This window comes from Mesorhizobium sp. P2_B5 (genome assembly GCF_056404775.1).
Window position 1 is genome coordinate 1 of the sequence record NZ_JBFUDJ010000006.1, and the last position, 109,600, is coordinate 109,600.

The 109,600-nt window shown below is 63.2% G+C and carries 113 protein-coding genes, 1 tRNA gene and 3 pseudogenes (1 of these 117 cut by a window edge); 64 read left to right on the forward strand and 53 right to left on the reverse strand.

Annotation, left to right across the window (positions count from 1 at the left end; all coding sequences use genetic code 11):
- The 3 genes and pseudogenes from AC1D1N_RS19945 to AC1D1N_RS19955 form a co-directional block, all read right to left on the reverse strand.
- Positions 1 to 199, reverse strand: a pseudogene (locus tag AC1D1N_RS19945) (IS5/IS1182 family transposase); the annotation flags it as partial.
- Positions 200 to 410: 211 nt separating this feature from the next.
- On the reverse strand, positions 411 to 2,570 hold the full coding sequence (locus tag AC1D1N_RS19950) for a transglycosylase domain-containing protein (protein ID WP_477350534.1): 2,160 nt from the start codon (positions 2,568 to 2,570) through the stop codon (positions 411 to 413).
- 152 nt (positions 2,571 to 2,722) lie between these two features.
- Positions 2,723 to 3,361 (reverse strand): TetR/AcrR family transcriptional regulator, encoded by a 639-nt coding sequence (locus AC1D1N_RS19955; protein WP_477350536.1) that lies wholly within the window; start codon positions 3,359 to 3,361, stop codon positions 2,723 to 2,725.
- Positions 3,362 to 3,472: 111 nt separating this feature from the next.
- On the opposite strand from AC1D1N_RS19955, the pseudogene AC1D1N_RS19960 reads away from it, so the two are divergent.
- Together AC1D1N_RS19960 and AC1D1N_RS19965 are read left to right on the forward strand one after the other, a co-directional pair.
- Positions 3,473 to 3,724: pseudogene (locus tag AC1D1N_RS19960) on the forward strand (FAD-dependent oxidoreductase); the annotation flags it as partial.
- Positions 3,725 to 3,757: 33 nt separating this feature from the next.
- Positions 3,758 to 5,311: a trimethylamine methyltransferase family protein gene (locus tag AC1D1N_RS19965; RefSeq protein ID WP_477350538.1), complete on the forward strand. Its 1,554-nt coding sequence runs from the start codon at positions 3,758 to 3,760 to the stop codon at positions 5,309 to 5,311.
- A gap of 177 nt (positions 5,312 to 5,488) precedes the next feature.
- On the opposite strand, the gene AC1D1N_RS19970 is transcribed toward AC1D1N_RS19965, so the two are convergent.
- The 4 genes from AC1D1N_RS19970 to AC1D1N_RS19985 form a co-directional block, all read right to left on the reverse strand.
- The gene (locus AC1D1N_RS19970; RefSeq protein WP_112564283.1) at positions 5,489 to 5,848 is read right to left on the reverse strand and encodes an SPW repeat protein; all 360 of its coding nucleotides are present in this window, start codon (positions 5,846 to 5,848) and stop codon (positions 5,489 to 5,491) included.
- Between the two features lie 310 nt (positions 5,849 to 6,158).
- Complete coding sequence (locus AC1D1N_RS19975) at positions 6,159 to 6,323, reverse strand: hypothetical protein (protein WP_477234187.1); 165 nt, start codon at positions 6,321 to 6,323, stop codon at positions 6,159 to 6,161.
- Positions 6,324 to 6,453: 130 nt separating this feature from the next.
- A complete protein-coding gene (groL, locus tag AC1D1N_RS19980; RefSeq protein ID WP_477350540.1) occupies positions 6,454 to 8,082 on the reverse strand; it encodes a chaperonin GroEL in 1,629 nt (542 codons plus the stop codon).
- Positions 8,083 to 8,142: 60 nt separating this feature from the next.
- Positions 8,143 to 8,457 (reverse strand): co-chaperone GroES, encoded by a 315-nt coding sequence (locus AC1D1N_RS19985; protein WP_112564160.1) that lies wholly within the window; start codon positions 8,455 to 8,457, stop codon positions 8,143 to 8,145.
- Between the two features lie 248 nt (positions 8,458 to 8,705).
- On the opposite strand from AC1D1N_RS19985, the gene AC1D1N_RS19990 reads away from it, so the two are divergent.
- Both AC1D1N_RS19990 and AC1D1N_RS19995 read left to right on the forward strand, forming a co-directional pair.
- A complete protein-coding gene (locus AC1D1N_RS19990) occupies positions 8,706 to 8,969 on the forward strand; it encodes a hypothetical protein (RefSeq protein WP_112564162.1) in 264 nt (87 codons plus the stop codon).
- On the forward strand, positions 8,966 to 9,232 hold the full coding sequence (locus AC1D1N_RS19995) for a DUF1488 family protein (protein ID WP_112564165.1): 267 nt from the start codon (positions 8,966 to 8,968) through the stop codon (positions 9,230 to 9,232). The genes AC1D1N_RS19990 and AC1D1N_RS19995 overlap by 4 nt, the downstream gene beginning before the upstream one ends.
- A gap of 23 nt (positions 9,233 to 9,255) precedes the next feature.
- On the opposite strand, the gene AC1D1N_RS20000 is transcribed toward AC1D1N_RS19995, so the two are convergent.
- Together AC1D1N_RS20000 and AC1D1N_RS20005 are read right to left on the reverse strand one after the other, a co-directional pair.
- Positions 9,256 to 9,447 (reverse strand): hypothetical protein, encoded by a 192-nt coding sequence (locus AC1D1N_RS20000; protein WP_436259007.1) that lies wholly within the window; start codon positions 9,445 to 9,447, stop codon positions 9,256 to 9,258.
- 7 nt (positions 9,448 to 9,454) lie between these two features.
- A complete protein-coding gene (locus AC1D1N_RS20005; protein ID WP_436259008.1) occupies positions 9,455 to 9,670 on the reverse strand; it encodes a hypothetical protein in 216 nt (71 codons plus the stop codon).
- 278 nt (positions 9,671 to 9,948) lie between these two features.
- On the opposite strand from AC1D1N_RS20005, the gene AC1D1N_RS20010 reads away from it, so the two are divergent.
- Entirely contained in the window at positions 9,949 to 10,353 is a 405-nt protein-coding gene (locus AC1D1N_RS20010) for a DUF3168 domain-containing protein (RefSeq protein WP_436259009.1), read from the forward strand.
- Positions 10,354 to 10,363: 10 nt separating this feature from the next.
- Here the strand turns inward: AC1D1N_RS20010 and AC1D1N_RS20015 are convergent, their stop codons facing one another.
- The gene (locus AC1D1N_RS20015) at positions 10,364 to 10,750 is read right to left on the reverse strand and encodes an ester cyclase (protein ID WP_477350543.1); all 387 of its coding nucleotides are present in this window, start codon (positions 10,748 to 10,750) and stop codon (positions 10,364 to 10,366) included.
- Positions 10,751 to 11,031: 281 nt separating this feature from the next.
- Between AC1D1N_RS20015 and AC1D1N_RS20020 the strand changes: the two genes are divergently transcribed.
- The 8 genes from AC1D1N_RS20020 (at position 11,032) to AC1D1N_RS20055 (ending at position 18,208) form a co-directional block, all read left to right on the forward strand.
- Entirely contained in the window at positions 11,032 to 11,292 is a 261-nt protein-coding gene (locus AC1D1N_RS20020; protein WP_477350545.1) for a hypothetical protein, read from the forward strand.
- 85 nt (positions 11,293 to 11,377) lie between these two features.
- A complete protein-coding gene (locus AC1D1N_RS20025) occupies positions 11,378 to 12,043 on the forward strand; it encodes a response regulator transcription factor (protein WP_477350547.1) in 666 nt (221 codons plus the stop codon).
- Positions 12,027 to 13,445 carry an ATP-binding protein gene (locus AC1D1N_RS20030; protein ID WP_477350549.1) on the forward strand — a complete coding sequence of 473 codons (1,419 nt, stop codon included), beginning with the start codon at positions 12,027 to 12,029 and terminating at the stop codon, positions 13,443 to 13,445. The genes AC1D1N_RS20025 and AC1D1N_RS20030 overlap by 17 nt, the downstream gene beginning before the upstream one ends.
- A 175-nt stretch (positions 13,446 to 13,620) precedes the next feature.
- Positions 13,621 to 14,064 (forward strand): hypothetical protein, encoded by a 444-nt coding sequence (locus AC1D1N_RS20035; RefSeq protein ID WP_477350551.1) that lies wholly within the window; start codon positions 13,621 to 13,623, stop codon positions 14,062 to 14,064.
- A 108-nt stretch (positions 14,065 to 14,172) separates the two neighbouring features.
- Positions 14,173 to 15,312 carry a c-type cytochrome biogenesis protein CcmI gene (gene ccmI, locus AC1D1N_RS20040; protein ID WP_436259013.1) on the forward strand — a complete coding sequence of 380 codons (1,140 nt, stop codon included), beginning with the start codon at positions 14,173 to 14,175 and terminating at the stop codon, positions 15,310 to 15,312.
- 3 nt (positions 15,313 to 15,315) lie between these two features.
- A complete protein-coding gene (gene ccmE, locus AC1D1N_RS20045; RefSeq protein WP_436259014.1) occupies positions 15,316 to 15,759 on the forward strand; it encodes a cytochrome c maturation protein CcmE in 444 nt (147 codons plus the stop codon).
- Positions 15,759 to 17,747 carry a heme lyase CcmF/NrfE family subunit gene (locus AC1D1N_RS20050; RefSeq protein ID WP_477350554.1) on the forward strand — a complete coding sequence of 663 codons (1,989 nt, stop codon included), beginning with the start codon at positions 15,759 to 15,761 and terminating at the stop codon, positions 17,745 to 17,747. The genes ccmE and AC1D1N_RS20050 overlap by 1 nt, the downstream gene beginning before the upstream one ends.
- On the forward strand, positions 17,744 to 18,208 hold the full coding sequence (locus tag AC1D1N_RS20055; protein WP_477350556.1) for a cytochrome c-type biogenesis protein: 465 nt from the start codon (positions 17,744 to 17,746) through the stop codon (positions 18,206 to 18,208). Before AC1D1N_RS20050 ends, AC1D1N_RS20055 begins: the two co-directional genes overlap by 4 nt.
- On the opposite strand, the gene AC1D1N_RS20060 is transcribed toward AC1D1N_RS20055, so the two are convergent.
- Positions 18,205 to 18,390: a hypothetical protein gene (locus tag AC1D1N_RS20060; protein ID WP_436261936.1), complete on the reverse strand. Its 186-nt coding sequence runs from the start codon at positions 18,388 to 18,390 to the stop codon at positions 18,205 to 18,207. The genes AC1D1N_RS20055 and AC1D1N_RS20060 overlap by 4 nt on opposite strands.
- 157 nt (positions 18,391 to 18,547) lie before the next feature.
- Between AC1D1N_RS20060 and AC1D1N_RS20065 the strand changes: the two genes are divergently transcribed.
- The 5 genes from AC1D1N_RS20065 to AC1D1N_RS20085 all read left to right on the forward strand — a co-directional run bounded on the left by AC1D1N_RS20065 (position 18,548) and on the right by AC1D1N_RS20085 (position 26,114).
- The gene (locus AC1D1N_RS20065) at positions 18,548 to 20,098 is read left to right on the forward strand and encodes a Do family serine endopeptidase (RefSeq protein ID WP_192256622.1); all 1,551 of its coding nucleotides are present in this window, start codon (positions 18,548 to 18,550) and stop codon (positions 20,096 to 20,098) included.
- Positions 20,099 to 20,355: 257 nt separating this feature from the next.
- Positions 20,356 to 21,027, forward strand: a complete 672-nt coding sequence (locus tag AC1D1N_RS20070) for a response regulator transcription factor (RefSeq protein WP_112564197.1) — start codon at positions 20,356 to 20,358, stop codon at positions 21,025 to 21,027.
- Between the two features lie 107 nt (positions 21,028 to 21,134).
- Positions 21,135 to 22,610, forward strand: a complete 1,476-nt coding sequence (locus AC1D1N_RS20075; RefSeq protein ID WP_477350559.1) for a sensor histidine kinase — start codon at positions 21,135 to 21,137, stop codon at positions 22,608 to 22,610.
- The gene (locus AC1D1N_RS20080; protein WP_477350560.1) at positions 22,610 to 25,576 is read left to right on the forward strand and encodes a bifunctional [glutamine synthetase] adenylyltransferase/[glutamine synthetase]-adenylyl-L-tyrosine phosphorylase; all 2,967 of its coding nucleotides are present in this window, start codon (positions 22,610 to 22,612) and stop codon (positions 25,574 to 25,576) included. Before AC1D1N_RS20075 ends, AC1D1N_RS20080 begins: the two co-directional genes overlap by 1 nt.
- 64 nt (positions 25,577 to 25,640) lie before the next feature.
- Positions 25,641 to 26,114, forward strand: coding sequence for an EF-hand domain-containing protein (locus tag AC1D1N_RS20085; RefSeq protein WP_436259018.1), 474 nt, complete (start codon positions 25,641 to 25,643; stop codon positions 26,112 to 26,114).
- A gap of 129 nt (positions 26,115 to 26,243) precedes the next feature.
- Here AC1D1N_RS20085 and AC1D1N_RS20090 read toward each other — a convergent pair whose 3' ends face one another.
- Together AC1D1N_RS20090 and pepN are read right to left on the reverse strand one after the other, a co-directional pair.
- The gene (locus AC1D1N_RS20090; protein WP_436259019.1) at positions 26,244 to 28,565 is read right to left on the reverse strand and encodes a PAS domain-containing sensor histidine kinase; all 2,322 of its coding nucleotides are present in this window, start codon (positions 28,563 to 28,565) and stop codon (positions 26,244 to 26,246) included.
- 178 nt (positions 28,566 to 28,743) lie between these two features.
- Entirely contained in the window at positions 28,744 to 31,383 is a 2,640-nt protein-coding gene (gene pepN / locus AC1D1N_RS20095) for an aminopeptidase N (RefSeq protein ID WP_477350563.1), read from the reverse strand.
- A 314-nt stretch (positions 31,384 to 31,697) separates the two neighbouring features.
- Here pepN and AC1D1N_RS20100 point away from each other — a divergent pair, with 314 nt between their 5' ends.
- The gene (locus tag AC1D1N_RS20100; protein WP_436259021.1) at positions 31,698 to 32,600 is read left to right on the forward strand and encodes a DMT family transporter; all 903 of its coding nucleotides are present in this window, start codon (positions 31,698 to 31,700) and stop codon (positions 32,598 to 32,600) included.
- 29 nt (positions 32,601 to 32,629) lie between these two features.
- Here AC1D1N_RS20100 and AC1D1N_RS20105 read toward each other — a convergent pair whose 3' ends face one another.
- The 3 genes from AC1D1N_RS20105 to AC1D1N_RS20115 form a co-directional block, all read right to left on the reverse strand.
- Complete coding sequence (locus AC1D1N_RS20105) at positions 32,630 to 33,442, reverse strand: helix-turn-helix domain-containing protein (protein ID WP_477350565.1); 813 nt, start codon at positions 33,440 to 33,442, stop codon at positions 32,630 to 32,632.
- Positions 33,443 to 33,689: 247 nt separating this feature from the next.
- Positions 33,690 to 34,574, reverse strand: a complete 885-nt coding sequence (locus tag AC1D1N_RS20110) for a uracil-DNA glycosylase (protein ID WP_436259023.1) — start codon at positions 34,572 to 34,574, stop codon at positions 33,690 to 33,692.
- Between the two features lie 208 nt (positions 34,575 to 34,782).
- Positions 34,783 to 35,421: a hypothetical protein gene (locus AC1D1N_RS20115; protein ID WP_436259024.1), complete on the reverse strand. Its 639-nt coding sequence runs from the start codon at positions 35,419 to 35,421 to the stop codon at positions 34,783 to 34,785.
- Between the two features lie 218 nt (positions 35,422 to 35,639).
- On the opposite strand from AC1D1N_RS20115, the gene AC1D1N_RS20120 reads away from it, so the two are divergent.
- Positions 35,640 to 37,319 (forward strand): electron transfer flavoprotein-ubiquinone oxidoreductase, encoded by a 1,680-nt coding sequence (locus tag AC1D1N_RS20120; RefSeq protein WP_477350568.1) that lies wholly within the window; start codon positions 35,640 to 35,642, stop codon positions 37,317 to 37,319.
- Positions 37,320 to 37,467: 148 nt separating this feature from the next.
- Positions 37,468 to 38,067, forward strand: a complete 600-nt coding sequence (locus AC1D1N_RS20125; protein WP_477350570.1) for a DUF922 domain-containing protein — start codon at positions 37,468 to 37,470, stop codon at positions 38,065 to 38,067.
- 25 nt (positions 38,068 to 38,092) lie between these two features.
- Here the strand turns inward: AC1D1N_RS20125 and AC1D1N_RS20130 are convergent, their stop codons facing one another.
- From AC1D1N_RS20130 to AC1D1N_RS20150, 5 genes are all read right to left on the reverse strand, one after another.
- A complete protein-coding gene (locus AC1D1N_RS20130; protein ID WP_477350910.1) occupies positions 38,093 to 39,106 on the reverse strand; it encodes an endonuclease/exonuclease/phosphatase family protein in 1,014 nt (337 codons plus the stop codon).
- 137 nt (positions 39,107 to 39,243) lie between these two features.
- Positions 39,244 to 40,704 carry an AMP nucleosidase gene (locus tag AC1D1N_RS20135; protein ID WP_246691215.1) on the reverse strand — a complete coding sequence of 487 codons (1,461 nt, stop codon included), beginning with the start codon at positions 40,702 to 40,704 and terminating at the stop codon, positions 39,244 to 39,246.
- 335 nt (positions 40,705 to 41,039) lie between these two features.
- A complete protein-coding gene (locus AC1D1N_RS20140) occupies positions 41,040 to 41,234 on the reverse strand; it encodes a hypothetical protein (RefSeq protein WP_436259028.1) in 195 nt (64 codons plus the stop codon).
- Positions 41,235 to 41,273: 39 nt separating this feature from the next.
- Entirely contained in the window at positions 41,274 to 41,432 is a 159-nt protein-coding gene (locus AC1D1N_RS20145; RefSeq protein ID WP_352559352.1) for a hypothetical protein, read from the reverse strand.
- A 224-nt stretch (positions 41,433 to 41,656) separates the two neighbouring features.
- Complete coding sequence (locus AC1D1N_RS20150) at positions 41,657 to 41,998, reverse strand: DUF2147 domain-containing protein (protein ID WP_112564221.1); 342 nt, start codon at positions 41,996 to 41,998, stop codon at positions 41,657 to 41,659.
- Between the two features lie 443 nt (positions 41,999 to 42,441).
- On the opposite strand from AC1D1N_RS20150, the gene AC1D1N_RS20155 reads away from it, so the two are divergent.
- Both AC1D1N_RS20155 and AC1D1N_RS20160 read left to right on the forward strand, forming a co-directional pair.
- On the forward strand, positions 42,442 to 42,708 hold the full coding sequence (locus AC1D1N_RS20155; RefSeq protein WP_025583692.1) for an SEL1-like repeat protein: 267 nt from the start codon (positions 42,442 to 42,444) through the stop codon (positions 42,706 to 42,708).
- A 380-nt stretch (positions 42,709 to 43,088) separates the two neighbouring features.
- Positions 43,089 to 44,210 carry a branched-chain amino acid ABC transporter substrate-binding protein gene (locus AC1D1N_RS20160; RefSeq protein ID WP_477350573.1) on the forward strand — a complete coding sequence of 374 codons (1,122 nt, stop codon included), beginning with the start codon at positions 43,089 to 43,091 and terminating at the stop codon, positions 44,208 to 44,210.
- Between the two features lie 63 nt (positions 44,211 to 44,273).
- On the opposite strand, the gene AC1D1N_RS20165 is transcribed toward AC1D1N_RS20160, so the two are convergent.
- The 4 genes from AC1D1N_RS20165 to AC1D1N_RS20180 all read right to left on the reverse strand — a co-directional run bounded on the left by AC1D1N_RS20165 (position 44,274) and on the right by AC1D1N_RS20180 (position 48,922).
- Positions 44,274 to 46,235, reverse strand: coding sequence for an acetyl/propionyl/methylcrotonyl-CoA carboxylase subunit alpha (locus AC1D1N_RS20165; protein ID WP_477350575.1), 1,962 nt, complete (start codon positions 46,233 to 46,235; stop codon positions 44,274 to 44,276).
- Positions 46,236 to 46,284: 49 nt separating this feature from the next.
- Entirely contained in the window at positions 46,285 to 46,662 is a 378-nt protein-coding gene (locus AC1D1N_RS20170) for a hypothetical protein (protein ID WP_112564227.1), read from the reverse strand.
- A gap of 120 nt (positions 46,663 to 46,782) precedes the next feature.
- Positions 46,783 to 47,313 (reverse strand): O-acetyl-ADP-ribose deacetylase, encoded by a 531-nt coding sequence (locus AC1D1N_RS20175; protein ID WP_477350577.1) that lies wholly within the window; start codon positions 47,311 to 47,313, stop codon positions 46,783 to 46,785.
- Position 47,314: 1 nt separating this feature from the next.
- Positions 47,315 to 48,922 (reverse strand): carboxyl transferase domain-containing protein, encoded by a 1,608-nt coding sequence (locus AC1D1N_RS20180; protein ID WP_477350579.1) that lies wholly within the window; start codon positions 48,920 to 48,922, stop codon positions 47,315 to 47,317.
- 105 nt (positions 48,923 to 49,027) lie between these two features.
- On the opposite strand from AC1D1N_RS20180, the gene AC1D1N_RS20185 reads away from it, so the two are divergent.
- Positions 49,028 to 49,282: a type II toxin-antitoxin system HicA family toxin gene (locus AC1D1N_RS20185; protein WP_192256661.1), complete on the forward strand. Its 255-nt coding sequence runs from the start codon at positions 49,028 to 49,030 to the stop codon at positions 49,280 to 49,282.
- The gene (locus AC1D1N_RS20190; protein WP_192256663.1) at positions 49,279 to 49,647 is read left to right on the forward strand and encodes a type II toxin-antitoxin system HicB family antitoxin; all 369 of its coding nucleotides are present in this window, start codon (positions 49,279 to 49,281) and stop codon (positions 49,645 to 49,647) included. Before AC1D1N_RS20185 ends, AC1D1N_RS20190 begins: the two co-directional genes overlap by 4 nt.
- Here the strand turns inward: AC1D1N_RS20190 and AC1D1N_RS20195 are convergent.
- The 3 genes from AC1D1N_RS20195 to AC1D1N_RS20205 all read right to left on the reverse strand — a co-directional run bounded on the left by AC1D1N_RS20195 (position 49,644) and on the right by AC1D1N_RS20205 (position 51,780).
- The gene (locus AC1D1N_RS20195; protein ID WP_352584925.1) at positions 49,644 to 50,807 is read right to left on the reverse strand and encodes an isovaleryl-CoA dehydrogenase; all 1,164 of its coding nucleotides are present in this window, start codon (positions 50,805 to 50,807) and stop codon (positions 49,644 to 49,646) included. The genes AC1D1N_RS20190 and AC1D1N_RS20195 overlap by 4 nt on opposite strands.
- Entirely contained in the window at positions 50,776 to 51,420 is a 645-nt protein-coding gene (locus AC1D1N_RS20200; protein ID WP_477350581.1) for a TetR/AcrR family transcriptional regulator, read from the reverse strand. Before AC1D1N_RS20200 ends, AC1D1N_RS20195 begins: the two co-directional genes overlap by 32 nt.
- Positions 51,421 to 51,495: 75 nt before the next feature.
- Entirely contained in the window at positions 51,496 to 51,780 is a 285-nt protein-coding gene (locus AC1D1N_RS20205; protein WP_192256866.1) for an acylphosphatase, read from the reverse strand.
- A gap of 196 nt (positions 51,781 to 51,976) precedes the next feature.
- Between AC1D1N_RS20205 and AC1D1N_RS20210 the strand changes: the two genes are divergently transcribed.
- Positions 51,977 to 52,513 (forward strand): MarR family winged helix-turn-helix transcriptional regulator, encoded by a 537-nt coding sequence (locus AC1D1N_RS20210; RefSeq protein ID WP_477350583.1) that lies wholly within the window; start codon positions 51,977 to 51,979, stop codon positions 52,511 to 52,513.
- Between the two features lie 68 nt (positions 52,514 to 52,581).
- Here AC1D1N_RS20210 and AC1D1N_RS20215 read toward each other — a convergent pair whose 3' ends face one another.
- The 4 genes from AC1D1N_RS20215 to AC1D1N_RS20230 all read right to left on the reverse strand — a co-directional run bounded on the left by AC1D1N_RS20215 (position 52,582) and on the right by AC1D1N_RS20230 (position 55,836).
- Entirely contained in the window at positions 52,582 to 53,694 is a 1,113-nt protein-coding gene (locus AC1D1N_RS20215; RefSeq protein ID WP_477350585.1) for a pyridoxal phosphate-dependent aminotransferase, read from the reverse strand.
- Between the two features lie 267 nt (positions 53,695 to 53,961).
- Complete coding sequence (locus tag AC1D1N_RS20220; RefSeq protein WP_477350587.1) at positions 53,962 to 55,137, reverse strand: porin; 1,176 nt, start codon at positions 55,135 to 55,137, stop codon at positions 53,962 to 53,964.
- Positions 55,138 to 55,260: 123 nt separating this feature from the next.
- A complete protein-coding gene (locus AC1D1N_RS20225; protein ID WP_477350589.1) occupies positions 55,261 to 55,773 on the reverse strand; it encodes a GIY-YIG nuclease family protein in 513 nt (170 codons plus the stop codon).
- Positions 55,746 to 55,836: transfer RNA gene (locus AC1D1N_RS20230), tRNA-Ser, on the reverse strand. Before AC1D1N_RS20230 ends, AC1D1N_RS20225 begins: the two co-directional genes overlap by 28 nt.
- Before the next feature lie 463 nt (positions 55,837 to 56,299).
- Between AC1D1N_RS20230 and AC1D1N_RS20235 the strand changes: the two genes are divergently transcribed.
- Together AC1D1N_RS20235 and AC1D1N_RS20240 are read left to right on the forward strand one after the other, a co-directional pair.
- Positions 56,300 to 57,481: a porin gene (locus AC1D1N_RS20235; RefSeq protein WP_477350591.1), complete on the forward strand. Its 1,182-nt coding sequence runs from the start codon at positions 56,300 to 56,302 to the stop codon at positions 57,479 to 57,481.
- Between the two features lie 289 nt (positions 57,482 to 57,770).
- The gene (locus AC1D1N_RS20240) at positions 57,771 to 58,793 is read left to right on the forward strand and encodes a tyrosine-type recombinase/integrase (protein ID WP_477350593.1); all 1,023 of its coding nucleotides are present in this window, start codon (positions 57,771 to 57,773) and stop codon (positions 58,791 to 58,793) included.
- A 59-nt stretch (positions 58,794 to 58,852) separates the two neighbouring features.
- Here the strand turns inward: AC1D1N_RS20240 and AC1D1N_RS20245 are convergent, their stop codons facing one another.
- Together AC1D1N_RS20245 and AC1D1N_RS20250 are read right to left on the reverse strand one after the other, a co-directional pair.
- Positions 58,853 to 59,752 carry an alpha/beta fold hydrolase gene (locus tag AC1D1N_RS20245; RefSeq protein ID WP_477350595.1) on the reverse strand — a complete coding sequence of 300 codons (900 nt, stop codon included), beginning with the start codon at positions 59,750 to 59,752 and terminating at the stop codon, positions 58,853 to 58,855.
- 258 nt (positions 59,753 to 60,010) lie between these two features.
- On the reverse strand, positions 60,011 to 62,044 hold the full coding sequence (locus AC1D1N_RS20250) for a lytic transglycosylase domain-containing protein (protein WP_477350597.1): 2,034 nt from the start codon (positions 62,042 to 62,044) through the stop codon (positions 60,011 to 60,013).
- 245 nt (positions 62,045 to 62,289) lie between these two features.
- On the opposite strand from AC1D1N_RS20250, the gene dapA reads away from it, so the two are divergent.
- The 3 genes from dapA to AC1D1N_RS20265 all read left to right on the forward strand — a co-directional run bounded on the left by dapA (position 62,290) and on the right by AC1D1N_RS20265 (position 64,494).
- Positions 62,290 to 63,171: a 4-hydroxy-tetrahydrodipicolinate synthase gene (dapA, locus tag AC1D1N_RS20255; RefSeq protein ID WP_477350599.1), complete on the forward strand. Its 882-nt coding sequence runs from the start codon at positions 62,290 to 62,292 to the stop codon at positions 63,169 to 63,171.
- A gap of 25 nt (positions 63,172 to 63,196) precedes the next feature.
- Positions 63,197 to 63,676, forward strand: coding sequence for an SsrA-binding protein SmpB (gene smpB, locus AC1D1N_RS20260; protein WP_025583626.1), 480 nt, complete (start codon positions 63,197 to 63,199; stop codon positions 63,674 to 63,676).
- An 89-nt stretch (positions 63,677 to 63,765) separates the two neighbouring features.
- Positions 63,766 to 64,494 carry a glycoside hydrolase family 25 protein gene (locus AC1D1N_RS20265; protein WP_477350601.1) on the forward strand — a complete coding sequence of 243 codons (729 nt, stop codon included), beginning with the start codon at positions 63,766 to 63,768 and terminating at the stop codon, positions 64,492 to 64,494.
- Position 64,495: 1 nt separating this feature from the next.
- Here the strand turns inward: AC1D1N_RS20265 and AC1D1N_RS20270 are convergent, their stop codons facing one another.
- Positions 64,496 to 65,407: a DMT family transporter gene (locus AC1D1N_RS20270; RefSeq protein WP_477350603.1), complete on the reverse strand. Its 912-nt coding sequence runs from the start codon at positions 65,405 to 65,407 to the stop codon at positions 64,496 to 64,498.
- Between the two features lie 139 nt (positions 65,408 to 65,546).
- Here AC1D1N_RS20270 and AC1D1N_RS20275 point away from each other — a divergent pair, with 139 nt between their 5' ends.
- On the forward strand, positions 65,547 to 66,020 hold the full coding sequence (locus AC1D1N_RS20275; RefSeq protein WP_112560722.1) for an Lrp/AsnC family transcriptional regulator: 474 nt from the start codon (positions 65,547 to 65,549) through the stop codon (positions 66,018 to 66,020).
- 16 nt (positions 66,021 to 66,036) lie between these two features.
- Here the strand turns inward: AC1D1N_RS20275 and AC1D1N_RS20280 are convergent, their stop codons facing one another.
- Positions 66,037 to 66,396: a winged helix-turn-helix transcriptional regulator gene (locus AC1D1N_RS20280; protein ID WP_436259047.1), complete on the reverse strand. Its 360-nt coding sequence runs from the start codon at positions 66,394 to 66,396 to the stop codon at positions 66,037 to 66,039.
- Between the two features lie 111 nt (positions 66,397 to 66,507).
- On the opposite strand from AC1D1N_RS20280, the gene AC1D1N_RS20285 reads away from it, so the two are divergent.
- Positions 66,508 to 67,521 (forward strand): zinc-binding alcohol dehydrogenase family protein, encoded by a 1,014-nt coding sequence (locus AC1D1N_RS20285; protein ID WP_436259048.1) that lies wholly within the window; start codon positions 66,508 to 66,510, stop codon positions 67,519 to 67,521.
- Between the two features lie 9 nt (positions 67,522 to 67,530).
- Here AC1D1N_RS20285 and AC1D1N_RS20290 read toward each other — a convergent pair whose 3' ends face one another.
- Positions 67,531 to 68,181, reverse strand: coding sequence for a uracil-DNA glycosylase (locus AC1D1N_RS20290; protein WP_436259049.1), 651 nt, complete (start codon positions 68,179 to 68,181; stop codon positions 67,531 to 67,533).
- A gap of 12 nt (positions 68,182 to 68,193) precedes the next feature.
- The gene (locus tag AC1D1N_RS20295; RefSeq protein ID WP_112560724.1) at positions 68,194 to 68,775 is read right to left on the reverse strand and encodes a LabA-like NYN domain-containing protein; all 582 of its coding nucleotides are present in this window, start codon (positions 68,773 to 68,775) and stop codon (positions 68,194 to 68,196) included.
- Between the two features lie 331 nt (positions 68,776 to 69,106).
- On the opposite strand from AC1D1N_RS20295, the gene rpoZ reads away from it, so the two are divergent.
- The 3 genes from rpoZ to pyrE all read left to right on the forward strand — a co-directional run bounded on the left by rpoZ (position 69,107) and on the right by pyrE (position 72,471).
- Positions 69,107 to 69,508, forward strand: coding sequence for a DNA-directed RNA polymerase subunit omega (rpoZ, locus tag AC1D1N_RS20300; protein WP_027045279.1), 402 nt, complete (start codon positions 69,107 to 69,109; stop codon positions 69,506 to 69,508).
- Positions 69,509 to 69,635: 127 nt separating this feature from the next.
- Complete coding sequence (locus AC1D1N_RS20305; protein WP_192256693.1) at positions 69,636 to 71,867, forward strand: RelA/SpoT family protein; 2,232 nt, start codon at positions 69,636 to 69,638, stop codon at positions 71,865 to 71,867.
- Between the two features lie 25 nt (positions 71,868 to 71,892).
- Entirely contained in the window at positions 71,893 to 72,471 is a 579-nt protein-coding gene (pyrE, locus tag AC1D1N_RS20310) for an orotate phosphoribosyltransferase (RefSeq protein ID WP_477350607.1), read from the forward strand.
- Between the two features lie 47 nt (positions 72,472 to 72,518).
- On the opposite strand, the pseudogene AC1D1N_RS20315 reads toward pyrE, so the two are convergent.
- Together AC1D1N_RS20315 and AC1D1N_RS20320 are read right to left on the reverse strand one after the other, a co-directional pair.
- A pseudogene (locus AC1D1N_RS20315) lies at positions 72,519 to 72,921 on the reverse strand (type II toxin-antitoxin system HicB family antitoxin).
- Positions 72,922 to 72,926: 5 nt separating this feature from the next.
- A complete protein-coding gene (locus tag AC1D1N_RS20320; RefSeq protein WP_436261939.1) occupies positions 72,927 to 73,100 on the reverse strand; it encodes a type II toxin-antitoxin system HicA family toxin in 174 nt (57 codons plus the stop codon).
- Between the two features lie 43 nt (positions 73,101 to 73,143).
- Here AC1D1N_RS20320 and AC1D1N_RS20325 point away from each other — a divergent pair, with 43 nt between their 5' ends.
- The 8 genes from AC1D1N_RS20325 (at position 73,144) to AC1D1N_RS20360 (ending at position 78,955) form a co-directional block, all read left to right on the forward strand.
- Entirely contained in the window at positions 73,144 to 73,524 is a 381-nt protein-coding gene (locus AC1D1N_RS20325) for a VOC family protein (RefSeq protein WP_436259051.1), read from the forward strand.
- Positions 73,525 to 73,785: 261 nt separating this feature from the next.
- Positions 73,786 to 74,370, forward strand: coding sequence for a DUF2062 domain-containing protein (locus tag AC1D1N_RS20330; protein WP_477350609.1), 585 nt, complete (start codon positions 73,786 to 73,788; stop codon positions 74,368 to 74,370).
- Positions 74,367 to 74,780 (forward strand): holo-ACP synthase, encoded by a 414-nt coding sequence (gene acpS, locus AC1D1N_RS20335; protein ID WP_436259053.1) that lies wholly within the window; start codon positions 74,367 to 74,369, stop codon positions 74,778 to 74,780. Before AC1D1N_RS20330 ends, acpS begins: the two co-directional genes overlap by 4 nt.
- A 95-nt stretch (positions 74,781 to 74,875) precedes the next feature.
- Positions 74,876 to 75,625, forward strand: a complete 750-nt coding sequence (gene lepB, locus AC1D1N_RS20340) for a signal peptidase I (protein ID WP_112560730.1) — start codon at positions 74,876 to 74,878, stop codon at positions 75,623 to 75,625.
- Positions 75,625 to 76,341 carry a ribonuclease III gene (gene rnc / locus AC1D1N_RS20345; protein ID WP_352584961.1) on the forward strand — a complete coding sequence of 239 codons (717 nt, stop codon included), beginning with the start codon at positions 75,625 to 75,627 and terminating at the stop codon, positions 76,339 to 76,341. Before lepB ends, rnc begins: the two co-directional genes overlap by 1 nt.
- On the forward strand, positions 76,338 to 77,270 hold the full coding sequence (era, locus tag AC1D1N_RS20350; RefSeq protein ID WP_436259054.1) for a GTPase Era: 933 nt from the start codon (positions 76,338 to 76,340) through the stop codon (positions 77,268 to 77,270). Before rnc ends, era begins: the two co-directional genes overlap by 4 nt.
- A 379-nt stretch (positions 77,271 to 77,649) precedes the next feature.
- A complete protein-coding gene (gene recO, locus AC1D1N_RS20355; RefSeq protein WP_436259055.1) occupies positions 77,650 to 78,426 on the forward strand; it encodes a DNA repair protein RecO in 777 nt (258 codons plus the stop codon).
- 10 nt (positions 78,427 to 78,436) lie between these two features.
- The gene (locus AC1D1N_RS20360; protein ID WP_436259056.1) at positions 78,437 to 78,955 is read left to right on the forward strand and encodes a PaaI family thioesterase; all 519 of its coding nucleotides are present in this window, start codon (positions 78,437 to 78,439) and stop codon (positions 78,953 to 78,955) included.
- Between the two features lie 16 nt (positions 78,956 to 78,971).
- Here AC1D1N_RS20360 and AC1D1N_RS20365 read toward each other — a convergent pair whose 3' ends face one another.
- Positions 78,972 to 79,442 (reverse strand): NUDIX hydrolase, encoded by a 471-nt coding sequence (locus AC1D1N_RS20365; RefSeq protein WP_477350612.1) that lies wholly within the window; start codon positions 79,440 to 79,442, stop codon positions 78,972 to 78,974.
- 246 nt (positions 79,443 to 79,688) lie between these two features.
- Between AC1D1N_RS20365 and AC1D1N_RS20370 the strand changes: the two genes are divergently transcribed.
- The 8 genes from AC1D1N_RS20370 (at position 79,689) to AC1D1N_RS20405 (ending at position 87,679) form a co-directional block, all read left to right on the forward strand.
- Positions 79,689 to 82,442, forward strand: coding sequence for a DUF2339 domain-containing protein (locus tag AC1D1N_RS20370; protein WP_477350614.1), 2,754 nt, complete (start codon positions 79,689 to 79,691; stop codon positions 82,440 to 82,442).
- A 46-nt stretch (positions 82,443 to 82,488) separates the two neighbouring features.
- Entirely contained in the window at positions 82,489 to 82,731 is a 243-nt protein-coding gene (locus AC1D1N_RS20375) for a type II toxin-antitoxin system VapB family antitoxin (protein ID WP_477350616.1), read from the forward strand.
- Entirely contained in the window at positions 82,731 to 83,147 is a 417-nt protein-coding gene (locus tag AC1D1N_RS20380; protein ID WP_477350618.1) for a type II toxin-antitoxin system VapC family toxin, read from the forward strand. Before AC1D1N_RS20375 ends, AC1D1N_RS20380 begins: the two co-directional genes overlap by 1 nt.
- A gap of 161 nt (positions 83,148 to 83,308) precedes the next feature.
- On the forward strand, positions 83,309 to 83,827 hold the full coding sequence (locus tag AC1D1N_RS20385) for an RNA polymerase sigma factor (RefSeq protein ID WP_112560736.1): 519 nt from the start codon (positions 83,309 to 83,311) through the stop codon (positions 83,825 to 83,827).
- The gene (locus AC1D1N_RS20390; RefSeq protein ID WP_477350620.1) at positions 83,824 to 84,615 is read left to right on the forward strand and encodes an anti-sigma factor family protein; all 792 of its coding nucleotides are present in this window, start codon (positions 83,824 to 83,826) and stop codon (positions 84,613 to 84,615) included. Before AC1D1N_RS20385 ends, AC1D1N_RS20390 begins: the two co-directional genes overlap by 4 nt.
- Before the next feature lie 205 nt (positions 84,616 to 84,820).
- Positions 84,821 to 85,921: a peptidase C39 family protein gene (locus tag AC1D1N_RS20395; RefSeq protein ID WP_112560738.1), complete on the forward strand. Its 1,101-nt coding sequence runs from the start codon at positions 84,821 to 84,823 to the stop codon at positions 85,919 to 85,921.
- Between the two features lie 2 nt (positions 85,922 to 85,923).
- A complete protein-coding gene (locus AC1D1N_RS20400) occupies positions 85,924 to 87,387 on the forward strand; it encodes a RimK family protein (protein ID WP_112560739.1) in 1,464 nt (487 codons plus the stop codon).
- Between the two features lie 19 nt (positions 87,388 to 87,406).
- Positions 87,407 to 87,679, forward strand: a complete 273-nt coding sequence (locus AC1D1N_RS20405; protein WP_436259061.1) for a DUF3303 domain-containing protein — start codon at positions 87,407 to 87,409, stop codon at positions 87,677 to 87,679.
- Positions 87,680 to 87,721: 42 nt separating this feature from the next.
- Here AC1D1N_RS20405 and AC1D1N_RS20410 read toward each other — a convergent pair whose 3' ends face one another.
- Positions 87,722 to 88,621 (reverse strand): LysR substrate-binding domain-containing protein, encoded by a 900-nt coding sequence (locus AC1D1N_RS20410; RefSeq protein WP_477350623.1) that lies wholly within the window; start codon positions 88,619 to 88,621, stop codon positions 87,722 to 87,724.
- An 87-nt stretch (positions 88,622 to 88,708) separates the two neighbouring features.
- Here AC1D1N_RS20410 and AC1D1N_RS20415 point away from each other — a divergent pair, with 87 nt between their 5' ends.
- The gene (locus AC1D1N_RS20415) at positions 88,709 to 89,626 is read left to right on the forward strand and encodes a fatty acid desaturase family protein (protein WP_112560742.1); all 918 of its coding nucleotides are present in this window, start codon (positions 88,709 to 88,711) and stop codon (positions 89,624 to 89,626) included.
- A 10-nt stretch (positions 89,627 to 89,636) separates the two neighbouring features.
- On the opposite strand, the gene AC1D1N_RS20420 is transcribed toward AC1D1N_RS20415, so the two are convergent.
- Positions 89,637 to 90,818: an amidohydrolase gene (locus AC1D1N_RS20420; protein WP_436259064.1), complete on the reverse strand. Its 1,182-nt coding sequence runs from the start codon at positions 90,816 to 90,818 to the stop codon at positions 89,637 to 89,639.
- Between the two features lie 91 nt (positions 90,819 to 90,909).
- Here AC1D1N_RS20420 and AC1D1N_RS20425 point away from each other — a divergent pair, with 91 nt between their 5' ends.
- On the forward strand, positions 90,910 to 91,758 hold the full coding sequence (locus AC1D1N_RS20425) for an AraC family transcriptional regulator (RefSeq protein WP_436259065.1): 849 nt from the start codon (positions 90,910 to 90,912) through the stop codon (positions 91,756 to 91,758).
- Here the strand turns inward: AC1D1N_RS20425 and AC1D1N_RS20430 are convergent.
- The 3 genes from AC1D1N_RS20430 to ygfZ all read right to left on the reverse strand — a co-directional run bounded on the left by AC1D1N_RS20430 (position 91,727) and on the right by ygfZ (position 95,430).
- The gene (locus tag AC1D1N_RS20430) at positions 91,727 to 93,865 is read right to left on the reverse strand and encodes a putative bifunctional diguanylate cyclase/phosphodiesterase (protein WP_477350626.1); all 2,139 of its coding nucleotides are present in this window, start codon (positions 93,863 to 93,865) and stop codon (positions 91,727 to 91,729) included. The genes AC1D1N_RS20425 and AC1D1N_RS20430 overlap by 32 nt on opposite strands.
- 75 nt (positions 93,866 to 93,940) lie before the next feature.
- On the reverse strand, positions 93,941 to 94,570 hold the full coding sequence (locus tag AC1D1N_RS20435) for an HD domain-containing protein (protein ID WP_112560745.1): 630 nt from the start codon (positions 94,568 to 94,570) through the stop codon (positions 93,941 to 93,943).
- Positions 94,570 to 95,430 carry a CAF17-like 4Fe-4S cluster assembly/insertion protein YgfZ gene (gene ygfZ / locus AC1D1N_RS20440; protein ID WP_477350628.1) on the reverse strand — a complete coding sequence of 287 codons (861 nt, stop codon included), beginning with the start codon at positions 95,428 to 95,430 and terminating at the stop codon, positions 94,570 to 94,572. Before ygfZ ends, AC1D1N_RS20435 begins: the two co-directional genes overlap by 1 nt.
- An 82-nt stretch (positions 95,431 to 95,512) precedes the next feature.
- On the opposite strand from ygfZ, the gene AC1D1N_RS20445 reads away from it, so the two are divergent.
- Positions 95,513 to 96,844, forward strand: a complete 1,332-nt coding sequence (locus AC1D1N_RS20445) for a dihydroorotase (RefSeq protein WP_477350630.1) — start codon at positions 95,513 to 95,515, stop codon at positions 96,842 to 96,844.
- A gap of 15 nt (positions 96,845 to 96,859) precedes the next feature.
- On the opposite strand, the gene AC1D1N_RS20450 is transcribed toward AC1D1N_RS20445, so the two are convergent.
- From AC1D1N_RS20450 to AC1D1N_RS20465, 4 genes are all read right to left on the reverse strand, one after another.
- Complete coding sequence (locus AC1D1N_RS20450) at positions 96,860 to 97,663, reverse strand: hypothetical protein (protein WP_477350632.1); 804 nt, start codon at positions 97,661 to 97,663, stop codon at positions 96,860 to 96,862.
- A gap of 126 nt (positions 97,664 to 97,789) precedes the next feature.
- A complete protein-coding gene (locus tag AC1D1N_RS20455) occupies positions 97,790 to 98,047 on the reverse strand; it encodes a hypothetical protein (RefSeq protein WP_008874920.1) in 258 nt (85 codons plus the stop codon).
- A gap of 332 nt (positions 98,048 to 98,379) precedes the next feature.
- Positions 98,380 to 98,751, reverse strand: coding sequence for a TIGR02301 family protein (locus tag AC1D1N_RS20460; protein ID WP_477350634.1), 372 nt, complete (start codon positions 98,749 to 98,751; stop codon positions 98,380 to 98,382).
- Positions 98,752 to 98,800: 49 nt separating this feature from the next.
- The gene (locus AC1D1N_RS20465) at positions 98,801 to 99,226 is read right to left on the reverse strand and encodes an NUDIX hydrolase (protein ID WP_477350635.1); all 426 of its coding nucleotides are present in this window, start codon (positions 99,224 to 99,226) and stop codon (positions 98,801 to 98,803) included.
- Positions 99,227 to 99,349: 123 nt separating this feature from the next.
- Between AC1D1N_RS20465 and AC1D1N_RS20470 the strand changes: the two genes are divergently transcribed.
- Positions 99,350 to 100,114 carry an SOS response-associated peptidase gene (locus AC1D1N_RS20470; protein ID WP_477350637.1) on the forward strand — a complete coding sequence of 255 codons (765 nt, stop codon included), beginning with the start codon at positions 99,350 to 99,352 and terminating at the stop codon, positions 100,112 to 100,114.
- A 134-nt stretch (positions 100,115 to 100,248) separates the two neighbouring features.
- Here the strand turns inward: AC1D1N_RS20470 and AC1D1N_RS20475 are convergent, their stop codons facing one another.
- Complete coding sequence (locus tag AC1D1N_RS20475) at positions 100,249 to 100,404, reverse strand: hypothetical protein (RefSeq protein WP_112560752.1); 156 nt, start codon at positions 100,402 to 100,404, stop codon at positions 100,249 to 100,251.
- Between the two features lie 390 nt (positions 100,405 to 100,794).
- On the opposite strand from AC1D1N_RS20475, the gene cysS reads away from it, so the two are divergent.
- From cysS to AC1D1N_RS20515, 8 genes are all read left to right on the forward strand, one after another.
- Positions 100,795 to 102,228, forward strand: a complete 1,434-nt coding sequence (gene cysS / locus AC1D1N_RS20480) for a cysteine--tRNA ligase (RefSeq protein WP_477350639.1) — start codon at positions 100,795 to 100,797, stop codon at positions 102,226 to 102,228.
- The gene (locus AC1D1N_RS20485; RefSeq protein WP_192256744.1) at positions 102,225 to 102,611 is read left to right on the forward strand and encodes a VOC family protein; all 387 of its coding nucleotides are present in this window, start codon (positions 102,225 to 102,227) and stop codon (positions 102,609 to 102,611) included. The genes cysS and AC1D1N_RS20485 overlap by 4 nt, the downstream gene beginning before the upstream one ends.
- 22 nt (positions 102,612 to 102,633) lie before the next feature.
- Entirely contained in the window at positions 102,634 to 103,125 is a 492-nt protein-coding gene (locus tag AC1D1N_RS20490; protein WP_112560756.1) for a GFA family protein, read from the forward strand.
- Positions 103,122 to 103,598, forward strand: a complete 477-nt coding sequence (locus tag AC1D1N_RS20495; RefSeq protein WP_477350641.1) for a GFA family protein — start codon at positions 103,122 to 103,124, stop codon at positions 103,596 to 103,598. Before AC1D1N_RS20490 ends, AC1D1N_RS20495 begins: the two co-directional genes overlap by 4 nt.
- Positions 103,599 to 103,600: 2 nt before the next feature.
- Positions 103,601 to 104,563, forward strand: coding sequence for a prolyl aminopeptidase (gene pip / locus AC1D1N_RS20500; protein ID WP_477350643.1), 963 nt, complete (start codon positions 103,601 to 103,603; stop codon positions 104,561 to 104,563).
- 46 nt (positions 104,564 to 104,609) lie between these two features.
- Complete coding sequence (gene cimA / locus AC1D1N_RS20505) at positions 104,610 to 106,226, forward strand: citramalate synthase (protein ID WP_477350645.1); 1,617 nt, start codon at positions 104,610 to 104,612, stop codon at positions 106,224 to 106,226.
- Between the two features lie 316 nt (positions 106,227 to 106,542).
- Positions 106,543 to 107,472: an EamA family transporter RarD gene (gene rarD, locus AC1D1N_RS20510; RefSeq protein ID WP_477350647.1), complete on the forward strand. Its 930-nt coding sequence runs from the start codon at positions 106,543 to 106,545 to the stop codon at positions 107,470 to 107,472.
- 10 nt (positions 107,473 to 107,482) lie between these two features.
- Positions 107,483 to 108,169 carry a glutathione S-transferase family protein gene (locus AC1D1N_RS20515; RefSeq protein ID WP_477350649.1) on the forward strand — a complete coding sequence of 229 codons (687 nt, stop codon included), beginning with the start codon at positions 107,483 to 107,485 and terminating at the stop codon, positions 108,167 to 108,169.
- 11 nt (positions 108,170 to 108,180) lie between these two features.
- Here AC1D1N_RS20515 and AC1D1N_RS20520 read toward each other — a convergent pair whose 3' ends face one another.
- Together AC1D1N_RS20520 and AC1D1N_RS20525 are read right to left on the reverse strand one after the other, a co-directional pair.
- Entirely contained in the window at positions 108,181 to 109,179 is a 999-nt protein-coding gene (locus tag AC1D1N_RS20520; protein WP_477350651.1) for a transporter, read from the reverse strand.
- Positions 109,180 to 109,421: 242 nt separating this feature from the next.
- Positions 109,422 to 109,600, reverse strand: the 3' portion of a protein-coding gene (locus AC1D1N_RS20525; RefSeq protein ID WP_203278078.1) for a muconolactone Delta-isomerase family protein. 112 nt of this gene lie beyond the right edge of the window; the window shows 179 of its 291 coding nt (coding positions 113-291); its start codon lies off the right edge, out of view; its stop codon occupies positions 109,422 to 109,424.

A 109,600-nucleotide genomic window follows, 5' to 3' on the forward strand; every position in this document is an offset into this window, starting at 1 on the left:
TGAACAGCACCATGAACAGCACCAGTGGCGGCCAGGCTGCCCGACCCGGCCCGCCATCGCGCAGCCGGTTAAGCAGCTTCTCGAACCGGTACCACTTCACCAGCCCCGACAGGCGGTCGAGCGGCGAAGAACCGCCCGCAAGCTTGTCGCCCAGAAATGCCTCCACCAAGCTCAACTGACCCGTCCGCTTAACTGCCATTGTGACTCTCCCGGCCTTTCGCCTTCAGAGAATCACAACCAGCCAATTACGCAACAGGCCCCTTGTGGGAGAAGGTGGCCTCGCGAAGCGAGGTCGGATGAGGGGTGCTCCAGCTTGGCGGCGACGGCTCTCCGTCACCCACCCCTCAACCGTCTCGGCGCTGCGCGCCGATCCACCTTCTCCCACAAGGGGAGAAGGAAAGCCGCGTTGGTCAGAGCGCCGACAAGGTCTCCGGCGCCGATGGTGCGACCAGCACGGGCGCGGCCTGGAACACCTTGGTCATTTCGCGCAGTGTCTGCGTCGTGCGGCTGGACAGCACGGGCGGGCGCTCGGCGGCGGCATCTGCTGCCGCCTGATCGGCATTTTTCTTCTCCGCCTCCTCGGCCTTGGCGGCGATTTCTTCGTCGACAAAGGGCTTGTCGAGGCCGGGGATTGGCTTCAGGTCGATGTTCTGGTGCGCGTAGACCATCAGCCGCTGCCACACCATCGCCGGCAGCGTGCCGCCGGTCATGTTGCGGGTCGGGGTGAAGTCGTCATTGCCGAGCCAGACAGCGGCCGTGTAGTTGCCGGTGAAGCCGACGAACCAGGCGTCGCGGTAGGATTGCGTCGTTCCGGTCTTGCCGGCAACGACGATGTTGGGCAGCTGCGCGCGCCGCGCCGTACCGATCGCCGGCACCGCAGCCAGCATGGTGTTCATGTATTTCAACGCCTGTTCCGACAAAACCCGATGCGGCGCAGGCGCATCCTTGGCGAAGTCGTAGACGACATCGCCGGTGCGGGTGACGAGCTGGGTAATGCCGTGGCGGGAGCCGGCGAAGCCGTCCTGCGCGAACACGCTGTAGCCCGTCGCCTGGTCCATCACCGTCATGCCCGATGTGCCGAGCACCATGGTCTTGTGCGATTCCAGCGGAGATTCCACGCCGAATGATTCCGCCATCGCCTTGATCGGACCGATGCCGAGATAGTCCTTGGCCAGCCGCACCGGTACGGTGTTGATCGACTTGGCGATCGCCGTGATCAGCGTCACATTGCCGGCCGAGCCGCCATTGTAATTGTGCGGCGACCAGCCGCCCCAACTGATCGGCCCGCCCGAGACGACGGAGTCCGGGGTGAAGCCATGCTCCATCGCGGTGGCGTAGACGTAAGGTTTGAATGACGAACCGGTCTGGCGCAGCGCCTTGGTGGCGCGGTTGAACTGGCTGGCGCCATAGTCGCGGCCGCCGACGATGGCGCGCACCGCGCCATTGGTCTCGATCACCACAACGGCGCCTTCGGTGACGTTGTATTCCTTGCCGAACTGGCGGAGGTGGAATTCGACGGATTCTTCCGCCGCCTTCTGGATGTTGGCGTCGAATGTGGTGTGGGCGACCAGCGAATGCTGGCCGGGCTTGGCGATCATCTTGACCTCGTCGAAGGCCCAGTCGAGGAAATAATCCGGGCTCTTCTGCTCGCCGCGGTCGACGATCTCGGCTGGGTGCAGCCGTGCCTGCAACACCTGGCCTTCTGTCATGAAGCCGGAATCGACGAGGTTGGACAGCACCACATTGGCGCGGGCGCGGGCAGCCGGCAGGTTGATGTGCGGGGCGTATTTGGTCGGCGCCTTGAACAGGCCGGCCAGCATCGCCGCCTCGGCGAGGTTCAGATCCTTGACGCTCTTGCCAAAATAGAAATCCGCCGCCGCCTCGATGCCGAACGTGCCGCCGCCCATATAGGCGCGGTCGAGATAGAGCTGCAGGATTTCCTTCTTCGACAGATTGGCCTCCAGCCACAGCGAAAGGAAAGCTTCCTTGATCTTGCGCTGCAAGGTCCGCTCATTCGACAGGAACAGGTTCTTGGCCAGCTGCTGGGTGATGCTGGAGCCACCCTGGACGACGGAATTGGCCCGCACATTCTCGAAGATGGCGCGCGACAGGCCGAGCACGTCGATGCCGTAATGCTCGAAGAAACGCCGGTCCTCGGTCGCCAGCACCGCCTTGATGACATGGTCCGGCATCTCGTCGACCGGCACCGAATCGCGCTGGATGATGCCGCGCTGGCCGATCTCGTTGCCGTAGCGGTCGAGGAAGGTGACGGCGAAATCGCCCTGGCTGCGCCAGTCGCCTGTGGTGATCTGGAAGGCCGGCATGGCCAGCGCCAGGAGCACGACGAAGCCGCCGGCGCCCATCGTGAAACTTTCGCTCAGCACCTCGATGATGCCGCGCCGCCAGCCGGTGACGCGGAAGCGCCGCGAAAAAATGGTTGCCGATTCCCAGAACTGGCCGGTCTTGAAGCCGATTTCGTAGAGTGAGGAATCGATCCAGGCATCCACCGCCAGCAGCGCTGCGGCGATCGGGCCTCTTCTTCTTGGACGTCGTTCTAAAGGACTGGCCATTCCCGAAACTCACCCCACCCAAGACCTGAGAACCGCAAGCGGGCAATTTCAGGGCAGGGGTACCCGGCGAAGACTATTCGTCCATTTCAGCCCCGCTCACAAGGGCAGCCAGGCCACACCGCACGGTTTGTTGACCGCCAACCGCTATTCTATCAGCGCGCGGCGATGAAGTGCATAAAATGCGCTACATCCGCATCGCTCGGCTCCTGGCCGGTGAAGGCGCGCAGATAGGCGGCGAGATGGCTGATCCGCGTCTCGACCGGCTCCTTGAGGTCGAGCACGTAATAGCCGATCTGCATGTAGTAGAGCACGCGCGCCCGGATGAAGGCGTCTTCCTCGTCATAGCCGTGGCGGCGATACATCTCGCGGATGGCGCCAAGACGGTCGTTGTCGGCCTGGTCGATGGCGGCGCGAACATCGTCTGAGCGCCGTGCCCATTCGCGGACGGCAAAATCGAGCCGCGGATCGAACAGGCGCTCGTCGGCCCAGCATTCGAAGACGTTCAAGACGGCCACGATGATCGTCTCGGCAGGCCGCTTTGCCCGCTCGACGATCGCCTTGGTGTTGGTGTCATGCCAATGGGTGAGCAACTGGTCGAGCAGGTCCTGGCGGCTCTGGAAATACCAGTAGAAGCTTGAGCGCGAGACGCCGAGTTTCTGGCCGAGCGTCAGCACCCGTACGCTCTCAATGCCGTCCGAGATCAGCGTCTGCAGCGCCAGATTGATCCAGTCCTGGCGTGTCACCTTGATGTTGCCGGACGCCGGTTCGTCCTGCGGTGCGATCATGATCATGGACCCACAAGTGGCATGGCGCGCAGCGTCGCGCAAGCTCTGGACATAAGTGTCTAGACACATGTGTCCAGTATATGTATCGTGTGGGCATCCTGCGAGAGGGAGAGGCTCGTGAAGTCGCATTATCGGGCGGTCGTCATCGGCGGAGGCGTGGTCGGCGCCTCGGTGATCTACCATCTGGCGCGCTTCGGCTGGAGCGAGGTGGCGCGGATCGAACGCGCCGAGCTGACCGCTGGTTCGACCTGGCATGCGGCGGCCGGCTTCCACGCACTCAACGCCGATCCCAATGTCGCGGCCCTGCAGGACTATACGATCAAGCTCTATCGCGAAATCGAGGCCGAGTCCGGCCAGAATGCCGGCCTGGGCAAGGCAATGAGGCAATGAGGAGTGGTGGCCATGGTCGATGATGTCATAAGGGAGACCAGGCGCGAGCGCCGGCGCGGACACACCGGTGAGGCCGGCAGCGGGTCGAGCCGCCACCCGAATTATCGTTCGCTCAAAAACCCGTTCCTGCCGCAGCCGGTGTTTTCGGACGATCGCGTCGTCGCCATCCACGACACGGCGCTGCGCGTACTGGAAGAGCTCGGCATCAAGGTGCTGCTGCCCGAGGCGCGCGCGATTTACGCGAAAGCCGGTGCGCTGGTCGATGAGGACAGCCAGATGGTGCGCATCGGTCGAGACATCGTCGCGGCCGCACTGGCCTCGGCGCCAAAGTCGATCCCGGCGCTGGCCGGCGATCGCAGCCGAGACCTCACGCTCGAACTCGGCTCCATGACCTTCCTCGCCGGCGCTGGCGCACCTAACGTCACCGATCTCGAACGCGGCCGCCGGCCGGGAACGCTCAGCGCCTTCGAGGAATTGACCAAGCTCATCCAGCATTTCGACATACTGCATATGCTTTGCCCCTGCATCGAGCCGCAGGATGTCGACAACCGTTTACGCCACTATGCCGTCAACCGCGCGCAGTTGACGCTGTCCGACAAGTTCCCTTTTGTCTTCGCTCGTGGAACGCCGCAGGTCGAGGATGGGTTTGAGATGATCCGGCTGGCGCGCGGGCTGTCAGAGGATGAATTTCGCGCTGGCGCCCATTGCTACACCATCATCAACACCAATTCACCGCGCCAGCTCGACATTCCGATGGCGCAAGGCATCATCGACTTCGCCCGCGCCGGGCAGGTCCTAGTCATCACGCCGTTCTGCCTGGCCGGGGCCATGGCGCCGATCACGGTCGCCGGCGCGCTGACGCTGCAGCATGCCGAGGCGCTCGCCGGTCTGGCCCTGGCGCAGATCGTGCGCCCGGGCGCACCCGTGCTTTACGGTTCCTTCTCCTCCAATGTCGACATGAAGTCGGGCGCGCCGGCATTCGGCACGCCCGAACACGTCAAGGCGACACTTGGGGCCGGCCAACTGGCGCGCTTCATCGGCCTTCCCTGGCGTTCGGGTGCCGGCAGTGCCGCCAACATTTCCGATGCGCAGGCAGCTCATGAGTCGCAGTTCGCCCTTTGGGGTTCGGTGCTTGCCGGCGCCACCGTCTGCATCCACGCCGCAGGCTGGCTAGAGGGTGGCCTGAGTGTCTCTTTCGAGAAGCTGATCACCGACATCGAGGCAGTGCAGTCGATTGCCGAGCTTTGCGCGGCAACTCCTGGCGACGACGACGCGATCGGCTTCGAGGCCATCGCCGAAGTCCAGCCCGGCGGGCATTTCTTCTCCGCCGGCCACACCATGGCGCGCTACCGCACCGCCTTCTACGAGCCGCTGGTTGCCGACTGGTCGAATTTCGGCAACTGGACGCAGTCCGGTTCGAAGTCGGCCACCGAGCGCGCCACCGGCATCTGGAAGCGGGTGCTTGCCGACTTCCAGCCGCCGGCTTCGGCGGCTGCTACATCAGGTTTTCTCGATGAATTCATAGCGCGGCGCACCGAACAGGGCGGGGCAGCACCGGTCTCGTGAAAGGAACGCAACCGGCAATGGTAATCTGCTGGGCCGCCGGGATATTGGCCGGGCGGTCCTGTTTTTCACGCTATATGCACGCGATGCACGCGGCCCGGCTCACGGGCCGGCGTATCGCTCTCAGCGATCAGCGGAGCCCGCCGCTCACGCGCCGGGCCCCTCCTTTGTCGTCACCGATCACGCATGCGCGTGCGGGTGATGAACGTCCCAGACTGCCCAGGCCGATGCGAGAACCACCAGCACGCCAAGAACCACATGGGTTCCCATTGCGTTTGCGTTCGCCATAAAACCAAGCAGCCAGGGCGACACGATCAGCCAGAGCCCGAGAACAAGATTCACCCACTCTTCCCACTCGGCGAATACGGAAAGCGTCGCGAAAGCCAGCGCACCGAGCACAACGCCAACAATCCAGGCGTTGTAAGCGGCAGTGGTTTCAGCAGCGAAGCCGACTATCCAGGGTGAGACGAACAGGCAAACGGCAAGGATCAGATTAATCAGATCCTGGCCACGTTTTCCTTCCATGAGTTTATTGGCCATGACAACCTCCATAGAGAAGCTTGACCAAAGCACTACGTTTCGCGTGCACCGCACGCTTAGTTGTTGATATAATTACGCTTCAAATGACCTTCAAGGACCTGCCCCAGGGCGGCCGATGACTGCGAATTCATAGCGCAGTGGAGGCTGGATTGGACGATAAGCTTTTCCTTCGCCTCCTGGAGGGCTTCAGCCTGGCTTGCGCCCGACGGTGAAGGAGACAGGCGCCCCGGCGTGGGTGTTGGCGCAGCCGGTCACCGGTATCCTCGACACGTAGGGCGTGCCGGCCTCTTGAGGGAACGCAGCGCGCGTCTCACATGGGCCGCTTGTCGCCGGTCTTCGGTGGTTCGCGGCGTATGGTGCCGGCATCGGTCTGCCTGTGCTTGTCGGCGGCAAGCCGGCGAATGCGATCGAAGCGGCTTTCCTCGGCCGGCTTGGTCGCGGGCACAGCATTTGGCTTCGGGGCGAAATTGATCATCTATCGATCTCCCTGTCGTTGCTGACTGCTGACTGACGGAAATCCTTGGGCGCGCCGGGGAAATGCCCCGGCGGCCGCTGTTCTGTTTACGCCCGTCCGGCTTTCCCGGGCGGGCCTTTCAGGCGGGTGGTCAGTAGCCGCCCATGCCGCCGCCGGCGCCCGCGGGTGCTGCATCCTTGGCCGGGACGTCGGTGATCATCGCTTCGGCGGTGATCAGAAGCGCTGCGATCGAGCCGGCATCCTGCAGTGCGGTGCGCACCACTTTCGCCGGATCGACGATGCCGGCCTTGATCATGTCGACATAGGTCTCGTTCTGGGCGTCAAAGCCCTGATTGTGATCCTTGCTGTCGGACAGCTTGCCGACGACGATCGAGCCTTCGACACCGGAATTCTCGGCGATCTGGCGGATCGGCGCTTCGAGCGCGCGCAGCACGATCGAAATGCCCGCCGTCACGTCTTCATTGGCGCCGGTCAGTCCGGCCAGAGCCGACCTGGCGCGCAGAAGCGCCACGCCGCCGCCAGGCACGATGCCTTCTTCCACTGCCGCGCGCGTGGCGTTCAGTGCGTCGTCGATGCGGTCCTTCTTTTCCTTCACTTCCGACTCGGTGACGCCGCCGACGCGGATGACGGCAACGCCGCCGGCGAGCTTGGCCAGCCGCTCCTGCAGCTTCTCCTTGTCGTAGTCGGACGTCGTCTCTTCGATCTGCCCCTTGATCTGGGCGATGCGCGCCTGGATGGTCGCCTTGGTGCCGGCGCCGTCGATGATCGTGGTGGTGTCCTTCTCGATCAGCACCCGCTTTGCGCGACCGAGCATCTCGATGGTGACGTTTTCGAGCTTGATGCCGAGATCCTCGGAAATCATCTGGCCCGATGTCAGCACCGCGATGTCTTCCAGCATCGCCTTGCGGCGGTCCCCGAAGCCCGGTGCCTTGACGGCCGCGACCTTGAGGCCGCCGCGCAGTTTGTTGACGACCAACGTCGCCAGCGCTTCGCCCTCCACGTCTTCCGAAATGATCAGCAGCGGCCGGCCGCTCTGCACCACCGCCTCGAGGATCGGCAGCATCGCCTGCAGATTGCCGAGCTTCTTCTCGTGGATGAGGACGTAAGGCTCTTCCAATTCAACGCGCATCTTGTCGGCATTGGTGACGAAATAGGGCGAGAGATAGCCGCGGTCGAATTGCATGCCTTCGACGACGTCGAGTTCGGTGTCGGCGGTCTTGGCTTCCTCGACGGTGATGACGCCGTCATTGCCGACCTTATCCATCGCCTTGGCGATCATGGCGCCGACGGTGGCGTCGCCATTGGCGGCGATGGTGCCGACCTGGGCGATCTCGGCCGACGACTTGACCTTCTTGGCCTTCGCCTTGATGTCTTTGACCACGGCGGCGACAGCCTGGTCGATGCCGCGCTTGAGATCCATCGGGTTCATGCCGGCGGCGACGAGCTTGGCGCCTTCGCGCAGGATCGAGGCGGCCAGCACCGTGGCGGTGGTGGTGCCGTCACCGGCGAGGTCGTTGGTCTTCGAAGCCACTTCGCGCACCATCTGCGCGCCCATGTTCTCGAACTTGTCGGCAAGCTCGATTTCCTTGGCGACGGTGACTCCGTCCTTGGTGATGCGCGGCGCGCCATAGGCCTTGTCGATGATGACGTTGCGGCCCTTGGGGCCAAGCGTGACCTTCACCGCATTGGTGAGGATCTCGACGCCGCGCAGCATGCGGTCGCGCGCGTCGGTGGAGAATTTGATTTCCTTGGCAGACATTTTTTTCATCCAGTTCGCATTTGGAGTGGACCGTCACCGCGCAGATGCGCGGCGCTTCAGTCAGGCGGCCTTCTTGGCTTCGACGGCCTTTTCGATAACGCCCATGATGTCGGCTTCCTTCATGATCAGAAGGTCCTCGCCATCGATCTTGACCTCGGTGCCCGACCATTTGCCGAACAGGATCAAGTCGCCTGCCTTGACATCGAGCGGAACAAGCGCGCCGTTTTCGTCGCGTGCGCCGGGGCCGACGGCGATGACTTCGCCTTCCTGCGGCTTTTCCTTGGCATTGTCGGGAATGATGATACCGCCCTTGGATTTGGTATCGCCTTCGGCGCGCCGGATGACGACGCGGTCGTGGAGTGGCCGAAACTTCATGAGAACTTCTTTCTGGGGCCTGCACAGGCGGCCACACCGCTCTTATAGGCGCGTTGGCACTCGATAGATAGGAGTGCCAAAAATTATTCACGGGCAACTCAAAATATTAAAAAGTATTATGTGGCCTGTGGATTTCCAGATATCGCGATCCGTCTAAATAATTCAAAAAATTGAATTTCTGCGCCAAAGCGACTATTTATATGGAAAGTTTCATTTCAACGGTTTCAGGCACAAGGGAGATTTAAGCGATGGCCGACGGCAATCAGAGCATCATGGAAAAAGCTGAGGCCCGCTTCATGGACAAGCAGAAGAAGACGGCCGAGCGCAACAAGGCAACCTCCGATTACGTATCCGAGGCCAGAGCCAGGGAGATCAAGACCGCAAGGCTCAGGGGATTGCGCCTGGCCAAGGAAGAGGCCGACCGCGTTGAGGAAGCCCTGAATCCGACACCGAAGAAGAAGCGGGCGACAGTCAAGAAGGCTGCCGCCGCACCCAAGGGAGCCAAGTCATGAGCCTGACATTCCCCAATCCAAGCCGCAGCTATGACGAGGCCGGCAAGCGCATCCGCTTTGTCGGCCATGACGGCATGTTCCAGATTTCCTTCTCTGTCGCTGCCGATGCAATCTCGAAGGCGCCGTCGGGGACGGCGACCTCGGAAGCCACCTATCTGGCAGCCTTCGATACGGCGTCCAGATCCATCCATGACATCGCCAGCAAGGCCTATGCGCGCACCCGCAAGAGCATATATGTGCTCACCGCCGCGGATTTCAGTTAGCTCCCGGCTGCGATCGACCTGGATCAGGATTTGCGGTCGGCTTTTGCCCGCCGCTTGACGTCCCGGCTGTTCAGGCGGTCGGCCGTCGCTTCCGCATCGCGCACAGTCATGCCGACCATGACCTGATGCTTGAGCTCGACAGGCTGGCCGGTGAAGATGTCGAAGATAGTCCAGCTCTCAGGCTGGTCCATGCGCAAGGCGTAGCGGTTTGCCATCGCGGCGTCAGGCCCGTGACATGAAAAATGCCGCCGCCAGGATCAGGATCGTCCAGACCAGCACCGACAGCTTCAGGATCAGGCCGCCGTGCGCGGAAAGAACCTTCCGCATGCGCAAAGCTGCGCTGTTCATGCCCTTGGACAGCGTGGGTGCTGCCGCAATCACGACCGGCGGCTTGACGCCGAGCTTTCCAAAAGCCGGCAGCAGCGATGGCGTTCGCATGAAATGACCTCGAATTGTCGGAGAAAACAGGCCTCCTCATAACACCCTTCTTGAAACTCCCTGCATGCCAAATAAAAACCGGTCCCTGAAACGGCCATGCCGCCCGATTCGCAACTTGCAGCGGGCCGGCCATTATCTGGCGAAACCGGTGCAACGCAGTTAGGTTGCGCGCGAAACTGGTGCGGGATGAGGTTTGTTCCAGAGCATGATGCCGAAAAGTGTGAAGCGGTTTTCGGACGACATCATGCTCTAGGCACGACAGGCGAACGGAGACGAGGATGACGGCGCCCGGCGATTTGCTGCAAGCCTTGTTCATGAGATTGAAGAGCGACGCCTCGCTGACGGCGCTGCTCGGCGGCGCCGGATTGCGCGAGCAGGCTGCCGACAGTGCCGCCTTCCCCTATGTCACCTATGGCCGGACCAGCGCTTTCGATCTCGACACCGGCGCCGACAACGATGACGACCAGCTGATCACGCTGCATGTCTGGTCGAAGGCGCAAGGCGAGGCCGAGACGCGTCTGATCATGGACAGCATCCGGGCGCGCCTCGACGGCGCTGCATTCGCCACCGGCTCGCGCGACCAGACACGCTTGTCGCTGGAGTTCGCCGAGGCGCGCTATGACGAGGATCTAGCGCTCCATCACGGGCTGCTGCGGATTCGCGCCATCACGCAGCAAAATTGATAGAAGCAGCCTAAATCTGCGCCTGGATCTCGGCCTTGTCGATGACCGACCACACCTCGCGGATGCGACCCTCTCCGAATTCGTAGAAAACATTCTCGGCGAACGACACGCGCTTGCCATTCACCGGCAGGCCGAACAGCATTCCCTTGGGATGACAGTCGAAATACAGGCGCGCCGCCACGCGCGGTGGTTGGCAGACCAGCAGTTCGATGTTGAAACCGAGATCGGGAATGGCCTCGAAATCGCCTTCGAGCATGCGGCGATAGCCTGAAAGGCCGAGCATTTCGCCATTGTGCTGAACTTCATTGCCGACGAACTTTCCGAGATTGGCCCAGTCCTGGGCATTCAGGCAGGCGATGTAGCCCCGGTAGAGGTCGGCAAGATCATTATCCGTCATGGCCCACTCCGATGGTTTGGCGTTTCCTACGCTAATTAGGGCGCCCCTGAGGATGGTCGCGCCTTGACCTCTTCCCCAATCCATCTACGACTTGAGAACCTGTTCGCAAAAACCATAGCCGAGCTGCCGGTTTTCCGGCTATGAATCCCATTCCCGGTCTGAGGGGACTGGGCGGCATGATCGCATTCATTCGTTTCGCGCGCAGGGGATATTGCGGGGATGGATTTTCAACCGTTCACCGTTCATTTCACGTTCAGCACAGTTGCGTTACAACGCCGACCATGAAAACGCTTCGCTCCCATCTCAGAACCGCGACGCTGGCGCTTGGCATCGCCGGCGTGTTGGCGTCGCAGGCGACGCCGGCGGCCGCGGCCGATTGCTACGCGATCGGTCAGCAGGTTGCCGAGCAGAATGGCGGCACACTGGCCAAGGCTTCGCAGTCGACGCGTGGCGGCCAGGAGGTCTGCGTCATTGTCGTTCTGGTGCCCGGCAAGGACGGCCAGCGTCCGCGTCGTTCCGAGATCGTCGTCCCGGCGAACTGACCCCCCCAATCTTCCCTTTACAGGGCTCGTTTCCCAGGCCGCCGGAATCGGCCTATATCTGAGACATCAACAGGCCGGATCGATCATGCGCGTACTCGTTGTCGAAGATGACAAGGATCTCAACCGGCAGCTGGCCGACGCGCTGGTCGATGCCGGCTATGTCGTCGACCGCGCCTATGACGGCGAGGAAGGACATTTCCTCGGCGACACCGAGCCCTACGATGCCGTCGTGCTCGACATCGGCCTGCCGCAGATGGACGGCATCAGCGTCGTCGAGCGCTGGCGCCGCAACGGCCGCAAGATGCCGGTGCTGATCCTGACCGCGCGAGATCGCTGGAGCGACAAGGTGTCGGGCATCGATGCCGGCGCCGACGACTACGTCACCAAGCCGTTCCACATCGAGGAGGTGCTGGCGCGGGTGAGGGCGCTGATCCGGCGCGCCGCCGGCCATGCCTCGTCCGAGCTGACCTGCGGGCAGCTGCGCCTCGACACCAAGGCCTCCAAGGCCGATGTCGACGGCCAGCCGCTGAAGCTCACCTCGCACGAGTTCCGCCTGCTTGCCTATCTGATGCACCATATGGGCGAGGTGGTGTCGCGCACCGAACTGGTCGAGCATCTTTACGACCAGGATTTCGACCGCGATTCCAACACCATCGAGGTGTTTGTCGGCCGGCTGCGCAAGAAGATGGGCATCGATATGATCGAAACCGTGCGCGGCATGGGCTATCGCATGCGTGAGCCGGAGGCGTAAGGCGGAACCGCTCCCCATACCAGCAAGGAAGCCTTTTTCGGCACGGCTCTGGCCGCGCTCGCTGGCTTTCCGCGTCATCGGCTTTTCCACGATCTGGGCGATCCTCACCCTGATCGTCATCTTTACCCTGATCACCACGCTCTACCGCCAGGCAAGCGAGCGTGGCTTCGACAGCCTTTTGTCGGCGCACCTGTTCAACCTGATCGGCTCCGTCGGCGTTTCCGAGTCCGGCCAGCTCACCGGCGCTCCCGACCTCGGCGACCTGCGCTTCTCGGAGCCGAATTCAGGCTGGTACTGGTCGGTGGAACCAGCTTCCGAAGGCGTGCACGGCAATCTCCACTCATCCTCGATGACCACGACGATCCCGTCGCCGACCGTCGCCGAGGTGCCTTTCAATTCCAGTTTCCAGCGCAGCTATTCCACCGACGGCATCGGCGACGAGGAACTGCAGGTGTTCGAAAGCGAATTCGTCCTCGATGCCAAGAACCGCGCCGCGCGCTTCCGCGTCATGGGCAACAAGACCGAGCTCGAGCAGGAGATCGCCACCTTCCAGCGTCGCCTCCTGACCTATCTCAGCCTGTTCGGCGTCGGCATGATCGCCATCAACGCCATCGCCATCCTGCTCGGCCTGCAGCCCTTGCGCCGGGTCCGCAACGCGCTTGCCATGGTCCGCGAGGGCACGGCGCAACGGCTCGACGGCCAGTTCCCGGCCGAGATTGAGCCGCTTGCCAACGAGACCAATGCGCTGATCGAAAACAACAAGCGCATCGTCGAACGCTCGCGCACGCAGGTCGGCAATCTCGCCCATTCGCTGAAGACGCCGCTCGCCGTGCTGATCAATGAGGGGCGGGCGCTGGGCGGCGCCAAGGGCCAGCTCATCGCCGACCAGGCCGCCTCGATGCAGAAGCAGGTCGATCATTATCTGCAGCGCGCCCGCGTCGCCGCGCAGCGTGACAGCGTCGTCTACCGCACGCCGGTGACACCGCTGGTCCAGCGCATGGTGCGTGTGCTGCAAAAACTCAAGCCGGATGTCAGCCTGTCGCTTGCCTTGCCGGCGGCCGACATCGTCTTTGCCGGCGAGCGCGAGGATCTGGAGGAACTGCTCGGCAATCTGCTCGACAATGCGATGAAATGGGCAAAAAGCAGTGTTGCCGTGTCCGTCACGCCGGCCGCCGCCGGCCTGTTCGAGATATCAATCGAGGATGACGGTCCAGGCATTCCCGAGGACAAGGCGCGCGATGCGCTCAAACGCGGCCGGCGCCTCGACGAGACCAAGCCAGGAACCGGGCTCGGACTTGCCATTGTCGCCGACCTCGTCAACGAGTATGGCGGCGTACTGGCGCTCGACCGCTCCGCCATGGGCGGGCTGAAGGCGGTGGTGCGCTTGCGGAGCCTGCAATGATGCTTCTCCAGGACCAATCGACATGGCTGGGGTGCCTGTGTTATGGCGGCCCATCGATTGCACAAAAGCCGTTAAAAACGGCCAAATTTCCGACAAATATCAATAGTATGGCCTCCAGATATCCCCGATGACGCGGCCCCCCAGCGCATCCCGTTCAAGAAAACTGGTTGTAGGCATGAAGATTCGCGTTGCGCTCGTTTCCGCACTGCTCGCTCTCTCCGGCTGCGGAACTCTGAGCAAGGGCGGCGGCCCGGATATCTCCATCACCAACCCACCTGCGCCGCCTCCATCTGGCGCCAAGGTGGCGACGACGATCATCTCGGCCATGGCCGGCGGGCTCGTTGGCGGATCGATCGGCAGTGGTCTGAACGAGACCGAGAAGCGCAAGGCGCTCGAAGCGGAATACAAGGCGCTCGAATACACGGCGAGCGGCCAGAAGGTGACGTGGAAGAGCGACAGTTCGGCCCATTCCGGCGAAGTCGTCGCGGCCCAGCCCTATCGCGTCGGCTCGCAGGATTGCCGCCAATACACGCACACGGTGTTCACAGGCACGGCCAGCCAGACCGCGCGTGGCACCGCCTGCCGCAACGCCGACGGCAGCTGGACGCCGCTGACCTGATGGTCCACCGGATCGGGTCCGGTTGACGTCGGTCAACGACCACGCCGTCAAAGCGTCGCAGGATGCCCATGTTGGCAGAGCAGGGCTCTGCCGGTATTGGATGAAAAGATGCTGTTCTGGGTCATAGCCGCAATCCTAACGCTCGGCGCCAGCTTGGCGGTGCTGCTGCCGCTGGCCGGTGGCTCGAACGGCGCGTCGACTGCTGGCGACCACGACCTCGAAGTCTATCGCGACCAATTGGCCGAACTCGAGCGTGACGCTGCGCGCGGCCTGATCCAGCCGGCGGAAGCGGAGGAAGCGCGCGCTGAAATCGCCCGCCGCATCCTTCGCCTGGGAAATGTCAGTCAAGCCGATGCGCCCGGCACGCGTCAGTCGTCGAGGGCCGCCAGGCTGGTGGCGACGTCAGCGGTGCTGGTGGTCCCGCTGCTCAGCTGGGGCCTGTACAGCCAGCTCGGCTCGCCTGATTTGCCGTCGCAGCCGCTTGCCGAACGGCTGGCCAAGAACCCGGCCGATAGTTCGGTCGATGAATTGGTGGCGCGCGCCGAGGCCCATCTTGCCGCCAATCCGTCCGATGGCAGGGGATGGGACGTGCTCGCCCCGATCTATCTGCGCCTGCAGCGCTTTTCCGATGCGGTGACAGCCTATCGCAACGCCATCCGCCTCGATGGCGACACCGCTGCCCGCGAGGCCGGTCTCGGCGAAGCGATCGCCAATGCCGCCGGCGGCATTGTCTCGGCCGATGCCCAATCGGCATTCGAGCAGGCATTGAAGCTCGACCCGGCAAACCAGAAAGCCGCCTTCTACCTGGCCATGGCGCTGGCGCAGGAAGGCCGCTTGGCAGAGGCGACCGCTGCCTGGCAGAAGATGCTCGGCCTCCTGCCGCCGGATTCGCCTTGGCGGGGCGCTGTCCAACAGGCGTTGGCCGAGGCCGCCAACCGCAGCGTCGAGTCAGGAGAGCCCGCGAAAGGTCCCGATGCCGCAGCCGTCGATGCCGCCTCGTCGATGGCGCCGCAGGACAGGCAGGCCATGATCGACACCATGGTCGCCGGTCTCGATGAAAAACTGCGGCAAAATCCGCGCGACACGGAAGGATGGATGCGGCTCATTCGTTCCTATGTGGTGCTGGGCAAGGCCGACCAGGCGCGCGAAGCGCTGCATCGCAGTATTGCCGTTTTCGGCGCCGACAGTGAGGAAGCGAAGAAATTCACCGCCTTTGCCGCCTCGCTCGGCCTGACGGCGAGGGAGTAGGGCATGACGCGTAAGCAGAAGCGATTGTCCGTGATCATCGGAGGCCTCGCCTTCCTCGGCGCCGCCACCGGACTGACCTTCTATGCGCTCGGCCAGAAGGCCTCCTATTTCTACATGCCTGCCGACCTGACCACCGCAAGCCTGCAGCCGGGACAGCGCATCAGGCTGGGCGGCCTCGTCGAAAAGGGCACGGTCGTGCGCGGGCAGGGCGCGACGGTTGCGTTCTCGGTCACCGACACGCACAAATCGGTCAAGGTCACCTATACCGGCATCCTGCCCGACCTGTTCCGCGAGGAACAGGGAGTCATCACCGAGGGCAGCTTCGGAACGGATGGCGTCTTTGTCGCCGACAGCGTGCTGGCCAAGCATGACGAACGCTACATGCCCAAGGAAGTGGCCGACGGGCTGAAGGCCAAGGGCGTGTGGCAGGAGAGCAAGAGCGAGTAATGGTTGAAACCGGACATTTCGCGCTCGTCCTCGCCTTCGCGCTGTCGCTGGTGCAGATGCTGGTGCCGCTCATCGGCGCCCGCACCGGCAATCAGCGGCTGATGGCCGTCGGCGAGCCTGTCACGGTTACCGGCTTCGCGCTGACCGCGCTCTCGTTCGCAGCCCTCGCCGGCGCCTATGCAAGCTCCGATTTCTCGGTGGCCAGCATTTGGGAAAACTCGCATTCGCTGCAACCGCTGATCTACAAGATCACCGGAACCTGGGGCAATCACGAAGGCTCGATGCTCTTGTGGGTGCTCATCCTGACCTTCTTCGGCGCGCTGGTCGCCGTCTTCGGCTCCAATTTGCCGGCAACGCTGCGCGCCAATGTGCTGGCCGTGCAAGGGGCGATCGGCGCCACCTTCTTCCTGTTCATCCTGGTGACGTCCAATCCGTTCATCAGGCTCAATCCGGCGCCGATCGAAGGCCGCGATCTCAACCCGGTCCTGCAGGACCTCGGCCTCGCCATCCATCCACCCCTGCTCTATCTCGGCTATGTCGGCTTCTCCATCTGCTTTTCCTTCTCGGTCGCGGCCCTCATCGAAGGCCGCATCGATGCCTCCTGGGCGCGCTGGGTGAGGCCATGGACGCTGGTCGCCTGGATGTTCCTCACCGGCGGCATCGCCATGGGCTCATACTGGGCCTATTACGAGCTTGGCTGGGGCGGCTTCTGGTTCTGGGACCCGGTCGAAAACGCCTCCTTCATGCCGTGGCTGGCAGGCACCGCGCTCTTGCATTCGGCGATCGTCATGGAGAAGCGCTCGGCGCTCAAGATCTGGACGCTGCTGCTCGCCATCCTCACCTTCTCGCTGTCGTTGCTCGGCACCTTCCTGGTGCGCTCCGGCGTGCTGACCTCGGTGCATGCCTTCGCCACCGATCCGACGCGCGGCATCTTCATTCTGTGCATATTGACGTTGTTCATCGGCGGCTCGCTGGCGTTGTTTGCGCTGCGCGCCTCCAGGCTTACGGCCGGCGGCCTGTTCCACCCGATCTCGCGCGAAGGCGCGCTGGTGCTCAACAACCTGTTTTTGACCACGGCGACCGCGACCGTGCTGGTCGGCACGCTCTATCCGCTCGCGGTTGAGGCGCTTTCGGCCGGCAAGATCTCGGTCGGTGCGCCATTCTTCAACCTCACATTCGGCCCGCTGATGGTGCCGCTGCTGGTCGTGGTTCCGTTCGGGCCGCTGCTGGCCTGGAAGCGCGGTGACCTCTATGCCGTCGCCCAGCGCCTGATGGCGGCCTTCGCCGCCGCCCTTCTGGCGATGCTGGTCACCGGCCTGTTCATCGACGGCGCCTCGGTGTTCGCCGCTCTTGGCGTCGGCCTTGCCTTCTGGCTGGTCTGCGGCGCGCTCACCGACCTTGCCGTCAAATCCGGCTTCGGCAATGTGTCGCCGGCCATCATGCTGCGCCGTTTCGCCGGCCTGCCGCGTTCGGTGTTCGGCACCGCCCTGGCCCATCTCGGCCTCGGGCTGACGACGCTTGGCATTGTCGGCACGCTATGCTTCGGCACCGAAAAAATCCTGTCGATGCATGCCGGCGAGAGCGTCGAACTCTCCGGCCACACGCTGCGCTTCGAAGGGCTCTATCCCGCGCAGGGCCCGAACTACAGCGAGGACCGCGGCCGCTTTTCCTTGATCGGCGCCGATGGCGGCATCGCGGCTGAAATCACCTCGGCCAAGCGCTTCTTTCCGGTGCGGCAGACGACCACGACCGAATCCGGCATCGAGACGATCGGGTTCAGCCAGCTCTATCTATCGCTGGGCGACGAGGGCACCGACGGTTCGGTCGTCGTGCGCCTGTGGTGGAAGCCGCTGGTGACGCTGATCTGGGGCGGTGCTCTTGTGATGATGGCGGGCGCGGCAATGTCGCTGTTCGACCGCCGCCTGCGTGTCGGCGCGCCCTCGCGCCGCAAGCCGACAGCTGCCATGCCATCGGCAGGCCTGCCGTGAGCACCAGGTTCTCGCTGGCCTCGCTCGTCCTGCTGCTGACGCTGTTGTTCGCCGGCGCAGCGCAAGCAGTGAAACCCGACGAAGTTCTCGCCGATCCCGCGCTCGAGGCGAGGGCGCGGCTGCTGTCCGAAGGCCTGCGCTGCATGGTCTGCCAGAACCAGTCGATCGACGAATCCGATGCCGACCTTGCCCGCGACCTGCGCATTCTGGTGCGCCAGCGCCTGGTTGCCGGCGATACCGACCAGCAGGTGATGGACTATATCGTTTCGCGCTATGGCGAATTCGTACTGCTGAAACCGCGCTTCAGTCCCCGCAACGCCTTGCTGTGGGGCACGCCGGTGCTTCTGCTTCTGGTCGGCGCCATTTTCATTGTGCTCACCACGCGCTCCCGCCGCTCGCTGGCAACCAAGGCGCTGAGCGCCGAGGAACAGGCGGCGCTGGACAAGATACTGAACGATTAGGCTCGATTCGGCCCTCGGCGATTGGCCGCTATTATCTTGTGTTCCGCTTCGATCAAGGCGTCAATTTCCGCCATCGCTTCTTCATGGGGCACCAAGTGGCCAGCCACGGCATCGGCGATGCCGCGTTTGATACCTTCGATAATGTCGCACTCCCGAATTGTCTTGGTGGTGTTTTGTGTCATGGACCCGCGCACCGTTCGCTGTGCCAGTAGGTGAGCACCGCAAACATTACAAAACTTTCATGCTTCGGAAATGGCGCCGTAATGTGCGCATCGCTATTCCTCTTGTCCGAGGATGCTCTGCCTGAGCCGCATCCAGTGAAAAGAGGATACAAGATCCATGTCTATTGCCCCCAATTCATATTCCCGCACCCGCAAGCGCCTGTTGGCCGCTGCCGCCTCGCTGGCCATTGCCGGTGCCATTGGTTTCGGCGCCGTCACCACCGGCACGGCCCCAGTTCTGGCCGACGCTGTCCGGGTCGAGGCGCCGCAGGTGCCGGGCTTTGCCGATGTCGTCGAGCGCGTTTCGCCCGCCGTGGTTAGCGTCAAGGTCAAGGCCAAGATCGAACCTGCCGCCGATGACGGTTCCGACCAGTCCGATGATCCGGACGGCATGAACAACCTGCCCGACAATCCGCAGCTGCGCCAGTTCTTCAAGCAATTCCGCGGCTTCGGCGACCAGAACGGCCAGTTCGGCAATCGCCGCTTCAACCGTCGCGACCACAACAACGACCAGCCCCGCCCGGTGGCGCAGGGTTCGGGCTTCTTCATCTCCGATGACGGCTATCTCGTCACCAACAACCATGTCGTCGAGGAAGGCTCTGCCTTCACCGTGGTGATGAATGACGGCAAGGAACTCGACGCCAAGCTGATCGGCACCGATCCGCGCACCGATCTGGCCGTGCTCAAGGTCGACGGTGTCGGCAAGTTCACCTATGTCGACTTCGCCGACGATTCCAAGGTTCGCGTCGGTGATTGGGTGGTGGCCGTCGGCAATCCGTTCGGTCTCGGCGGCACTGTCACCGCCGGCATTGTCTCGGCCCGTGGCCGCGACATCGGGGCCGGCCCTTATGACGACTTCATCCAGATCGACGCCTCGGTCAACCGCGGCAATTCTGGCGGACCGACCTTCAACCTCAACGGCCAGGTCGTCGGCATCAACACCGCAATCTTCTCACCCTCGGGCGGCAGCGTCGGCATCGCCTTCGACATTCCGGCCTCGACCGCCAAGCAGGTTGTGCAGGATCTGATGAAGAGCGGCTCGGTGCAGCGTGGTTGGCTCGGCGTCGAAATCCAGCCGGTCACGTCGGATATCGCCGAATCGCTGGGCTTGAAGTCGCAGAACGGGGCTCTGGTCTCCAGCGCCCAGGACGGCGGTCCCGGCAAGAAGGCCGGCATCACCGCCGGTGACGTGATCACCCAGGTCGAAGGCAAGGACGTTGCATCGCCGAAGGAACTGGCTCGCCTGATCGGTGCCTATTCGCCCGGCAAGTCGGTCGACGTCACCGTGTGGCGCGACGGCAAAAGCGAGACGATCAAGGTCGACCTCGGCACGCTGCCGTCCACCGACAAGCAGGCCTCGGCCGACCCGCAGCAGCCTGCAGCACCGGCAAAGCCGGCCGCGCTGGCCGATCTCGGCCTCACCGTCACCAAGTCGGAGAACGGCAAGGGTCTGGTGGTGACCGATGTCGACCCCGACAGCGATGCCGCCGACCGCGGCATCCAGCCCGGCGATGTCATCACCTCGGTCAATTCGACGGAGGTGAACGGCACCGAGGACGTCGCCAAGGCGATGGCCGATGCGGTCAAGTCCGGCCGCAAGGCGGTGCTGATGCAGATCACCCGCGATGACTCGAACCGCTTCGTCGCGCTTCCGGTCGCCAAGGGCTGACATCGAACACTTTTCCAGTGCGGCGGTTTCAACACCCCCGAGCTGCCGCACGGGAAAGCAAGGGGCCGAACGCGTTAGTCAGTCATCGTGTTCTGCCCCCGGCGGCAGCGGGCCCCCATCGCCCGCTGCCGCTCTAACAGCAAAGCATGTCGCCCAAAAGTGCACGGCGGTTTTGGGATAACGACATGCTTGAACGAAAGCTTTTCACGCTCATGGCGGCCCCTCAATCTTCCAGCGAAATCGCGTATAACGGCTCTATGAAGATTCTCGTCATAGAAGACGATCGCGAGGCGGCCGACTACATGCAGAAGGCCTTTACCGAGGCCGGACACACCGCCCATGTCGCCGGCGACGGCGAAACCGGCTTCGCGCTTGCCGATGCCGGCGACTATGACGTGATGGTGGTCGACCGTATGATGCCGCGCCGCGACGGGCTCTCCGTCATTGCCGGCCTGCGCTCGCGCGGCAACACCACGCCGGTGCTGATCCTGTCGGCGCTGGGCGAGGTCGATGACCGCGTCACCGGTCTGCGCGCTGGCGGCGACGACTATCTGACCAAGCCTTATGCCTTTTCCGAATTGCTCGCCCGCGTCGAGGTGCTGAACCGCCGCGCCAGCGCCAGGGAAGCCGAAACCGTCTACCGGGTCGGCGATCTCGAGCTCGACCGTCTCTCCCATTCCGTGAAGCGCGCCGCGCGCGAGATCACGCTGCAGCCGCGCGAATTCCGCCTGCTCGAATATCTGATGCGCCACGCCGGCCAGGTGGTGACGCGCACCATGCTGCTCGAAAATGTCTGGGACTATCATTTCGATCCGCAGACCAACGTCATCGACGTGCATGTCTCGCGGCTGCGCGGCAAGATCGAGAAGGGTTTCGACAAGCCAATCCTGCACACCGTCCGCGGCGCCGGCTATATGCTGAAGAGCTAGAGCATGATCCCAAAAAGTGGGTACCGGTTTTTGGAAAAGATCATGCTCCAACAGAGGGGTAGGTCATGATGAGATTTCAACCAAATCTCATCATGATCTAGACATCCATGGCCCTTTCCCTGCCGGCCATCATGAGGACGACGGCGGCGCGGCTTTCGGCGCTCTATTTTCTTCTTTTTGCGCTGTGCGCCGTCCTGCTGGTTTTCTACATGACGTCGCTGTCGGCGCGGATGCTTACCGGCCAGACGCAGGAAACCATCAATGACGAGGTGCTCGGCCTTGCACGCGCTTATCAGCGCGGCGGTCTGCCGGTGCTGGTGCGCGTGGTCGAGCAGCGCTCGCGCCAGCCCGGCGCCAATCTCTATCTGATCGCCGACGCCAACGGCCAGATCCTGACCGGCAACGTGCAGAGCCTGGAGCCGGGCGTGCTCGAGACCGACGGCTGGACGACGGAGCCATTCTCCTACCGGCGCTTCGGCGAGGGCGAGCTCGAGCGGCAGCGCAATCAGGCTGCCGACCCCAACGGGACGCCGCCCGGCGAGACCGAAGTTCAGGTGGAAGGCGAGAAGGGCCATAATGCCATCGCTTTGGTGCTGCGGCTGCCCAACCAGATGATCATGCTTGTCGGCCGCGATCTCGGCGAACCCGAGCGCTTCCGCGCCGTCATCCGTCGCGCGTTGATGCTGGCGCTGGGCATGATGGGGCTGGGCGGGCTGCTGATCTGGTTCTTTGTCGGCCGCGCCGCGCTCAAGCGCATCGACAGCGTCTCGGAGGCGAGCCGCCGCATCATGGGCGGCGACCTCACGGGACGGCTGCCGGTGACTGGCGCCGGCGATGAATTCGACCGCCTGTCGGAAAACCTCAACACAATGCTGGCCAGGATTGCGACGCTGAACGAAGGCCTCAAGCAGGTCTCCGACAACATCGCCCATGATTTGAAGACGCCACTGACCAGGCTGCGCAACCGCGCTGAGGCGACGCTTTCGGGCAAGCCCAAGACCACCGACTACCGGCAGGCGTTGGAAGGCACGATTGCCGAGTCCGACCAGCTGATAAAGACCTTCAACGCCATCCTGATGATCTCCAGGCTGGAGGCGGGCTATTCCTCGGAAAGCACCAGCAAGGTCGATCTCGCCGCTGCCGTGCGCGATGTCGTCGAGCTTTACGAGCCGGTGGCGGAGGAGGCCGGCGTGGCGCTCGAAACCTCCGTGGACGGGGACTTCACCGTCAATGGTAACCGCGAGCTGATCGGCCAGGCGCTGTCGAACATCGTCGACAACGCCATCAAATATTCAACCGACGCAACTGAGAAGCCGGCCGTGCGCGTTGCGCTACAGCGTGTCGGCCATGACATCCGGCTTTCCGTCGCCGACAACGGCCATGGCATTCCCGATGACGCTGATCGCGCGAGGGCGACCGAGCGCTTCGTGCGGCTGGAAAAGAGCCGCTCGCAGCCGGGGTCCGGCCTCGGCCTCAGCCTCGCCAAGGCGATCATGACGTTCCACAATGGCAAGCTCGAACTTCTGCCCGCCAATCCCGGATTGTCCGTTATCATGAGTTTCCCCGCGCGGGAGGATCACTGATGGCAGTGAGTATGGCTGCGAAACCGATCGAGACCGAATGGCAGCTGCAACTGGCGGCAAAGCTCGCGCCGCTAGATGAGAGCCGCGCCCGCCGTGAACTGTCCGAGATCGCTGGCGACGCCGAGGACGAAGGTCTGCCGCGGCTGGCGAAATTCTTAGGCGGCAAGGGAGCGGCCCAGGATTTTCTCGCTGCGGTCGTCGATCTCTCGCCTTTCCTCCGCGATGTCGCGCGCCGCCGGCCGCAAATCCTCGACGCGCTGTTCGATGACGGTGTCGAGGCCAGGCTGCTCAGCATTGCCGAAGCGATCGGCAATGCTGCCCTTGCCGAGACCGTTTCGGAATCCAGCCTGATGATGGAGCTCAGGCAGTGGAAGGCGGAAGCTCACTTCCTGATCGCGCTTGCAGATCTCTCCGGCGAGGCCGATGCCGCGCTGACGGTCAGGCGTCTCAGCAACCTCGCCGACACCTGCACCCGCGCGGCGGTCGACTTCCTGCTGCGCGAGGCGCACAGCCAGGGCAAGCTCAAATTGCCGGACCCCAACAATCCGGCGGAGCAGTCCGGCTGGATTCTGCTCGGCATGGGCAAACTCGGCGCCCATGAGCTGAATTTTTCCTCCGACATCGACCTTGTCGTCTTCTTCGATCCGGATGCGAAGGCGATCGTCGATCCGCTCGACGCCACCGAACTGTTCGCGCGCCTCACCCGCAGGCTGGTCCGCATCCTCCAGGACCGCACCGAGCACGGCTATGTCTTCCGCACCGACCTCAGGCTGCGCCCCGATCCCGGCTCGACGCCGCTGGCAATCCCGGTCGAGGCAGCACTTCGCTACTATGAGGCGCGCGGCCAGAACTGGGAGCGCGCCGCCATGATCAAGGCGCGCCCCGTGGCCGGCGATCTCGCCACCGGCGAAGCGTTCCTGCGGGAGTTGCAGCCCTATGTCTGGCGGAAATACATGGACTATGCGGCGATCGCCGACGTCCATTCGATCAAGCGCCAGATCCATGCCCACAAGGGCCATGGCGAGATCGCGGTGAAGGGCCACAACGTCAAGCTCGGCCGTGGCGGCATTCGCGAGATAGAGTTCTTCGTCCAGACCCAGCAGCTGATTGCCGGCGGCCGTTTTCCCGAGCTGCGCGGCCGCGAGACCGTGCCGATGCTGGGTGCGCTGGCGGCGCGCGGCTGGATCACCGCCGATGCCCGCGACACGCTCACCCGCCAATACTGGTTCCTGCGCCGCGTCGAGCACGCCATCCAGATGGTCGCCGACGAGCAGACACACATCCTGCCCGACGATGATGAGGGGCTGGAACGCGTCGCCCATATGCTGGGCTTTGCCGATGCCGCCAAATTTTCCGAAGCTTTTCGCGCGGCTTTGCAGGAAGTCGAGCGCCATTACGCTGCGCTGTTTGAGACAGCTCCGGAACTGTCGGCAGGCGTCGGCAATCTGGTCTTTACCGGCGATGTCGACGATCCCGACACGCTGCGGACCTTGCACGGGCTCGGCTTCAAGCGGCCGAGCGACATCTGCCGCGTCATTCGCGGCTGGCATTTCGGCCGCTACCGCGTCACCCAGTCGGCTGAAGCGCGTGAGCGGCTGACCGAACTGACACCGGCGCTGCTCAAAGCCTTCGGCCAGACGCGCCGAGCCGACAAGGCTTTGGTGCGCTTCGACGAATTCCTCGCCGGTCTGCCCGCCGGCATCCAGCTGTTTTCGCTGCTGCAGTCCAATCCCGCTTTGCTGAAGCTGATGGCGACCATCATGGGTGCCGCGCCCCGGCTGGCTGCGATCATCACCAAGCGCCCGCATGTCTTCGACGGTCTGCTCGATCCGGCGCTGCTGAACGAACTTCCCAACCGCGCCTATCTGTCGGCGCGGCTTGCGGCTTTCGTCGAAGGCGACAGGGCCTACGAGGACGTGCTCGACCGTCTGCGCATCTTTGCCTCCGAGCAGAAGTTCCTGATCGGTGTACGCCTGCTCGCCGGCTCGATCACCCCGAGCCGTGCTGGCCGTGCCTTTTCCGACCTCGCCGACCTCACCATCGACGCCGCACTGCAGGCAGTGACGGCCGAATTCGCACTCCGCCATGGCCGTATCGCCGGCGGCACGGTGTCGCTGCTCGGCATGGGCAAGCTCGGCAGCCGCGAATTGACGGCCGGCTCGGATGTCGACCTCATCCTCCTTTACGACCACCACGCCGATGCGGAAGAATCCGACGGCGAAAAGCCGCTGGCGCCGTCGCATTACTACACCAGGGTGACGCAGCGGTTGATCGCGGCTGTCTCGGCGCCGACCGCCGAGGGCGTTCTCTATGAGCTCGACCTGCGCTTGCGGCCATCCGGCAACAAAGGGCCGGTGGCGACCCATGTCGACGCCTTCAAGAAGTACCAGCGCCAGGAAGCCTGGACCTGGGAGCACATGGCGCTGGCCAGAGCCCGCGCCATTGGCGGCGACGCGGCACTGTGCGCCGAGGTCGAAACCGAGGTGGCGGCACTTCTGGCCTTGCCGCGCGACGCCGCCAAGGTGAGGGCCGATGCATCCGAGATGCGCGCGCTGATCGAGAAGGAAAAGTCGCCACGCGATCTCTGGGATATCAAGCTGATCCCGGGCGGCCTGATAGACCTCGAATTCATCGCGCAGGTGGCCGTCATCACCGGCCAGGTCGAAGCCGGCGGAAGGCTGACCGCCACCGGCGAAATCCTGTCGCATCTGGCCCCGGATTTCGCCGACACCGATGTCAGGCAGGAGCTTTGCGAAGCCTATCAACTCTATCTGGCGCTGACCCAGATGACGCGGCTTTGCCTTACCGGCGCATTCGAACGTGACGACGTTCCGCCGGGATTGTCGGATCTGCTTCTGGCGGTGACTGACCTGCCGGATTTCGGTGTGCTGGAAGCACATCTCAAGGAAACGTCGCAAAAGGTCAGAAAGGATTTCGACCTTTTGCTTCGTACGAAAGGGTCGTGAGGGCGTGAAGCGCTGACGGCTGTTTCGGATCGCATCGGGGGTGACGATGCAACAGGAGATATCAATGAGAAAGACAACCGGACTTGCCCTTGCCTTCGTCGCGCTCGCCGGCGCCGTCGGCACCACCGCCTATGCCGAGAACAATGCCAGCGCCAGAATGCGCGAGGGCACGATGATGCGCCTCGACAAGGCTATGGAGGATTCCAACGGCACCATCAGCTTCGACCAGTTTTCCGACGCCATGAACGCACGGCTGAAGAAGCTGGTCGCCGACAATGGCGGCAAGCTCACCGTCGCCCAGCTCGCCGACGCGCTGGAGAAGGCGCGGTTCGAGGAAATGGCCAAGCGCATCGTCGCCCGCTACGACACCAAGGGCGACGGCACGCTGACCACGGAAGACATCACCGGGCGCGAGAAGAAGGTGTTTGCCATGCTCGACCGCAACAATGACGGCAAGATCGAGCGCAACGAGCTGCCGAAGAACGGCCGCATGGGCCGCCACCGCCAATGGGACGGCGGCGACGACAGCATGCAGTGATGTAATGATCTGGGTCCGGCGGCAGAGCCGCCGGATTCTGGAAGGTCTCGTTCCTTCGCGCCCCCCTCCGTCCTGCCGGACAGAGGGGGGCGCTGTCCCGCCAAGCCTTCAAAGATTGCGCAAAAAAATCTAAGCCGCTGCCTTCACCGCCGGCGCTGCCTTCTTCACCGGGATGCGCACCGACACGATCGTGCCGACGCCTTCGGTCGAGCGGATTTTCAGCGCGCCGCCCTGCAACTCGGCCAGTGAACGTGAGATGGCGAGCCCAAGGCCGGAGCCAGCGTGGTTCTTGGAGAACTGGTTCTGCACCTGTTCGAATGGCCGCCCAAGCTTGCTCAGCGCCTCCTTCGGAATGCCGCAGCCATTGTCTTCGATGGTCAGCACCAGCGCGCCCGAAGTGTTGCGGGCGCGCACCGAGATATGGCCGCCCTGGCCGGTGAACTTCACCGCATTCGACAGAAGGTTGATGGCGATCTGCTTGATGGCCCGGCGGTCGGCGAACAGCGTCATCGTATCGGCGATGCGGGTTTCCACCGTGATCGATTTTTCCGCCGCCTGCAGCGAGATTACCCGCACCGTCTCGCGGATCAGCGGGCAGAGATCGATTTCCTCGCGGTCCATCGAGAACTGGCCGGCCTCGATCTTCGACATGTCGAGTATGTCGTTGATGACGCCGAGCAGATATTTACCGCTGCCGTTGATGTCGTTGGCATATTCCTCGTAGCGTGGCGAACCGAGCGGCCCGAACAGGCCCTGTTCCATCAGTTCGGAGAAGCCGATGATAGCGTTGAGCGGTGTGCGCAGTTCGTGCGACATGTTGGCCAGGAATTCGGACTTGGCCCGGTTGGCGGCTTCGGCGCGCTCGGTTTCCTTCATGTATTTGCGGTTGAGCTCGACCAGTTCGCTGGCGCGTTCCTCCTCGGCCCGACGGGCGAGGCTGAGGTCGTGGATGGTCGCCATCAGCCGACGCTCGCTGTCGACCAGCTTTTCCTGGTGCAGTTTGATCTGGGTGATATCGGAGCCAACCGAGACGGTGCCGCCATCCCTGGTCCTCAATTCGTTGACCTGAAGCCAGCGCCCGTCCGAGAGCTGCCGCTCGAAGGTCGCGCCGCCTTGCGGTCCGTTGGTGTTGGCCAGCCGCCGTTCCGAGGCGAAGGCCAGCATGCGCTCCTCCAGCACGGCGCGCGCCGCGCCCGGCATGACGTCGCGGTCGGACAGTCCGTTGTCCTTCTGGAATTTGGAATTGCACATGATCAGGCGCTGGGCGGCGTCCCACAGCACGAAGGATTCGTTGATGTTCTCGATCGCGGTCCTGAGCCGTAGGTCGGCCGCCTCCGAGCGCAACGCCAGATGCCGCTGTTCGGTGACGTCGACGGCAATGCCGATCAGCTGGATCTCAGGCGCTTCCGGGTCGATCACCTGGGCCCTGGCGCGCATCCACACCCACTGGCCGTCGGCGTGGCGCATGCGGAACACCTGGTCGATATGGTCGATCTCGCGCTCGACGATTTTGTTGGCCAGCTCGAACAGGTCGCCGTCCTCGGGGTGGATGATGTCGTCGACCTCGCCGAAGGACAGCATCGAGTTGCAGGGCTCGTAGCCCAGCATGTCGTACATCGAGCGCGACCAGTACATCTTGCCGCGCACCATGTCCCAGTCCCACAGGCCGCAGCGGCCGCGCACCAGGGCCATGTCGATGCGCTGGTGGGCTTCGAGGTAGATGCGGTCGGCCGCCTGCGCGCGCGATGCCTGGCCGAAATAGGCGTAGAGGATGATGATCAGCACACCCGCCGTCAGCACGAACAGCGTGACATTGAGCGACACGGTTTTGCGCCAGCTGTCGAACACCGCTTCCTGCGGCACCAGCACGGCGGCGGCGTTCTTCCTGTCGCGGGTCAGGCTCACCGCCGCGTACCAGTCCTGTCCGCCGATGCTGACATCCATGACGCCAGCGCGGTCGCCGAACATGAACAGGGGCTGGCCGTCCAGCACCAGCCTGTCGAGCGATCGCCCTTGCCAGCCGGTCGAAAGCGGCGACACGGCGATGATCTTGAAGGCGCTGTCGGTGATGACGAGCACATGGCTTCTGCCCATGGCGCCTTGGCGGCTCGTGTTTTCCAGCAGATCGATGGCGCCGCCGGCGGCCGCGTTCGGATCAGCCGAGATTGCGTTCGCCATCTGGCCGGCAGCCAGTCCCAGCACCGCCTTGACGTCGCGCTCGGCCTCGTCGCGCTCGTTCATCAGCGACAGGACGCGCAGTGCGGCGATGACGATCAGGAAGATGATGATGAGCGCCGGTATCGAGCGACGCAGAAGGGGTTCGGCAGCCAGGAGCCGCCGGTAGGCTGGTTCAGCAATGAGCCGCGTATTGCCGGCGAGGCCGTCGCCTCGCGCCTTGCGCCGCTCAAAAGCCGTCCCTTCGGGCGCGCCCCACGCGTCCGCCTTGGCCATAAATGGCACTCCCCGAATTTCCGTACGCTTGACGATCCGGCAACACCGCACGTCCGAATCGTCTGTAAAGAATCAAAGGTGATTCGCCTTGTCCAGTGGCGCGGGCAAAAAACATTAAAAATTGATTGAAATAACGCCGAAGCTGCTGATCTCCCCCCTCGTGGGGAGATTACGCAACTCACGCCAGGGTCCGCTCCACAATATCGCGCAAATCCGCCGAGAGGTTCTCGGCACCGGCGATCGCCAGCAGCGCTTCCCGTGCCTTGGCCTGTCTGCCCGGTTCCAACGAACGCCAGGAGCGAAGCGCCGTCGCCAATCTTGCCGCGACTTGCGGGTTGCGCTTTTCCACCTCGAGTACGGTCTGCGCAAAAAACCGGTAGCCTTCGCCGTCGGCGCGGTGGAAGCCGGTCTGGTTGGCGCTGGAAAATGTGCCGACCAGCGAGCGCACCCGGTTCGGATTGGCCATCGAGAAGGAAGCGTGGCCGATGAGCTCGCGCACCGTGTCCACGGTCCGTGGTCCCGGCACGCTGGCCTGGATCTGGAACCATTTGTCCATGACCAGCGGATCGGCCCCATAGCGCGCCTCGAAGCCGGCCAGCGCCTTGACCGCCTCGGGCGACCCGTCATGGCGATGCGCAAGCACGGTGAGCGCTGCGGCGCGGTCGGTCATGTTGGTCGCGGCTTCGAAATGCCGGGCGGCGAGCGAGGCGCCTCCCGGCAACAGCGAGAGGTAGTCGAGCAGGATATTGCGCAGCGCTCGTCGTCCTGCATTTGCCGCATCGGGGCTGAACCGACCATCGTCGGCAAGGCGGCTGTAAAGATTGGCGAAGGCGTCCTGGTTGGCGCGGGCAATTGCCAGCGCCAGCGTCTCGCGGGCGGCAAAGATGGCGTCGGGATCGATGGTCCTGCCGATGTCGCGGGCAATATCGGCCTCGCCGGGCAGCGAAAGCGCCAGCGCGCGGTAAGCGGGCTCAAGCGTCTCATCGCCGGCGATCTTGCCGGCAAGCCCGGTCAGCCTGGCGCTGAAGGCCGGCTTCGCGCCGCCGAGGATCTGGCGGAAGGCCGCTATCAGTGCATCGGTGAGCAGTGTGTTGAACGCCTGCCAGCGCGCGAACGCGTCGCTGTCGTGGCCGGCGAGGAAGAACTGGTCGTCGGCCTTCTGCTCGACAGAAAGCGTGATCGGCGCCGAAAAGCCGCGGTTGAGCGACACCGCCGGCCGCTCGTCAACGCCGGAGAAGCGCACCATATGACGGCGCTTGCGGATATGGATGACGCCATCCTCGACGGCGGCGCCCTCGACGCCGCCATAGGCGACCGGCTCGCCGCCGGCGCCGACCAGGCCGAAGGCGAGCGGAATGTGCATCAGCCGCTTGCGGCTTTCCGACGGTGTCGGCGGCACCGACTGCTCGATCTCGAGCGTGAACTCGCGCGTGGCCGGGTTGTGCGTCGAACTGACGGTCAGGTTCGGCGTGCCCGCCTGGTGGTACCAGAGCGCGAACTGCGACAGGTCGCGCCCGGAAACGTCCTCGAACACCTTCAGGAAATCCTCGATCGTCGCAGCTTCGCCGTCATGGCGCTCGAAATAGAGGTCCATGCCGGCGCGGAAAGTCTCGGCCCCGAGGATAGTGCGGATCATGCGCACCACTTCCGAGCCCTTTTCGTAGACCGTCGCCGTATAGAAATTGTTGATCTCGCGGTAGCGGCGCGGCCGCACAGGATGCGCCAGCGGTCCCTGGTCCTCGGGGAACTGGTGGGCGCGCAGCGTGCGCACCTCAGCGATGCGCTTGACCGCGCGCGAGCGCTGGTCGGCGGAGAATTCGTGGTCGCGAAAGACCGTCAACCCTTCCTTCAGGCAGAGCTGGAACCAGTCGCGGCAGGTGATCCTATTGCCGGTCCAGTTGTGGAAATATTCATGCGCGATGATCGCCTCGATATTGGCGAAATCGGCATCGGTCGCGGTCTCCCTGTCGGCAAGCACATATTTGTCGTTGAAGATGTTGAGGCCCTTGTTCTCCATGGCGCCCATGTTGAAGTCGGAGACGGCGACGATGTTGAAGACGTCGAGATCGTATTCGCGGCCGAAGGCCTGCTCATCCCATTGCATCGAGCGCTTGAGCGCATCCATGGCGTAGCCGGCAAGCCCCTCCTTGCCCGGCTCTACATAGATGCCGAGCTCGACCTTGCGGCCGGACATCGTGACGAAACTGTCGGCAACCTGGCCGAGATTGCCGGCCACCAGCGCAAACAGATAGGACGGCTTGGGGAAGGGGTCGTGCCATCTGGCATAGTGCCAGCCATCGGCCAGCGCTCCGCTTTCCACCGGGTTGCCGTTGGAGAGCAGCAGCGGCGCCTCGTCCAGCCTTGCCTCGATGCGCACGGTGTAGACCGACAGGATGTCGGGGCGGTCGAGGAAATAGGTGATGCGGCGAAAGCCCTCGGCCTCGCATTGCGTGCAATAGACATTGCTGGAGCGGTAGAGGCCCATCAACGCCTCATTGCTGGCCGGTGCGATCTCGGTCTCGAGCAGCAGCTCGAAGCGGGCCGGCGGCTTCAGAATGGTCAGCTGGTCCGGCGTGGCGAGATAATCCGCCGGCGCGAGCTCGCGGCCGTCGATGGCAATGCGCTTCAGCAGCAGCCCGTCGCCGTCGAGCACCAGCGGCGCCGAGGCGGCGGCGCCATCGCGGCGTTCGATCGTAAGCACGGCGGTAACGCGCGTTGCGTCTGGCAAAAGGCGGAAGGTCAGGCCAGTTTGCGGAATGGAAAAGTCGCTGGGGCGATAGTCTTCGAGCTTGAAGACCTGGCCGGTATCGGTTCGCATTCCCTGGGGTTTCCCTGTCGTTATAGGGGCCGCTGATGTGTCCGCTGGCCCATAAAATCTGAAGTTGCGCGCTCTTTACACGAAACGGCCACTCGACAAAACTGCGCCAATGCCTATTTCACGGCGTTATCCTTCCATCGCGAGGCCTTGATGACCATCGTCACACCGAAGTTCGGCATGCGCGTCTCTGTGCTGCGTCGCGTGACGCGCGTCTCAGCAACGATCCGTGAAGCGGCGGGAGCGTGACTTCAGGGCGGAGAGACGAGGCGGCGGGGAAACTGTCCGATCACCCCGGTCGTGTCCTGACCGGGATCATGCTCAAGATCATGTCGGTGGCGGTCTTTGTCGGTATGCAAACCTGCATCAAGGCGGCTGGCACTCTGCCCGCAGGCCAGATCGTCTTCTTTCGCTCCTTCTTCGCCATCTTCCCGATCATCGTCTTCCTGACCTTGAAGGGGAAACTGGGTACGGCGTTCGCGACCAAGCGACCGCTGAACCACATTGCTCGCGGCGTCGTCGGCGTTAGCGCCATGGGGCTCGGCTTCTTCGCGCTGACCCGGCTGCCGCTGCCGGAAGCGATCACGCTGAACTATGCCCAGCCGCTGCTGGTGGTGGTGTTTTCCTCACTTTTCCTCGGCGAGGCCATTCGCGTTTATCGCTGGAGCGCGGTCGCCGTCGGCCTGGTCGGTGTGCTGATCATCTCGTGGCCGGAACTGACGCTGCTCACTTCGGGCGCCGCGCTCGGCGACCAGGAGGTGCTGGGCGTGGTTGCGGCGCTGGTTTCCGCAGCAATTTCCGCCAACGCCATCCTGCTCGTGCGCAATCTGGTCCAGACCGAACGGACAGCAACCATCGTGCTGTGGTTCTCGGCGACGGCGAGCGTCATGGCGCTGTTTTCACTGCCTTTCGGCTGGCAGGCGCTGACGCCGCTGCAGGCCGGTCTGCTGGTTGCTGCCGGGTTCTGCGGCGGCTTGGCGCAGATCCTGATGACGGCCGCCTACCGCCATGCCGAGGCCTCGGTGGTGGCGCCGTTCGAATACACCTCGATGATCCTCGGTGTCGTCGTCGGTTATTTCGCCTTCGGCGATGTCGCCACCATCAACACGCTGGTCGGCGGCGTGATCGTCGTCGCCGCCGGCATCTTCATCATCTGGCGCGAGCGCCAGCTCGGTCTTGAGCGCACCCGCACCCGAAAAGCGGCGCCGCCACAAGGGTGATGAGAGGCCCGCGCAGGGCAGGGGCTGGCTCAGTTCGCTTCCGCCCGCTCCTTCGCCAGCCTCACCAACACCGCCCTCGTCTCCTCGTCGGCCGGGAAAAAAGACTCGATCGCCAGTTCCGACAGCGTCACGTCGAGCGGGGTGCCGAAGACGGTGATGGTGCTGATGAAGGACAGCACCTGATCACCATGCGCCAGCCGCAGCGGATGGACGATGCCGCTGGGCTCGACCGGCACAGGCCGCGCGCCCTTGAGGCCGGACGGATAGGTTCGCAATTCACGCTCCAGCTCGACCAGAACGGGATCGCCGGCGGCGTCGTTCTGGTGTTTTAGCCGCTCCAGCAGATGCGCCCGCCACTCCCCGAGATTGACGATGCGCGGCGCGATGCCGTTCGGGTGCAGGCTGAGCCGCAGCACATTGACCGGCGGCTGAAGCAGCGACCGCTCGGCAACATCGGTCAGCAATGGGCCGATGGCGGCATTGGCTGAAATCAGGTTCCAGTGCCGGTCGACGGCGAGCGCCGGAAATGGCTCATGCCCCTTGAGAACGGTCTCGACTGCCGCCATTGCCGGCGCCAGCGTCGTGTCGGTGAGCGGCCGTTCGCTGAAGCTCGGTGCGAAACCGGCGGCAAGCAGCAGTTGGTTGCGCTGCCTGAGCGGGATCTCAAGCTGCTCCGCCAGATGCAGCACCATGTCGCGCGAGGGGGCCGCGCGGCCGCTTTCGACGAAGGAGAGATGCCGCTGCGAAATCTCGGCCTCCATGGCGAGATCGAGCTGGCTCATGCGCCGGCGGGTGCGCCATTCGCGGATCAGGCTGCCGGCGGAGGTCTGGGCTGTTGTCATGCGGGATGAGTAGGCCGGGGAGGGGCGTATTTCAATTACCTTGCAGGTTATAGGGGCAATAGCTCCATTGAATATTGGCGAAGGCGGTTGAGCGCCTGATCTCCCCCCTTGAGGGGGAGATGGCCGGTAGGCCAGAAGGGGTCGGTTCGACGGGATGCGACCTTCTTGCGGAAAATGGAAGTTGGCCCTCCACGCGCAACGACCCCCTCTGTCGCCTTCGGCGACATCTCCCCCTCAAGGGGGGAGATTAGCCAGCTGCCAACCCCTTCAGCTTCGCCTTCACCTCGAGAAAATCCCGCCATGCCAGCTTCTTGTGCGCCGGTGTGCGCAGCAGGTAGGCCGGATGCAGAGTCGGCATCGCCGGAATGGCAATGCCGGACGCCGTTGTGTGCACCCGCCAATTGCCGCGCAGCCGCAAAATGCCTTCGCTCGTGTTGAGCAAGGTCTTGGCCGATGGGCCGCCGAGATTGACCAGCACCTTGGGATTGACCAGCTCGATCTGCCGCTCGATGAAGGGGCGGCAGATTTCGGTCTCGTGCGGCGTCGGGGTGCGGTTGCCGGGCGGCCGCCAGGGGATGACGTTGGCGATATAGGCGGAAGTGCGGTCAAGCCCGATCGCCGCCAGCATGCGGTCGAGTAGCCTGCCGGAGCGGCCGACGAAGGGCAAGCCCTCAATGTCCTCGTCGCGGCCGGGCGCCTCGCCGACCAGCATCAGCGATGCCTGCGGATTGCCGTCGGCGAAGACCAGGTTCTTGGCGGTGAATTTGAGGTTGCAGCCGTCGAAGGACGCCATGTGCTGGCGCAACGCGTCGAGCGTCGAGGCGCTTGCCGCCATTTGCCGGGCAAGTGCTGCCTGTGCCTCATCGGGCACGGTCGCGGTGGCCGGCACGGAGCGCGCCGGCGCGTCCGGCACCTGGCTCGCATCCAGCCTGGGGCTGGCTGTTGGTTGTTCCGCTGCCTTGTTTTCACGCGGCGGCGCGGCCGGCGAGGGTGCCCGCTCGGCAGGCCTTGGTGCGGCCTCGGCAAACCGGTTCACCGGCGTGTCTTCCAATGCCTCGTCGACGCCTGCGCTGGCGTAGAATGCCAGAAGGTCGGCAAGGTCGGATCGGTTGTTGGGGGAGGCGGCAGTCATGCCGGGCACATTCGTCCGCCGAGAGACGATTTGCAAGGTTGGGCGGTTAGTAATCTCCCCCCTCGAGGGGGAGATGGCCGGCAGGCCAGAGGGGGTCGCCGCGCGTGGAGCGCTAGCCTCGTCTGTCCGTGAGGGAGAGTGTCGCGTCAGGCGTACCGACCCCCTCTGTCGCCTTTGGCGACATCTCCCCCTCGAGGGGGGAGATTACTCAGCCCGTCGGTATCCGCGGATCCTGTACCAGATAGAACGTCCAGCGCGGCGTATAGTCTGTGATCAGAAATTCGAAGCTTCCCGTCTTCAGTGGGTCGATCTTGCCGTCTTTGAACAGCAGCCGGTCATAGGGTTCGAAATCGCGGTCGAAATCGGCATAGGCGCTCGACAAGATATTATCGGGCGTCTTGTTGCGCTGGTCGAACGACAGGCCGTCGCCGAACACGCTCGGCTGGTTGAGGATCTCCTGCAGCTCGAACTGGAATTCGACCCAGGCCTGGCCGCTGTTGTTGAGCACCTGGATGCGCATGTACAGGACGCCGTTGGCGAATTCACCATTGGTGCTGAACGGCTGGATCGGTTTGGTGGTGCGGATGGTGAGCGTCACCGGCGTCGACGAATTCAGCTCCTCGGAGATGACCAGCGGGTCTTCCTTGGTGCCGAGGCCCGAGGCGCCGGTGATGTGGAAGCCGCCAAGCTCGTCGGAAAAGGAGTAGGCCCCGGTCGCCCACACCTTCACCGGATCGGCATGAGCCTCAACCGGCGCCAGCAGCGAAAGGGCGAGAAGAAGCGCTCGGCGGGTCCGGCCGGGCGGAAGGGGAAAGCGCGTCAATGAAAAGCCGGACGGCGTGCGCATGGGTCGAAGTATGGCCGATAAGCGAGCCGTCGAACATTAAAATATGGGAAGCTCGGTCCGGCTAAGCGCAAAAGGCGTGCAGCATCACCGTTATCCGCGACTTTTTGGCGAAAACGGCATTGTCACGTCAGCGCCGGTTTCCTGTCGCGGATTGATGCGCTATGCAGCGCAAGAGCCAGCAAAATGCCCGGAAACGGTTAGCCAGTGCGGAGGGGTTGATGAGCGAGATCGAACGCGAGAGCATGGAATTCGACGTGGTCATCGTCGGGGCCGGCCCGGCGGGCCTTGCCGCGGCGATCCGTCTCAAGCAGGTCAATCCCGAGCTTTCCGTCGTCGTGCTGGAAAAGGGCGGCGAGGTCGGCGCCCACATATTGTCCGGCGCCGTCGTCGATCCCATCGGCATCGACCGCCTGTTGCCAGGCTGGCGCGACGAAGACGGCCATCCCTTCAAGACGCCGGTCACCGAGGACCATTTCCTGGTGCTCGGCCCTGCCGGCTCGTTCCGCCTGCCCAACATCATGATGCCGCCGCTGATGAACAATCACGGCAACTACATCGTCTCGCTCGGCAATGTCTGCCGCTGGCTGGCTGGCAAGGCCGAAGCGCTGGGCGTCGAAATCTATCCGGGCTTTGCCGCCGCCAGCCTTGTTTACAACGATGCCGGCGCTGTCACCGGCGTCATCACCGGCGACATGGGCGTCGAAAAGGACGGCACGCACGGCCCGGGCTTTGCGCCGGGCATGGCGCTGATGGGCAAATATGTGCTGATCGGCGAAGGCGCGCGCGGCTCGCTCGCCAAGCAGCTGATCGCCAAATACAAGCTGTCCGACGGTCGCGAGCCCGGCAAATACGGCATCGGCCTCAAGGAACTGTGGCAGGTCAAGCCGGAGAACCACCGGCCGGGCCTGGTGCAGCATTCCTTCGGCTGGCCGCTCGATCTGAAGACCGGCGGCGGCTCCTTCCTCTACCATCTGGAAGACAACCAGGTTGCGGTCGGCTTCGTCCTGCATCTCAACTACAAGAACCCCTGGCTGTCGCCATTCGAGGAATTCCAGCGCTTCAAGACCCATCCAGCGATATCGGGCACCTTCGCGGGCGCCAAGCGCATCGGCTATGGCGCGCGCGCCATCACCGAGGGCGGCTGGCAGTCGGTGCCGAAACTGTCCTTCCCCGGCGGCGTACTGATGGGCTGTGCTGCCGGCTTCGTCAACGTGCCGCGCATCAAGGGTTCGCACAATGCGGTGCTGTCCGGCATGCTGGCGGCCGATCATGTCGCGCAAGCCATCAGCGCCGGCCGCGCCAATGACGAATTGGCCTCCTACGAGGCGGCCTGGCGAGCGACCGACATCGGCAAGGACCTGAAGAAGGTGCGCAACGTCAAGCCGCTTTGGTCGCGCTTCGGCACTATTCTCGGCATCGGCCTCGGCGGTCTCGATATGTGGCTGAACACGCTGTTCGGCTTCTCGCCCTTCGGCACGCTGAAGCACGGCAAGGCCGACTATGCCACGCTCGAGCCGGCCGCCAAGCACACGAAGATAGCCTATCCCAAGCCGGATGGCGTGCTGACCTTCGACCGTCTGTCCTCGGTGTTCCTGTCCAACACCAATCACGAGGAAAACGAGCCGGTGCATCTCATCGTCGGCGACATGGCGCTGCAGCAGCGTTCTGAGCACGACGTCTTTGCCGGGCCGTCGACCCGCTATTGCCCGGCCGGTGTCTACGAATGGGTCGACAAGGACGGCAACGCCGCCGCCGATCCGGCCGCAAAGGATGTGCGCTTCGTCATCAACGCGCAGAACTGCGTGCACTGCAAAACCTGCGACATCAAGGATCCGAACCAGAATATCAACTGGGTGCCGCCACAAGGCGGCGAAGGCCCGGTCTACCAGGGCATGTAAGCCGCTGGCCGGGCCGTCTCGACCGCCGCCAACAAAGAATACTGGCGAGGGGCCGGTCTACCAGGGCATGTAAGGCGCCCGGCGCCATTGATTGTTGAAACCGTCATCGGCTTGTGGTCTCATTGCCGTGTCCATGTGGGAGAATGGCATGCGGGTGTTGGTCTTGCTTTGCGTCGCCGTCATAGGCGCGGCCTGCGGCATCGTCGGGACGGCGTCTGCCGGCGTGAGAACCGTCGTCAAGACGCGAACCTACGACATTACCGGCGCCACGGGTGCCGGTCTGGTCATAGCCATGAACCGCAGGGGGCCCAAGCACGGTTTCATGACCCACGCCATCGCGCAGACAAGCTACACCGCGGACTGGAGCCTGGACCTCGGCCAGGTCAACGGCGTCTGCCGCCTGCGCCAGGCCAATGGAACGCTCAACATCACCTACACCTATCCGCGCGTGGCCTCGGCCGTCACGCCGGCGCTGCGCAAACGCTGGAACCGGTTCTTCACCGGCGTTCTCGCTCATGAAGGAACCCATGGCCGTATCGCCGGGCAGATGATGCAGGCCGCGGAGCGGTCGGTTCGCGGCATGAAATTTGCCGACGATCCGCAATGCAATAAGACGCGCGCCGAAGCCCGGCGGCGCCTGGAAGCCACCGCCAAGGTCTATGAAGCGAAACAGATCGCCTTCGACGCGCGCGAGCACAGTGAAGGCGGCCATGTCGAGCGCATCATCGAGGCCCTGGTAGGCTTGTGAAACCTCAAGCCCGTAACGTGCTGATCTAGCCGCGCGTGCCGGGCTGGATCAGCGACACGGTCGCGGTGGTGTCCTCGTCGACCGGCTTGTTCTCGTCGCGCTTCAGCGAAAATTCCACCATCACCGGCAGATGGTCCGAGCCAGTGTCTTCCAGCCGGGTTGACGACAGGATCGTCACCCCGCCCTTCGAGAATACCTGGTCGATCGGCAGACCTGCGTAGCGGCGCAGGAAGTCGGGCAGCGTCCGGTGAATCCAGCTCGGCCCGGCCGACGGCATCACGGTCAGTCCGCCGAGCGAGGCGACGCGCCGCACCGCAGCGCTCCACGGCACGGCGTTGCAGTCGCCGGCCATGATCGCCGTCTCGCCCAGCGAGGTGAGCGTCTTGGTCAACTCGCCAATCTGCCAGTATTGCTCCTTCGGCCACGGCCAGCTCAGATGGATCGCCGCGACATCGACGCCGATGCCGCCGAAGTCGACCGTGGCGGTGGCCATCGCGCCGCGCGGTTCGCAGTATGGTTCGGTACCGACGGCGAACGGCCGCCTGGACAACAGCGCCACGCCGAACACGCCGTTGGGATAGGCGCACAGGATGCGATAGGGATAGGCGCTGCTGATATAGCCGAGCTCGGTTGCCCACATCGCCGATACTTCGTCGAGCGTGATCACGTCGGGGTTGGTCCGGCCGATCAGCGAAAGAACCTTCTTGGGCGTCGGATTGTTGAAGCGCAGGTTCATCTGCAGCAGCCGATAGACCGTCTCATTGCCAGGCTCGGCGTCACCGGCGGCCTGCACCGGCCACAGCCGCGGCAAGGTGCTCAACGTGCTGGCGAAGGCGGCTATGGCCAAGAGCAGGCCCACACCCGCCTGCAGGCGAAACGAGGTGGCAAGCAGCGGCAGCGCAATCAGGGCCATCAGCACGGCAAAATGGATGCGGAAATGGGCGAAGGAATCGAAGGCCGGATGCAGTGTGCCAAGGAACCCAGCTACAAGCGCGGCCGAGAGGCCGAGCATTGCCAGGAACGCCATCGAAGCCATCATGTTTCGCACGCGTGCCATCAGACCGGGTTTTGCATTGCCCAAAGTGTCGGGCCGAGGGTGTCAGGCCTGTTATCGGCGCAAATGCGGCCCAATCAAGATGACGAAACGCCTCGCGGCCAACATATACGGGAGCCAGTCTACTGGAAGGCCGTCTCCGAAAAGCTTCTCAGCTTGCGCGAATGCAGCCGTTCCATCGGCATTTCCGCCAGCTTCTCCATCGCCTTGATGCCGATGGTCAGATGCTGCGCCACTTGCCGCTTGTAGAATTCAGTCGCCATGCCGGGCAGCTTCAGCTCGCCATGCAGCGGCTTGTCCGAGACACACAGCAGCGTGCCGTAGGGAACGCGGAAGCGGAAGCCATTTGCAGCGATGGTTGCCGATTCCATGTCGAGCGCGATGGCGCGTGACTGCGACAGCCGTTGCACCGGTCCGCGCTGGTCGCGCAACTCCCAATTGCGGTTGTCGATAGTGGCGACGGTGCCGGTGCGCATGATGCGCTTGAGATCGTAGCCGGAAAGCCCGGTGACTTCGGCGACCGCCTCCTGCAGCGCCACCTGGATCTCGGCCAGCGGCGGGATCGGCACCCACACCGGCAGGTCGTCGTCCAGCACATGGTCCTCCCTGACATAGGCATGCGCCAGCACATAGTCGCCCAGCGCCTGCGTGTTGCGCAGGCCGGCGCAATGGCCGAGCATCAGCCAGGCATGTGGCCTGAGCACCGCGATATGGTCGGTGATCGTCTTGGCGTTGGACGGGCCGACGCCGATGTTGACCATGGTGATGCCGCCATGGTTCGGCTTCTTCAAATGATAGGCCGGCATCTGCGGCAGGCGCGGCGCCGCCACGCCTTCGCTGGGCGCACTCTGCCCGGCCTTGGTGACGACATTGCCTGGCTCGACGAATTCGGTATAGCCGTGGCCGCCTTCCGCCATCTGGGTCCGGGCGCGGGCGACGAATTCATCGATGTAGAACTGGTAGTTGGTGAACAGCACGAAGTTCTGGAAATGCTGCGGGCTGGTCGCCGTGTAATGCGTCATGCGGTGCAGCGAATAGTCGATGCGCTGCGCCGTGAATGGCGCGAGCGGCCTCGGTTCGCCGAACGCCACTTCGAATGTGCCATTGGCGATCTGGTCGTCGGTGCCGTCGAGATCCGGAACGTCGAACAGGTCGCGGATCGGCCGCTTGATGCGCTCGGCGGCGGCGCCGTCGACATGCGTGCCTTCTAGGAAGGCGAAATGCAGCGGGATCGGCGTGGTCGATTCCGAAACCGTCACCGGCACGCCATGATTGCGCATGATCAGCCGAAGCTGCTCGACGAGATAGGTTTCGAACAGCGCCGGCTGAGTGATGGTGGTCGAGAAATGCCCCGGCGTCGGCATGTGGCCATACGCCTGGCGCGAGTCGATCTGGGTGAATGAATTGGTGGTGACGCCGATCTCCGGGTAGAAGGCGCGGTAGCGCTTGCTCTCGTCGCCGCCGGCGGCAAGTGCCGCAAAGGAATCACGCAGGAATTTGGTGTTGCGGTCGTAGAGCCCCTGCAACGCGGCCACGGCCTTTTTGGCGTCGTCGAAGCTCTTCTTGCCGAAAGGCTCCGGCATGACCACCGATTCGATAGCTTGTGGGTAGATTCGCTTTTCCATGTCTCAATATAGAGACTTAGAAGAACACTTGGGAGGGGGAGGGTAGCCACCAAGACGGCCAAGGCGAAGATTTATTCCACCACGTTTCAAGGTGTGTTGAGATTCAGGTCAGGGCGAGTCGAAAAAGGGGGATCCGAGAACCGGCCTACGCCGTCCGTAGCCTTCATAGAGCGGAGGCACTTATGAGGGCTTCGGCCGGCGAAGGCCGGAGCGGAGCGTACTTAGCGTACGCGAGCACTGGAAGCGCACGGGACCGCCATCCGCAGGCCGGCCTCACCTGAATATCAGCGCACCTACCCGCGCTGCAGGCTGACCAGCAAGACAAAGCCAACGCCATGCTTCTTCGTCGCCGGCGCGTCGATCGTCGTGTCGGCGCCGCCCCGCATCATCGGCATGGCCAGAACCGGCGCCGACAGCACGATCAGAACGAGCGCCGCCCGCGGCAAAAGCCGGAGGGTCTGGAGGGCGTTGAGGACTATGCGGTTCATGGCTTTGGCTTTTCTGTTTGGATCTACGTCTTTGTCGCCTCAGGGGCGAAAATGGTTCATGCAATCGAACTGGCAGCTGCTGGAACTGGCTGCATCCCAGGAGCGGGACGGCCGGCCGGCTTCGGCCACGAGAATGGCGAAGAACATGCCGAACAGGCTCATCAACAGGCAGACGATGGTGAAGCGGCGAGCGAGCATTTGCGTGGTGTCTCCTTGAACACGCCATCAAAATGCCCCGATGCGACTGAACCGGCTCTGATGCCGGCGTTCATCTGCGGTTCAAAGTGATTGACGATGTTTTAGGGAGAGCACCGGCTCGGCTAAGAGGCCGCGAGGTGCCGATGCGGGTATGTCGTGGACCGTCCTGGAAAAGAAAACGGGGCTTGTGAAGGCCCCGTTGTCGTCATGTCAAAACAGCAAGCTCAGAGCTTGTGCCAGGTCTGGCTCTTGCAGATCAGCCCGCCGAGCACGCAGCCGCTCATCTTCAGCGAGGTACCCGACAGTGTGGCCTTGCCGGAATACGTCTTGTCGTTTGCCGGATCTGTGATGTTGCCGGCATATTTGTTGTTCCCGCTCGCCTTGAGCGAGCCGATGGTCTTGCCGGCATATTTGCCGGTCTTCAGTGTGATGGAGAATGAGTCGCTGCCGCCAATGAGTGCGGTGTCGCCGGCTTGCGTCTTCCAATTGCCTTCGATCGGATCGGCCCAGGCCGCGCCCGCCATCATCACTGTAGCCGCCAGGGCCAAGCTCACTTTCCGAAGCATATCTGTCCTCCCTGTGGTTTTAGGTGGGGCGCCCGCCTCTCTGCCCCTTACGCAAACGTAAGCTAATCCAGCTCCCGGCAAAACAAAAGCGGGTGCCGCGGGGGAAGGTTTGCAATTTTCATAAGGGTCGAGAAAGCGCTCAGCGACCAGGAAATGAAACGATCGAGACGTTGGCTTTGGTTTCCGTGGTTAGCAGTGTGTTGATTGGTGCCCCATAAATTTTCGTCAAATCCGGCGCGAAACGGCGCGGTTGCTGACTTTGTATCCTTAACGAATTTCCGCGTTTACCTCTTGTTTTAGCTTTGTTTTCTCCAAATTAAGCACGCCATTTAACGACGAATTCAAGGCTCGGCTTCATTCTCGAAAGCATCGAAAGAGCGGCTCCCCAGGGGACACCGGGGGACAGAAAAGGCCCGCTCTCGGGAGCCAGACAGGGGACTAAAATGGCACGTTTTGAAATGCTTGAAGCCGGCTTCGGCGCCATGGGAGCAACTGCCCAGGCCGACATTCTTTTCGAACTGGGCATGATGTATGCGACCGGCCGCGATTGCGAGACCGATGTCGTTGCCGCCCACAAATGGTTCAACATCGCCGCCATCAAGGGCTCGATCCGCGCCGCCGAACTGCGCTCGGAACTGTCGGCCGCAATGTCCAAGGTCGAGATCGCCAGGGCGCTGCGCGAAGCCCGCGAATGGATGACCATGCACTGAGATCGGCGATCTCGAGCAGATATACGAAAGACAGGGAAGCTCCGGGATCAAGACCGCATAGACGGCCGGAACCGGTAGACAGCAAGACCGCGACAAGACGGTCGACGACGAAAGACAAGAACGCGGCAGGCCGACACGGCCCAGCCGTGCACAATGGGGACGGTGAGCAGGTTTTTGTGGCGCGGGGCGCATGGGGACTGCTCTAAGAGCAAAAAGCCACGACCGGCCGGAACAAGGCTGGCGTGGCTTTTTGCGTTGATGAGGCCCAATCGAGTGGCGCCGATGCGCCTAGACAGGCCCGATGAAGGATGAAATTGTCCCGCCTTCCGAAAGAAGCGCGGCCAGAGCGGCTGCGCGAGTGTGGGAGGAGTTCTATCACCATGAAAAAAATGGGTATTTTGAGCGCGGCCGTATTAGGCCTGATGATGAGCGCGCCGGTTGCCTTTGCCGATGATATCACCATTTCGGTGGTCGGCCCGATGACCGGACAGCTCGCCACGATCGGCGATCAGTTCAAGCAGGGCGCAACGGCAGCCGCCGACGCGATCAACGCCGCCGGCGGTGTCAACGGCTCGATGATCAAGCTCGACATCGAGGACGACCAGTGCGATCCCAAGCAGGCGGTTTCGGTGGCCAACCGGATCGTTGCCAACAGCGTCAAGTTTATTGACGGCCATGCCTGTTCGGGTTCGAGCATCCCGGCGTCCGCCGTCTACGCCGAGGCCGGCGCACTGATGATGAGCCCGGCCTCTTCAAATCCCGAGCTGACTGACGCCGCGGCCAAGGCCGGCTGGCCGACGATCATGCGTCTCTATACGCGTGACGACGCGCAGGGCGCCTTCATCGGGCCGTGGATCGCCAAGAAGTATGCCGGCAAGAACATCGTCATCCTGCATGACAAAAGTGCCTACGGTCAGGGCGTGGCGGATGCCGTGAAGGCGACGATGAATGCCGGCGGCCTCAAGGAAGTCGACTATGAAGGCATCAACGCCGGCGAGAAGGACTACTCGGCTCTCGTCACCAAGCTGAAGGACCTCAAGGCCGATGTCGTCTATTTCGGCGGCTATCACCCTGAAGCCGGGCTGATCCTGCGTCAGTCGGCCGAGCAGAGCGTCAAGTTCCAGCTGATCATGCCGGACTCGATCGCCTCGCCGGAATTCTGGCAGGTCGCTGGCCCGGCCGGCGAGGGCACCATGTTCGTCTTCCCATCCGACCCGCAGGCCAAGCCGGAAGCCAAGGACGCCATCGCCAAGATCAAGGCCGGCGGCTTCGTGCCGGAAGGCTTCACGCTGTTCTCCTACGCCGTCGTTCAGGCCTTTGCAGAGGGCATCAAGCGCGCCGGAACCGACGATCCGGTCAAGGTCGCCGAAGCACTGAAGAACGGCACGCCGTTCAGCACCGTGGTCGGCGAGGTCTCCTTCGACGAGAAGGGCGATCTGAAGAACGCCAGCTACGACATCAACCAGTGGCATGACGGCAAATACGCGCCGATCGCGCAGTAATCGTCCGCATACTGGCGAAATGGCCGGGCTTGCCCGGCCATTTTTGTTCGAGCCTCCAGCCGGCTATGCAGCCTCTTCAACGAAACGCACCAGCACGGTTCCGTCGGTGACCTGCGCGCCTTCCGCTGCAATCTCGGCGATGACGCCGTCATGGCTGGCCGAGATCGTGTGCTCCATCTTCATCGCTTCCAGGATCAGCAGAGGCTGGCCCTTGGTCACGGCTTCGCCTTTGGCCGCGCGCACCAGCTTGACCAGGCCGGGCATCGGCGCGCGCAGACTGCCGGAAGCGGCGGCGGCCTCGTCGGTTCGCGCCAGCGGATCCGGGACGAGGAAACTGTAGCCGACCGCGCCTTCGAACACGGTCACGTGGCCTGGCCAGCGGGCAAGACGAGGGGCAGCGCGAAGATCGTGCGAGTTGACGCTGTCATAGGGCGCATCCAGCGCCACCTCGAAGCGCCCGTCCGGCCGCACTGAAATACGCGCCAGAATATCGTCCTCGCCATGGCGCAGCCGTGTGCGCCGAGCAACAGTGTGGAAATGCGCATAGCCGGCAAGCGACGACCACGGATCGTCGGATGGCGGCAACGCACCGGCGCCGGCCGCGGCAAGGGCTGCCGCGGCGATGGTCTCTCCTGTCGGCGGCGCAACCATGGTCAGCGCTTCCTGATGCCTGCCGATCAGGCCGGTATCGACGTCGCCGGCGGAAAAGTCGGTGTCGGCGGCAAGTGCCGCGAGAAAGGCTGTGTTGACGGTCGAGCCGGCAATCTCGGTCTGCGACAACGCTGTGCCGAGCGCGTCGAGCGCCGCTCGCCTGTCCTTGGCGTGGACCACCAGCTTGGCGATCATTGGATCGTAGAAGGGCGAGATCGCATCGCCGGCCCGCACGCCGGTCTCGATGCGCATCGCGGCGCCTTCGGGGCCGCTGTCGGGAAACGCCAGATGATGCAGCGTGCCGGTCGCCGGCAGAAACCCTTTCGCCGCGTCCTCGGCATAGATGCGCGCCTCGAAGGCGTGGCCGGACAGCGTTATCTCGCTCTGCGTCTTCGGCAGCTTTTCACCGCTGGCCACCCGCAGCTGCCACTCGACCAGGTCGGTGCCTGTGACCATTTCGGTAACGGGATGTTCGACCTGCAGGCGGGTGTTCATTTCCATGAACCAGAAGCGGTCGGCCTCCAGCCCTTGCGAGGCGTCGACGATAAATTCGATCGTGCCGGCGCCCGAATAGCTGATCGCCTTGGCGGCCTTGACCGCCGCTTCCGTCATCGCCTTGCGCAACGCCGGTGTCATGCCGGGCGCCGGCGCTTCCTCGATCACCTTCTGGTGGCGGCGCTGCGCCGAGCAGTCGCGCTCAAACAGATGCACGGCGTTGCCAAAATTGTCGCCGAACACCTGGACCTCGATGTGGCGCGGCTTGTCGACATATTTTTCGACCAGCACGCGGTCATCGCCAAACGCGGCCTTGGCCTCACGCCGTGCACCCGACAATGCCTCGGAGAAATCGTCGGGATGCTCGACGCGGCGCATGCCCTTGCCACCGCCGCCGGCGCGCGCCTTGATCAGCACGGGATAGCCGATCTCGCGCGCCTTGGACGCCAGGAGCACGATCTCCTGCGCCTCGCCATGATAGCCCGGCACGACCGGCACGCCGGCCTTTTCCATCAGCCGTTTGGCCGCGTCCTTCAGACCCATGGCGCGGATCGAGGCGGCCGAGGGGCCGATGAAGGTGAGCCCTGCCGCCACCACCTGATCGACGAAGTCGGGGTTTTCCGAGAGAAAGCCGTAGCCGGGATGAATTGCTTCGGCGCCGGTCGCCAGCGCGGCCGCGACAATCTTGTCGCCGCGCAGATAGCTTTCGCCGACGGGCGAAGCGCCGATATGCACCGCCTCGTCGGCCATTTCGACATGCATGGCCTTGGCATCGGCGTCGGAATAGACGGCGACGGTGCGCACACCGAGCCTGCGCGCGGTGCGGATCACACGGCAGGCGATCTCGCCGCGATTGGCGATCAGGATCTTGGCGAACATGGAGCCTCCAGAGTTTGCCTCGGGCGGCGCCAGTCTGGCGGCCGCCGGCTTACTTCGACATCGCGATCGCGCAACCGCCGCTCGCGGTCTTGACCTTCCACCTGGTGAAGGCGCTCTGACAGGCACGCAATGCCATATCCTCCGCGGCCTTCTGCGAAGGCGCGTTCAGCTTCGCGCTGCAGAAAATGTGAAGATCGACTACGCGCGAATAGAACGTCGTGGCGTAGGCCGAATGGCCGCCCGCTGCGATATAGGCGAGATAGGCTTTGTAGCACGCTTCCTTCGGATCGAGCGACAAGGTCGGAGAAAACCGCTTGTCGCCGATCTTTCCCGCCAGCGATCCCGCAGCACCGCTGCTGGGTGCCGAGAATATTAGAAATCCCGCAAGTATCGAGACGGCCGCTTTGCGGTAATATTGCAGATACATTTCCAACCACCCCCAATTGCCCAATGCAGGACGAGCAATAGCGAATATTTTGTCCCCTCGCCAGCTCGGCGGTGGATATTGGCAATTGCCGGCAGCGAGGATCGTTCGGCGCCATGAAGTTCAGCGTTCCCCAACGCCAGCAACGGCCTGCCGGTATAGTTCGGCGGTCTGGTCGTCGAAGCAGCAGAAAACAACCGTCTCGGGCAGGACGTTCTGTTGCAGGAAGTCGCTTGCTGTGCCGACGGCAATGTTTGCCGCCTCATTCTTCGGATAGCGGTAGATGCCGGTCGAGATCGCCGGAAACGCCACCGTCAGGCAATCATGAGTATGCGCAATTTCAAGCGACCGGCGATAGCAGGAAGCGAGCAGGCCAGCCTCGCCCTTGCCGCCACCTTGCCAGACAGGTCCGACCGTGTGGATGATGTAGCGCGCCGGCAGCCTGTAGCCCTTTGTGAGCTTTGCATCGCCGACCTTGCAGCCATTGAGCATCCGGCATTCGAATTCGAGCTCCGGGCCGGACGCGCGGTGAATCGCGCCGTCGACACCGCCGCCGCCAAGCAGCGAGGAATTGGCGGCATTGACGATGGCATCGACCGCAAGCCTGGTGATGTCGCCGGTGTGGATGCTGATGCGTTGGCCGAGCGTGCTCATCTCACATCCTGAACACGCCGAACTTCGTTTCTTCGATGTCGGCGTTGAGCGCGGCCGACAGGCTGAGCGCCAGCACCTCGCGTGTTTTCGCCGGATCGATGATGCCGTCGTCCCACAGCCGTGCCGAGGAATAAAGCGGATGGCCCTCGTGCTCGTATTTCATCAGGATCGGCTTCTTGAATTTTGCTTCCTCGTCTGCGCTCCACTCGCCGCCCTTGCGCTCGATGCCCTCGCGCTTGACCACCGCCAGCACGGTTGCTGCCTGTTCGCCGCCCATCACCGAAATGCGGGCGTTCGGCCACATCCACAGGAAGCGTGGCGAATAGGCGCGCCCGCACATGCCGTAATTGCCGGCGCCGAACGAACCGCCGATGATCATCGTCACCTTCGGCACGCGCGCGGTAGCGACCGCCATCACCAGCTTGGCGCCGTCCTTGGCGATGCCGCCGGCCTCGTACTTTCGCCCGACCATGAAGCCGGTGATGTTTTGCAGGAAGATCAGCGGAATCTTGCGCTGGCAGCACAGCTCGATGAAATGCGCGCCCTTCAGCGCGCTTTCCGAAAACAACACGCCATTGTTGGCGATGATGCCGACGGGCATGCCCTGGAGATGGGCAAAGCCGGTGACCAGCGTGGTGCCGTAATTCTGCTTGAACTCGTCGAACTCCGAGCCGTCGACGACGCGCGCAATCACCTCGCGCACATCATAGGGCTGGCGCAGATCGGTCGGCACGATGCCGTAGAGTTCCCGCGCGTCGTGAAGTGGCGGCGTGGGTTTCTGTAAGGTCAGGCTTACACTCTTGCGCCGGTTGAGGTTTTTCACAATGCGCCGGCAGATGGCCAGCGCATGTTCGTCGTCCAGCGCGTAGTGGTCGGCGACGCCCGACAACCTGGTGTGCACATCGGCGCCGCCCAGATCCTCGGCGCTGACGTCTTCGCCAGTGGCAGCTTTCACCAGCGGCGGGCCGCCAAGAAAAATGGTCGCCTGATTGCGCACCATGATCGTCTCGTCCGACATTGCCGGCACGTAGGCGCCGCCCGCCGTGCACGAGCCCATGACGCAGGCGATCTGCGGGATGCCGGCCGCCGACATGTTGGCCTGGTTGTAGAAGATGCGGCCGAAATGCTCGCGGTCGGGAAACACCTCGTCCTGGTTGGGCAGATTGGCGCCGCCGCTGTCGACCAGATAGATGCAAGGCAGATTGTTCTGCAGCGCGATCTCCTGCGCCCGCAAATGCTTCTTCACCGTCAGCGGGTAATAGGTGCCGCCCTTCACCGTGGCGTCGTTGACGACGACCATCACTTCGGTTCCTTCAACACGGCCGACACCGGCGATCATGCCGGCCGAGGAAATCTCCTCGCCATACATCGACCATGCCGCGAACTGCCCGATTTCGAGGAAGGGCGAGCCGGTATCGAGCAATTGCGCCAGCCGCTCGCGCGGCAACAGCTTCCCGCGCGAAACATGGCGCTCGCGCGCCTCGTCCGAACCACCGCGCTCGACGCTGGCGGCCTTGTCGGCGATGTCGACGACCAGTGCCCGCATGCGCTCGGCATTGGCGCGGAAGGTTTCGGAGGAGGGCGAGATCTGAGAGGCTAGAGTGGCCATTGACGAACCTTTTGTGATATCATATTTTAGTATCACTATGGGCTCTCGCCCTAACCCGAGAGGAGCCGACTACCACGGTATTCAATTTGGGGAGGGCGGAAAGTCATGAAAGCTGCGCACCGGCAGACACTAGACAAGATATTTGCGAATCCGGTCAGCGCTTCGATCAAATGGCGCGATGTCGAGGCATTGCTGGTGGCGCTTGGAGCCGAAGTCTCGGAAGGCAGCGGCTCACGAGTGAGGTTCACCATCGCCGACCAGACACTGTTCCTGCACCGCCCCCATCCATCGCCCGACACCAAGCGATGGGCAATCAGGGACATCCGGGAATTTTTGACCAATGTTGGAATAGGGCCATGAAACTTTACAAGGGTTATGCCGGATCGATCGAGTTCGACGATGAGGACATGGTGTTCCATGGTCGCGTCCTTGGCATTCGCGACATCGTCACTTTTGAAGCCGAGACTGCAGAGCAATTGGTGAAGGCTTTTCAAGGCAGCGTCGACGACTATCTTGCTTTTTGCAAGGAGCGTGGTGCTGATCCTCAGAAGCCGTACTCGGGCAAGCTCGCTTTGCGCACGACACCAGAGATTCATGCGCTCCTGGGCAAGGCCGCCGCCAGCGACGGCAAATCGATCAATCAGTGGGTGTCGGACACGCTTGCCGAAGTCGCCCGCAAGCGGGTCGACCAAGGTTCGACAAAAGTCCGAACCCGCACGCACTAAACCCCCTCCGCCATGATCTCGCGTCCGATCAGCCAGCGGCGGATCTCGCTGGTGCCGGCGCCGATCTCGTAGAGCTTGGCGTCGCGCAACAGCCGGCCGGTCGGATAGTCGTTGATGTAGCCGTTGCCGCCGAGCAACTGGATGGCGTCGAGCGCCATCAGCGTCGCCTTCTCCGCGGCAAACAGCACGCAGCCGGCGGCATCCTTGCGCGTCGTCTGGCCGCGATCGCAGGCGGCAGCCACCGCATAGACATAGGCGCGCGCGGCGTTCATCGTCGAATACATGTCGGCCAGCTTGCCTTGCACCAGCTGGAACTCGCCGATCGGCTGGCCGAACTGCTTGCGCTCGTGCACATAGGGGATCGCGACATCCAGGCACGCCGCCATCAGTCCGATCGGTCCGCCGGCGAGCACGGTGCGCTCATAGTCGAGGCCGGACATCAGCACCTCGACGCCACGCCCTTCCTCATGCAGCACGTTGTCGTAGGGAACCTCGACATTGTCGAATACCAGTTCGCCGGTGTTGGAGCCGCGCATGCCGAGCTTGTCCAGCTTTTGCGCCGTCGAAAAGCCAGCCATCTTCTTTTCGACGATGAAGGCGGTGATGCCGCGCGATTTCCGCTCCGGATCGGTCTTGGCGTAGACCACCAGCGTTTCGGCGTCGGGACCGTTGGTGATCCACATCTTCGAGCCGTTGAGCACATAGCGGTCGTTGCGTTTTTCGGCGCGCAGCTTGAGCGAGACGACGTCGGAGCCGGCGCCGGATTCCGACATTGCCAGCGCGCCGACCTTTTCACCCGAGCACAGCGCCGGCAGATATTTCTCCTTCTGCGCCGGTGTCGCCCAGCGGTTGATCTGGTTGACGCAGAGGTTCGAATGGGCGCCGTAGGAGAGGCCGATCGAGGCCGAGGCACGGGAAATCTCTTCCACCGCGATCACATGGGCGAGATAGCCCATGCCGCTGCCGCCGAAATCGGGATCGGCGGTAATGCCGAGCAGGCCGAGCGCGCCGAGTTCTTTCCACAGATGCATGGGGAATTGATTGCTGCGGTCGATCTCGGCGGCAATCGGCGCTATTTTCTCCTGGGCAAAGCGCCGCACCAGGTCGCGCAGCGCCTCGATGTCTTCGTCATGCCCGAAGCTGAGCGTGTTCGTGTACATGCCGTTCCTCCCCGAAACCGATCTTCGCGCCAACCAGGCGCATTGTCATTGAAAGATATGTCGCCGTGACTTCAGCCATCGACAGCCGCTCGCCCGGGCGGAACCAGACGATCACGCCGGTCATCATCTGGATCAGCGCCATGGCAGTGAGCCCGGTGTCGTCGATGCTGAAGGTGCCGGCCTCCGCGCCGTCGCGCAGGATGGCGCGCAACTCCTTCTCATAGGCGGTGCGCATGCGCAGGATCTGCGTCAGCCGTTCATGCGAGAGGCTGCGCAATTCCATGTTCGAGACATGGGTGGAGTGGCGGCGCTCGATGTGGAAGGCGATGTGGTTTTCGACATAGGCGGCCAGCCGCGTCGTCGGATCGGCGGCATCGGGACGTGCGGCGTCCCAAGCTTTGATCAGCCCTTCCATATGCTCGCGCATCAGCGTGAACAGAAGGTCTTCCTTGGTAGGGAAATAGCGGTAGAGCGCGGCCGCCTGGACGCCGACTTCGGCGGCGAGCTGGCGCATCGACATCGCTTCGTAGCCTAAGCGTGCGATCAGGCTGACCGCCGCCTCGCGGACGGCGGCTTCCGTCTTTTCACCATCGGATCCGGTGGTGCGCGCCATGAATGCCTCCCAGTGTCGCGCAAGAATAAAACGAACGTTCAATTAATTCAAGTGGGCAGTCGGGAATCGTATCGTCTATACGATGATCCGAAAGTCGATGGGGGCGTCGCGGAGTTCGAATTCCTCGGTCTCGACCTTTGAAACCGAAGCTCCGCTTGGTCCTTGCCGTAGCCGTTCGATCATTGTCGAAACCGCGGCATCGCCACCGGCAATCCAGGCCGTCACGGTGCCGTCCCGTTCATTGCGAACCCAACCTACGAGGCCAAGCTCTATCGCTTCGCGTCGCGCCCAGACCCGGTAGCCGACGCCTTGCACCTTGCCGTGGACGCGCGCCTGTACCGCCTTTTGCTGGTCATCCATCGTTATCTCCCATGCACAGAGTCTGGCGCAGGATCGAACGAAAGCAACAGGCTTGAACGGCTGGATTGTTGCTGGATCGACGGGAACCCGGCTCACACCTTCGAGATGAATGGCATCGTCCAGCAAATAGTTGACTAAATCAACTAATTCGATGAAGATCGGGCATTGCGGAAATCTTCCGGGAGAGGTGGCCGACATGCCAGCCCATCGAGATGCGTTGGTTGCCGAGATGCGCGGCTTCAACAGGTTCTACACATGCCGGGTCGGGCTGCTCGATGAGACGCTGATGCAGAGCGCCTACACTTTGGTCGAAGCCAGGGTGCTGTTCGAACTCGGCCACCGGCCAGCTGGCGTTTTTGCTGGCCCCGGCGGCGAACCGGGATTTTTGGCGAGGGCGTTCCATCTCGATCTTGCGCCGGTTGCATCGGCCCTTGCCGGCGAACTCCAACTCCCGCCGGCCCACCTCATGCGGATCCTGCGAAAATTCACGGCCGCCGGCCTGACCGAACTGCGTGCCGATCCGGACGATGGGCGCAGGCGGATCCTGTCGCTGACGGCCCGGGGCAGTGTCGCGCTGGCCACACTTCAGGCAGCGGCGAATCGTGATCTCGCCTGTCTGACCGCCGGCCTCGCCGATGATGAAGCCGCCGAGCTTTCAGATGCGCTGAAGCGGGTCACGCGGCTGCTCGGTGGTGGCGGCAAGGAATCGCGGGCTCTGCCGGCTGCAAGGTGATGCCGGTCTGCCGGCTGGTTCGCCCGCAGCGTCGTGCCCGTCGCCACATGCCGATGGCAGCGGCCGGTCTAGTTCCCGCGCGCTGCCGCCAGCGCGCCGGGCAGTTCCTCGGCAAAGATGTCGAGCTCATGATCGAGGCCGACACTGACCCGGATGCAGCGGTCGAGCCCTGGCGCCATAGGCTTGCGGATGAAGACGTCGCGCGACAACAGGTTTTGCAGCACCTTCAGCGCGAAGGCGCCGTCCCGGCCACAGTCTATGGTGACGAAATTGGTCGCTGACGGCAGCGGCTTCAGTCCGTTTGTCTCGGCAGTCCCGGCTATGCGTGTGCGCCCGGCAGCGACCCGTGCCACCACGCTGCGCAGCCAGTCCTGATCGGCAAGCGCCTCGACGCCGGCGATCTGCGCCATGCGGCTGACGCCGTAATGGTTGCGGATCTTCTCGAAATCCCGGATCACCTCGGCCTCCGCCACCGCGTAACCGCAGCGAATGCCGGCCAGCCCGTAGGCCTTGGAGAAGGTGCGCATGCGGATGACATTGGGCCGCGCGACATCGATCGGCGGCAGTGCCGAGGCCGGCCCCAACTCGCCATAGGCCTCGTCGAGCACCAGCATGGTGGTTTCCGGCAAGGCTTCGATGAAGCGGGAGATATCGCTCGCGGCCCACCAGCTGCCCATCGGATTGTCGGGATTGGAGAGATAGACCAGCGGCGCTTTTTCCCTGACGACCGCAGCCAGCAGGCCGTCCAGACTTTCCTTGTCGTTCTCGTAAGGCACCGTGACCAGTCGGCCGCCGACGCCGGCAATGTGAAAGTTGAATGTCGGGTAGGCGCCGAGCGAGGTGACCACCGCGTCGCCGGGCGCCGCATACATGCGCGCCACCAGGCTGAGCAGGCCGTCTATGCCTTCGCCCACCACCACGTTTTCGGCACTAACGCCGAGATGGCGGGCCGCGGCCTGCTTCAGATCGTAATTGTCGGGGTCGCAATACATCCACTGGTCACGCGCGACGCTCTCCATGCGCGCAATAACGCGCGGCGAAGGCCCGAAACTGCTCTCATTGGCGCCGATGCGGGCACGAAACGGGCGGCCGCGCTCGCGTTCCTGCGCTTCAGGGCCGACAAACGGCACCGTAGAGGGAAGCGCGCCGACGAGCGGCGTGAGGGCAGGGCGCTGGCGCATCGCAAAGGCTCACTCGAAAAGGGCCTTCTTGCTAGCGTGCTGGGTCAGTTGGTGCAAGTTCTGACGCACCTGGAAATAGTGGCCAGGACACCTAAGACGAAATCGGCACAGGGCAGTCACGGCTCTCTGACCTAGCCGCCGGTTGAGCTTCCAACTTCTGAAGGTCCGCACCGCAGCCCAATCACCCAATCACTACGGCGAAGAATGCTTCAAAAGAAAAACCCGGCGGTTGCCCGCCGGGTTCGATTTTGAGTCAGGCTCTGCCTGTTAGAACGAGCGCTGGAAGCGGAGGAGACCGCCGACGCTGCTCTTCTTGTCGGCGTTGGTCCAGTTGGAGAAGTCGGCGTCGTCGAACTTGCCTGCATTGAGGTAGTCGACTTCAGCCGTGACCGTGAAGCCGGGAACCACATCGTAGGCGATGTTCGCGGCGACGCCGAGGTTCTTCCAGTCGTCATATGACACCTGGAGGTTGAACGAGGTCTTCTCGTTGATGGTGTAAGTGCCACCACCCCAGAATGCCCAGTTGCCGCCCCACTGCTTGTAGAAGCCGCGGCCACCGGCGTCGATCGCGTAGTTCGGATCCGTGAGGTTGTCATCGGTGCCGTAGCCGCCCATGATGAAGAGCGACAGGTTCTGCATCGGGGTGATGTCCAAACGAACCTTGCCGGCGACTTCCTCATAGTTGCTGTCATAAGCGACGACGCCGGTGATGGCGCCCCAGCCCTGCGTGTACTTCACGCCGCCGACGACATGCGGAACGTAGCTGTCGATGGTGCCGACGGTGCCCGAGCCTTCTTCGAGCGAGACCACGGCCGAGAAACCGTTGCCGGCATCGAAGTAGTACTGGACGACGTTGGTGTCGAAATCGCCGTAGGGAACGAGCGTATCCTGGATGACGTTGCCGGCGTAGCCGATGAACGTATCGAAGGCCGATTCGTCCTTACCGACGCGAAGGCCACCGAGCTGGATCCACGCGAAGTTCAGAGAAACGTTCTTGTTGCCGGCAGGGTTGGAGTTGAATTCATCTGCTTCCGTTGCCGGATCGTCTGCCGACGGGTAGCCGTTGCGGTTGCCGAAGTTGAAGCGGGTCTCGGTGTAGGTCTTCAAGGTGCCGAGCTCGGTTTCCTGGCCGGTCCAGGTCTTCAGCGTGAAACGGGCGTTCTTGTAGAAGGTATCCTGCTCGTCGCCGTCCTTATGATCGAAGGACCTGGCACCATCGAACGAGCCGACGTCGCCGACGCCGATGTCGTAGCGGACATAGCCGCCGATGCGCAGGCAGGTTTCGGTGCCGGGGATGTAGAAGTAGCCCGAGCCGTAAACGTCGCAAATCTTGACGTATTCAGCCGGTTCCGGCTCGGCGACGACGACGGCGTCGGCGGCGCGCGCACCGGAAACTGCGATCAGGGCCGCAGCGGAGCCGAGAAGAAGGCTCTTGATGTTCATTTTCTGACCTCCAGTCAGAATCGAACAAAATCATGGGCACTGCGGCCCGCATTTTCGTGATAATGATTTGTTATTGCTATATTTTCTTGGAAAAGCGTTGGATTTTGCGGCGGCGCGCGTTCATCACCACAGGCGTTTGCTGGCGAAAGCGTGCCCCGAACCGGATTTGAGATAGCGCTCGAAAGAAGCTGCCTTGGCCTGGTTTGAGAAGGCCATATGGGTGACGATCCGCCATGGCAGGAACCTGGATGTATGGCTGGATTTTCCCGCATTGTGCTCAGCAAGCCGTCGTTTCAGGTCCGACGTAATGCCAAAATAGCGCTCGCCTTCTGTAATCTCGCTCTCCAGAAGATACACGTACCACACGAGCCAGCCCTCCTTTGCCGAGGCTTCGGATGGCATCCTGCTTCGCGCAAAGGCTACTGCCAACTCTATTTTTACAAGAGATTCTCTGGCTTTATGCTGTGCAGCACGTAACACATACCACATACCACATACCACATACCACACGGCCGGGCCTCCTTCGCCAAGGCTTCGGAGGGCATCCTGCTTCGCGCTGAGAAGGATTCGCTGGGCTTGTCCTGCGAAGCGCGCAGCGCGAAGCAGGATGGCGGAGAGGATGGGATTCGAACCCACGAGAAGCTTTTGACCTCTACTCCCTTAGCAGGGGAGCGCCTTCGACCACTCGGCCACCTCTCCGTTGCGCCGGTGGATAAAGAAAAGCGCCGGCACAATCAACAAGCCGGCGCCATTATCCGTGAAAAATCCGGATTTGGCCGCAGCAGCCCCTTTGCATGCGGCGATTCTGCGGCAGCTCCTTGGCCGGCGAGTCGGCGACGGAGCCGCATTTTAGGCCGGCGATTGCCGGATTCGGCCGCATTTCGAGGCCCAGGCCAAGGCTTCCGGACCCTTCGATAGTTAACGAGAGCTTTCTGACTGAGGCCAAATCGTGTCATTTGTGCAACAACGCCGGGGGATAGCGTCCGGTCAGCCCTTTTGCCGGTACGATCGTGGTTGAACGCCGCCGCCTCATGGGTAATGTCGAATTCGAAGGAGCGGCGCGGTGCGCATCTTTTTCGGTAGTGGGGATGGGGCAGGGAACGCTGTCCTTCAGCAAAGAATACCCAGACCCGTTTTTTAACTTTTGACTGGAGGTCAGAAAATGAACATCAAGAGCCTTCTTCTCGGCTCCGCTGCGGCCCTGATCGCAGTTTCCGGTGCGCGCGCCGCCGACGCCGTCGTCGTCGCCGAGCCGGAACCGGCTGAATACGTCAAGATTTGCGACGTTTACGGCTCGGGCTACTTCTACATCCCCGGCACCGAAACCTGCCTGCGCATCGGCGGCTATGTCCGTTACGACATCGGCGTCGGCGACGTCGGTTCGTTCGATGGTGCGACGTCCACCGATACTGAGGACGGCAGCAGCAACGACACCTACTACAAGAAGGCCCGCTTCTCGCTGAAGACCTGGACCGGCCAGGAAACCGAGCTCGGCACCTTGAAGACCTACACCGAGACCCGCTTCAACTTCCAGAACAACAACCGTGATTCTGGCGCGGTCGGTGAGGTCAACGCTGCTGGCGGCACCGGTGTTTCGCTGAACTTCGCGTGGATTCAGCTCGGTGGCCTGCGCGTCGGTAAGGACGAATCGGCCTTCAATACGTTCATCGGCTACGCCGGCAACGTCATCCAGGATACGCTCGTTCCCTACGGCGATTTCGACACCAACGTCATCCAGTACTACTTCGACGCTGGCAACGGCTTCTCCGCCGTGATCTCGCTCGAAGAAGGCGCGGGCGCCGGCACTGCTAATGTCTACGGCGTCGGCACGATCGACAGCTACGTTCCGCATGTCGTCGGCGGCGTGAAGTACACGCAGGGCTGGGGCGCCATCACCGGCGTCATCGCTTACGACAGCAACTATGAAGAAGTCGCCGGCAAGGTTCGTTTGGACATCACCCCGATGCAGAACCTGTCGCTCTTCATCATGGGCGGCTACGGCACCGACGACAACTACACGGACCCGACCTATAACTTCCCGGCTGGCGGCCGCGGCTTCTTCAAGCAGTGGGATGGCAACTGGGCAGTCTGGGGTGGTGGCACTTACACCATCAACGAGAAGACCTCGTTCAACGCCCAGGTCTCGTATGACGAAGGTGAGAACCTCGGCATCGCCGCGAACATCGCCTACGACGTTGTCCCGGGCCTGACGGTCACGGCCGAAGTCGACTACGTCAATGCAGGCTCGATCGACCAGGCCGATGGCCTGAACCACAACTGGACCGGTATTACTGATGGCGACGACGCCATCGGCGGCATGCTCCGCTTCCAGCGCTCGTTCTAAGGGCTGGCTTTAGTTAGGTGAATACCAGCCCGGGCGCTTCAACGCCCGGGCTGTTTTGTTTCGTGACTGGGCCAAGACAAGCAGAAGGAACAGGGGGAATCGGCAGCTGAATAGTCCGTAAGGGTGAGTTCGTGGGATCCGCTGATGGGCGGATGAATTCACAACTGCGTGATTAAATCTCTTGAAAGGACGCTTCCAAGCGGGTAGGTCTGACTCTATCCACTCGGGGGTGTGGCATTTGATGACCATCGACGCGATACAAGAGGGTGACTCCTCCGAACATTTCTCAATGTTCTCTTCTCAAACCTCGAAGATAAAATACAGTTACAACAAGATCAGAGAAGTAAAGTCGCACAGGGTCGGAGAGCTTTTTTCAGCATACCGGGACATACTCTGGGATGACGGGCGGCATAAGTACAATGTCAGCTCCTTCATCGGCGAAATAGACGAGATTCTCCTCGGAGAACGGTTCAGCGCCTTCGACCAGAGCACCCTCGACAACCTTATCGGCACCTTGCGCCAGCGCGGCAACAGCAACGCAACCATCAATCGAAAGATGGCTGCCCTCAGCAAACTGCTGCGCAAGGCTTACAAGATGGGGGATATCCACAGCCTGCCCGAGTTCCGCCGCCAGAAGGAGCGGGCGGGACGGATTCGTTTCCTCGAAAGGGACGAAGAGGCAAGGTTGTTCGCCGCCATCAAGAGCCGTAACGAAGATGCCTATAGGCTTTCGGTCTTTCTCGTCGACACCGGCTGCCGCCTCGGCGAAGCGCTCGGGCTGATCTGGAACGACATCCAGGAACACCGCGTCTCGTTCTGGATCACCAAATCCGGCCGCAGCCGCACCATTCCGATGACCGAACGGGTCAAAGAGGTCATCAAACTGCCACCCTCAGAGGGTCGCAGGCCCAAGGGTCCGTTCACCAAACTCAGCCAGGCACAATTTCGCGCCATCTGGAACGATGCCAAAGCCGAAGTCGGTCTCGGCGCCGACGACCAGGTGGTGCCGCACATCTTGCGCCACACCTGCGCTTCGCGTCTGGTCCAGGGTGGCATCGACATCCGGCGCGTGCAGATGTGGCTCGGCCACCAGACCCTTTCGATGACCATGCGCTATGCGCATCTGGCAACCAACGATCTCGACGGCTGCGTCGTCGTGCTGGAGACGCCTCGCGGCGAGGGCCTGTCCGGCGAGGGCTCGGTGTTCGCATCGCCGCTGACCACGCCTTCAACGGCAGCGCCGACGCAAAAGGGCGAAGCGGCCGCGGCGAAAGCGGCCAAGGCGCCCAGGAAAAGCTCGAAAGCCAAATAGTTCCGCCGAGCTTTCATATACTGAAAAGGTAACCCCAGGATCCTGTTTGATCTTGGGGTTTACTTTGTTAGAGCTGTGTTTTCCGCCTTGTCCAGGAAAGCTGCGATGGCGCCGGGCAGATCGCCTGTCTCCAGGAAGGGCGCGTGGCTCTGGCCGTCGACGGTGATCGCTTCCATCCCGGGATGGCGCTTGCCCATCTCTTCGAACGTCTCCACCGACAAAAGTTTCGAGTTGGCGCCACGTATGGCAAGCGAAGGTATGGCCGCCAGCGCTTCGAACTGCGGCCACAGATCCGGCAGCGGCTTGCTGAAGTCGACACCCGCCAGCGTCTCGACCAGCCTTGGGTCGAAATCCGGCAGCAGCCCCTGATCCGTCTCGCGATAGAGAGCCGACACCATCCGTTCCCAATCCGCCGCGGCCAGCGCGGGAAAGTCACCGCCATGGGCGCTGCGTTGGGCCTCGATCGCCTCAGCGCGGCTCTTCGGTTTCGGCGAGGGATCGAGATAGGTGCGGATATGAGCGAGCCCATTCGCTTCGATCACCGGGCCAATATCGTTGAGCACAATGGCTTTCAGCACGGCTGGCCGCAGCGCGCCGAGCACATGGATGATCAGCCCGCCGCGCGACGTGCCGATGAAGGCCGCTTCCGCGATGTCGAGCGCCGCGAGCCCGGCGAGAATGTCGCCGGCCTCGATGCCGACATTGTAGTGGCCGATTTCAGGGTCATAGGCCGATTGGCCACGGCCGCGATAGTCGAAGGCGATGACCTTGCGCGGATGGTCGGCCCGCCGCGACAGATAGAGCGCAAGTTCATGAAAGTCGCGCGCGTTGCGGGTCAGGCCGGGCAGGCAGACGACCGGCCAATGGCCAGAATTTGCCCCACCGTAGATGCGAGCGTGAAGCTTGAGCCCGTCTGGCGCGGTGTAGAAGAAATTGGAAAAATTCGGCTCGCCGGACATCGAATCCTCGACCTTGCTGGACTGATCCGGACAGCTACAGGCGAGGGCAGGGATGGTCAAATGGAGAGCGCGACGTTGAAGCTGCTGATCTCCCCCCTTGCGGGGGAGATGGCCGGCAGGTCAGAGGGGGGTGTGAAGGAATGCTGGTCTGAATCGTTGCCGCCGGGAATGAGCCAATGAATTGGCTGATAGGCCGAGGGATAGCACCCCCTCTTCCTTGCCAGGCATCTCCCCCGCAAGGGCAGGGCTTGCCGAGCCTCAACTCCGCCCGTTCACCAGGTCGCCGACAATGTCGTACTTGCCCGAAATGCGCATCTTGTAGACTTCGTAATTCTCCATCACGCGCTGTACGTAACTTCTTGTTTCCGTGTACGGAATCCGCTCGATCCAGTCGACGACGGCATCGATGCCCTTGCCGCGCGGGTCGCCATACTTCGACACCCATTGGGCGGCGCGGTTGGGGCCGGCATTGTAGCCGGCGAAGGTCAGCACATAGGAGCCGCCGAAGCGGTCGAGCTGTTCGCCCAGGAAGGCCGCGCCCAGCGTCGCATTATAGCCGGCATCGCTGGTCAACCGATCCTGAGAGAAGGTCAGTCCAGCCTTCTTGGCCAATTGTTTGGCGGTGCCCGGCATCAGCTGCAACAGGCCGCGCGCGCCGGCGCTGGAGACGGCGCCGACATTGAACTCGCTTTCCTGACGGGCGATGGCGTAGGCCAGCGCCTTGCCCGAGCCGGAAATGTCGGCGGTGTCGGGAATGACGCCCAGCGGATGCGACAGCGCGCCGACATCGATGCCGCGCGCGCCGGCGATCTTGCCAACCTTCAGCGCCATGAAATGGTTGCCCTGCTTTTCCGCCAGCACGGCCAGCAGCGCCAGTTCGCCGGGGCTGGTCAACTGTCCGGCGAGGTCGCGGTAGAGCGTCTCGGCATAGCGGTCATAGCCCGCCTCCTGCAGCCGCTTGATGGCGCTGACCGCTTCGCGTCCGTCAAAGCTTTGGCGGTCTGCGGTGCTTGGCTCGGGATAGACGATGTTCAGCGTGCGCAGACCAACCCGTTCCGCCGCCAACTGCCCGTAGAAAGTGGTGCCATAGGCGGCCGCCTTGGTGAAATAGGTCTTCGCATCGCCGGGGCCGCCGACTTCCGCCGCGCGGCCAAGCCAGTAATAGGCGCGCGACAGAGACATCGGCCCCTGCGCGAGGTCGGCGATGCGGGCAAAATGGGTCGAGGCCGTCGCGGGATCGTTGAGGCCGCGCAGCACATACCAGCCGGCGTGGAATTCAGCCTCGGCGGCACTGACGGGGCTTTCGGCGGCATGCGCGGCAACGATCTTGTAGGCAGTCTTCCAGTCGCCCTGGTCGACCAGTGCGCGCGACAACACGCGGCGCTCGACCCACCAGGCATCGGGGTCGACCAGCGCGTCACGATCGGTTGGCGCTTTCATCACCAATGCGGCGGCATCCGCAAACTTCCGCTGCTTGCGCAGATATTCGGCTTGCGCGAAGAAATAGCCGGCCGATTGCTGCGCCGCAGGCACTGCTTTCAACAGCTTGGCCGTGGTCTTGTCACCACGCGAGGCGGCGGCCCAGGCATCGGCCAGCGGTTGCGCGCCGGCAAGCGCTGCGACCCGCAGCGCTGAATTCTCCCGGTCGGCATAAAACATCCGTTCCATGCGGAAACGATGGTCGGCAGCCGGGATGATGGCGCCAAACTCCTTGATGACGGACGCCTCATCCTTCGCTTCCAGTTTCTCGGTGCGCCAGAACGGCGTCAGCACCGAGAGCGCCGCTTTGATGTTGCCAAGCGCCACATAGGAGCGAGCCAGGATCACCACGCCTTCAAAGGTCAGCGGTTGGCTGCCGTCAAAGGCTTTCACCACGGTCTGCGGTGACGGGCTTTCGCGGTAGAGCGCGCGCTCGCTGTTCTTGCGCAAGGCGATGGTGCCCGGCCAGGTCGGCAACATCTTTGCGGTATCGGCAATCTCGCTGCTCGGCACACGGTCGCCGCCATAGAGCGCGATCGCCCAGGCCAGGATATGGCGGTCGAGCGAATTGGCCGGTAATGTCTCGCGCACGGCTCGTGCCGCGGCAATATCGCCGGTCGCCAACGCGTCGAGACCGCCTTTCAACACGACGATACTGGCGGAGGGCGCATCAGTCTGCGCGCCGTCCTGCAGGCCAGGCATCGGGATCGACGAGGTAGTCTGCTCATCGACGCTCTCGTTTGCCGCCGTCCCCACCATCAGCAGGGCAACGGCGCCAAGCAATACGAAGCGGCGGGGCCGACTGGCCGGCATGATCCTGATCTTTCCCTGTTGCGGCACTTTAAATGGCAAGCCCAGGTGCCTGAGAGCCTAGACTTAGGTCGTGAAGAGCCCGTAAACAAAGGGTTATCGAGGCCGTTCGAATTGCGCTTGCTGGCACCATCGGCATGCTTGCCGCGCAACAGTGTCGAGACTATGGTGCGCGGCTTCGCTTTCGGCTAGAAGGCGCCGACGCTAAACACACCAAGAAACCGAAAAGTCCCAAGGAGTTGGACGATATGCTGAGAGGCTCGCTTACTGCGCTCGTGACACCGTTCGAAAAGAGCGGGCGTTTCGACGAGAAAGCCTTTCGCGCTTTCGTCGAGTGGCAACTCGCAGAGGGCACCACGGGCCTCGTCCCGGTCGGCACCACCGGCGAGTCGCCGACGCTGTCGCACGACGAGCATCGCCATGTCGTCAAGGTCTGCATCGAGGTCGCCAAGGGCAGGGTGCCTGTCGTCGCCGGCGCCGGCTCCAACAATACCGCGGAAGCGGTCGGTCTGGTGCAATATGCCGAGCAGGCGGGCGCCGACGCGGCATTGGTCGTCACGCCCTATTACAACAAGCCGACGCAGCGCGGCCTCTACGAGCATTTCGCGGCCGTCGCCCGGGCGACCAGCCTGCCGATCATCATCTACAACATCCCGCCGCGCTCGGTCATCGACATGATGCCCGACACGATGGGCCGGCTGGCGCACGACTTCAAGAACATCGTCGGCGTCAAGGATGCCACCGGCAAGGTCGAGCGTGTGTCCGAACAGCGCGCCACCTGCGGCAAGGAGTTCATCCAGCTTTCGGGCGAGGATGCCTCTGCCCTCGGCTTCAACGCCCATGGCGGCGTCGGCTGCATCTCGGTGACGTCGAATGTCGCGCCCAGGCTGTGCGCCGAGTTCCAGCAGGCCACGCTGTCCGGCGACAGCGCCAAGGCACTGGAGTTGCAGGACCGTCTGTTGCCGCTGCACAAGGCCATCTTCCTCGAGCCCGGCCTGTGCGGCGTCAAATACGCGCTGTCGAAGATTGGCAAGGTCGAGAACGTTGTGCGCTCGCCGCTGGTGACGATCGAGGCATCGACCGCCGAGAAGATCGATGCGGCGATGAAGCACGCCGGCTTGATAAATTGAGGATGAGGCGCCACCTCTCCGCATCATGAATCAAGTCAGAAAAGCCGATCCCAACAACAAGACCGTTGCGGAAAACCGCAAGGCGCGGTTTTCCTATGAGGTGCTCGACACGGTAGAGGCCGGCCTGGTGCTGACCGGCACCGAGGTCAAGTCTTTGCGCCAGGGCCAGGCCAACATCCAGGACAGTTACGCCTCGGTCGAAGGCGGCGAGATCTGGCTGATCAATTCCTATCTGCCGGAATATCTGCAAGCCAACCGCTTCAACCATGAGCCGCGCCGGCGCCGCAAGCTGCTGCTCAACAAGCGCGAGATGGCAAAACTGTCGCAAAGCATTGAGCGCGAAGGCATGACGCTGGTGCCGCTGAAGATTTATTTCAACGACCAGGGCCGCGCCAAGCTGCTGCTCGCCGTCGGCCGCGGCAAGAAACTGCACGACAAGCGCGAAACCGAAAAACAGCGCGACTGGTCGCGCGAGAAGGGCCGGCTTCTCAAGGAACGTGGGTGAGGGGCCTCGGAGAATAGCCTTAGAAAAGCCAACGGTTTGGCTTTCAAGGGTTTCGACCAATCAACCACGACGATGAACAGGGGATGGTCTTGAAGAACCGGATCATCCTTTGGGGTGCGGCCAGTCTGGTCGTTGTGGGCCTCATCGCGGCAGGCGGCTTCTTGTATTTCCAGACTTTCTCGCCGGATCGGGACAGCTATCCGGTCAGGGGCATCGACGTTTCCCATCATCAGCGCGAGATCGACTGGCGGCGCGTTGCGGCCGATGACGTCGCTTTCGCCATCATCAAGGCGACTGAGGGTGGCGACCATGTCGACGATGCCTTTGCCAAAAACCTGCGCGAGGCCCGTGCGGCCGGCCTTGCGGTCGGCGCCTACCACTTTTTCACCTTCTGCCGGCCAGGCGCCGACCAGGCGAAGAATTTCATTGCAGTGGTGCCGCACGACCAGCCGCTGCTGCCGCCGGTGGTCGACATCGAATTCGGCGGCAATTGCCCGCAGCGCCCGTCGCCACAACAGCTGGGCGCGGAACTCCAGGCCTTCCTCGGGCCGGTTGAAGCCGCGTTCGGCAAGCCGGCGATCATCTACCTGACCGACGAGGCTGAGGACGCCTATGCCGAACAGATAGCTGTGCGTCGGCGCTGGCTGCGCTCGCTGGCGATCAAACCGAGCGAGGACGGCTGGATCTACTGGCAGTACCACAATATGGGCCGCGTCGACGGCATCGAGGGCGATGTCGACCTCAATGTGCTGCAGGGCGGGCAGCAAACGCTGGCTGAGTTGTTTGCACCATCTGCACAACCATCGCCATCGCCCTGAATCAGGCAGTCTTGGCCGCAGGTCTGGCAACAGCCGAAAAGGCCATTCCCGCAGCCATGATCACGATGGCGGCGAACTGGGTGCCGGTCGGCGTTTCGCCGAGCACCGTCATGGCGATCAGGACAGTTGCGATCGGCACGCATGGCATGAACAGCGATGCCGTTTGCGATCCCAGCTGTCGGACGACATAGGTGTAGAGGAACATGGCGGCCGCACCTGCCAAAAACCCTTGAATGACGATCTGGCTTGCGATCTCGGCCGCTGATGCGGCGCGCAGCCCGCTCGGGGCAAAGAAATAGAGCAATGGCAGCGGCACGCATGACAGGAGCACGACCGTTGCGGTCGCCGTGACCGGATCGACGCGCCAGCGCCGCACGAGAACGGCATAGGCGGCAAACATTGCGCCCGATGCGATGAACAAAAGATCACCGAACAGGACATCCTTCACGCCGCTGCCGGGGCGCACCGGCGCGATGAAAAGGGTCAGCCCGGCGATGATGGCGGCGACGCCGACGGTTCGCTGGCGCGAGGCTTTATCAGTCGTAGCCATGTGCGACAGCACGAACGAGAAGAACACGATCGAGGCAGGGCAAAGTGCCGCGCCATGCGCGGCGGGCGCATAGGTCAGGCCCCAATTGATGATGATCGGGTAGGGCAGTCCGGCCAGCGCCGCCAGCGTCAAGGCACGTCTCCAGCCCAATGCCCTGATAGTCGCCAGGCCGCTTCTCCAGACGACCGGGAGCATGACCATGCCGGCGCCGATAAAGCGCAAGGTCGCGAGATCGGTCGCCGTCAGATGCTCCCGCAGGCTGAACCGGGCGGCGACGAACTGCAAGGCGTAAATGCCGATCATGGCCAGGCCGGCAAGAATTGCCGGCTTCGTGTTTCGGTCCTTTGCCGCGCGCATTCTCATCCCGTTGGATCCTGCCGGCGGAGGTTTCTTCCTCTAGCGGCTCTCATTTAAAGCGCAGCCTATTGTTGAAAATGGTGCGACAAAATATGCTGTTTTCGCAATTGGGAAGTGAAAATCACACAACAGGGGCGCTACGAACGTGAATCATGAATCCGGTCAGCTTGATGCCATCGACCGCAGCCTGCTGCGGTTGCTGCAGGAGGACGGTCGCCGCACCACGCTCGATCTCGCAGCCCGAGTCGGCCTGTCGCCGACCGGCGCCAGCCAGCGGGTGAAGCGCCTGTTTCGTGACGGGTTCATCACTGCCGTCCGGGCCGTGCTCAATCCGCAAAAGATCGGCCGGGGCACGCTCGTCTTCATCGAAGTCAGACTCGACCAGGCAGCGCCGCATGTGTTCGACCGTTTCGCCGAGGCAGTGGCGAAAGCCCCCGAAGTGCTGGAGTGCCACATGGTCGTCGGCGGCTTCGACTATCTGGTGAAGGCGCGCATTTCCGAGATGGCCGCCTATCAGGATTTTTTGAAGCGCGTGATCCTGCCGCTGCCGGGTGTCCGGGAAACCCACACCTATGCGTCGATATCGGATGTGAAGCCGGACGCGCTGCTGCCGGTGTGAGACGGACCGCCTGAAGTCAGGCGGCTCGAGAGACCTCAGGCGCCAGCGTCACATTCGCATCGCCCCAGACTTTCAGGGCGGTGATCACCGGCTCCAGGCTTTGGCCGCGCGGGGTCAGGCTGTACTCGACCTTCGGCGGCACCTGCGCATAGACCTTGCGGGCGATGAGTCCGTCCATCTCCAGTTCGCGCAGCTGGTTGGTCAGCATGCGCTGGGTGCAGTTGGGAATGCGCCGGCGTATCTCGTTGAAGCGCATTGTGCCTTCCAACAGATGGTAGAGCACGACGCCTTTCCATTTGCCGTCGATATAGCGCAGCGTTCCCTCCACGGTACAGCCGGGGCTGCAATCGAATCGCTCATGGCGGATGCGCGGCATGACGGTATCCTTTTCGACACTATATGCTTTATATGTGCATTCTTGCGCTCGTCGCACATAGTTTGCATTTGTGCTCCAGACAACGCTCAACAGCAATCGCGGAGACAAAAAATGCGCGCCGTCGGCTATCAAATCCCAGCCCCCATCACCGATGAGGCGTCCCTCGTCGATATCGACCTGCCCAAGCCGGAGCCGAAGGGCCGTCAATTGCTGGTCGAGGTGAAGGCGATCTCGGTCAATCCGGTCGACACCAAGATCCGCAAAAGTGCCAAACCCGAAGCCGGAAGCTGGCGCGTGCTTGGTTGGGACGCCGCCGGCCGGGTCGTCGCCACGGGTTCGGACGCCAGCCTGTTCAAGCCCGGCGACGACGTCTTCTATTCCGGTGCACTTCCGCTGCAGGGCACCAATGCCGAGTTCCACCTCGTCGACGAGCGCCTCGTCGGCCGCAAGCCGAGTTCGCTCGACTACGCGCCAGCGGCGGCGTTGCCGCTGACGGCGATCACCGCTTTTGAGGCGCTGTTCGACCGCCTTGACGTGAAGAAGCCTGTCATCGGCGCCGCAAACGCCATCCTGATTGTCGGTGGCGCCGGCGGCGTCGGCTCGATTGCGGTCCAGCTTGCGCGCCAACTGACCGATCTGACGGTGATCGCCACCGCATCGCGGCCTGAAACCCGCGACTGGGTGCTCGGCCTTGGCGCTCATTATGTCATCGATCATTCCAGACCGATCGCTGCCCAGGTTGCCGCCCTTGGCATCGGCGCCCCGGCCTTTGTGTTCTCGACGACCAACACCGACAAACATCTGGCCGAGATCGTCGAACTGATCGCGCCGCAGGGCCGTTTCGGGTTGATCGACGACCCCCAGACGCTCGATATCAATCCGTTCAAGCGCAAGAGCGTTTCGGTCCACTGGGAGCTGATGTTCACCCGCTCACTGTATGAAACGCCTGATATGGCCGCGCAGGGCGCACATCTGAACGAACTGGCACGGCTTGTCGACGCCGGCACCATCCGCACCACCTTGGGCGAAACGTTTGGTCCTATCAATGCCGCCAATCTGAAGCGCGCCCATGCGCTGATCGAGACCGGCAAGGCCAAGGGCAAGATTGTGCTGGAGGGGTTCTGAGAGGAGGCGTTAGGTCCGCAGGAATTCCGCGATGTCGCTGAAAACCTTGACGAACATGGCTTCCGTCAAAACGCCGGTGTTGGTGTTGTAGCGCGAGCAGTGGTAGCTGGAAAACAGCGTAACAGCGCCGGCCTCGAGCCGGCCGCCATGTTTGAATGGATAGGCGGCGACGCGCTGGCCCAGCGCCCTGACCGTCGACTGGTGAGCGATCGAACCCAGCGCCAGCACTGCACGCAGCCTGGGGAAGCGCGCAATCGTCGGCACCAAAAAACTGCGGCAGGTGGCGATCTCGGCGCCAACCGGCTTGTTCTCTGGCGGCACGCAGCGCACCGCATTGGTGATCGCGGTGCCGACCAGCAGCAAGCCGTCATCGGGCCGCGCCTTGAACTCGCCGCGCGCAAAGCCGTGCGCAATCAGTGTGGAGTAGAGCAGGTCGCCGGCATAGTCGCCGGTGAAAGGCCGCCCCGTCCGGTTGGCGCCGCGCAGGCCGGGCGCCAGCCCGACGATCAGCAACTCGACGGCGCCGTCGCCTTCTGGCGGCAGGAAGGTCGGCACAGGCGCATTGAACCAGGACGGCTCGCGCTGCCGCCAGTCTGCGATGAAATCATGCAGGCGCGGGCAGAGTGGGCAGTCGCGGTCGGGTTCGGAAGCGGCGTTCAAGGCGACCGCTTCTCAATAGTCTTCCTCGTCGACCTCGGCCGGCTCGGGCCGGCGCACCGGCCGTTCGGATGGATCGCGGCCGACCTCGTTCTTCAGCGATGTCAGGTCGATGAAGTGGTCGGCCTGGCGGCGCAGATCGTCCGAGATCATCGGCGGCTGCGAGGCCATGGTGGAGACGATCGAGACCTTGCGGCCGCGCCGTTGCAGCGCTTCGACCAGCGTGCGGAAATCGCCATCGCCGGAGAAGATGACATAGTGGTCGACGACATCGGCAAGCTCGAGCGCATCGACGGTCAGCTCGATGTCCATGTTGCCCTTGATCTTGCGGCGGCCGGTCGAGTCGGTGAATTCCTTGGCCGGCTTGGTCACCACCTTGAAGCCATTATAGTCGAGCCAGTCAATCAAGGGGCGGATCGAAGAGTATTCCTGGTCCTCGACCAATGCGGTGTAGTAGTAAGCACGCAGCAGATAGCCGCGCTTTTGAAAGCTCGACAGCAGTTTGCGGTAGTCTATGTCGAAGCCGAGTGCCCGCGAGGTGGCGTAAAGATTGGCGCCGTCGATGAAAAGAGCGATTTTTTCACGGGGGTCGAACATGGCAATATTCCTTTTTCGAAATAGGTGGCGGACTAATCGAAATGGGTCTGATATATCGGTCGGCTCGTAAATAAACCGGCTGACCTTTCGTCAACCGAGATAGCGCCAGTTTTACGGCAATCCAAGGGTGCCTGGGCCGACTGCAAGCAATTGTGATCAGGGCCGTATCGTCGCCGGTGGGCAGGCTTCGCCGGCAAGGCATTCATCGGCGCCCGAAACCGGTATTGGTCGGCCCATGAGGTCACAGTGCCATAATGCTTGTATTTTGGCGGCGTTCGGGTTATGGACCGCGCCTGTTTTCCATCAAATCCAGGCATGAAAGGGGCAATCAATGGCCCGCGTAACCGTTGAAGACTGCATCGACAAGGTCGACAACCGCTTCGAGCTCGTGCTGCTCGCCGGCCATCGCGCCCGCCAGATCAGCCAGGGCGCGCCGATCACCGTGCCGCGCGACAACGACAAGAATCCGGTCGTAGCGCTGCGCGAGATCGCCGATGAGACGCTGTCGCCCGACGACCTCAAGGAAGATCTGATCCACTCGCTGCAGAAGCATGTCGAGGTCGACGAGCCCGAAGCCGACGGCGAGGCGATCGCCGACCAGACCGGCGGCGCAGTCGCGGCAACCGATGCTGACGACGCCGAAGAAAACGTCACCTTCGATCGCATGACCGAGGAAGACTTGCTGGCCGGCATCGAAGGCCTGGTACCGCCAGAAAAGAGCGACGACTACTAGGCGGCGCTCTGGACCTGCCGGGAATATGGTTCCGGCACTTCCGTCCCGTCAGTTTCGTGGCTATCTATGAGATGCGCCGTACGCTAGTGCGGCGCATCAATCATTTCAGCACCGCGAGAACCCGCCCATGATGCGTCAGTATGAGCTTGTCGAGCGCGTCGCGCGCTACAAGCCTGACGTCAACGAGGCGTTGCTCAACAAGGCCTATGTCTACGCCATGCAGAAGCATGGCCACCAGAAGCGCGCGTCCGGCGATCCCTATTTCTCCCATCCGCTCGAAGTCGCCGCCATCCTCACCGAAATGCACATGGACGAGGCGACGATCGCCGTCGCTCTGCTGCACGACACGATCGAGGACACGACCGCGACGCGGGCCGAGATTGACGATCTGTTCGGTCCCGAAATGGGCAAACTGGTCGAGGGTCTGACCAAGCTGAAGAAGCTCGATCTCGTCTCCAAGAAGGCCGAGCAGGCGGAGAACCTGCGCAAGCTGTTGCTGGCCATCTCGGAGGATGTGCGCGTCCTTCTGGTCAAGCTCGCCGACCGTTTGCACAACATGCGCACCCTCGACCACATGCCCGAGGCCAAGCGCCTGCGCATCGCCGAGGAGACGATGGATATCTATGCGCCGCTCGCTGGGCGCATGGGCATGCAAGGCATGCGCGAGGAGCTGGAGGAGATCGCCTTCCGCTTCATCAATCCGGAAGCCTACCGCGCCGTTACCGCGCGGCTTGCCGAGATCTTCGAGCGCAACAAAGGGGTGCTGACCGACATTGAGAAGGCGCTGTCGGCGCTGTTTGAGAAGCACGCGATCAACGCGGGCGTGAAGAGCCGGCAGAAGAAGCCGTGGTCGGTATTTCGCAAGATGGAGGCCAAGGCGCTGTCCTTCGAGCAGCTCTCCGACATTTTCGGTTTCCGCGTCGTCGTCGACAGCGTCGAAGATTGTTACCGCGCGCTCGGCGCCATCCACACGACATGGTCGATGGTGCCCGGCCGCTTCAAGGATTACATCTCGACGCCGAAGCAGAACGATTACCGCTCGATCCACACCACAATCGTCGGCCCCTCGCGCCAGCGCGTCGAACTGCAGATCCGCACCCGCGAGATGAACAAGATCGCCGAATATGGCGTCGCCGCCCATTCGATCTACAAGGACACCGGCGGCAAGACCAACGGTGCCGCCCATACGATCTCAAAAGAGACCAACGCCTATGCCTGGCTGCGGCGCACCATCGAGCAACTGGCCGAAGGCGACAATCCGGAAGATTTCCTCGAAAACACCAAGCTGGAGCTGTTCCAGGACCAGGTCTTCTGCTTCACGCCGAAAGGCATGCTGATCGCGCTGCCGCGCGGCGCTACCCCCATCGATTTCGCCTATGCCGTGCACACCGATGTCGGCGACACCTGCGTCGGCGCCAAGGTCAACGGCCGCATCATGCCGCTGATGACCGAGCTCAAGAACGGCGACGAGGTCGAGATCATCCGCTCCAAGGCGCAGGTGCCGCCCGCTGCCTGGGAATCGGTTGTCGTCACCGGCAAGGCGCGCTCGGCCATCCGCCGCGCCACCAAGAACGCCATCCGCAAGCAATATTCCGGTCTCGGCGCCCGCATCCTCGAGCGCGCTTTCGAACGCGCCGGCAAGACGTTCACCAAGGAAAACCTGAAGCCGGTGCTGCACCGGCTGGCGCGCAAGGACATCGAGGATGTGCTGGCCTCCGTCGGGCGTGGCGAGCTTGCCTCGACCGACGTCATGAAGGCGGTCTTTCCCGACTACAAGGACGAGCGCGTCACCGTCAGTGCCCCCAAGCAGCGCGAGGAGGGCTGGTCGAAGATCCGCAACGCCGCCGGCATGCTGTTCCAGATGCCCGGTACGCGAGCCGCGCGCAAGGACAAGAACCAGCCGCGCGATGGCGCTGTGCCGATCCGCGGCGTGCGAGGCGACCTGCCGGTGCGCTTCGCGCCGGAAGGAGCCGTGCCCGGCGACCGCATCGTCGGCATCGTCCAGCCCGGCACCGGCATCACCATCTATCCCATCCAGTCGCCGGCGCTGCAGGCCTTCGACGACCAGCCGGAGCGCTGGATCGACGTGCGCTGGGACATTGACGAGCAGACCAAGGAACGCTTTCCAGCGCGCGTCTCGGTCACCGCCATCAACGCGCCAGGGTCGTTGGCCGACATCGCCCAGGTGGTTGCCTCGAACGACGCCAACATCCATACGCTGTCGATGGTGCGCACCGCGCCCGACTTCACCGAAATGCTGATCGATCTCGAAGTCTGGGATCTGAAGCATCTCAACCGGCTGCTGTCGCAGCTCAAGGACAATTCGAGCGTCAGCGATGCGCGGCGCGTCAACGGTTAACCACTAGTTTTTCGGGACAGGCAGGATGAACACGGACGAAGTGCTGGGCATATTCCGCGAGGCGGGCGCTGTTCTCGAGGGACATTTCATCCTGACATCAGGCCTGCGCAGCCCAATCTTCCTGCAGAAGGCGCGGGTCTTCATGCATGCCGACAAGACCGAGCGCCTGTGCAAAGCGCTGGCCGAAAAGATCCGCAAGGCGGTGCCGGGCGAGATCGACTACGTCGTCGGTCCGGCGATCGGCGGTCTGATCCCGGCCTACGAGACGTCGCGCCATCTCGGCGTCCCTGCAATCTGGGTCGAGCGCGAAGGCGGCGAGTTCAGGCTGCGCCGCTTCGAGATTGCGCCGGGATCGCGCGTCGTCATCGTCGAGGACATCGTCACCACCGGCCTCTCGATCCGCGAGACCATCGACTGCCTGCGCGCGCTTGGCGCCGAAGTGGTGGCCGCCGCCTGCATCATCGACCGCTCGGCCGGCAAGACCAATGTCGGCGTGCCGCTGATCGCGCTCGCCGAATACGAAGTGCCCGCCTATCCCGCCGACCGCCTGCCGCCGGAACTGGCCGCCATCCCGGCGATCAAGCCCGGCAGCCGCAACATCTGAGGGAATGCATCTCGCCCAACAGTGCGCTGGACCTTCCGCAATGAAAGTCAGGCAGCCTGTTCCTGCATTGCCTTCTCCGCCGCCTTGGCGAGAAAACCAGATCGCGTATAGCCGTGAGCCTCAGCAAACGCATCGATCCGTTGAAGAACATCAGCCGGTAGGGTGACGTTTACTCGCACCACCTTTTTTTGGCATCGGTTTTCACCCAACCAGAATAGCTACGCCATCGCGATTGATCGCTGATGCCATAATCTCAGCCAGAGACGAGGGCTCCGGAATAGCCTCTCCGTCCTCAACGAGTCCTTCGATATGGAAGGCAAGGGCTTCTTCGGCCATGCCTCGGGCGTCGTCCAAGTCTTCACCCGCCGTAACCAGGCCGGCAAAATCAGGAAAAGAGACGCCAAAGTCGCTCTCAGCATCCTTATGGATAAGTCCGATATACTGCTGCATGGTTCTCACCTCAGTTTCAGTCCGGATTGTTTTCCGATGCTGCGCAGGGTGCCGATTGGTATGTCTCGTTTGGGGTGTGGTACGGTGACCCGTCCCGGTTTGTCGTGGTGCTTGAATTGAGCATGACTGCCTTTTCGAGCAACTTCAAACCAACCATCAGCAACCAACTTTACAATCATGTCGGCGGTTTTGGAGCAACGACATGCATAAGGGAAAAACACTATGATCGCCGGTATCGATCATTTCGTGCTGACGGTCCGCTCGGTGGAGGCCACCTGCGCGTTCTATCAGCGCGTGCTAGGCCTGAAACGTCTCGACGCGCCGAACCGGCCGACGGCTCTGCTGTTCGGGTCGCAGAAGATCAACCTGCATGAAGTCGGTCGCACTTTTGAGCCGAAAGCCAGGACGCCGACGGCCGGGTCCGGCGATTTCTGTCTGGTCGCCGCCAGGCCGCTCGCCGAGATCTGTGGCAGCCTGGAGGCCAATGGCGTGGCAATAGAAGTCGGTCCGGTCGAACGTACCGGCGCTCGCGGCCCAATGATGTCGGTCTATTTCCGCGATCCGGACGGCAATCTGGTCGAAGTCAGCGAATATCGGAAATAGTCTATCCGCCTCGGCATGGTCTTCGCGGGCGGGCCTTATCGTCGTCATCTAACCTCTCACCTGAGGTTGTCCTCAGTTTCGCCCCAATAGCGCTTTTTTACAGGACTGCGGCAGACCAGCACGGCGGCGTTTCGTTGTCCGCGGCAAGGCAGTCGCTATATTAAAGTCGTTGTTGCCTTTCTGCGCCCTCGAAGCGCAAGATAGACCTATCGCGTCCGGCCTGGGATGGTTGGGGCGTTGCTGAACGGGAATTGAAACAGAGTGCTTTTTCGACGCCGCAAGCCTGATGGCCTGTTGGAGCGGGTGCGTACCTATCTATGGCCACGCCGCTCGTTTTCCCGCTCGTTGCAGTATTTCTCCAAGCGCATCCTCAGGCTGAAGGCCACGCCACACGCAGTGGCGGCCGGCGTCGCGGCCGGCGTGTTCGCCTCCTTCTTTCCACTCGGCTTCCATTTCGCCGTCGCCGCCGTGCTCTGCTGGGTAATCGCCGGCAATCTGGTGGCCGCCGCCCTCGGCGCGGTATTCTTCGGCAATCCGCTGACTTTCCCGCTGCTGTGGGGGGCGTCCTGGGAAGTCGGCAAGCTGATCCTGCATGAACGCCTGCCCAAGAACGGACCGCCTGCGCATCTTGGTGAGATGATGTACACGCTGTCGTTTGCCAAACTGTGGCACCCGGTGCTGGAGCCGATGCTGATCGGCGCGGCGCCGCTCGGGCTGGTCTTCGGGCTCATCTTCTACGGCATCACCCGCTGGGGCATGACCGCCTTTCGCGAGCAGCGCCGCAAGCGCATGGCCGAACGGGCACACAAAGCCGGCCACGGCGGACGAGAAGTTCCGGCGGAATGATCATCGGCATCGGCAGCGACCTGATCGACATCAGACGCATCGAAAAGTCGCTGGAACGGCATGGCCAGCGTTTCATCCAGCGCATCTACACCGATGTCGAGCAGGCCCGCTCCGAGGGCCGTGGCGGGCGTGCCGCCTCCTATGCCAAGCGCTTCGCCGCCAAGGAAGCCTGCGCCAAGGCGCTCGGCACCGGCCTGGCGCAGGGCGTGTTCTGGCGCGACATGGGTGTCGTCAACCTGCCCAGCGGCAAGCCGACCATGGCGCTGACCGGCGGGGCGGCTGCGCGGCTGGCCAAAATCCTGCCGCAAGGACACAAAGCGGCGATCCACCTCACAATCACCGACGATTTCCCGCTTGCTCAAGCCTTTGTGATCATCGAGGCGCTGCCCGCCGAACAAGCGCCACATTGATTGCTTCTGACGACCGGCGATTATATCTAACGCCGGCATGACGTTGCCCAGCGCGCGCCGAGACTCTATACCATCCAAGCACAATCGAGGACGACATGAGCGTGGCTGAAAAATCCGAGAAGAAATCCGGCGGGCTTGGCGAAATCGTCAGCGTCATCATCCAGGCTTTGCTGCTGGCCATGGTCATCCGCACGCTGCTGTTCCAACCCTTCTCGATCCCGTCGGGGTCGATGCGGCCGACCTTGCTCGAAGGCGACTATCTCTTCGTCACCAAATGGTCCTACGGCTTCTCGCGCTATTCGCTGCCGTTCGGTCCAGACATTTTTTCCGGCCGCATCTGGGGCTCCGATCCGAAGCGCGGCGACGTGGTGGTGTTCAAGTTCCCGCCGGATCCGTCGCTCGATTACATCAAGCGCGTCGTCGGCCTCCCCGGCGACCGTATCCAGATGAAGGACGGCCAGCTGTTCATCAATGGCCAAGGCGTGCCGCGTGTGAAGACCGGCCAGATCCAAAATCCTGACATCACCGAAGTGCCCGAGCCGGTCGATGTCTATCGCGAGACCCTGCCCAACGGCGTCAGCTACGACACGCTCGACCTGACACCGAATTCGATCACCGACAACACCCGCGAGTTCGTCGTGCCGCCCGGCAATTACTTCATGATGGGCGACAACCGGGACAATTCCTCCGACAGCCGCCTGAGCGTCGGCTACGTCCCGGCGGAAAATCTGGTCGGCCGCGCCAACATCGTCTTCTTCTCGATTGCCGGGAAGGCGAGTCCGCTCGAGATCTGGAAATGGCCGTCGCTGGTGCGCCTGTCGCGCATGTTCCATTTCGTAAATTGATGGCTTTGAAGCGCCCGACTGGTGAAACTCTGGCCGATTTGGTGAAAGCCAGGACCGGCCATTCCTTCCGGGACGTCCGCTTGCTCGAGACCGCGCTGACCCATTCCAGTGCGGTCAAGGCAAGCAGCAACAACCAGCGCCTCGAATTCCTCGGCGACCGCGTGCTCGGCCTGATCGTTGCCGACCTGCTTTTCGAAAAATTTCCCGAAGCGCCGGAAGGTGAAATCGCGCCGCGCTTCAATGCCCTGGTCGATGCGCGGACATGTTCCGAGATCGGCATTGAAATGCAGCTGGAAGATCTGGTCCGCGCCGACGCCGCCTTGAAGGCGCGCTCGCGCGGCTCGGGCGGAAACTATCTGGCGGATGCGGTCGAAGCGCTGATCGCGGCGGTCTATATCGATGGCGGCCTCGATGCGGCCAGGCAATTCGTCCTGCGATACTGGGAGCCGCGCTCGCAAAAGGTCGTGGCAAAGCCGCCCAATCCGAAATCCGACCTGCAGGAATGGATCGCCAAGAGCAGCGATGTCAGGCCCGAATACGCGATCGAAAAACGCGAAGGACCTGAACACCAACCGGTCTTCACGGTGTCCGTGAAGGTCAGTGGTTTTGCCCCGGCAAGCGGCATGGGCGGCTCTCGCCGTGCAGCCGAAGAAGCGGCGGCATCGGCATTTCTGTTACGCGAAGGCATCTGGGCCAACCAAGGGAGTGCGGCATGACCGCCAGCGAAGACTTGCCCTCGGCAGCGGAAGCTCCTGCAACGCATTCCGGATTCGTCGCGCTGATCGGGGCGCCCAATGCCGGCAAGTCGACTTTGGTCAACCAACTGGTCGGCGCCAAAGTGTCGATCGTCACCCACAAGGTGCAGACCACCCGCGCTATCGTGCGCGGCATCGCCACGCACGACAATGCACAGATCGTCTTCGTCGACACGCCCGGCATCTTCAAGCCGAAGCGCCGACTCGACACCGCGATGGTGACCACCGCCTGGGGCGGCGCCAAGGACGCCGATATCGTGCTGCTCTTGATCGATGCCGAGCGTGGCATCCGGGGCGACGCCGATGCCATCCTCGAGCGGCTGAAAGACGTGCGCCAGCCGATGGTGCTGATCCTCAACAAGGTCGACCGGGTCAAGCACGAGGCGCTGCTGGCCTTGGCCGCGGCAGCAAACGACAAAGTGCCGTTCAAGCGCACCTTCATGGTCTCGGCGCTGACCGGCTCCGGCTGCAAGGATTTGCTCGATTACCTCGCGCAGGCGCTGCCAGTCGGCCCCTGGTACTATCCGGAGGATCAGATCTCCGACCTGCCGATGCGCCAGCTTGCAGCCGAGATCACGCGCGAAAAGCTGTATTTGCGGCTGCATCAGGAGTTGCCCTATTCCTCCCATATCGAGACCGAGAAATGGGAAGAGAAGCCGGACGGCTCGGTGCGTATCGACCAGACTATCTATGTCGAGCGCGACAGCCAGAAGAAGATCGTGCTCGGCCACAAGGGCGAAACGATCCGCGCCATCGGGCAGGCCGCGCGCATGGAGATAGCCGGCATCCTCGAACAGAAGGTGCACCTGTTCCTGTTCGTCAAGGTGCGCGAGAACTGGGGCGACGACCCCGAGCGCTACCGCGAGATGGGGCTTGAGTTTCCCCATTGAGCTTCGTCGTCTAGAACTGCCGCCCCGGCAGTTTGAGATGACGATATGAGTGACCCAAAACTGACCATCGATACCGGTCTCGTGCGCCGGCTGAAAGCCGGGAGACGTTTCGCGAACATATCGACGTCGATGAAGCGACCTGGGCACGCGGCCGCGGCTGGACGCTGTGGAAGGCGCTGATCACCGTTGCCGGACACGACGCCAACCAGGCCGAGGCCGAAAGATCCCGGCGCGTGATCGATGAGGTGCTGGCCGACCATACGAACTTCACGCGATAGTAGCATTTCTACGGTGTGTCGGCGGTCCAATGTCAGTACAGATCGCACGCGTCTCCGCCCAATCCTTGATTTCGCCACGCATCCGGTGACAAGCTCCCGGCATGGAATGGCGCGACGAGGGAATCATTCTCGGCACCCGCAAGCATGGCGAAACCAGCGCCATCCTCGAGGTGATGACGCGCGCGCATGGCCGCCATCTCGGCCTGGTGCGCGGCGGCCGCTCGCGCAAGCAGCAGCCGGTGCTGCAGCCCGGCAACCGCGTCGACCTGTTGTGGCGGGCCCGCCTCGACGAGCATCTCGGCATCTTTCAGGCCGAGGCGATCGAGATGAATGCCGCCCGGCTGATGGACAGCGCGGTGGCCGTCTACGGCCTGCAGACCATGGCCGCGCATCTTAGGCTGCTGCCGGAGCGCGACGCCCATGGCGGCCTCTACGAGACGCTGGCCGTGATGATCGCCCATCTCGACGATCCAGATGCCGCCGGTGAATTGGTGGCGCGCTTCGAACTGCTCATCCTCGACGAGCTCGGCTTCGGCCTCGATCTCAGCCAGTGCGCGGCGACTGGCGCCCGGCAGGATCTGGCCTATGTCTCGCCGAAATCCGGCCGCGCCGTGTCGCGCCAGGCCGGCGCGCCGTGGCGCGACAAGATGCTGGCGCTGCCGGCCTTCCTGCAGCGCGGCTCTGGTCTGCGCGCCGATCAGGCGGCACTCGAGGATGCGTTCCGGCTGACCGGTTTCTTCTTCACCCGCCATGTCTATGAGCCGCGCGGCATCGAACAGCCCGACGCGCGTGCCGGCTTCCTCGCCGCCTTGCGCAAGCACCATTCGGGCGGCAAGGCCGCCGCAACAACACACGCTGCCCCAGAAATCCCAACCTGAGCATCATCATATGAGCGAAGTCGAACTTTATCCCGGCCGGGTGTCGCCGCTTGGCCTCGGCACCATTCCGCTTGGCGACCTGCACGAATACAGCGGCCTCGACCTTTTGCAGCGCATCATCGACGGCAAATATCCGGCGCCGCCGATTTCCTTCCGGCTGAATTTTACCCTGACCGAAGTGTCGGAGGGACGGGCGGTGTTTCGCGGCATGCCGAGCGAGCGCCATCTCAACCCGCTGGGCGGCGTGCATGGCGGCTGGGCGGCGACGCTGCTTGATTCGGCGCTGGCCTGCGCGGTGCAGACGCTGCTCGAGAAGGGCGAGGCCTACACGACGGCGGAGTTCAAGGTGAATTTTACGCGGCCGATCACGCCAAAGACCGGCGAAGTGGTCTGCGAGGGCAAGATCGTCCACAAAGGCCGCACGCTGGCGGTGTCGGAAGCAACGCTGAAGGATGCGCAGGGCAAATTGCTCGCCTTCGGCACCGAGACATGCTCGATCTTCCCAGCCGCCAATCTGGCGGCGCGCTGAGGAAGGCGGCTTTGGCTCAGCCGGCTTGGCGCCGTTTCATGAAATCATCGAGGATGGCGCGTTGACCGCTGAGGATTTTGAGGCTGGCTTCAGGCAATGAAAACCAGCCGGCTCTGTCGACTTCGCGAAACTCCTTCATCGAGCCGGACCTCGGTGGCCATTCCATGGTGAACATGTTGCTCTTGACGGCATCGGCATCGGCGTCGACATCGGCTTCGACGCTCCAGGCGATGACGATCTTGCCGCCGGGTTGCCGATAGCTGCCGACAGGCTCGAAATCGCCTTCGATGGCGACGCCGAGTTCCTCTCCGGCCTCGCGCCGGGCGGCCGCCAGCTCATCCTCGTTCTCTTCGACGAGACCCTTGGGGATAGACCACGCGCCTTCGTCCTTCCTTGCCCAGAAGGGACCGCCGGGATGGATGAGCAGAAACTCGAGAATGCCGGCCTTTGTCCGGTGGATTAGCAATCCAGCACTTCGTTTCGGCATTAGATTTTCCTCGTAGCTCATTTGAGGATAGCATGGGTCCCTGGCAAGTAGCGGCGGCGCCATTCCTGACCATCCGGGATGATGGGTGAGGATAACGGCTGTAGACCGCTGGAATTTGCCGGCGAAACATGCTCGATGATTTCTCTCCGCTCACCATTGCGGTGGCGTGACTTGAATAGCCGTCTGGGGTGGCCGTGTGGCCGCCGCAATTGTCAGTGAAAACTGGCCTGGTTTGGGGGAACCGCCATGTTTGAAAGCCTGATTGGCGCTGTCGTCGTTGTCGTGCTGTTCGTCCTCGTCTTGCGCCAGCAGGGCCGCATCAGCCTGATCGAGCGCGAACTCGGCGCGCTGCGCAGCCTGGTTCTGTCCGGTGTGAATGTTGCTGCGCCCGCTGCCAAGGCGGTTGAGGCGGCCGCAAATGACAGCGTGCCGGCGGATGCCGCTGAGGCCACCACAGCGATTGCCGACATAGCTTCGCCAAGAGTAGCCGAAGTGGCACAAGCGCCGGCCGCGGCGCCCGAAGCGGCCACCAGCGAGCCCGTGCCGGAACTTTCGGCAGCGGCCAAGGCGGCGTTGACCGGATCCGCGCCGGCTGCCACCGCGAAAGCAGCTCGCCAGTCCGAAGTTGAAACCGCGCTCGGCACACGATGGGCGGTCTGGGTCGGCGGCATCGCGCTGGCCTTGGGCGGCCTGTTCCTGATCCGCTACACCATCGAGGCCGGCATTTTCGGCCCGGAAGTGCGGCTGGCCCTGGCGGCATTGCTCGGTCTGGTGCTGATCGGCGGCGGCGAGTTCATCCGCCGCACGGGCTTCAAGGTTCCGGTGGAAGGAGTGGCTGGCGCCTACATCCCGGCGATCCTGACGGCCGCCGGCGCCTTCATCCTGTTCGGCACGGTCTATGCCGCCCATGCCGTTTACGGCTTCGTCGGCCCGACCTTCGCCTTCACCGTGCTCGGCGCCATCGGCGTGGCAACGATTGTCGCCGCTCTCGTCCACGGCCAGGCACTGGCCGGCATCGGCCTTGTCGGTTCAATGGCAACGCCGGCGCTTGTGTCCTCGCAGGCACCCAACCCATGGGCGCTGTTCATCTATCTCGCCATCGTGCTTGCCGCCACCGCGGTGATCGCCCGCATGCGCGACTGGAAATTCCTGATCGCGGCGGCCTTCTTCGGCACCGGCGCCTGGACCATCGCCTACATGATGGCTGCGCCCGGCACCGACCTTGCCGTCATCCTGTTCATCGACGCGGTGACGCTGGCAGTGCTCGCCTTTGTCTGGCTGGGCAGTCGTGGCGGCGAAGCGGAAACTGCAAAGAACGGTTTCGACTGGCCCTCGATCGTGCCTGGCGTCTTCGTTGCGTTTTCAGCGCTTGGCCTGTCGGTCGACATGACACTTGTCGCCGCCGGCGGCGCCTTGCCGGGCGCAACCGTCCTCGTTGCCCTTGTCGCCACCGCACTCTACCGGCCGCGCGCGCTGCCGCTGCTGCACGCCGCCGGTGTGGTGAGCGTGATGATCTATCTCGGCATTATTCCGCCCGCCACCATCGGCTCGGACATATCCCAGGGAAACATAGGCTTTGACGGCATGCCGGTGGCCGCCGGAAACCCGTGGACGCTGCACATCGGCATCGGTCTCGGCCTGGTCTTCATCGGCGCCGGTTTCTGGGCCGCACGCCGCTTCGCCGCAACCGCACAGGTTCGCGCGGCATGCTGGGCGGCATGGGGCGTTGCTGCGCCGCTGGTCATCCTGCTGACGCTGTGGCTCGCCTATGGCAATCTCGATCGCGATCTTGCCTACGCCACAGTCGCTGCCCTTCTGGTTGTCGTCTTCGCCGCCGGCGGCGAATGGATCGCGCGCGCCGAACAGCCGCCACTTAAGGGCGACATCGCCGTCTCCTTCGCGCTGTGCGGCTCGGCTCTGGCCGGCCTGCTGATGCTGCATATGGCCTTCGGTTCCGGCTGGACGACCATTCTCGCCGGCGTTGCCGCCATCGTGCCGGCGCTGGCGACGCGCTGGCGCTCCTATCCGGTGCTCGGCTGGATTTCGGTCGGCGCGGTCGTCGCCGTGCTTGGCCGCGTTGCCTTCGATCCGACCATCGTCGGCGCCGGGTCGCTGACGACGACGCCGGTGTTCAACTGGCTGCTACCCGGATACGGCGTGCCGGCGCTGACCTTCGGCTTCGCCGCCTGGCAACTCGCCCGCACCACCAATGGCCGGCCGCGCCTTGCCATGGAGGCGGGTGCAGCCCTGTTCGCGCTGCTCACCATCGCCATGCTGGTGCGCCACGCCATGCATGGCGGCGTCATCGACACCGGCCCGGTCACGCTCGCCGAGCAGGCGATCTACACGCTGATCGCCATCGGCGCCGGCGCCATGCTGGTCGCCATCGACATGCGCTCGCCAAGCTCGGTGCTGCGCTACGGCTCGATGGCCGCCGGCGTGGTCTCGGTCACCTTCATCGTCTTCCAGCATTTCCTGGTGCTGAACCCGCTGTTCACCGACGAGACGACCGGCCAGATCCCGGTGTTCAACCTGTTGTTCCTGGCCTACCTGCTGCCGGCCATCGCCGCCGGCGGGCTGGCGCTCTATGCCAGGTACAAGCGGCCGCCATGGTATGCGCAGATGCTGGCGGTGGTCGCGGCACTGCTTGTCTTCGCCTACGCCACACTGTCGGTCAGGCGCGTGTTCAAGGGCGAGTTCATCGGCCTGTGGAGCGGCCTTGGCCAGCTCGAGACCTACACCTATTCGGCGCTCTGGCTGGTCATCGGCGTCGTGCTGCTCACCGCTGGCGTCTGGTTGAAATCGCAGGTGCTGCGCATCGCCTCGGCGGCGCTGATCGCGATTGCCGTGGTGAAAGTCTTCCTGTTCGACATGTCGGAGCTGGAAGGCGTGCTCAGGGCGCTGTCCTTCATCGGCCTGGGTGCGGTGCTGATCGGCATCGGCCTGTTCTACCAGCGGCTTCTGACGCGGGCGGCGAAAGAGGGCAGCGCCGCGCCTTGAATGAATATGCAAGATGGTATATGAATATCCTCTAGGGGATATTCATATGCCGCTCTATATCCGTGACGATGAAGTGGATGCGCTGGCCGCCAGATTACAGCGCGAGACGAACGCTCCGAGCAAAACGGAAGCGGTGCGAATTGCGCTCGTGCACGAACTTGAACGCAATCGCACCAAGGTGCCGCTGCGCGACCGGATTGCCACGCTGCAGACCGAGGCCAGGAAGATCGGCCTACCCAATCCCGATTTCGACATGAAGAAATTCACCGACGAGATGTGGGAAGACTGATGTTTGTCGACGCATCAGTGATCGTGGCAATTCTCAACCAGGAGCCGGGCTGGGAGGAATTGCTCAAGCGGCTTTCCGGTTTTTCGGGCTTGCTCTGCGTTTCTCCGTTGGTGCGCTTCGAAGCAACGCAGGCACTGGCGCGTGCCGGCGCGGGGTCGCGCAAACCCACTGCCGAGGCCCTTCTCCATGCTCGCGATCTGTTTGATCGGTTCATCGTGGAGATTGACGGAGGGAGTGTGATCATCGACGACGACATCGGCTCTAGCGCCATCGATGCCAGCGCCCGTTACGGCAAAGCCGTTGGGCACCGGGCGGATCTGAATTTTGGCGACTGTTTCGCCTATGCCTGCGCGAAAAGCCTCGATCTTCCGCTGCTCTACAAGGGCAATGATTTCGCACTGACGGATTTGGGATAATTCGGCTTTCTTGTTGATTGCCGGGAATAATTTGGCCGATCATCTCGTTATCTCATTGCTTGGGTGACCGGGGCGGCGGACCGCTTCGCGCTGGCCGCTTGCGCCGCGCCGGGAAGGCGCGTTCAATTGGTTAAACAAGGGCGACCTCAGAACCAGCGGTCATGGACGAAAAGAAGGCAGCAATCCTTGGTGAAATACCGCGCCTGCGCCGCTACGCACGCTCGCTTCTGCGCGACCGCGATTCCGCCGACGATCTCGTCCAGGATTGCCTCGAACGGGCGCTCTTGCGGCTCGAGAGCTGGCAGACAGGAGAAAGCCCCCGGAGGTGGCTGTTTACGATCATGCATCATTTGTTCATCGATCAGATGCGCAAGGTGAACCGGCGCGGTGAGGCGGCGATCCTGCCGCTCGACGCAAACGAGGCGCAGGCAGTCCCCGCCGAGCAGGCGGAGAATGCCGCCTCGCGCGAGATCATCGACGCTCTGCAGGCGATCAGCCCCGACCGCCGCGCCGCCCTCGTCATGGTCGCCATCGAAGGCTTTTCCTATGCCGAGGCCGCCAACATTCTCGGCGTGCCCGCCGGCACGCTGATGTCGCGCATAGCGCGCGGGCGCGAGGAGCTGCGCAGCCTGCTCGACGACACCGCGCGCCGCCGCTCGATAAGGATCGTCGAGAAATGACCCGCCGCGATTTTTCCGAACGCGATATCCACCTGGCCCTCGACGGTGAACTGCCGGGCGACGAGCACGCCGCCTATGACGCCTGGATCGACGCCAATCCCGAAATGAAGGCGAAAAGCGCCCGCTACACCGCCGACCGCGCCGCACTGCGCGCCGCCTTTGCCGGCGTGCTCGACGAGCCCGTGCCGGTGCTGTTCAAGCAGATCGTGCGCGGTGAAGGCGCGACCAAAGTGGCGGCGCGGCAGTCGCGCTGGTGGCTTGCAGCCGCGGCGGCCGCGGTGCTCGTCGTCGGCGGTCTTGGCGGCTATTTTGCCGGCATCGACGGTATCGGCAGGGATGACGGGGCAGACGACCAGCTGGCCGAGGAGGCTATCGCCGCCCATGTCATCTATGCCGCCGAACAACGCCATGCGGTGGAAGTGCCGGCCAGCGACAAGGATCATCTGCAGACCTGGCTGTCCAACCGCGTCGGCCTGAAGCTGGTGGCGCCCGATCTGGTGGCGGAGGGCTTCCAGCTGGTTGGCGGCCGGCTGCTGCCCGCCGGCCAGGGCAAGGCCGCCATGCTGCTTTACGAGGACGCCAAGGGCCAGCGCATCTCCCTGTTCGTTACCGCTGATTCCTCAGCCAAGTCCAAGGGTACCTACATGGCCGACGCCGACGGTCCCGAGGCGGTCTACTGGCTGGACAAGGGCTATGCCTGCGCAGTCGTCGGTTCGCTGCCGCGCGAGCAGCTGGCGGCAGTGGCCAAGCGCGCCTATGGCCAGCTAGTGGCCGGCCTCGCCAGTTGAGCGCATTCCGTTTTCGCAGTCGTGCAACGGGGGCGGCGGCGCACTTCGCGGTGCTGCTCCCATCGCCCACTCGCGGCGGAACCTGTCACAATTCGGCCCTATTCAAGGTGCGATAGCGCTTGGCTGATATCGGCGTTTCGGCTGATGTTTGCGACGTGTTCGACCGGGGCTTTCCACCCACTCAATCGAGGTTTTCTGAACCCGCATGCCTGCCGAGATTCGCAAGGCCCGCGCGTCCGACGTCGATGACCTCGCCGCCATCGAGAAGGCGGTTTTTTCCAGTGACCGCATTTCCCGGCGCTCCTTCCGCCTGTTGATCGAACGCGAGACCGCAGAGATGCTGGTCGCCGAAAGCGATGGCCGCGTCGCCGGCTACGCCGTGGTGCTGTTTCGCAAGGGCAGCGGCGTCGCCCGGCTCTACTCGCTTGCCACCAGTCCGTTTTTCAGCGGCCTCGGCTTCGGCCGCATGCTGCTTGCAGCAGCCGAAGAGGCCGCCTTCGAGCACGACCGCATGATGCTGCGCCTCGAAGTGCGCGAGGACAATCTTCGCGCCATCCGCATCTATGAGCAGAGCGGCTACCGCAAGATCGGTCGCGAACCCCACTACTACGAGGATGGCGAGACGGCGCTGCGCTATGAGAAGACCTTGCGCGGCGACATTCCGGTCGCCACCAAAGTGCCATTCTACCAGCAGACCTGCGAATTCACCTGCGGCCCATGCTGCCTGATGATGGCGATGGCCAATTTCGATTCCGGCTTCGTGCCCGATCCGGTCATGGAAATCCGCCTGTGGCGTGAGGCGACGACGGTGTTCATGATGTCAGGCCCTGGCGGCTGCGAGCCGTTCGGCCTTGCGGTAGCAGGCCACGAAAACGGGCTAGCGGCGGAAATCTTCGTGTCCTTTTATGGCGCGCTGTTCCTGCAGTCGGTGCGCAGCGAGGACAAGCGCCGGGTGATGGAACTCGCCCAGGTCGACTTTCGCCGCCGCGCGGAACAATACGGCATCCCGGTGAATTACCGTCCATTCGCCATCGACGACATCCGTGGCGCTTTGGCCGAAGGCAAACTGGTGCTGGTGCTGATCAGCGGTTTCCTGATGTTCGGCAAGAAGGTGCCGCATTGGGTGCTGGCCATCGGCGATGACGGCGACCATATCCTCATCCACGATCCCTGGGTCGAGGACGAAAGACAGGAGACCATCCTCGATGCCGCCAACATTCCCGTGCCGCACGGCATCTTCATGAACATGGCGCAATTCGGCCGCGACGGACTGCGTGCCGCCATCACTCTTGGGAAACGCAGATAACAATGACCTGGGTCATCCTCACCGGCCGGCAGAACGATCTCGATCAGGCCGCGACGCCGCATAAGATCATCACCAACCGTGATTATCTTGCGCATCCGGCGCTGTTTCGCGGCCAGCAGCCGAAGGTCATCAACCTGTCGAACAATTACGCCTACCAGAGCCGCGGCTACTATGCCTCCCTGCTCGCGGGTTCGCGCGGCCACAAGGTCATCCCGACGGTCGAGACGATGATCGACCTGTCGGAGCGCAAGCTCTACGAGCACGCGCTGCCGGAACTGGAGCTGGCGCTCAACAAATGCCGCAAGGATCTCGGCGGCGTCTTTCCGCAAAAAGTCTGCATCTTCTTCGGCATCGGCCCGTCGAAGATCTGGGATCGCTTCGCCAAGCTTTTGTTCGACTGGTTCCGCGCCCCGGCGCTTGAGGTCCACATCAAGGACAGCGCCGAATGGGCTTCGATCCGCAAGATCGGCTTCCTGCCGCTGGCCAGGATGACCGAGGAGGAAGAAGCCTTCTTCGTGCAGGCGCTCGAGACCTACACCAACCGCGAGTGGCGTGACACCAAGGGCCGCACTCCGGCGCGCTACACTTTCGCCACGCTGGTCGATCCGCATGAGGAACTGCCGCCGTCGGAGATTTCCTCGCTGCGCTACTGGGCCAAGATCGCCGAAAAGATGGGCGTCGAAATCGAACCGATCACCAGGAAGGATCTGGCCAAGCTCGCCAATTACGACGCGCTGTTCATCCGCGAGACCACCTCGATCTCCAACCATACCTACCGCTTCGCGCGCCGCGCCCAGCAGGAAGGCATGCCGGTGATCGACGATCCGCTGTCGATGATCCGCTGCACCAACAAGGTCTATCTCAACGAACTGATGGCCTACAACAAGGTGCCGGTGCCGCCGACAGTGATGATTGCCGGCACCACGGACCTCGAACTGGCGGCGCAGACGCTGGGCTTTCCGCTGGTGCTGAAGATCCCGGACTCATCGTTCTCGCGCGGCGTCAAGAAATGCGGCAACTTCGAGGAACTGAAGACACTCGCCACCGAGTGGCTGGAGGATTCCGATCTTCTGATCGCGCAGAAATTCATTCCGACCGAATATGACTGGCGCGTCGGCGTGCTCGGCGGCCAGCCTCTGTTTGCCGTGCACTATCTGATGGCCAAAAAACATTGGCAGATCGTCAACCACAAGGCCAGCGGCAAGCCCGACCAGGGCGGCATCAAGACCTTCACGCTGAAAGAGACGCCGCCGCATGTCGTCGAGACGGCGGTGAAGGCGGCGCGCTGCATCGGCGACGGGCTTTACGGCGTCGACCTCAAGGAAACCAAGGATGGCGTCTTCGTCATCGAGGTCAACGACAACCCCAATCTCGATCATGGCTGGGAGGATTCCGGCGAAAAGGACGAGGTCTGGGTGCGGCTGACGCAATGGTTCCTGGAACGGCTCGACCGTCCCGGGCGGTAATTCAAGGCGAGGGGGACGCATGCAGTTCATCGTCATCGAGGATTTCACCGGCTGCGATCGCAAGGAGATCTATCGTCGCTTCGGCGAGCGCGGCCGCCTGAAGCCGGATGAGCTTGTCGTGCACCACTCGTGGATCGCGGCGGATATGAGCCGCTGCTTCCTTCTGGTCGAGGCCGATGACGTCACGCTGCTGCAGCGCTGGGTCATCGAATGGGCTGACCTTGTGGAGTTCGAGATCATTCCCGTGGCGACGAGCAAGGACATGGTCGCCGCTTTGGCCAGCCATCTCTGAGTGGGGCGGCATTCGCCGCCCATGTCTGAGTGGGGCACGCCATCATCGGAGCGCCGGCGAACCCACCGACCGCCGGCATTCCCCGATCAGCCAATTGCGAAACGCCGCAACCACGTCGCGCCTTGCGCTGCGCTCCGGGATCGTCAGGTAATAGGGCTGGCGCAGCGCGATCGACAGGGCATTCGGCCGGACCAGACGGCCGTCTTCCAGCGCCTTGGCGCAATAGATGCCTTGTGCCAGCGCCACGCCCAACCCTGAAATGGCCAGGTCGAGCGCTGCCCGCGACGAGTTCGCCGACAGGCCGCGCTGGATTGCCCGGCCGGGTTCGATGCCCGCCGCCTCGAACCAGTTGCGCCACGACGGAAACGACGCGCCGGTCGGCCCCCAATCGGTGTGGATCAGCGGCAGGCCGGCCAGGTTTTCCGATCTGGCGGCAAGTCCAGGCGCACAGACGGGATAGACGGCGTCCCTGACAATGTCCTCGGTCGGGTGCTCGCGATAATGCGGACCAAAGGACAGTCTGAGGTCGATCAGTTCACGGTCGAACGGCACCGGGTCGTCATCGCCGCGCAGCGAGATATCGACGGCGCCATGGCTGGCGACGAAGCCGGCGAGACGTTCCGAAAGCCAGCCCATCGCCATGGACGGCGGCACCGATACGACAAGCCGCGGGCGGAAGGCATCGCTGCCGCGCGCGATGCTGCCGATCTCCTGGAAGGCCAAGGTCAGCCTCGGCAGCATCTCGACGCCGGCTTCGGTCAGCACTACGCGACGATTGACGCGATGGAACAGCTTGCGGCCCATCTGCTCCTCGACGGTGCGGATAAGCTGGCTGACGGCCGCCGCCGAGATCGACAGCTCTTCCGCCGCCGCGGCAAAGCTCCCCGAGCGTGCAGCCGCCTCGAAGGCTTGCAGTCCTTTCAGGGATGGAAGCGCGGCCATTTGGTGATCCGATAGATAAGCTTAGCTTATCTATTTTGCAGAAATCCTCGTTTTTAGAAAGGTTTCTTGTTGGGGTAGCGTGGCGTAATGAACATATCGGCTCAGACTGAACCCAGAGACCATCGTGATGTCATCGCGTCGCTGACCAATGAGCAGCGCAGCCGCCTGACCGGCAAATCGAACGGGCCGGGACTGGTCCAGCTCGCATTTCACCTCGGCGGGATCATCGTTCTCGGCGCGCTGATCGCGGCCAAGGTGCCGTACTGGCCGCTGCTGATGCTGCCGCAAGGCATCCTCATCGTCTTCCTGTTCACGCTGCTGCATGAGACGGTGCACAGGACGGCTTTCGAGACACAGTGGCTCAACGATGCCGTGGCAAGGGTCTGCAGCCTGGCGATCGCGCTGCCGGCCGACTGGTTCCGCTACTTCCATTTCGCTCATCATCGCTTCACCCAGGATCCCGACAACGATCCCGAACTCGCCTTTCCGAAACCGAAGACGGTGCGGCAATACATCGTCCATGTCTCGGGCCTGCCGATGTGGTGGGGGCATTTGCAGACGCTCTACACCAACGCGACCGGCGGCTGCCGAGATAGCTACGTGCCGCCGAAGGGCCTGCTCAAGGTGCGTGCTGAGGCCCGCGCCATGATCGCTTTCTATGTCGTAGTCGCCGCACTAGCGCTCTGGTTCAACGCGACGGTGCTGCTCTATGTCTGGATCGTGCCGGCGCTGCTCGGCCAGCCATTCCTCAGGCTTTACCTGCTGGCCGAGCACGGTCGCTGCCCGCTCGTCGCCAACATGCTGGAAAACACCCGTACCACGCTGACCAATTGGCTGGTGCGCAAGGTTGCCTGGAACATGCCCTACCACGCCGAGCATCACGCTTATCCCGGCGTGCCGTTCCATCAGCTGCCGGCGTTCCACCAGCTGATAGAGCGGCATCTTAAAGTGGTCGAGCCCGGCTATGTCAGCTTCCACGAAAAATACATCGAGACGCTGCGCTGAATAGCGGCATTCAATCTGGTGTATTGGTGGCCGCCGTCTGCTCGACGAGGGTGACGAAATAACTCAGCACGGTCGGAACGATTGCGTCGTTGAAGATATAGCGATCGCCATGCAGTCCTTCGCCCGGTCCGACTGAGCCGGCGCCGACCCACGCATAGCAGCCGCCGGCTTCGCGGATCATGTAGGCGAAATCCTCGCAACCGAGGCTCGGGTTGAATACGGTCTCGACCCGCTCGCGGCCGACGACAGCGGCGGCGGCCTGGACGGCTTGGGCCGTCGCGGCTGATGTATTGACCAGCGGTGGGTAACCGTTTTTGTAGACGAGCTTGGCGGTCAGGCTGTTCGCCGCAGCGATACCCTCCGCGATCTCCCCGACCAGTCTTTCGCAATGGTCCGACAGAGCGGGCTCGAAGAAACGGCAGGTCCCCTGCAGCCAGACCTTGCCCGGCACGATGTTGCCGACATTGCCGCCATGGATCTGCGTGATCGAGACGACCAGCGCCGTCTGCGGATCGACCGAGCGGCTGACGATGCGCTGCACGGCCTGAACGAAAGCGCTGGCCGCGAGCACCGGGTCGTCGCCAAGCTGCGGCATGGCGGCATGTGCGCCGGTTCCCTCGAAACTCAACTCGAAAGTGTCGACAGCCGCCATCATCGCGCCGGCTCGGGTCGCGATCGTGCCGAGCGGCAGTCCCGGCCAGTTATGGACGGCGTAGACGGCTTCCACCGGGAAGCGCTCGAACAGCCTGTCCTCGATCATGCGCATGCTGCCGCCTTCATTTTCCTCCGCCGGTTGGAAGATGAAATAGACGGTCCCGTCGAAGGCTCTGCTATCGGCGAGCAGCCTGGCGGCGCCGAGCAGCATCGCGGTGTGGCCGTCATGGCCGCAGGCATGCATTACGCCGTCCTTTTTCGAAGCATATGGCAATCCGGTCTTCTCCAGCACAGGCAAGGCATCGAGCTCGGCCCTGAGCCCGATGGCGCGTGTCCCCGGCCGTCCCCTGAGGACGCCGACCACGCCGGTGCCGCCTATGCCTTCATGGATTTCGTCGAGCCCGAAGGCGCGCAGCTTGTCGGCAACAAAGCGCGCTGTCTCATACTCGCTGAAACCAAGCTCGGGATTGGCGTGGATGTGATGCCGCCATTCCACCACCTGCGGGGTGAGGGCGGCGACGGGGTCGTTGTGCAGCATTGCGCTCTCCTTGCCGGCCGTCGTAAATTCGGCCTTGTCGATGCCAGCACCTAAAGGGTTTGCGCCGGCAGCGTCTTGAACAGGATTGACCGTGTCGGGAATTCAGGAGCCGCAGGAGACAACGCAGTTCTGGCGTCATCCGCGCTTTCGCGATCTTGGCATGCTGAGGGCGCGTTTCACCCGGCATCGCTACCAGTTGCACACGCACCCGACCTATGTCGTCGCGCTGATCACGCATGGCTGCGAGCGTGTCCGCATCGGCAACGAGACCGTCGTCGCGCCGGTGGGCACGGTCCTCCTCGTCAATCCGGAGGTGTGGCACGACGGCGAGGCAGGTGCCGAGCAGGGCTGGGCCTACCGCACCTTCTATCCCTCGGTTTCCCTCATGGGCGCGATCGCTGCAGAACTCGGGCAGGATCGCGCGCCACTGTTTTCGCAATCGATCGTCGATGATGCCGATCTCGTCCAGGCGGTGGCCGCCGCACACCAGGCCTCGACATCAGGCGATGCCACAAGTGCCGAGACATCCATGCTGATCGCCTTGCGCAAGCTCGTCCTGCGCCATGGCGATTGGGGCGGCCGGAGGCGCGAGGCGGTCGAAAGCGTCGGCTCGAAAAGCCGGCTCCAGGTCTATGAACAAGTCATCGAGGATCATCTGGCTTCGGACCTCGATTTGCGGCGGCTGGCCGAAGCCGCAGGCGTGACGCGCTTTCAGGTCATCCGGGATTTCAGGAAGGCGCTCGGTCTCACGCCCGCTGCCTTCATCCGTGACCGCCGGTTGCGCCGCGCCGATCTCCTGATCCGCCAGGGCTCAAACCTCGCCGACGCCGCCTTTGCGGCCGGCTTCTCCGATCAGAGCCATCTTTCGCGCACCTTCCGCGCGGCGCATGGAATGACACCCGGGATGTTCAGGCGGGCCGGGACGCTGCCTTCGACTTGAGCAGTCGTGCCATGTCAGCCGCCTTTGACGGCACGCCGATCAGAAAGCCCTGCGCCTCGACACAGCCAGCCTTGCGCAATATGTCGAGCTGCGCTTCGGTCTCGACGCCTTCGGCGGTGACGGTGATGCCAAGCTCGGCGCCAAGCCCGATGATCGAGCGCACGATCGCCGCCGTGTCCCGGTTGTCGATATCATGGATGAACGATCGATCGATCTTGATCTTGTCGACGGGAAAGCGCCTGAGATAGCCGAGCGACGAATAGCCGGTGCCGAAATCGTCGAGCGCGATGCGGATGCCGAGTTCGCGCAGCTGCCTCAGCGTCCGCAGCACCGTCTTGCTCTCATCCATCAGCACGGTTTCGGTGATCTCCAGCTCAAGCCGCCTGGCCGGCACGCCGGAAACGGCCAGCGCCGAAATCACGCTGCGGGCGAAGTCGGCACTTCTGATCTGCACGGCCGAGACGTTGACGGCAATGCGCATTCCAGGTGGCCAGCCGGCGGCCACGCTGCAGGCCTGTTTCAGCGCCCATTCGCCCAGCGGAACGATCAGTCCGCTGTCTTCGGCGGCCGCGATGAAATCGTCGGGCGCCACCAGGCCGCGCGTCGGCGAATTCCACCGCATCAAAGCCTCGGCGCCGACGATTTCGCCCGACGCGATGTTGGTGATCGGCTGGAAGTCCAGGACAAATTCCTGGCGCTTCAGTGCCGTCTCGAGATCGGTTTCGAGCGTCCGGCGCGCCCGCGCCAGGGCATCCATGCCGGGTTCGAAAAAGCGGTAGACGTTGCGGCCTTCGCTCTTGCCGCTGTAGAGCGCCATGTCGGCATTCTTCAACAGCGTGTCGGCGTCCTTGCCGTCACCGGGATACAGCGCGATGCCAAGGCTGATGCCGACATGCATGTCGCGGCCCTTGTCGCGAAACGGCTGGCTGACGACAGCGACGATGCGCTTTGCCAGTTGTTCCGCATCGGTGGCACCTTTGGGATTGAACTGTAGGATGGCGAACTCGTCGCCGCCGAGACGGGCGACCACATCGGTCTCGCTGCGCAGGCTGTGCCGCAACCGGTCGGCCACGCACTTCAGCAGCCAGTCGCCGGCCGGGTGCCCCCAAGTGTCGTTGATGACCTTGAAGCGATCGAGGTCGAGCGAGAAGATCGCCAACGGAGTAGCAGCGGTTTCGCCAAGCGCCTGGTCGAGCCGTTCGCGGAACATCGAGCGGTTAGGCAGGTCGGTCAGCGTGTCGTAATGGGCAAGGTGGCTCATGCGCACTTCGGCGCGCCGGCGCTCGGTGATGTCTTCGAAGGTCGCCACCCAGCCGCCGCCGGCAAGCGGCCGGCGCGCAATCAGCAATGTTCGGCCATCGGCAAGGATGCGATTTGTCGAGCGCGTTTCGCCGGCCTGCAGGCTGGCCCTGGTCTTGGAGATCTCGCCGTCGATGTCGATCGACGGATAGATGCGCAGGCGCACCATCTGCTCGAGCAGGGCGCGCTGGCTCATGCCGAGCGGGAAGTCTCTGGGCTTGACGTTGTAGAGGTCGAAGAAGCGCTGGTTGCGCACGATCAGCGTACCGTCAGCGTCATACATCAGCAGGCCTTGCGACATGTTGGCCAAGGCCGCATCGAAGCGACGGTGCTGCTCCTTCAATTCCTGCTCGGCCCGCCTTTGCTCGGTGATGTCCTCATAGATCGACACCCAGCCGCCCGAGGCCAGTGGCCGGTGCGTGATGGAGATGATACGGCCGTCCGACAGTATTTCCTCGTAGGTCGAGGCTTGCGCGCGCTCGATATAGGGCTTGCGGATGGCATAGAGGTCCGCGGCGCTCTGCGAGGCGACACCGATGTCGACGCTGTGTTGGAGAATATCCAGGAACGCGATGCCGGGCCGCACGATCTTCGCATCGAGGGAGAAGATGCTGAGATAGTTGCCATTGCAGATGATCATCCGCTCGTCGGCATCGAACATGCACAGGCCATGCGACATGTTTTCGACGGCCGCCGAAAAGCGCTCGTTCTGGTGGCGCAATTCGTCTGCGATCTGCTGTGGGGCGGCGACGCCTCCGGCTCCCCGTCTGCGGACGGGCGAACCACCCTTGACGTGCGCAACGGACATGAGGCGTACCTGCTGACCGTGATCGAACCCGGTACTGTGGTTACCGCTGGTTAATTTAGCGTATGTTCACTGTGCCTAATGCACAGCAACCGTTGCCTGGCGCTGCTTTTCAAGCGTCGCATAACGCTCGAGGAACGCCGCCTGCGCCGAGGTCACCGAGCGCGGCGTGAAATCGAAGCGGTCGGCATTGAAGCCGCGCGGCCGGCCGAAGAACTCGGTTGCCTCCGCGGTCGAAAAGCCGGCGAGCAGCGTCGCCTCATAGTAGGCAGCGATCTGGTCGGCGCGCTTGATCTCTTTGCGCAGGCCGACGCCGAGTTCCGCCGGCAGCGAAAAGCGCTGATGGATGGCGCGCTGCAGGCGCAACTCGCAATCCTTGTAGGAGCCGCCCATCACCGATTTGAACGGCGAGATCATGTCGCCGATGACATATTCCGGCGCGTCGTGCAGCAGCGCCGCCAGCCGCGCATTGGCCGAGGCATCCGGCTGCAATTCGCCAAAAAGCGCCTCGACCAGCAGCGAATGCTGGGCAACCGAAAAGGCGTGATCGCCGCGTGTCTGACCATTCCAGCGGGCGACACGGGCAAGCCCGTGGGCGATGTCGGAGATTTCGATGTCGAGCGGCGAGGGATCGAGCAGGTCTAGCCGCCGTCCCGACAGCATGCGCTGCCAGGCGCGCGGCGGCGCCCCGACACGGTCGGCGGCCATCAGGCGTCCTCCGCGCCGACCGCTTCCCTGGGAAAGCTGAACTTTGCCCAGGCCGGAATGGCGAGCGAAACAGCGACGTCACCCGCCAGGATCGGTTGGCCGGCGTCGAGCGCCGCCTTGACCCGGTCGATGCGGGCAATGGCTAGGCCGATCGAGCCTTCGCTCGAGCCGAGCGTGCCGACCGGCCGCCCCGCCACCGTCAGCTCCGTGCCCGGCGTGGGCAAAGCATGGTCGGCCGAAACGATCAGCACGCGCCGTCTGGCGGTGCCGCGATGCTGCATGCGCGAGACCACTTCCTGGCCGACATAGCAGCCCTTGTTGAAGCAGACCCCGCCGGTCTCGTCGAGCAGCACGTCATGCGGGAAGGTGTCGCCGAGCTGATAGTCCGGCCCGCTTTCGGCAATGCCGTGGGCGATGCGCAGGGTTTGCCACGCAGCCTGATCGCCGCCTTCGGATGCGCCTCCATAGGAGCGGCTGACGGCTACGTCACGGAAGCGGGTATCGGCAAGTACCGTTGAATCAGAATGTGAAGCGGTTGAATCATCGCCCCATGCAACCGTCACAAGCAATTGATCCTGCTTGGCAATCTCGGCTTTGGCGCGCAGCTTGTAAAGCATCAGCCGGCGCAGGAAATCGTCTGCGACGTCGGCCCGGCATTCCAGCTGGAAGCCGCTTTCGCCGGCGCGCGCGATCAGAAAATCGAACAGGATCTTGCCCTGCGGCGAAAGCAGTGCGCCGGGCTTTGCCTCTGCGGCGGCCAGCGTATCGAGGTCGGTGGTGAGGATATTCTGCAAAAAATGCTCGGCATCCGGGCCTGACACGGAAATGAGGGCGCGGTTGTCGAGAAGGGCAAAGGGCATGGGCGGCAAAGAACCTGATCTTGCAAAACAGACGGTCATTACGTAAGCCCCTGATAGTCCCCCCGCAAGAGACCGAACGCCCATGGCCAGCACCTACGACCTCATCCTGACAGGCGGCACGGTGGTCAACCATGACGGCGAGGGCGCGCGCGATGTCGGCGTCAAAGACGGTCGCATCGCGGCTATAGGCGATCTGGGCCAGGCCTCGGCCGGCGAGACGATCGATTGCCGCGGCCTGCACATACTGCCGGGCGTTGTCGACAGTCAGGTGCATTTCCGCGAGCCGGGGCTGGAGCATAAGGAAGATCTGGAGACGGGCTCGCGCGCGGCTGTGTTGGGCGGCGTCACCGCCGTCTTCGAGATGCCCAACACCAACCCGCTGACCACCAGCGAGGCGGCCCTTGCCGACAAGATAAAGCGTGCCACCGGCCGCATGCATATCGACTTCGCCTTCTGGGTCGGCGGCACCCGCGAGAACGCCGGCGATGTCGGCGAACTCGAGCGGCTCCCCGGTGCGGCCGGCATCAAGGTGTTCATGGGTTCCTCCACCGGCGACCTGCTGGTCGAGGATGACGAGGGTGTCGCATCGATCTTGAGAAACACCCGCCGCCGCGCCGCCTTTCACTCCGAGGACGAGTTCCGGCTGCGCGAGCGCCTTGGCCTGCGTGTCGAAGACGACCCGTCATCGCACCCGGTCTGGCGCGACGAGATCGCCGCCTTGCGCTGTACCGAGCGGCTGGTGCGTATTGCGCGAAACACCCGCGCCCGCATCCATGTCCTGCACATCTCGACCGCGGAAGAAATCCTGTTCCTTGAACAGCACAAGGATGTTGCCACCTGCGAGGCGACGCCGCATCATTTGACGCTCGCGGCCGACGACTATGCGCGGCTGGGCACGTTGATCCAGATGAACCCGCCGGTGCGGGCGGCACGCCATCGCGACGGCGTCTGGCACGGCATTGCGCAAGGCATCGTCGACGTGCTGGGCTCCGACCACGCCCCGCACACGCTGGCCGAGAAGGCAAAGCCCTATCCGGCCTCGCCGTCGGGGATGACCGGGGTGCAGACGCTGGTGCCGATCATGCTCGACCACGTCAATTCAGGCCGGCTGACCCTGCAGCGCTTCGTTGACCTGTCCAGCCACGGCCCGCAGCGCATCTTCGGCATGGCCCGGAAAGGCCGCATCGCCGCCGGCTACGACGCCGATTTCACCATCGTCGACATGAAGCGCCGCGAGACCATCACCAATGCGCAGGCCGGCTCCAAGGCCGGCTGGACGCCCTATGATGGCAAGCAAGTCACCGGCTGGCCGGTCGGCACCGTCGTGCGCGGCCGCCGTGTAATGTGGGATGGCGAGATCGTCACGCCCGGGCAGGGCAAGGCTGTGGAGTTTTCCGAGGCGCTGCCGAAATAGCCTGACAGCAAAAACTCAATCTCCGGCGACGAAGAATGTCCACTGCCCGGCGGGCGTGATGCCGACGCGATAGAAGATGTAGGCGCCGAACTGCTTCATGTCGTCATAGTCGCCGGCGGTCACGATCTTGAACAGTTCGACCCGCTGTTTGGCGTCAAGCTTGTCCAGCGGCAGGGCGAAGAAATACGGCCAGACATAGAGCTCCTGCGGCGTGCCGACGTCGACATGGACATAGCCGGCATTGAGCACCTCTTCCATGATGGCGAGGATTTCCTGGCCTTCCTTGTCGCCTGAAAGCCCCTTCAGGAAGGCGATCGGGTCGCCCTCGATCTCGCCCAGCGACAATTGGGTCATGGTCTCGCCCGTGCCGATCAGGGGCCGCAGCTTCTCGATGTCGCCGCTGACGCAGGCTTCGACCATCAGGTCGTGCATGCGCCTGACCGGTTCCGGCAATTTGGAAAGGTCGTAGACGACTTCAGGCACCGGCGCGTCGGGATCGGCACGCGGGTTGGCCACGCCGCCATCGTCGGTCGGCCCTTCCGGCTCGCTTTGTTCGGGCTCTTCGGGTGATTTCGGCTGGCTGGCCGCTGGCGGCGTCGTGCCGGGCAGATCGGGCATCGGCACGGAATTTTCGGAGGGCGCCGTCTCACCATTGGCTGGCGGCTCAGCCGGCGCCGGAAGCTCCTCGCGCTTGATCTCGCTCAGCGCGTAGGCAGGGCTGCTTGTCAGGACAAGTGCCGGCGGAACCGCGGCGCAGGAAGCGGCAAGCCAGATGCTGAGGACCAGTCCGCGAGGCTGGCCTGACATCGAAAAATTCACCGCTTGCCTCTCCTTGGGCCTGGGCTCCTTCAGGTGCCAGGCATGATGCCCAAACGGCGCGCCGTCGTCAAAGAACCGATCAAGGCGCCGTAGCGCCGGTGTGCGCCCAGAGGGACGCGCGCCGCTCTAGTGCCGCAGCCGCTCCGGCTCGAAAGCGCCGGCGATCACCTTTTCACGCATGCGGTCGAGCAGGGCAAGAGCTGAAGTCTCGCCATTGGCGCGCAGCATCTCGCCGAACGCCGTTTCAAGTGCTGCCTCGGCAATGATTTCCGGCTCGATGCCGGCCGACAGACCTTCCGCCCAGGCCTCGCTATGGCTTTCCACCGCGGTCAGGCGCTTTTCTTCCCTGACCAGCGCGTCGATGTCGTTGACGCCATGTTCCATTGCGATGTCCACCCTTTTCAAGCGGCGATCCGACGGGTCGGATCCGGCTTGGGCTGTCCCTATCTCCACGCAGGCTAAGTAAGCATTTGTAAATACGACATTTTTTTGATCGTGTTTGACAAACTTCATCGCCAGCGTTCGGTCCGATTCAAACTTAGCCGATTAGACCGGTGAGCGGGATGAAAACCTTCAGTTTGAGTTAATTCCACATCCGCGCGCTAACGTTTCGTTAATACTGTTGCGAAAGTGCAACACCAACATTGCATCAACGTGCCGTGGATACAAGGCGGGGTGCTCGAAAAGGCGTTGGCTGTGACGCGGTCTGGCGCTCGTCAGTTGCCGTAGCGCGAAGCGATGTCGCGGGTCAGTGTCTCGCCTTCCTTCATGTAGCGGCTGATGGCCGCGGTCGCCGACGGCGTGCACTGCGTGTAGGCGCCGCGGAAGGAACGGTAGCCGCGATTGAAGCTGGCGATGAATCGGGCGCGCCGCTCGGGATCTGGATTTTCCGAATCGATCAGCTTCTCCATCTCGGTGCGCCACTGGTCGCCCTTTTCGCCGCACAGATTACGCAGGAAGTGCAGCGACCCCAGCACCTCGGCCAGCCGCATCAGCCCAGGCTCGAACGGCGACTCGGCGGCCGGCGCCGGCTGCACGGCGGTGCCGGCGGCGAGGCATGCGGCGAGGAAGAGCGCGGCGCGGGTCATAAGTCTTTCTGGCCAAACAATTTGTCGCCTGCAAGGCGATTCTCTGTGTTCAGATACCGGGATCGCTTGAGCCCAGAAGCTCCTCAGCGACCTCAAACACATCGCCTGCGAGCGGCATGTCGGTCATTTCTTTCAGCGTATAGAAGGCGGCGGTCTCGGCGTCGTCACTGGCTGTCGCCTCGCCCCCGGCATAGACAGCGCCGAACACCGTCAGGAGATAGTCGACCGGGTGATTCTCGCCGCTGCCGTCGATGTGGATGTCGCTAAGCGGACGATAGTCTTTCGCCCGCAACCCGGTTTCCTCCAGCAATTCGCGCGCCGCGGCTTGCTCAAGAGTTTCGCCAGGCTCGACCTTGCCGCCGGGAAAGGCATAGACCCCTTGCGACGGCGGCCGCGCCCGCTTGACCAGCAGCACTGTCGTGCCGCGCACAACGGCGACGGAGACGGCGGGAAGTGTCTTGCGCTGCTCGTTCATCGATCGCGATTCGCCTATATGAGGTCAGACCCTTGTGGACGGCTGGCGGCATTGAGCTTTAGCGGTTGCGCAACGCCGGTTCCATCGCCACCTTCGCATGACACCATTCAGAGACCTTAGCCTATGTGCGGACGCTTTGCCCTGACGGCCACGCCGGACCAGACCGCTGCCTTGCTCGGCCTGGCGGCGCTGGAGGAGTTTCCAGCCCGCTACAACATCGCGCCGACGCAGCCGGTGCTGATGGCGCTCTCCGGACCGCCGCGCATGCCGGGCTCGAATTTTCCGGATCGCCAGGCGATGCTGGTGCGCTGGGGTCTGATCCCGGCCTGGGTCAAGGACACCGGGGAATTTCCGCTGCTGTTCAATGCGCGCTCGGAAGGAGCGGCGGAGAAGGCCTCGTTCAAAGCCGCCATGCGCCATCGTCGCGCATTGGTTCCGGCCTCCGGCTTTTATGAGTGGCAGCAATCGGGCAACGGCAAGAAGGGCCAGCCCTACTGGATACGGCCGAGGAATGGCGGGCTCGTCGCCTTTGCCGGGCTGGTCGAAACCTATGCCGAGCCGGGTGGTTCGGAGATGGATACCGGCGCCATTCTCACCGTCAACGCCAATGCCGGCATCGCCCATATCCATGACCGCATGCCGGTGGTCATCGCGCCGGAGGATTTTGCCCGCTGGCTGGACTGCCGCGCGCTCGAGCCGCGCGACGTGGCCGACCTGCTCAGACCTGCACAGCGCGATTTCTTCGAGGCTGTGCCGGTCTCCGACCTCGTCAACAAGGTCGCCAACACCGGGCCCGAGATACAGGACAGGGGCATCGTCGGGCCTGAGCCCGAGAAGGTCAGGCGCCAGAAGCCCGGCGCGGACGACAGTCAAATGACATTGTTTTAGAGCACGACCCCAAGAAACCAGTCTTCGGGAAGAACCTGCTCAATCGGGAAGAGCTGTTATTTTCAGGCGCGCTCAGGCGCCTCAGCCTTCCGTGCCGGCGTACGCCTTGGCGGCGGCCGGTGCCCGGGCTTTGATCAGGCAGCGCGGGGCGAAGTGATTTTCGGTGCCGGCTTCTTCTTCTTGGCAGTGTGGAGAAGGGCGGCGACGATAGCGGCCGGGCCGATCGCGCGGTAGTGGTTGGCGAGCGCCGGTTGCTTGGCGCGGCTCGATTCCTGCTTGGTTCGTGACATCGATCTCTTCCCTGGTAACATTTCTGTGTCTGCGTTTGCCGGCCGAATCTGACCGAATCGTGACCCATGGTGAACTAGCCGGCGAATGTTTCATGACTGTGCTGACATGTTTAATAAAATGTTTCAGTGCCTCATGACCTGTGATCCAGCGGCGCTTTTGCCGGAAGTTGCGACTTGACGGCAACACCGGCCAAGGCGATAAAGCCGCCCATGAAAACGTTTTTCGCCATTTGTGGCATTTGCATTATTGGCTAGCCTCGCGCTGGTCCGGACGTTTTCGCCTCATCTTTCCCCAGAGTGGACAAACGCCCCGGCCAGCAGGCTGGAGCCCGATTTGTGCCTTGGCATAGGACGGCTCTAACCAGAACTTAGTTGACCGGAAGGGCACGCATGTCTGACGCATCGAAGGGTCTCAGCCTCTACAACACGCTAACGCGGACGAAGGACGCGTTCGTCCCGATCGACGCTGGGAATGTGCGCATGTATGTCTGCGGCCCGACCGTCTACGACTTTGCCCATATCGGCAATGCGCGGCCGGCGATCGTCTTTGACGTGCTGTTCCGTTTGCTGCGTCATGTCTACGGCGAGGCGCACGTTACGTATGTGCGCAACATCACAGATGTCGACGACAAGATTAACGCCCGCGCGCTGCGCGATTTCGGCGCCGAGATTGCATCCGGAAGACTGACGCTCAACGAGGCGATCCGCCGCGTCACGGAAAAGACGGCCGACCAGTATCACAAGGATGTCGCGGCCCTCGGCTGCTTGCCGCCGACGGTCGAGCCGCGCGCCACCGAGTTCGTCGCGCGCCGCGCCGATGGCAAGGCCGACATGATCAGCCTCATCGAGCGCCTGATCGAGCGCGGCCATGCCTATGTCGCCGCCGGCGAGGTATTGTTCGACACCGCCTCGATGCCGGATTACGGCGAACTGTCGAAGCGCAATCTCGACGAGCAGCAGGCAGGCGCCCGCGTTGCCGTCGACGCGCACAAGAAGAACCCCGGCGATTTCGTGCTGTGGAAATTGTCGTCACCGGAAGAGCCCGGCTGGGACAGCCCTTGGGGCAGGGGCCGGCCCGGCTGGCACATCGAGTGCTCGGCCATGTCGGCCGCCTATCTCGGTGACGTCTTCGACATCCACGGCGGCGGCCTCGACCTGATTTTCCCCCACCACGAGAATGAGATCGCCCAGTCGCGTTGCGCGCACGGCACCGACGTCATGGCCAATGTCTGGATGCACAACGGCTTCCTGCAGGTCGAAGGCCAGAAAATGTCGAAGAGCCTCGGCAATTTCTACGCCATCGCCGAACTGCTGGAGACCGACACATTCGGCGGCCGCAAATGGCCGGGCGAGGTGCTGCGGCTGGCGATGCTGATGACGCATTATCGCGAGCCGATCGATTTTTCGATCCGCAAGCTGGAGGAGGCCGAGAACACGCTGCGCAAATGGAAACGCGCAGCCGATCTCGCACCGGCCGCAGGGCAAGTGCTGGCGGAAGTCGTGGCAGCGCTGTCGGACGACCTCGCCACCTACGCCGCCTTCCAGCAGCTGACGCAGCTTGCCGGCGAGGCCGCGGACGGCAACGAAGCTGCCGCTTCGCTGAAGGCCTCGCTGCTGTTCCTCGGCTTCGATGTCGTTGCGGCCAAGGTCGATGAGGCTGCGGTCGCCAAAGCCATCGCCAAGCGCCTGGAACTGATCGCCGCGAAAAACTGGGCCGAAGCCGACCGCGTGCGTGATGAGCTGCTGGCGCAAGGCGTGCAGCTTAAGGACGGCAAGGATCCGGTCACGGGCGAAAGAATCACCACCTGGGAGGTAAAAAGATGATCGATCATCTCGGCATCAACGTCGCCGATTTCGACGCTTCGAAGGCCTTTTACGATCAGGCGATGGCGCCGCTAGGCGCCTCGCTGATCTACATGGTGCCGCTGGAATATACCGGCGGCGCCAAGGTCGGTGGCTATGGCCGCGACCGGCCGGTGTTCTGGCTGCAGGCCAGCAACGATGAGCCGAGGACCCATCAGCATGTCGCCTTCACCGCGCGCAGCCGCGCTGAGGTCGATGCGTTCCATGCGGCCGCCCTTGCCGCCGGCGGCAAGGACAATGGCGGGCCGGGCCTGCGGCCGCATTATCACCCGCACTATTACGGCGCCTTCGTCTTCGATCCCGACGGCAACAATGTCGAGGCCGTCTGCCATGCCCCGGAATGAATATGAAACGGAGCGAGATGCGATGAGCCTCGACAATCGGCCGATCTACACCGGCGGCTGCCAATGCGGCGCGGTGCGCTTCCGCGTCGAGGGCGCGCTGGGCGATGCCTCGATCTGCCATTGCCGCATGTGCCAGAAAGCGTTCGGCGCCTTCTACGCGCCGCTGGTTTCGGTGCGTGGCGCCAAGCTCGACTGGACGCGTGGCGAGCCGAAATATTTCGCCTCGTCCAGTCACGTCGACCGCGGCTTCTGCGCCAATTGCGGCACGCCGCTGACCTTTACCGCGCCTGATGGCGTCGGCCTCGCCATTGGGGCGTTCGACAATCCGGCCGAAATCGTGCCGCTGATCCAGTGGGGCACAGAGGCAAAGCTGCCCTATGTCGACACCATCCCGCAACTGCCCGGCGAGGACACGATGGCCGACATGTCATCGGCGCCTTATCTCGCCGAACTCGTCTCCTACCAGCATCCCGACCACGACACCGAACAATGGCCGCCAGAGGAAAGACCATGACCGATGATATCAGAACCGGGGGCTGCCAGTGTGGCGCCGTGCGCTTCCGCATCAGGGGCAAGCTCGGCCGCCCCTCCATCTGCCATTGCCGCATGTGCCAGAAACAGTTCGGCTCATTCTTCGGCGCGCTGGTGACGGTGCCCAAGGACGGTGTCGAATGGGTGCGCGAGGAGCCAACCTACTTCCAGTCGTCGGTCAACATCGATCGCGGCTTTTGCGCCCGTTGCGGCACGCCGCTGACCTATCGCCAGCCGGGCGCGCTGGAGATCGCCATCGGTGCCTTCGACGACCGCTCGGATCTCGCGCCGCAGATCCAGGTCAACTACGCGGCTCGCCTGCCTTGGGTGGAGAAGATCTTCGAGGCGCCGATCCTCGACGATCCCGACTTCTATCGACGGCAGGAGCAGATCATCTCCTTCCAGCATCCCGACCACGAGACGGCCAACTGGCCGCAGCAGGGCTTGAAACTATGACGATGCACAGCAGTTCCTTGCGTACGCTTTATCCCGAGATCGAGGCCTTCGCTTCCGGCATGCTCGATGTCGGCGACGGCCACCAGATCTATTGGGAGCGCTCCGGCACCAAGGGCGCCAAGCCGGCGGTGTTCCTGCATGGCGGTCCCGGCGGCGGCATCTCGCCAAAACATCGGCGGTTATTCGACCCGAAGCTTTACGATGTCATCCTGTTCGACCAGCGCGGCTGCGGAAAATCGACGCCCAACGCCTCGCTCGACGCCAACACCACCTGGCATCTGGTCGCCGACATCGAACGCCTGCGCGAAATTTGCGGCTTCGATAAATGGCTCGTGTTCGGCGGCTCCTGGGGCTCGACGTTGGCGCTCGCCTATGCCGAGACGCACTCAGATCGCGTCAGCGAGCTCGTCGTGCGCGGCATCTACACGCTCACCCGCGCCGAGCTCGAATGGTATTATCAGTTCGGCGTCTCGGAGATGTTCCCCGACAAGTGGGAGCGTTTTCAGGCGCCGATCCCTGAAGCCGAGCGCGGCGACATGATGGCCGCCTACCGCAAGCGGCTGGTTGGCTCCGACCGCAAGGCGCAGCTCGAAGCCGCCCTTGCGTGGAGCCTGTGGGAAGGCGAGACGATCACGCTGCTGCCGGAACCGGAAACCAGCGACAAGTTCGGCGAGGACGATTTCGCCATCGCCTTTGCCCGCATCGAGAACCACTATTTCGTTCACGCCGGCTGGCTCGAGGAGGGACAGCTGCTGCGCGACGCGCACAAACTGAAGGACATCCCTGGCACCATCGTCCATGGTCGCTACGACATGCCGTGTCCAGCGCGCTACGCCTGGGCGCTGCACAAAGCCTGGCCGAAGGCGGATTTCCACCTCATCGAAGGCGCCGGCCATGCCTATTCGGAACCGGGGATCCTCGATCAGCTGATCAGGGCAACGGACAAGTTCGCAGGAAAGAAATGACATCGGCCTTCGGGCCAGAGGAGGGTGCGTACGCACCCGCGCAGCCATGACAAAGCAACGCCTCTATCTCTTCGACACCACATTGCGCGACGGCCAGCAGACGCCGGGCATCGACTTTTCCGTCGAGGACAAGATTGCGATTGCCAAGCTGCTCGACGAGTTCGGCATGGACTATGTCGAAGGCGGCTATCCCGGCGCCAACCCGACCGACACCGCCTTCTTCCAGCAGAAGCGCACGGCGAAGGCAAAATTCGTCGCCTTCGGCATGACCAAGCGGGCAGGCGTGTCGGCGTCCAACGACCCGGGGCTGGCCGCTCTCGTGCAGTCGAAGTCCGATGCCATCTGCTTCGTCGCCAAGAGCTGGGACTATCATGTGCGCGTCGCGCTCGGCTGCACCAACGAGGAGAACCTGGAATCGATCAAGGCCTCGGTGGAAACCGCTATCGCGGCCGGCAAGGAGGCGATGGTCGACTGCGAGCATTTCTTCGACGGCTTCAAGGCCAATCCGGACTACGCGCTGGCCTGCGCCAAAACCGCCTACGACGCCGGCGCGCGCTGGGTGGTGCTTTGCGACACCAATGGCGGCACGCAGCCGTCGGAAGTGCGCGAAATCGTCGGCAAGGTGATCGCATCTGGCATCTCCGGCGATCATCTCGGCATCCACGCGCATGACGACACCGGCCAGGCGGTGGCGAATTCCCTTGCCGCCGTCGAGGTCGGCGTGCGCCAGATCCAGGGCACTTTGAACGGTATCGGCGAGCGCTGCGGCAACGCCAATCTCGTCTCCATCATCCCGACGCTTTTGTTGAAGCCTGCGTTCGCCGACCGTTTCGAGACCGGCATTTCGGCCGAGGCGCTGACCGGCATCTCGCGGTTGTCTCGCGCCTTCGACGAATTGCTCAACCGCGCGCCCGAGGCGCAGGCGCCCTATGTCGGCGCCTCCGCCTTCGCCACCAAGGCCGGCATCCATGCCTCGGCGCTCGCCAAGGAGCCGGCGACCTATGAGCATGTCGAGCCGCAAGCCGTCGGCAACCGCCGCCGCGTCATGGTCTCCGACCAGGGCGGCAAGGCCAATTTCCTCGCCGAACTGAAGCGGCGCGGCATCGATGTGCCGAAGGACGATCACCGGCTCGATGCGCTGATATCTGTGGTCAAGGAACGCGAGGCCGAAGGTTATGCCTATGAGGGCGCCGATGCCTCCTTCGAGCTCTTGGCGCGCAAGATGCTGCACGGCCTGCCGGAGTTCTTCAACGTCACCTCGTTCCGATGCATGGTCGAGCGCCGCTTCGATGCCAATGGCCAGCTGAAGACGGTCTCCGAGGCGATCGTCAAGGTGATGGTCGATGGCGAGGAAAAGATGTCGGTGGCCGAAGGCCATGGCCCGGTCAACGCGCTCGACATCGCGCTGCGCAAGGATCTCGGCAAGTTCCAGGGCGAGATCGCCGACATGGAACTGGCCGACTTCAAGGTGCGTATCCTCAATGGCGGCACCGAAGCCATCACCCGTGTCCTGATCGAATCGCATGACGGCACCGGCGCCCGCTGGTGGACTGTCGGGGTGTCCGAAAACATCATCGACGCATCCTTCCAGGCGCTGATGGATTCGATCGTCTACAAGCTGATGAAGAACCGCGAGATGGCAGGGCTGGTGGCGGCTGAGTAGGCTTGCAGGACTTGGGTTCCTCGCCCCCGCGGAAGCGGGGGAGAGGTGGCCCGGCGAAGCCGGGACGGAGAGGGGGACGACCTCCGCGAAGCCAAAATCCGACGAGGGCAGGGCGCAAGACGACCCTGTCATCAACCTTATTACCGAACTCACAGCCGCCGCGCTGCCCCTCTCCGTCCCGGCTTCGCCGGGCCACCTCTCCCCACTCAGTGGGGCGAGGAACCGGCGCTGGTCCTTGAACCATCAGCGGAAGTCCATTGATCCATCACAACTTTGCGATGGTCTTGGCCGACCCGTTGAGCCATAGCGTTGCGCCATGGCCACCGACGCACTCGCCCCCGACGCAGACTCCAAGGCCCGCAGCGGCTTCCTGCTGGCGCTGGGTGCCTATCTCCTGTGGGGGCTGCTGCCCTTTTACATGAAGGCGGTCGCGCATCTGCCGCTGATCGAGGTGATCGCCCATCGCATCGTCTGGTCGGTGCCGATCGCGGCGGCAGTGTTGGTCTGGGCCGGCCGCACGGCCGATTTCAAGGCCGCGATCCGCTCACCGCGCAGCCTCGGCATGGCGGCGCTGACGGCGACGCTGATTTCAGTCAACTGGGCCATTTATGTCTGGGCGATCTCGGTTGACCGCACGGTCGAGACCGCGCTCGGCTACTACATCAACCCGCTGGTCGTCATCGTTGTCGGTGCGCTGGTGCTGGGCGAGAAGCTCGACCGGCTGCAGATCGCGGCGGTGGCACTGGCGGCGATCGCCGTTGCCGTGCTGACCGTCGATGCCGGTAAATTGCCCTGGGTGTCGCTGGCGCTGGCGTTTTCCTTCGCCGCGTACGGTTTTTTCCGCAAGACGCTGCCGATCGGCCCGAGCCAAGGCTTTCTGCTCGAAGTGCTTTTGCTGTCGGTGCCGGCGCTTGCCTACATCGTCTTCCTGATCGCCAACGGCCAGGACCATTTCATCTCCAGCAACGGCACCGACACGGCACTGCTCATCGGCTGCGGCCCGGTCACGTCCGTGCCGCTGCTTCTGTTCGCCTTCGGCGCCAAGCTTCTGCGCCTGTCGACCATCGGCATCATGCAGTACATCGCGCCAACCATGGTGTTCCTGATCGCCGTGCTGATTTTCGACGAGCCGTTCGGCGCCACGCAGGCGATTGCCTTCGCGCTGATCTGGGCAGCGTTGGCGATGTATTCCTGGTCGATGTTCCGTGGCCGTGAAATTCGCTCGGCGGTGTTGGCTCCGAAGTAGGAAGACTTGCATGTACGTGCTGCACATTGCCAACAAGAACTATTCGTCATGGTCGCTGCGGCCATGGGTGCTGATGCGCACCCTCGACATCTCGTTCGAGGAGCGGCTGACGCCGTTCCCGATAGGGTCGAGCTTCGACCTCTACCGGGCTTTCTCGCCCAGTGGCCGTGTGCCTTGCCTGGTCGATGACGGCTGGGCTGTCTGGGACTCGCTGGCTATTGCCGAATATCTGGCGGAGCGCCACCATGGCGTGTGGCCGGCCGAGGCCAGAGCACGGTCCTGGGCCCGTTCGGCCGCCGCCGAAATGCATTCGGGCTTCACCGCCTTGCGTAGCGCGTGCCCGATGAGTTGCGGCGTGCGGGTAAAACCGTTGCCGATGTCGGCAGCGCTGAAGCAGGATCTGTTCCGGTTGGGCGATCTCTGGAACGATGGCCTCGCCCGGTTCGGCGGGCCGTTCCTTGCCGGCGGCCATTTCACCGCGGTCGACGCCTTCTTTGCCCCGGTGGCATTCCGCGTGCAGTCCTATGGGCTCACTTTCGAGGGCGCGGCCGCCGCCTATCCCGCGCAATTGCTTGGTCTGCAGGCGATGCAGGAATGGTATTCGGCGGGCCTCGCAGACACCTGGCGTGAACCGGATCATGAAGCGGAAGTCGCTGCCGCCGGCACCGTCACCGAGGATCTTCGCGCCACGGCATGAAATCAGCCGGGCTACATGCGCCCGAGCCGCCTGACGAACAGATAGGTCGCCGCCGCGATCACGATCGAAACCGCTGACACCACCCAGAATCCCATCGGCGTGTTGACCAGCGGCAGGCCGCCGACATTCATGCCGAACAGGCCCGAAATGATCGTCATCGGCAACAGCACCGCCGTCATCGCCGACAGCACATAGAGCAGCTGGTTGGACTGCATCGTCAGCTTGGCCATCAATTCGTCCTGCAGCAGCCTGGTGCGCGCCTGCAACTGCTCGCCGTCGTGATAGAGCGTGTGCGCCCGGTGCGAGAGCCTTGTCGCCATGTCGTTGATCGGGTCAGGCAGCTCGTTGCGATGCGAATGGTCGAGATGGCGGAACAGGTTTGTGAGTGTCGCCATCTGCCGATGGATGACCACCAGCTGACGGCGCGCCTCGACCAGTGACTGCCGCTCGCTGTGCCAGGCGTCGCGCACGATGCGGTCCTCGATGCCGTCCAGCGTATCGCCAAGGCCGTGGAGCTCGGCCGCCATGCCGTCGAGCGACTGGCCCATCACCGCCTCGATCAGGTCGGCAGGGGCGCGGAATTTGCGCGATCCGCTCTCCACCGCCTTGCGGATGAGATCGACCGATTCCAGTGGCTGCTTGCGCGCGCCGATCAGCATTTTTTCGTTGAGGGCAAAGCGGAAATGGCCGAGCCCGCGAGCCTCCGCGGAATAGTCGTGGCGCAGATCCGGCAGGTCGCCATAGAGCCAGTCATCCTCGAGATCGATATGGCAGCCTTGGCTGGCGCCGAGGAACGCTTCGCGCACCGGCGCCGGCAAAGCCTGCTCGGCGGCGATCTCGCGACGGGCGCGCAGGTCGGAAAGCTGGTAGCTGCGCCATGTCCATTGCGCCTCAGCCGCGTCCTTGGTGCGCAGTCCCTCGGCGGTGAAATGATAGATGAAGAACAGCCCGTGCTCGTCGGGCAGGTAAGGCGACAGAGGGGTGCCTTCCGCGTTGAGAGCGATGTTCACGGCTCGCCTCGCCAGATACAGATTTCGACCACGCCGTGCGCGGATGCCGGCACGCCATTCGTAGCATGGGCTAACCGCGTTCTGTGTGACAGTTTCTTGACAGGGCGATCACAGTCCGTCGATCAGCGACGCGCGGCGGCGCTACAGATCCTAGCGGAACAGATGCAGGCGATGCAGCGGCCTGGCCCTGCAGAAATTGGCCGGCGGCAGGGATCGCCGCCGGCGGCGTATTCGCGGCGTGCTCAGCGCTTGGGCCCAAACCCGGGATAGGGCGCGAGCGGCACCACTGCGGCAATGTCCATCATGCCGGCCTTGACCAGCGGCAGAGTGGCGAGATGGCCGCGCACGTCGGCATCGCTGCCGGCTTCGAACATCATGCCGCTGCCCGGAATATCGCCGCGGTTCCAGACCTGGCGCACGG

Coding starts and splice junctions, on each gene's coding strand:
- AC1D1N_RS19950 (WP_477350534.1), bottom strand. CDS start 2,570: ATGGCCAGTCCTTTAGAACGACGTCCAAGAAGAAGAGGCCCGATCGCC.
- AC1D1N_RS19955 (WP_477350536.1), bottom strand. CDS start 3,361: ATGATCATGATCGCACCGCAGGACGAACCGGCGTCCGGCAACATCAAG.
- AC1D1N_RS19965 (WP_477350538.1), top strand. CDS start 3,758: ATGGTCGATGATGTCATAAGGGAGACCAGGCGCGAGCGCCGGCGCGGA.
- AC1D1N_RS19970 (WP_112564283.1), bottom strand. CDS start 5,848: ATGGCCAATAAACTCATGGAAGGAAAACGTGGCCAGGATCTGATTAAT.
- AC1D1N_RS19975 (WP_477234187.1), bottom strand. CDS start 6,323: ATGATCAATTTCGCCCCGAAGCCAAATGCTGTGCCCGCGACCAAGCCG.
- groL (WP_477350540.1), bottom strand. CDS start 8,082: ATGTCTGCCAAGGAAATCAAATTCTCCACCGACGCGCGCGACCGCATG.
- AC1D1N_RS19985 (WP_112564160.1), bottom strand. CDS start 8,457: ATGAAGTTTCGGCCACTCCACGACCGCGTCGTCATCCGGCGCGCCGAA.
- AC1D1N_RS19990 (WP_112564162.1), top strand. CDS start 8,706: ATGGCCGACGGCAATCAGAGCATCATGGAAAAAGCTGAGGCCCGCTTC.
- AC1D1N_RS19995 (WP_112564165.1), top strand. CDS start 8,966: ATGAGCCTGACATTCCCCAATCCAAGCCGCAGCTATGACGAGGCCGGC.
- AC1D1N_RS20000 (WP_436259007.1), bottom strand. CDS start 9,447: ATGGCAAACCGCTACGCCTTGCGCATGGACCAGCCTGAGAGCTGGACT.
- AC1D1N_RS20005 (WP_436259008.1), bottom strand. CDS start 9,670: ATGCGAACGCCATCGCTGCTGCCGGCTTTTGGAAAGCTCGGCGTCAAG.
- AC1D1N_RS20010 (WP_436259009.1), top strand. CDS start 9,949: ATGACGGCGCCCGGCGATTTGCTGCAAGCCTTGTTCATGAGATTGAAG.
- AC1D1N_RS20015 (WP_477350543.1), bottom strand. CDS start 10,750: ATGACGGATAATGATCTTGCCGACCTCTACCGGGGCTACATCGCCTGC.
- AC1D1N_RS20020 (WP_477350545.1), top strand. CDS start 11,032: ATGAAAACGCTTCGCTCCCATCTCAGAACCGCGACGCTGGCGCTTGGC.
- AC1D1N_RS20025 (WP_477350547.1), top strand. CDS start 11,378: ATGCGCGTACTCGTTGTCGAAGATGACAAGGATCTCAACCGGCAGCTG.
- AC1D1N_RS20035 (WP_477350551.1), top strand. CDS start 13,621: ATGAAGATTCGCGTTGCGCTCGTTTCCGCACTGCTCGCTCTCTCCGGC.
- ccmI (WP_436259013.1), top strand. CDS start 14,173: ATGCTGTTCTGGGTCATAGCCGCAATCCTAACGCTCGGCGCCAGCTTG.
- ccmE (WP_436259014.1), top strand. CDS start 15,316: ATGACGCGTAAGCAGAAGCGATTGTCCGTGATCATCGGAGGCCTCGCC.
- AC1D1N_RS20050 (WP_477350554.1), top strand. CDS start 15,759: ATGGTTGAAACCGGACATTTCGCGCTCGTCCTCGCCTTCGCGCTGTCG.
- AC1D1N_RS20060 (WP_436261936.1), bottom strand. CDS start 18,390: ATGACACAAAACACCACCAAGACAATTCGGGAGTGCGACATTATCGAA.
- AC1D1N_RS20065 (WP_192256622.1), top strand. CDS start 18,548: ATGTCTATTGCCCCCAATTCATATTCCCGCACCCGCAAGCGCCTGTTG.
- AC1D1N_RS20070 (WP_112564197.1), top strand. CDS start 20,356: ATGAAGATTCTCGTCATAGAAGACGATCGCGAGGCGGCCGACTACATG.
- AC1D1N_RS20075 (WP_477350559.1), top strand. CDS start 21,135: ATGGCCCTTTCCCTGCCGGCCATCATGAGGACGACGGCGGCGCGGCTT.
- AC1D1N_RS20080 (WP_477350560.1), top strand. CDS start 22,610: ATGGCAGTGAGTATGGCTGCGAAACCGATCGAGACCGAATGGCAGCTG.
- AC1D1N_RS20085 (WP_436259018.1), top strand. CDS start 25,641: ATGAGAAAGACAACCGGACTTGCCCTTGCCTTCGTCGCGCTCGCCGGC.
- AC1D1N_RS20090 (WP_436259019.1), bottom strand. CDS start 28,565: ATGGCCAAGGCGGACGCGTGGGGCGCGCCCGAAGGGACGGCTTTTGAG.
- pepN (WP_477350563.1), bottom strand. CDS start 31,383: ATGCGAACCGATACCGGCCAGGTCTTCAAGCTCGAAGACTATCGCCCC.
- AC1D1N_RS20100 (WP_436259021.1), top strand. CDS start 31,698: ATGCTCAAGATCATGTCGGTGGCGGTCTTTGTCGGTATGCAAACCTGC.
- AC1D1N_RS20105 (WP_477350565.1), bottom strand. CDS start 33,442: ATGACAACAGCCCAGACCTCCGCCGGCAGCCTGATCCGCGAATGGCGC.
- AC1D1N_RS20110 (WP_436259023.1), bottom strand. CDS start 34,574: ATGACTGCCGCCTCCCCCAACAACCGATCCGACCTTGCCGACCTTCTG.
- AC1D1N_RS20115 (WP_436259024.1), bottom strand. CDS start 35,421: ATGCGCACGCCGTCCGGCTTTTCATTGACGCGCTTTCCCCTTCCGCCC.
- AC1D1N_RS20120 (WP_477350568.1), top strand. CDS start 35,640: ATGAGCGAGATCGAACGCGAGAGCATGGAATTCGACGTGGTCATCGTC.
- AC1D1N_RS20125 (WP_477350570.1), top strand. CDS start 37,468: ATGCGGGTGTTGGTCTTGCTTTGCGTCGCCGTCATAGGCGCGGCCTGC.
- AC1D1N_RS20130 (WP_477350910.1), bottom strand. CDS start 39,106: ATGATGGCTTCGATGGCGTTCCTGGCAATGCTCGGCCTCTCGGCCGCG.
- AC1D1N_RS20135 (WP_246691215.1), bottom strand. CDS start 40,704: ATGCCGGAGCCTTTCGGCAAGAAGAGCTTCGACGACGCCAAAAAGGCC.
- AC1D1N_RS20140 (WP_436259028.1), bottom strand. CDS start 41,234: ATGAACCGCATAGTCCTCAACGCCCTCCAGACCCTCCGGCTTTTGCCG.
- AC1D1N_RS20145 (WP_352559352.1), bottom strand. CDS start 41,432: ATGCTCGCTCGCCGCTTCACCATCGTCTGCCTGTTGATGAGCCTGTTC.
- AC1D1N_RS20150 (WP_112564221.1), bottom strand. CDS start 41,998: ATGCTTCGGAAAGTGAGCTTGGCCCTGGCGGCTACAGTGATGATGGCG.
- AC1D1N_RS20155 (WP_025583692.1), top strand. CDS start 42,442: ATGGCACGTTTTGAAATGCTTGAAGCCGGCTTCGGCGCCATGGGAGCA.
- AC1D1N_RS20160 (WP_477350573.1), top strand. CDS start 43,089: ATGAAAAAAATGGGTATTTTGAGCGCGGCCGTATTAGGCCTGATGATG.
- AC1D1N_RS20165 (WP_477350575.1), bottom strand. CDS start 46,235: ATGTTCGCCAAGATCCTGATCGCCAATCGCGGCGAGATCGCCTGCCGT.
- AC1D1N_RS20170 (WP_112564227.1), bottom strand. CDS start 46,662: ATGTATCTGCAATATTACCGCAAAGCGGCCGTCTCGATACTTGCGGGA.
- AC1D1N_RS20175 (WP_477350577.1), bottom strand. CDS start 47,313: ATGAGCACGCTCGGCCAACGCATCAGCATCCACACCGGCGACATCACC.
- AC1D1N_RS20180 (WP_477350579.1), bottom strand. CDS start 48,922: ATGGCCACTCTAGCCTCTCAGATCTCGCCCTCCTCCGAAACCTTCCGC.
- AC1D1N_RS20185 (WP_192256661.1), top strand. CDS start 49,028: ATGAAAGCTGCGCACCGGCAGACACTAGACAAGATATTTGCGAATCCG.
- AC1D1N_RS20190 (WP_192256663.1), top strand. CDS start 49,279: ATGAAACTTTACAAGGGTTATGCCGGATCGATCGAGTTCGACGATGAG.
- AC1D1N_RS20195 (WP_352584925.1), bottom strand. CDS start 50,807: ATGTACACGAACACGCTCAGCTTCGGGCATGACGAAGACATCGAGGCG.
- AC1D1N_RS20200 (WP_477350581.1), bottom strand. CDS start 51,420: ATGGCGCGCACCACCGGATCCGATGGTGAAAAGACGGAAGCCGCCGTC.
- AC1D1N_RS20205 (WP_192256866.1), bottom strand. CDS start 51,780: ATGGATGACCAGCAAAAGGCGGTACAGGCGCGCGTCCACGGCAAGGTG.
- AC1D1N_RS20210 (WP_477350583.1), top strand. CDS start 51,977: ATGCCAGCCCATCGAGATGCGTTGGTTGCCGAGATGCGCGGCTTCAAC.
- AC1D1N_RS20215 (WP_477350585.1), bottom strand. CDS start 53,694: ATGCGCCAGCGCCCTGCCCTCACGCCGCTCGTCGGCGCGCTTCCCTCT.
- AC1D1N_RS20220 (WP_477350587.1), bottom strand. CDS start 55,137: ATGAACATCAAGAGCCTTCTTCTCGGCTCCGCTGCGGCCCTGATCGCA.
- AC1D1N_RS20235 (WP_477350591.1), top strand. CDS start 56,300: ATGAACATCAAGAGCCTTCTTCTCGGCTCCGCTGCGGCCCTGATCGCA.
- AC1D1N_RS20240 (WP_477350593.1), top strand. CDS start 57,771: ATGTTCTCTTCTCAAACCTCGAAGATAAAATACAGTTACAACAAGATC.
- AC1D1N_RS20245 (WP_477350595.1), bottom strand. CDS start 59,752: ATGTCCGGCGAGCCGAATTTTTCCAATTTCTTCTACACCGCGCCAGAC.
- AC1D1N_RS20250 (WP_477350597.1), bottom strand. CDS start 62,044: ATGCCGGCCAGTCGGCCCCGCCGCTTCGTATTGCTTGGCGCCGTTGCC.
- dapA (WP_477350599.1), top strand. CDS start 62,290: ATGCTGAGAGGCTCGCTTACTGCGCTCGTGACACCGTTCGAAAAGAGC.
- smpB (WP_025583626.1), top strand. CDS start 63,197: ATGAATCAAGTCAGAAAAGCCGATCCCAACAACAAGACCGTTGCGGAA.
- AC1D1N_RS20270 (WP_477350603.1), bottom strand. CDS start 65,407: ATGAGAATGCGCGCGGCAAAGGACCGAAACACGAAGCCGGCAATTCTT.
- AC1D1N_RS20280 (WP_436259047.1), bottom strand. CDS start 66,396: ATGCCGCGCATCCGCCATGAGCGATTCGATTGCAGCCCCGGCTGTACC.
- AC1D1N_RS20285 (WP_436259048.1), top strand. CDS start 66,508: ATGCGCGCCGTCGGCTATCAAATCCCAGCCCCCATCACCGATGAGGCG.
- AC1D1N_RS20295 (WP_112560724.1), bottom strand. CDS start 68,775: ATGTTCGACCCCCGTGAAAAAATCGCTCTTTTCATCGACGGCGCCAAT.
- rpoZ (WP_027045279.1), top strand. CDS start 69,107: ATGGCCCGCGTAACCGTTGAAGACTGCATCGACAAGGTCGACAACCGC.
- AC1D1N_RS20305 (WP_192256693.1), top strand. CDS start 69,636: ATGATGCGTCAGTATGAGCTTGTCGAGCGCGTCGCGCGCTACAAGCCT.
- pyrE (WP_477350607.1), top strand. CDS start 71,893: ATGAACACGGACGAAGTGCTGGGCATATTCCGCGAGGCGGGCGCTGTT.
- AC1D1N_RS20320 (WP_436261939.1), bottom strand. CDS start 73,100: ATGATTGTAAAGTTGGTTGCTGATGGTTGGTTTGAAGTTGCTCGAAAA.
- AC1D1N_RS20325 (WP_436259051.1), top strand. CDS start 73,144: ATGATCGCCGGTATCGATCATTTCGTGCTGACGGTCCGCTCGGTGGAG.
- acpS (WP_436259053.1), top strand. CDS start 74,367: ATGATCATCGGCATCGGCAGCGACCTGATCGACATCAGACGCATCGAA.
- lepB (WP_112560730.1), top strand. CDS start 74,876: ATGAGCGTGGCTGAAAAATCCGAGAAGAAATCCGGCGGGCTTGGCGAA.
- rnc (WP_352584961.1), top strand. CDS start 75,625: ATGGCTTTGAAGCGCCCGACTGGTGAAACTCTGGCCGATTTGGTGAAA.
- era (WP_436259054.1), top strand. CDS start 76,338: ATGACCGCCAGCGAAGACTTGCCCTCGGCAGCGGAAGCTCCTGCAACG.
- recO (WP_436259055.1), top strand. CDS start 77,650: ATGGAATGGCGCGACGAGGGAATCATTCTCGGCACCCGCAAGCATGGC.
- AC1D1N_RS20360 (WP_436259056.1), top strand. CDS start 78,437: ATGAGCGAAGTCGAACTTTATCCCGGCCGGGTGTCGCCGCTTGGCCTC.
- AC1D1N_RS20365 (WP_477350612.1), bottom strand. CDS start 79,442: ATGCCGAAACGAAGTGCTGGATTGCTAATCCACCGGACAAAGGCCGGC.
- AC1D1N_RS20370 (WP_477350614.1), top strand. CDS start 79,689: ATGTTTGAAAGCCTGATTGGCGCTGTCGTCGTTGTCGTGCTGTTCGTC.
- AC1D1N_RS20375 (WP_477350616.1), top strand. CDS start 82,489: ATGCCGCTCTATATCCGTGACGATGAAGTGGATGCGCTGGCCGCCAGA.
- AC1D1N_RS20380 (WP_477350618.1), top strand. CDS start 82,731: ATGTTTGTCGACGCATCAGTGATCGTGGCAATTCTCAACCAGGAGCCG.
- AC1D1N_RS20385 (WP_112560736.1), top strand. CDS start 83,309: ATGGACGAAAAGAAGGCAGCAATCCTTGGTGAAATACCGCGCCTGCGC.
- AC1D1N_RS20390 (WP_477350620.1), top strand. CDS start 83,824: ATGACCCGCCGCGATTTTTCCGAACGCGATATCCACCTGGCCCTCGAC.
- AC1D1N_RS20395 (WP_112560738.1), top strand. CDS start 84,821: ATGCCTGCCGAGATTCGCAAGGCCCGCGCGTCCGACGTCGATGACCTC.
- AC1D1N_RS20400 (WP_112560739.1), top strand. CDS start 85,924: ATGACCTGGGTCATCCTCACCGGCCGGCAGAACGATCTCGATCAGGCC.
- AC1D1N_RS20405 (WP_436259061.1), top strand. CDS start 87,407: ATGCAGTTCATCGTCATCGAGGATTTCACCGGCTGCGATCGCAAGGAG.
- AC1D1N_RS20410 (WP_477350623.1), bottom strand. CDS start 88,621: ATGGCCGCGCTTCCATCCCTGAAAGGACTGCAAGCCTTCGAGGCGGCT.
- AC1D1N_RS20415 (WP_112560742.1), top strand. CDS start 88,709: ATGAACATATCGGCTCAGACTGAACCCAGAGACCATCGTGATGTCATC.
- AC1D1N_RS20420 (WP_436259064.1), bottom strand. CDS start 90,818: ATGCTGCACAACGACCCCGTCGCCGCCCTCACCCCGCAGGTGGTGGAA.
- AC1D1N_RS20430 (WP_477350626.1), bottom strand. CDS start 93,865: ATGTCCGTTGCGCACGTCAAGGGTGGTTCGCCCGTCCGCAGACGGGGA.
- AC1D1N_RS20435 (WP_112560745.1), bottom strand. CDS start 94,570: ATGGCCGCCGACCGTGTCGGGGCGCCGCCGCGCGCCTGGCAGCGCATG.
- ygfZ (WP_477350628.1), bottom strand. CDS start 95,430: ATGCCCTTTGCCCTTCTCGACAACCGCGCCCTCATTTCCGTGTCAGGC.
- AC1D1N_RS20445 (WP_477350630.1), top strand. CDS start 95,513: ATGGCCAGCACCTACGACCTCATCCTGACAGGCGGCACGGTGGTCAAC.
- AC1D1N_RS20455 (WP_008874920.1), bottom strand. CDS start 98,047: ATGGAACATGGCGTCAACGACATCGACGCGCTGGTCAGGGAAGAAAAG.
- AC1D1N_RS20460 (WP_477350634.1), bottom strand. CDS start 98,751: ATGACCCGCGCCGCGCTCTTCCTCGCCGCATGCCTCGCCGCCGGCACC.
- AC1D1N_RS20465 (WP_477350635.1), bottom strand. CDS start 99,226: ATGAACGAGCAGCGCAAGACACTTCCCGCCGTCTCCGTCGCCGTTGTG.
- AC1D1N_RS20470 (WP_477350637.1), top strand. CDS start 99,350: ATGTGCGGACGCTTTGCCCTGACGGCCACGCCGGACCAGACCGCTGCC.
- AC1D1N_RS20475 (WP_112560752.1), bottom strand. CDS start 100,404: ATGTCACGAACCAAGCAGGAATCGAGCCGCGCCAAGCAACCGGCGCTC.
- cysS (WP_477350639.1), top strand. CDS start 100,795: ATGTCTGACGCATCGAAGGGTCTCAGCCTCTACAACACGCTAACGCGG.
- AC1D1N_RS20485 (WP_192256744.1), top strand. CDS start 102,225: ATGATCGATCATCTCGGCATCAACGTCGCCGATTTCGACGCTTCGAAG.
- AC1D1N_RS20490 (WP_112560756.1), top strand. CDS start 102,634: ATGAGCCTCGACAATCGGCCGATCTACACCGGCGGCTGCCAATGCGGC.
- AC1D1N_RS20495 (WP_477350641.1), top strand. CDS start 103,122: ATGACCGATGATATCAGAACCGGGGGCTGCCAGTGTGGCGCCGTGCGC.
- pip (WP_477350643.1), top strand. CDS start 103,601: ATGCACAGCAGTTCCTTGCGTACGCTTTATCCCGAGATCGAGGCCTTC.
- cimA (WP_477350645.1), top strand. CDS start 104,610: ATGACAAAGCAACGCCTCTATCTCTTCGACACCACATTGCGCGACGGC.
- rarD (WP_477350647.1), top strand. CDS start 106,543: ATGGCCACCGACGCACTCGCCCCCGACGCAGACTCCAAGGCCCGCAGC.
- AC1D1N_RS20515 (WP_477350649.1), top strand. CDS start 107,483: ATGTACGTGCTGCACATTGCCAACAAGAACTATTCGTCATGGTCGCTG.